General features: G+C 67.5%; 115 protein-coding genes, 1 tRNA gene, 1 pseudogene and 1 riboswitch (1 of these 118 only partly in view). Of the genes and pseudogenes, 68 read left to right on the plus strand and 49 right to left on the minus strand.

Annotated elements, in window-relative coordinates:
- Positions 1-30: 30 nt before the first annotated feature.
- From ACIQLD_RS17515 to ACIQLD_RS17535, 5 genes are all read right to left on the minus strand, one after another.
- Positions 31-798 carry a succinate dehydrogenase iron-sulfur subunit gene (locus ACIQLD_RS17515; protein WP_021199713.1) on the minus strand — a complete coding sequence of 256 codons (768 nt, stop codon included), beginning with the start codon at positions 796-798 and terminating at the stop codon, positions 31-33.
- Positions 799-800: 2 nt separating this feature from the next.
- Positions 801-2,627 (minus strand): succinate dehydrogenase flavoprotein subunit, encoded by a 1,827-nt coding sequence (gene sdhA, locus ACIQLD_RS17520; RefSeq protein ID WP_402610061.1) that lies wholly within the window; start codon positions 2,625-2,627, stop codon positions 801-803.
- Between the two features lie 17 nt (positions 2,628-2,644).
- A complete protein-coding gene (locus ACIQLD_RS17525; protein WP_402610062.1) occupies positions 2,645-3,094 on the minus strand; it encodes a succinate dehydrogenase hydrophobic membrane anchor subunit in 450 nt (149 codons plus the stop codon).
- Positions 3,094-3,528 (minus strand): succinate dehydrogenase, cytochrome b556 subunit, encoded by a 435-nt coding sequence (sdhC, locus tag ACIQLD_RS17530; protein WP_072591539.1) that lies wholly within the window; start codon positions 3,526-3,528, stop codon positions 3,094-3,096. The genes ACIQLD_RS17525 and sdhC overlap by 1 nt, the downstream gene beginning before the upstream one ends.
- A 213-nt stretch (positions 3,529-3,741) precedes the next feature.
- On the minus strand, positions 3,742-4,125 hold the full coding sequence (locus tag ACIQLD_RS17535; protein WP_402610064.1) for an ABC transporter substrate-binding protein: 384 nt from the start codon (positions 4,123-4,125) through the stop codon (positions 3,742-3,744).
- On the opposite strand from ACIQLD_RS17535, the gene ACIQLD_RS17540 reads away from it, so the two are divergent.
- The 11 genes from ACIQLD_RS17540 (at position 4,112) to ACIQLD_RS17590 (ending at position 16,232) form a co-directional block, all read left to right on the plus strand.
- Positions 4,112-4,618: an AmiS/UreI family transporter gene (locus ACIQLD_RS17540; protein ID WP_402610066.1), complete on the plus strand. Its 507-nt coding sequence runs from the start codon at positions 4,112-4,114 to the stop codon at positions 4,616-4,618. The genes ACIQLD_RS17535 and ACIQLD_RS17540 overlap by 14 nt on opposite strands.
- A 45-nt stretch (positions 4,619-4,663) precedes the next feature.
- Positions 4,664-5,779, plus strand: coding sequence for a mannose-1-phosphate guanylyltransferase (locus ACIQLD_RS17545; RefSeq protein WP_402610068.1), 1,116 nt, complete (start codon positions 4,664-4,666; stop codon positions 5,777-5,779).
- Positions 5,780-5,939: 160 nt separating this feature from the next.
- A complete protein-coding gene (locus ACIQLD_RS17550; RefSeq protein ID WP_402610070.1) occupies positions 5,940-7,061 on the plus strand; it encodes a BMP family protein in 1,122 nt (373 codons plus the stop codon).
- A gap of 108 nt (positions 7,062-7,169) precedes the next feature.
- Positions 7,170-8,684 (plus strand): ABC transporter ATP-binding protein, encoded by a 1,515-nt coding sequence (locus ACIQLD_RS17555; protein ID WP_402610072.1) that lies wholly within the window; start codon positions 7,170-7,172, stop codon positions 8,682-8,684.
- On the plus strand, positions 8,681-10,000 hold the full coding sequence (locus ACIQLD_RS17560; protein WP_402610074.1) for an ABC transporter permease: 1,320 nt from the start codon (positions 8,681-8,683) through the stop codon (positions 9,998-10,000). The genes ACIQLD_RS17555 and ACIQLD_RS17560 overlap by 4 nt, the downstream gene beginning before the upstream one ends.
- On the plus strand, positions 10,000-11,283 hold the full coding sequence (locus ACIQLD_RS17565) for an ABC transporter permease (RefSeq protein WP_402610302.1): 1,284 nt from the start codon (positions 10,000-10,002) through the stop codon (positions 11,281-11,283). Before ACIQLD_RS17560 ends, ACIQLD_RS17565 begins: the two co-directional genes overlap by 1 nt.
- Before the next feature lie 25 nt (positions 11,284-11,308).
- Complete coding sequence (locus tag ACIQLD_RS17570) at positions 11,309-11,707, plus strand: cytidine deaminase (RefSeq protein ID WP_349885713.1); 399 nt, start codon at positions 11,309-11,311, stop codon at positions 11,705-11,707.
- Positions 11,704-13,017 (plus strand): thymidine phosphorylase, encoded by a 1,314-nt coding sequence (locus tag ACIQLD_RS17575; protein WP_402610077.1) that lies wholly within the window; start codon positions 11,704-11,706, stop codon positions 13,015-13,017. The genes ACIQLD_RS17570 and ACIQLD_RS17575 overlap by 4 nt, the downstream gene beginning before the upstream one ends.
- Before the next feature lie 50 nt (positions 13,018-13,067).
- Positions 13,068-14,183 (plus strand): adenosine deaminase, encoded by a 1,116-nt coding sequence (locus ACIQLD_RS17580; protein ID WP_402610079.1) that lies wholly within the window; start codon positions 13,068-13,070, stop codon positions 14,181-14,183.
- Between the two features lie 2 nt (positions 14,184-14,185).
- Positions 14,186-15,298 (plus strand): polysaccharide deacetylase family protein, encoded by a 1,113-nt coding sequence (locus ACIQLD_RS17585; RefSeq protein ID WP_402610081.1) that lies wholly within the window; start codon positions 14,186-14,188, stop codon positions 15,296-15,298.
- A 40-nt stretch (positions 15,299-15,338) separates the two neighbouring features.
- Positions 15,339-16,232 (plus strand): carbohydrate kinase family protein, encoded by an 894-nt coding sequence (locus ACIQLD_RS17590; protein ID WP_402610083.1) that lies wholly within the window; start codon positions 15,339-15,341, stop codon positions 16,230-16,232.
- Positions 16,233-16,235: 3 nt separating this feature from the next.
- On the opposite strand, the gene ACIQLD_RS17595 is transcribed toward ACIQLD_RS17590, so the two are convergent.
- From ACIQLD_RS17595 to ACIQLD_RS17630, 8 genes are all read right to left on the minus strand, one after another.
- On the minus strand, positions 16,236-16,979 hold the full coding sequence (locus ACIQLD_RS17595; RefSeq protein ID WP_402610085.1) for an alpha/beta hydrolase: 744 nt from the start codon (positions 16,977-16,979) through the stop codon (positions 16,236-16,238).
- Between the two features lie 53 nt (positions 16,980-17,032).
- Complete coding sequence (locus ACIQLD_RS17600) at positions 17,033-18,325, minus strand: flavin-containing monooxygenase (RefSeq protein WP_402610087.1); 1,293 nt, start codon at positions 18,323-18,325, stop codon at positions 17,033-17,035.
- A gap of 101 nt (positions 18,326-18,426) precedes the next feature.
- The gene (locus tag ACIQLD_RS17605; RefSeq protein WP_402610089.1) at positions 18,427-19,584 is read right to left on the minus strand and encodes a mannitol-1-phosphate 5-dehydrogenase; all 1,158 of its coding nucleotides are present in this window, start codon (positions 19,582-19,584) and stop codon (positions 18,427-18,429) included.
- The gene (locus ACIQLD_RS17610) at positions 19,581-20,015 is read right to left on the minus strand and encodes a PTS sugar transporter subunit IIA (protein ID WP_402610091.1); all 435 of its coding nucleotides are present in this window, start codon (positions 20,013-20,015) and stop codon (positions 19,581-19,583) included. The genes ACIQLD_RS17605 and ACIQLD_RS17610 overlap by 4 nt, the downstream gene beginning before the upstream one ends.
- Complete coding sequence (locus tag ACIQLD_RS17615) at positions 20,012-21,646, minus strand: PTS mannitol transporter subunit IICB (RefSeq protein WP_402610093.1); 1,635 nt, start codon at positions 21,644-21,646, stop codon at positions 20,012-20,014. Before ACIQLD_RS17615 ends, ACIQLD_RS17610 begins: the two co-directional genes overlap by 4 nt.
- Positions 21,643-23,328 carry a phosphoenolpyruvate--protein phosphotransferase gene (gene ptsP / locus ACIQLD_RS17620; protein ID WP_402610095.1) on the minus strand — a complete coding sequence of 562 codons (1,686 nt, stop codon included), beginning with the start codon at positions 23,326-23,328 and terminating at the stop codon, positions 21,643-21,645. The genes ACIQLD_RS17615 and ptsP overlap by 4 nt, the downstream gene beginning before the upstream one ends.
- Positions 23,325-23,606, minus strand: coding sequence for an HPr family phosphocarrier protein (locus ACIQLD_RS17625; protein WP_058631803.1), 282 nt, complete (start codon positions 23,604-23,606; stop codon positions 23,325-23,327). Before ACIQLD_RS17625 ends, ptsP begins: the two co-directional genes overlap by 4 nt.
- A complete protein-coding gene (locus ACIQLD_RS17630; protein ID WP_402610097.1) occupies positions 23,603-23,920 on the minus strand; it encodes a PTS sugar transporter subunit IIB in 318 nt (105 codons plus the stop codon). The genes ACIQLD_RS17625 and ACIQLD_RS17630 overlap by 4 nt, the downstream gene beginning before the upstream one ends.
- Positions 23,921-24,086: 166 nt before the next feature.
- Here ACIQLD_RS17630 and ACIQLD_RS17635 point away from each other — a divergent pair, with 166 nt between their 5' ends.
- Positions 24,087-26,009 carry a BglG family transcription antiterminator gene (locus tag ACIQLD_RS17635; RefSeq protein WP_402610099.1) on the plus strand — a complete coding sequence of 641 codons (1,923 nt, stop codon included), beginning with the start codon at positions 24,087-24,089 and terminating at the stop codon, positions 26,007-26,009.
- A gap of 9 nt (positions 26,010-26,018) precedes the next feature.
- Here the strand turns inward: ACIQLD_RS17635 and ACIQLD_RS17640 are convergent, their stop codons facing one another.
- The 3 genes from ACIQLD_RS17640 to ACIQLD_RS17650 are packed head-to-tail and all read right to left on the minus strand — an operon-like array spanning position 26,019 to position 28,785.
- Positions 26,019-26,282, minus strand: a complete 264-nt coding sequence (locus ACIQLD_RS17640; RefSeq protein ID WP_402610101.1) for an HPr family phosphocarrier protein — start codon at positions 26,280-26,282, stop codon at positions 26,019-26,021.
- 2 nt (positions 26,283-26,284) lie between these two features.
- Positions 26,285-27,955 (minus strand): phospho-sugar mutase, encoded by a 1,671-nt coding sequence (locus ACIQLD_RS17645; protein ID WP_402610102.1) that lies wholly within the window; start codon positions 27,953-27,955, stop codon positions 26,285-26,287.
- Complete coding sequence (locus ACIQLD_RS17650; protein WP_402610104.1) at positions 27,952-28,785, minus strand: purine-nucleoside phosphorylase; 834 nt, start codon at positions 28,783-28,785, stop codon at positions 27,952-27,954. Before ACIQLD_RS17650 ends, ACIQLD_RS17645 begins: the two co-directional genes overlap by 4 nt.
- 48 nt (positions 28,786-28,833) lie before the next feature.
- On the opposite strand from ACIQLD_RS17650, the gene ACIQLD_RS17655 reads away from it, so the two are divergent.
- Complete coding sequence (locus ACIQLD_RS17655) at positions 28,834-30,282, plus strand: NAD(P)H-quinone dehydrogenase (RefSeq protein WP_402610106.1); 1,449 nt, start codon at positions 28,834-28,836, stop codon at positions 30,280-30,282.
- Positions 30,283-30,386: 104 nt separating this feature from the next.
- Positions 30,387-31,163, plus strand: a complete 777-nt coding sequence (locus ACIQLD_RS17660) for a hypothetical protein (RefSeq protein ID WP_402610108.1) — start codon at positions 30,387-30,389, stop codon at positions 31,161-31,163.
- A gap of 30 nt (positions 31,164-31,193) precedes the next feature.
- Here ACIQLD_RS17660 and ACIQLD_RS17665 read toward each other — a convergent pair whose 3' ends face one another.
- Together ACIQLD_RS17665 and ACIQLD_RS17670 are read right to left on the minus strand one after the other, a co-directional pair.
- Positions 31,194-32,960 carry an acetyl/propionyl/methylcrotonyl-CoA carboxylase subunit alpha gene (locus tag ACIQLD_RS17665; RefSeq protein WP_402610110.1) on the minus strand — a complete coding sequence of 589 codons (1,767 nt, stop codon included), beginning with the start codon at positions 32,958-32,960 and terminating at the stop codon, positions 31,194-31,196.
- A 78-nt stretch (positions 32,961-33,038) separates the two neighbouring features.
- Positions 33,039-33,677 carry a Maf family protein gene (locus tag ACIQLD_RS17670; protein WP_402610303.1) on the minus strand — a complete coding sequence of 213 codons (639 nt, stop codon included), beginning with the start codon at positions 33,675-33,677 and terminating at the stop codon, positions 33,039-33,041.
- Between the two features lie 23 nt (positions 33,678-33,700).
- On the opposite strand from ACIQLD_RS17670, the gene ACIQLD_RS17675 reads away from it, so the two are divergent.
- The 5 genes from ACIQLD_RS17675 to ACIQLD_RS17695 all read left to right on the plus strand — a co-directional run bounded on the left by ACIQLD_RS17675 (position 33,701) and on the right by ACIQLD_RS17695 (position 39,378).
- Positions 33,701-34,945 (plus strand): class I SAM-dependent RNA methyltransferase, encoded by a 1,245-nt coding sequence (locus ACIQLD_RS17675; protein ID WP_402610112.1) that lies wholly within the window; start codon positions 33,701-33,703, stop codon positions 34,943-34,945.
- 40 nt (positions 34,946-34,985) lie between these two features.
- Positions 34,986-35,645 (plus strand): response regulator, encoded by a 660-nt coding sequence (locus ACIQLD_RS17680; protein WP_402610114.1) that lies wholly within the window; start codon positions 34,986-34,988, stop codon positions 35,643-35,645.
- Positions 35,635-36,870: an ATP-binding protein gene (locus ACIQLD_RS17685; protein ID WP_402610116.1), complete on the plus strand. Its 1,236-nt coding sequence runs from the start codon at positions 35,635-35,637 to the stop codon at positions 36,868-36,870. Before ACIQLD_RS17680 ends, ACIQLD_RS17685 begins: the two co-directional genes overlap by 11 nt.
- Entirely contained in the window at positions 36,867-37,859 is a 993-nt protein-coding gene (locus tag ACIQLD_RS17690; RefSeq protein WP_402610118.1) for a hypothetical protein, read from the plus strand. Before ACIQLD_RS17685 ends, ACIQLD_RS17690 begins: the two co-directional genes overlap by 4 nt.
- Before the next feature lie 319 nt (positions 37,860-38,178).
- Entirely contained in the window at positions 38,179-39,378 is a 1,200-nt protein-coding gene (locus tag ACIQLD_RS17695; protein WP_402610305.1) for an ROK family protein, read from the plus strand.
- A gap of 335 nt (positions 39,379-39,713) precedes the next feature.
- Here the strand turns inward: ACIQLD_RS17695 and ACIQLD_RS17700 are convergent, their stop codons facing one another.
- The 4 genes from ACIQLD_RS17700 to ACIQLD_RS17715 all read right to left on the minus strand — a co-directional run bounded on the left by ACIQLD_RS17700 (position 39,714) and on the right by ACIQLD_RS17715 (position 43,336).
- On the minus strand, positions 39,714-39,959 hold the full coding sequence (locus ACIQLD_RS17700; protein WP_402610120.1) for an acyl-CoA carboxylase subunit epsilon: 246 nt from the start codon (positions 39,957-39,959) through the stop codon (positions 39,714-39,716).
- The gene (locus tag ACIQLD_RS17705; RefSeq protein ID WP_402610122.1) at positions 39,956-41,545 is read right to left on the minus strand and encodes an acyl-CoA carboxylase subunit beta; all 1,590 of its coding nucleotides are present in this window, start codon (positions 41,543-41,545) and stop codon (positions 39,956-39,958) included. The genes ACIQLD_RS17700 and ACIQLD_RS17705 overlap by 4 nt, the downstream gene beginning before the upstream one ends.
- A gap of 81 nt (positions 41,546-41,626) precedes the next feature.
- Positions 41,627-42,565 (minus strand): hypothetical protein, encoded by a 939-nt coding sequence (locus ACIQLD_RS17710; protein WP_402610124.1) that lies wholly within the window; start codon positions 42,563-42,565, stop codon positions 41,627-41,629.
- A gap of 78 nt (positions 42,566-42,643) precedes the next feature.
- Positions 42,644-43,336 carry an NTP transferase domain-containing protein gene (locus ACIQLD_RS17715; RefSeq protein ID WP_017828502.1) on the minus strand — a complete coding sequence of 231 codons (693 nt, stop codon included), beginning with the start codon at positions 43,334-43,336 and terminating at the stop codon, positions 42,644-42,646.
- Between the two features lie 249 nt (positions 43,337-43,585).
- Between ACIQLD_RS17715 and ACIQLD_RS17720 the strand changes: the two genes are divergently transcribed.
- Genes ACIQLD_RS17720 through ACIQLD_RS17730 form a run of 3 tightly spaced genes read left to right on the plus strand, consistent with a single transcriptional unit; the run spans position 43,586 to position 47,302 of the window.
- Positions 43,586-45,454, plus strand: a complete 1,869-nt coding sequence (locus tag ACIQLD_RS17720; RefSeq protein WP_402610126.1) for an ABC transporter ATP-binding protein — start codon at positions 43,586-43,588, stop codon at positions 45,452-45,454.
- On the plus strand, positions 45,430-46,995 hold the full coding sequence (locus ACIQLD_RS17725; protein ID WP_402610128.1) for a hypothetical protein: 1,566 nt from the start codon (positions 45,430-45,432) through the stop codon (positions 46,993-46,995). Before ACIQLD_RS17720 ends, ACIQLD_RS17725 begins: the two co-directional genes overlap by 25 nt.
- 40 nt (positions 46,996-47,035) lie before the next feature.
- On the plus strand, positions 47,036-47,302 hold the full coding sequence (locus tag ACIQLD_RS17730; RefSeq protein ID WP_026049764.1) for a DUF3039 domain-containing protein: 267 nt from the start codon (positions 47,036-47,038) through the stop codon (positions 47,300-47,302).
- A gap of 2 nt (positions 47,303-47,304) precedes the next feature.
- Here the strand turns inward: ACIQLD_RS17730 and ACIQLD_RS17735 are convergent, their stop codons facing one another.
- The gene (locus ACIQLD_RS17735) at positions 47,305-48,630 is read right to left on the minus strand and encodes a nicotinate phosphoribosyltransferase (RefSeq protein WP_402610130.1); all 1,326 of its coding nucleotides are present in this window, start codon (positions 48,628-48,630) and stop codon (positions 47,305-47,307) included.
- Positions 48,631-48,692: 62 nt separating this feature from the next.
- On the opposite strand from ACIQLD_RS17735, the gene murI reads away from it, so the two are divergent.
- The 4 genes from murI (at position 48,693) to ACIQLD_RS17755 (ending at position 51,933) form a co-directional block, all read left to right on the plus strand.
- Positions 48,693-49,523 carry a glutamate racemase gene (gene murI, locus ACIQLD_RS17740; protein WP_402610132.1) on the plus strand — a complete coding sequence of 277 codons (831 nt, stop codon included), beginning with the start codon at positions 48,693-48,695 and terminating at the stop codon, positions 49,521-49,523.
- A gap of 52 nt (positions 49,524-49,575) precedes the next feature.
- The gene (gene rph, locus ACIQLD_RS17745; RefSeq protein WP_402610134.1) at positions 49,576-50,313 is read left to right on the plus strand and encodes a ribonuclease PH; all 738 of its coding nucleotides are present in this window, start codon (positions 49,576-49,578) and stop codon (positions 50,311-50,313) included.
- Positions 50,313-50,909: an RdgB/HAM1 family non-canonical purine NTP pyrophosphatase gene (gene rdgB, locus ACIQLD_RS17750; protein WP_402610136.1), complete on the plus strand. Its 597-nt coding sequence runs from the start codon at positions 50,313-50,315 to the stop codon at positions 50,907-50,909. The genes rph and rdgB overlap by 1 nt, the downstream gene beginning before the upstream one ends.
- A gap of 103 nt (positions 50,910-51,012) precedes the next feature.
- Positions 51,013-51,933, plus strand: a complete 921-nt coding sequence (locus ACIQLD_RS17755) for a cation diffusion facilitator family transporter (RefSeq protein WP_402610137.1) — start codon at positions 51,013-51,015, stop codon at positions 51,931-51,933.
- 16 nt (positions 51,934-51,949) lie between these two features.
- Here the strand turns inward: ACIQLD_RS17755 and ligD are convergent, their stop codons facing one another.
- Entirely contained in the window at positions 51,950-53,902 is a 1,953-nt protein-coding gene (ligD, locus tag ACIQLD_RS17760) for a non-homologous end-joining DNA ligase (RefSeq protein ID WP_402610139.1), read from the minus strand.
- Positions 53,903-54,005: 103 nt separating this feature from the next.
- Here ligD and ACIQLD_RS17765 point away from each other — a divergent pair, with 103 nt between their 5' ends.
- Positions 54,006-54,815, plus strand: a complete 810-nt coding sequence (locus tag ACIQLD_RS17765) for a Ku protein (protein WP_021199668.1) — start codon at positions 54,006-54,008, stop codon at positions 54,813-54,815.
- Positions 54,816-54,851: 36 nt separating this feature from the next.
- Here ACIQLD_RS17765 and ACIQLD_RS17770 read toward each other — a convergent pair whose 3' ends face one another.
- Both ACIQLD_RS17770 and ACIQLD_RS17775 read right to left on the minus strand, forming a co-directional pair.
- A complete protein-coding gene (locus ACIQLD_RS17770) occupies positions 54,852-55,631 on the minus strand; it encodes a DedA family protein (protein ID WP_402610307.1) in 780 nt (259 codons plus the stop codon).
- Positions 55,632-55,727: 96 nt separating this feature from the next.
- Positions 55,728-55,809 (minus strand) — tRNA-Leu (locus ACIQLD_RS17775).
- A gap of 140 nt (positions 55,810-55,949) precedes the next feature.
- On the opposite strand from ACIQLD_RS17775, the gene ACIQLD_RS17780 reads away from it, so the two are divergent.
- The 4 genes from ACIQLD_RS17780 to ACIQLD_RS17795 all read left to right on the plus strand — a co-directional run bounded on the left by ACIQLD_RS17780 (position 55,950) and on the right by ACIQLD_RS17795 (position 59,558).
- Complete coding sequence (locus ACIQLD_RS17780) at positions 55,950-57,146, plus strand: CpaF family protein (RefSeq protein ID WP_402610141.1); 1,197 nt, start codon at positions 55,950-55,952, stop codon at positions 57,144-57,146.
- Positions 57,143-58,000 carry a type II secretion system F family protein gene (locus ACIQLD_RS17785; protein ID WP_402610143.1) on the plus strand — a complete coding sequence of 286 codons (858 nt, stop codon included), beginning with the start codon at positions 57,143-57,145 and terminating at the stop codon, positions 57,998-58,000. The genes ACIQLD_RS17780 and ACIQLD_RS17785 overlap by 4 nt, the downstream gene beginning before the upstream one ends.
- The gene (locus ACIQLD_RS17790; RefSeq protein WP_402610145.1) at positions 57,997-58,917 is read left to right on the plus strand and encodes a type II secretion system F family protein; all 921 of its coding nucleotides are present in this window, start codon (positions 57,997-57,999) and stop codon (positions 58,915-58,917) included. Before ACIQLD_RS17785 ends, ACIQLD_RS17790 begins: the two co-directional genes overlap by 4 nt.
- Before the next feature lie 437 nt (positions 58,918-59,354).
- Positions 59,355-59,558: a YegP family protein gene (locus tag ACIQLD_RS17795; protein WP_402610147.1), complete on the plus strand. Its 204-nt coding sequence runs from the start codon at positions 59,355-59,357 to the stop codon at positions 59,556-59,558.
- A gap of 50 nt (positions 59,559-59,608) precedes the next feature.
- On the opposite strand, the gene ACIQLD_RS17800 is transcribed toward ACIQLD_RS17795, so the two are convergent.
- From ACIQLD_RS17800 to ACIQLD_RS17860, 13 genes and pseudogenes are all read right to left on the minus strand, one after another.
- On the minus strand, positions 59,609-59,743 hold the full coding sequence (locus ACIQLD_RS17800; protein WP_402610313.1) for a hypothetical protein: 135 nt from the start codon (positions 59,741-59,743) through the stop codon (positions 59,609-59,611).
- 18 nt (positions 59,744-59,761) lie between these two features.
- Positions 59,762-60,316, minus strand: a pseudogene (locus tag ACIQLD_RS17805) (fibronectin type III domain-containing protein); the annotation flags it as partial.
- A 3-nt stretch (positions 60,317-60,319) separates the two neighbouring features.
- Positions 60,320-60,577, minus strand: a complete 258-nt coding sequence (locus ACIQLD_RS17810; protein ID WP_402610149.1) for a hypothetical protein — start codon at positions 60,575-60,577, stop codon at positions 60,320-60,322.
- 2 nt (positions 60,578-60,579) lie between these two features.
- A complete protein-coding gene (locus ACIQLD_RS17815) occupies positions 60,580-63,099 on the minus strand; it encodes a hypothetical protein (protein WP_402610150.1) in 2,520 nt (839 codons plus the stop codon).
- Positions 63,096-63,458, minus strand: coding sequence for a hypothetical protein (locus ACIQLD_RS17820; RefSeq protein WP_402610152.1), 363 nt, complete (start codon positions 63,456-63,458; stop codon positions 63,096-63,098). The genes ACIQLD_RS17815 and ACIQLD_RS17820 overlap by 4 nt, the downstream gene beginning before the upstream one ends.
- Positions 63,455-64,669, minus strand: coding sequence for a hypothetical protein (locus ACIQLD_RS17825; protein WP_402610154.1), 1,215 nt, complete (start codon positions 64,667-64,669; stop codon positions 63,455-63,457). Before ACIQLD_RS17825 ends, ACIQLD_RS17820 begins: the two co-directional genes overlap by 4 nt.
- On the minus strand, positions 64,669-64,962 hold the full coding sequence (locus ACIQLD_RS17830; RefSeq protein ID WP_402610156.1) for a hypothetical protein: 294 nt from the start codon (positions 64,960-64,962) through the stop codon (positions 64,669-64,671). Before ACIQLD_RS17830 ends, ACIQLD_RS17825 begins: the two co-directional genes overlap by 1 nt.
- Before the next feature lie 224 nt (positions 64,963-65,186).
- A complete protein-coding gene (locus ACIQLD_RS17835) occupies positions 65,187-65,606 on the minus strand; it encodes a hypothetical protein (protein WP_402610157.1) in 420 nt (139 codons plus the stop codon).
- Between the two features lie 2 nt (positions 65,607-65,608).
- Positions 65,609-66,049, minus strand: coding sequence for a hypothetical protein (locus tag ACIQLD_RS17840; RefSeq protein ID WP_402610159.1), 441 nt, complete (start codon positions 66,047-66,049; stop codon positions 65,609-65,611).
- A complete protein-coding gene (locus ACIQLD_RS17845) occupies positions 66,049-66,426 on the minus strand; it encodes a hypothetical protein (RefSeq protein WP_402610161.1) in 378 nt (125 codons plus the stop codon). Before ACIQLD_RS17845 ends, ACIQLD_RS17840 begins: the two co-directional genes overlap by 1 nt.
- A gap of 19 nt (positions 66,427-66,445) precedes the next feature.
- On the minus strand, positions 66,446-68,047 hold the full coding sequence (locus ACIQLD_RS17850) for a hypothetical protein (RefSeq protein ID WP_402610163.1): 1,602 nt from the start codon (positions 68,045-68,047) through the stop codon (positions 66,446-66,448).
- Positions 68,048-68,050: 3 nt separating this feature from the next.
- Entirely contained in the window at positions 68,051-69,091 is a 1,041-nt protein-coding gene (locus tag ACIQLD_RS17855; protein WP_402610165.1) for a phage portal protein, read from the minus strand.
- An 87-nt stretch (positions 69,092-69,178) separates the two neighbouring features.
- Positions 69,179-70,744, minus strand: a complete 1,566-nt coding sequence (locus tag ACIQLD_RS17860) for a terminase large subunit domain-containing protein (protein WP_402610167.1) — start codon at positions 70,742-70,744, stop codon at positions 69,179-69,181.
- A gap of 293 nt (positions 70,745-71,037) precedes the next feature.
- Between ACIQLD_RS17860 and ACIQLD_RS17865 the strand changes: the two genes are divergently transcribed.
- A complete protein-coding gene (locus tag ACIQLD_RS17865) occupies positions 71,038-71,292 on the plus strand; it encodes a hypothetical protein (protein WP_402610168.1) in 255 nt (84 codons plus the stop codon).
- Positions 71,293-71,485: 193 nt separating this feature from the next.
- Here ACIQLD_RS17865 and ACIQLD_RS17870 read toward each other — a convergent pair whose 3' ends face one another.
- A complete protein-coding gene (locus ACIQLD_RS17870) occupies positions 71,486-71,620 on the minus strand; it encodes a hypothetical protein (protein ID WP_402610170.1) in 135 nt (44 codons plus the stop codon).
- 710 nt (positions 71,621-72,330) lie between these two features.
- Between ACIQLD_RS17870 and ACIQLD_RS17875 the strand changes: the two genes are divergently transcribed.
- The 4 genes from ACIQLD_RS17875 (at position 72,331) to ACIQLD_RS17890 (ending at position 74,026) form a co-directional block, all read left to right on the plus strand.
- The gene (locus ACIQLD_RS17875) at positions 72,331-72,546 is read left to right on the plus strand and encodes a hypothetical protein (RefSeq protein WP_402610172.1); all 216 of its coding nucleotides are present in this window, start codon (positions 72,331-72,333) and stop codon (positions 72,544-72,546) included.
- Positions 72,539-73,372 carry an AAA family ATPase gene (locus tag ACIQLD_RS17880; protein WP_402610174.1) on the plus strand — a complete coding sequence of 278 codons (834 nt, stop codon included), beginning with the start codon at positions 72,539-72,541 and terminating at the stop codon, positions 73,370-73,372. The genes ACIQLD_RS17875 and ACIQLD_RS17880 overlap by 8 nt, the downstream gene beginning before the upstream one ends.
- Before the next feature lie 215 nt (positions 73,373-73,587).
- Positions 73,588-73,722: a hypothetical protein gene (locus ACIQLD_RS17885; RefSeq protein ID WP_402610176.1), complete on the plus strand. Its 135-nt coding sequence runs from the start codon at positions 73,588-73,590 to the stop codon at positions 73,720-73,722.
- A gap of 91 nt (positions 73,723-73,813) precedes the next feature.
- Positions 73,814-74,026, plus strand: coding sequence for a hypothetical protein (locus ACIQLD_RS17890; protein WP_402610178.1), 213 nt, complete (start codon positions 73,814-73,816; stop codon positions 74,024-74,026).
- Here the strand turns inward: ACIQLD_RS17890 and ACIQLD_RS17895 are convergent.
- Positions 74,023-75,438 carry a recombinase family protein gene (locus tag ACIQLD_RS17895; protein ID WP_402610181.1) on the minus strand — a complete coding sequence of 472 codons (1,416 nt, stop codon included), beginning with the start codon at positions 75,436-75,438 and terminating at the stop codon, positions 74,023-74,025. The two genes, ACIQLD_RS17890 and ACIQLD_RS17895, sit on opposite strands and share 4 nt — an antisense overlap.
- A 90-nt stretch (positions 75,439-75,528) precedes the next feature.
- Between ACIQLD_RS17895 and ACIQLD_RS17900 the strand changes: the two genes are divergently transcribed.
- From ACIQLD_RS17900 to ACIQLD_RS17915, 4 genes are read left to right on the plus strand one after another with little or no spacing between them, the layout of a single operon-like run.
- Positions 75,529-75,741: a hypothetical protein gene (locus ACIQLD_RS17900; RefSeq protein WP_402610315.1), complete on the plus strand. Its 213-nt coding sequence runs from the start codon at positions 75,529-75,531 to the stop codon at positions 75,739-75,741.
- A 1-nt stretch (position 75,742) separates the two neighbouring features.
- Positions 75,743-76,144, plus strand: a complete 402-nt coding sequence (locus tag ACIQLD_RS17905) for a TadE/TadG family type IV pilus assembly protein (RefSeq protein ID WP_402610183.1) — start codon at positions 75,743-75,745, stop codon at positions 76,142-76,144.
- Positions 76,113-76,568 (plus strand): TadE family protein, encoded by a 456-nt coding sequence (locus ACIQLD_RS17910; RefSeq protein ID WP_402610185.1) that lies wholly within the window; start codon positions 76,113-76,115, stop codon positions 76,566-76,568. The genes ACIQLD_RS17905 and ACIQLD_RS17910 overlap by 32 nt, the downstream gene beginning before the upstream one ends.
- Complete coding sequence (locus tag ACIQLD_RS17915) at positions 76,565-77,005, plus strand: pilus assembly protein TadG-related protein (protein ID WP_402610187.1); 441 nt, start codon at positions 76,565-76,567, stop codon at positions 77,003-77,005. Before ACIQLD_RS17910 ends, ACIQLD_RS17915 begins: the two co-directional genes overlap by 4 nt.
- A 13-nt stretch (positions 77,006-77,018) precedes the next feature.
- On the opposite strand, the gene ACIQLD_RS17920 is transcribed toward ACIQLD_RS17915, so the two are convergent.
- Together ACIQLD_RS17920 and ACIQLD_RS17925 are read right to left on the minus strand one after the other, a co-directional pair.
- Positions 77,019-77,579 carry an NUDIX hydrolase gene (locus ACIQLD_RS17920; RefSeq protein ID WP_402610189.1) on the minus strand — a complete coding sequence of 187 codons (561 nt, stop codon included), beginning with the start codon at positions 77,577-77,579 and terminating at the stop codon, positions 77,019-77,021.
- On the minus strand, positions 77,576-78,835 hold the full coding sequence (locus ACIQLD_RS17925) for an MFS transporter (protein ID WP_402610309.1): 1,260 nt from the start codon (positions 78,833-78,835) through the stop codon (positions 77,576-77,578). The genes ACIQLD_RS17920 and ACIQLD_RS17925 overlap by 4 nt, the downstream gene beginning before the upstream one ends.
- 121 nt (positions 78,836-78,956) lie before the next feature.
- Between ACIQLD_RS17925 and prfB the strand changes: the two genes are divergently transcribed.
- Complete coding sequence (gene prfB, locus ACIQLD_RS17930) at positions 78,957-80,066, plus strand: peptide chain release factor 2 (protein ID WP_029260598.1); 1,110 nt, start codon at positions 78,957-78,959, stop codon at positions 80,064-80,066.
- Between the two features lie 54 nt (positions 80,067-80,120).
- Here the strand turns inward: prfB and ACIQLD_RS17935 are convergent, their stop codons facing one another.
- On the minus strand, positions 80,121-81,185 hold the full coding sequence (locus ACIQLD_RS17935) for a DUF2510 domain-containing protein (RefSeq protein WP_402610191.1): 1,065 nt from the start codon (positions 81,183-81,185) through the stop codon (positions 80,121-80,123).
- A 196-nt stretch (positions 81,186-81,381) separates the two neighbouring features.
- Entirely contained in the window at positions 81,382-82,473 is a 1,092-nt protein-coding gene (locus ACIQLD_RS17940; protein ID WP_402610193.1) for a DUF2510 domain-containing protein, read from the minus strand.
- Positions 82,474-82,656: 183 nt separating this feature from the next.
- Here ACIQLD_RS17940 and ftsE point away from each other — a divergent pair, with 183 nt between their 5' ends.
- The 3 genes from ftsE (at position 82,657) to smpB (ending at position 85,202) form a co-directional block, all read left to right on the plus strand.
- On the plus strand, positions 82,657-83,751 hold the full coding sequence (ftsE, locus tag ACIQLD_RS17945) for a cell division ATP-binding protein FtsE (RefSeq protein WP_402610195.1): 1,095 nt from the start codon (positions 82,657-82,659) through the stop codon (positions 83,749-83,751).
- Positions 83,748-84,662: a permease-like cell division protein FtsX gene (gene ftsX / locus ACIQLD_RS17950; protein WP_402610197.1), complete on the plus strand. Its 915-nt coding sequence runs from the start codon at positions 83,748-83,750 to the stop codon at positions 84,660-84,662. Before ftsE ends, ftsX begins: the two co-directional genes overlap by 4 nt.
- A 63-nt stretch (positions 84,663-84,725) precedes the next feature.
- Positions 84,726-85,202, plus strand: a complete 477-nt coding sequence (gene smpB, locus ACIQLD_RS17955; RefSeq protein ID WP_021199784.1) for an SsrA-binding protein SmpB — start codon at positions 84,726-84,728, stop codon at positions 85,200-85,202.
- 28 nt (positions 85,203-85,230) lie between these two features.
- Here the strand turns inward: smpB and ACIQLD_RS17960 are convergent, their stop codons facing one another.
- Entirely contained in the window at positions 85,231-87,099 is a 1,869-nt protein-coding gene (locus ACIQLD_RS17960; RefSeq protein WP_402610200.1) for a S9 family peptidase, read from the minus strand.
- A gap of 89 nt (positions 87,100-87,188) precedes the next feature.
- Entirely contained in the window at positions 87,189-87,875 is a 687-nt protein-coding gene (gene lexA, locus ACIQLD_RS17965; protein ID WP_021199782.1) for a transcriptional repressor LexA, read from the minus strand.
- Between the two features lie 289 nt (positions 87,876-88,164).
- Between lexA and ACIQLD_RS17970 the strand changes: the two genes are divergently transcribed.
- The 7 genes from ACIQLD_RS17970 to ACIQLD_RS18000 all read left to right on the plus strand — a co-directional run bounded on the left by ACIQLD_RS17970 (position 88,165) and on the right by ACIQLD_RS18000 (position 93,005).
- Positions 88,165-88,533, plus strand: coding sequence for a LysM peptidoglycan-binding domain-containing protein (locus ACIQLD_RS17970; protein ID WP_402610202.1), 369 nt, complete (start codon positions 88,165-88,167; stop codon positions 88,531-88,533).
- Positions 88,534-88,599: 66 nt separating this feature from the next.
- The gene (locus tag ACIQLD_RS17975; RefSeq protein WP_402610204.1) at positions 88,600-89,685 is read left to right on the plus strand and encodes a histidinol-phosphate transaminase; all 1,086 of its coding nucleotides are present in this window, start codon (positions 88,600-88,602) and stop codon (positions 89,683-89,685) included.
- Positions 89,682-90,299 carry an imidazoleglycerol-phosphate dehydratase HisB gene (hisB, locus tag ACIQLD_RS17980; RefSeq protein ID WP_402610206.1) on the plus strand — a complete coding sequence of 206 codons (618 nt, stop codon included), beginning with the start codon at positions 89,682-89,684 and terminating at the stop codon, positions 90,297-90,299. Before ACIQLD_RS17975 ends, hisB begins: the two co-directional genes overlap by 4 nt.
- Positions 90,296-90,931 carry an imidazole glycerol phosphate synthase subunit HisH gene (hisH, locus tag ACIQLD_RS17985; protein WP_402610208.1) on the plus strand — a complete coding sequence of 212 codons (636 nt, stop codon included), beginning with the start codon at positions 90,296-90,298 and terminating at the stop codon, positions 90,929-90,931. The genes hisB and hisH overlap by 4 nt, the downstream gene beginning before the upstream one ends.
- A gap of 103 nt (positions 90,932-91,034) precedes the next feature.
- Entirely contained in the window at positions 91,035-91,781 is a 747-nt protein-coding gene (gene priA, locus ACIQLD_RS17990) for a bifunctional 1-(5-phosphoribosyl)-5-((5-phosphoribosylamino)methylideneamino)imidazole-4-carboxamide isomerase/phosphoribosylanthranilate isomerase PriA (protein WP_402610210.1), read from the plus strand.
- Positions 91,765-92,562 (plus strand): SseB family protein, encoded by a 798-nt coding sequence (locus ACIQLD_RS17995; protein WP_402610212.1) that lies wholly within the window; start codon positions 91,765-91,767, stop codon positions 92,560-92,562. The genes priA and ACIQLD_RS17995 overlap by 17 nt, the downstream gene beginning before the upstream one ends.
- Before the next feature lie 23 nt (positions 92,563-92,585).
- On the plus strand, positions 92,586-93,005 hold the full coding sequence (locus ACIQLD_RS18000) for a hypothetical protein (RefSeq protein ID WP_402610214.1): 420 nt from the start codon (positions 92,586-92,588) through the stop codon (positions 93,003-93,005).
- 36 nt (positions 93,006-93,041) lie between these two features.
- Here ACIQLD_RS18000 and ACIQLD_RS18005 read toward each other — a convergent pair whose 3' ends face one another.
- The gene (locus ACIQLD_RS18005; RefSeq protein WP_017828562.1) at positions 93,042-93,440 is read right to left on the minus strand and encodes a DUF1844 domain-containing protein; all 399 of its coding nucleotides are present in this window, start codon (positions 93,438-93,440) and stop codon (positions 93,042-93,044) included.
- A gap of 255 nt (positions 93,441-93,695) precedes the next feature.
- Between ACIQLD_RS18005 and infC the strand changes: the two genes are divergently transcribed.
- From infC to rplT, 3 genes are all read left to right on the plus strand, one after another.
- Entirely contained in the window at positions 93,696-94,322 is a 627-nt protein-coding gene (gene infC, locus ACIQLD_RS18010) for a translation initiation factor IF-3 (RefSeq protein WP_105671808.1), read from the plus strand.
- A gap of 73 nt (positions 94,323-94,395) precedes the next feature.
- Positions 94,396-94,590: a 50S ribosomal protein L35 gene (gene rpmI, locus ACIQLD_RS18015; protein WP_017828564.1), complete on the plus strand. Its 195-nt coding sequence runs from the start codon at positions 94,396-94,398 to the stop codon at positions 94,588-94,590.
- A 34-nt stretch (positions 94,591-94,624) separates the two neighbouring features.
- Entirely contained in the window at positions 94,625-95,011 is a 387-nt protein-coding gene (rplT, locus tag ACIQLD_RS18020) for a 50S ribosomal protein L20 (RefSeq protein WP_021199772.1), read from the plus strand.
- Positions 95,012-95,019: 8 nt separating this feature from the next.
- Here the strand turns inward: rplT and ACIQLD_RS18025 are convergent, their stop codons facing one another.
- The gene (locus ACIQLD_RS18025) at positions 95,020-95,472 is read right to left on the minus strand and encodes a DUF2809 domain-containing protein (protein WP_402610217.1); all 453 of its coding nucleotides are present in this window, start codon (positions 95,470-95,472) and stop codon (positions 95,020-95,022) included.
- Positions 95,473-95,529: 57 nt separating this feature from the next.
- Here ACIQLD_RS18025 and ACIQLD_RS18030 point away from each other — a divergent pair, with 57 nt between their 5' ends.
- From ACIQLD_RS18030 to ACIQLD_RS18095, 14 genes are all read left to right on the plus strand, one after another.
- Positions 95,530-96,342: a TrmH family RNA methyltransferase gene (locus ACIQLD_RS18030; RefSeq protein ID WP_402610219.1), complete on the plus strand. Its 813-nt coding sequence runs from the start codon at positions 95,530-95,532 to the stop codon at positions 96,340-96,342.
- A 36-nt stretch (positions 96,343-96,378) separates the two neighbouring features.
- Positions 96,379-97,050, plus strand: a complete 672-nt coding sequence (locus ACIQLD_RS18035; protein ID WP_402610221.1) for a response regulator transcription factor — start codon at positions 96,379-96,381, stop codon at positions 97,048-97,050.
- Between the two features lie 3 nt (positions 97,051-97,053).
- Complete coding sequence (locus ACIQLD_RS18040; RefSeq protein WP_402610223.1) at positions 97,054-98,430, plus strand: ATP-binding protein; 1,377 nt, start codon at positions 97,054-97,056, stop codon at positions 98,428-98,430.
- Positions 98,427-99,389, plus strand: coding sequence for a TAXI family TRAP transporter solute-binding subunit (locus ACIQLD_RS18045; RefSeq protein ID WP_402610225.1), 963 nt, complete (start codon positions 98,427-98,429; stop codon positions 99,387-99,389). The genes ACIQLD_RS18040 and ACIQLD_RS18045 overlap by 4 nt, the downstream gene beginning before the upstream one ends.
- Positions 99,390-99,643: 254 nt before the next feature.
- The gene (locus ACIQLD_RS18050; protein ID WP_029260612.1) at positions 99,644-100,390 is read left to right on the plus strand and encodes an amino acid ABC transporter ATP-binding protein; all 747 of its coding nucleotides are present in this window, start codon (positions 99,644-99,646) and stop codon (positions 100,388-100,390) included.
- A 55-nt stretch (positions 100,391-100,445) separates the two neighbouring features.
- Positions 100,446-101,363, plus strand: a complete 918-nt coding sequence (locus ACIQLD_RS18055; protein ID WP_402610227.1) for a glutamate ABC transporter substrate-binding protein — start codon at positions 100,446-100,448, stop codon at positions 101,361-101,363.
- Positions 101,364-101,444: 81 nt separating this feature from the next.
- Positions 101,445-102,092, plus strand: coding sequence for an amino acid ABC transporter permease (locus tag ACIQLD_RS18060; RefSeq protein WP_021199764.1), 648 nt, complete (start codon positions 101,445-101,447; stop codon positions 102,090-102,092).
- On the plus strand, positions 102,089-102,991 hold the full coding sequence (locus tag ACIQLD_RS18065; RefSeq protein WP_402610230.1) for an amino acid ABC transporter permease: 903 nt from the start codon (positions 102,089-102,091) through the stop codon (positions 102,989-102,991). The genes ACIQLD_RS18060 and ACIQLD_RS18065 overlap by 4 nt, the downstream gene beginning before the upstream one ends.
- Positions 102,992-103,033: 42 nt before the next feature.
- Entirely contained in the window at positions 103,034-104,074 is a 1,041-nt protein-coding gene (pheS, locus tag ACIQLD_RS18070; protein WP_402610233.1) for a phenylalanine--tRNA ligase subunit alpha, read from the plus strand.
- Positions 104,074-106,584 (plus strand): phenylalanine--tRNA ligase subunit beta, encoded by a 2,511-nt coding sequence (pheT, locus tag ACIQLD_RS18075; RefSeq protein WP_402610235.1) that lies wholly within the window; start codon positions 104,074-104,076, stop codon positions 106,582-106,584. The genes pheS and pheT overlap by 1 nt, the downstream gene beginning before the upstream one ends.
- A gap of 75 nt (positions 106,585-106,659) precedes the next feature.
- Entirely contained in the window at positions 106,660-107,388 is a 729-nt protein-coding gene (locus ACIQLD_RS18080; RefSeq protein ID WP_402610237.1) for a DUF402 domain-containing protein, read from the plus strand.
- 45 nt (positions 107,389-107,433) lie between these two features.
- Positions 107,434-108,396 carry an NAD-dependent epimerase/dehydratase family protein gene (locus ACIQLD_RS18085; protein ID WP_402610239.1) on the plus strand — a complete coding sequence of 321 codons (963 nt, stop codon included), beginning with the start codon at positions 107,434-107,436 and terminating at the stop codon, positions 108,394-108,396.
- A 6-nt stretch (positions 108,397-108,402) separates the two neighbouring features.
- Positions 108,403-108,497, plus strand: a riboswitch (TPP riboswitch).
- On the plus strand, positions 108,488-109,336 hold the full coding sequence (gene thiM / locus ACIQLD_RS18090) for a hydroxyethylthiazole kinase (protein ID WP_402610241.1): 849 nt from the start codon (positions 108,488-108,490) through the stop codon (positions 109,334-109,336). It overlaps the preceding riboswitch by 10 nt.
- Positions 109,333-109,697: the 5' portion of a bifunctional hydroxymethylpyrimidine kinase/phosphomethylpyrimidine kinase gene (locus ACIQLD_RS18095; protein ID WP_402610243.1), read on the plus strand. Its footprint extends 1,786 nt past the window's final position; only the first 365 of its 2,151 coding nucleotides appear in the window; it begins with the start codon at positions 109,333-109,335; the stop codon falls past the right edge of the window. The genes thiM and ACIQLD_RS18095 overlap by 4 nt, the downstream gene beginning before the upstream one ends.

The raw sequence follows: 109,697 nt of genomic DNA on the forward strand, positions 1-109,697 counted from the left end.
CCTGTTCTCGCGTGATCGCCTGAAGCGGCGTCAGGGACGCCCGCGCAGCACGGCCTGCTTGACCTCGGCGATGGCCTTGGTCACCTCGATGCCACGCGGGCACGCCTCGGAGCAGTTGAAGGTGGTGCGGCAGCGCCACACGCCTTCCTTGTCGTTGAGGATGTCGAGGCGGACCGCCGCGTTGTCGTCGCGGGAGTCGAAGATGAAGCGGTGCGCGTTGACGATCGCGGCCGGGCCGAAGTACTGGCCGTCGGTCCAGAACACGGGGCACGACGAGGTGCACGCGGCGCACAGGATGCACTTGGTGGTGTCGTCGAAGATCTCGCGGTCGGCGATGGACTGCACGCGCTCCTTGCCCTTCTCCGGCACGGAGCTGGCGACGAGGAACGGCTGCACCTCGCGGTACGACGCGAAGAACGGCTCCATGTCGACGACGAGGTCCTTCTCCAGCGGCAGGCCCTTGATCGCCTCGACGTAGATCGGCTTCGAGATGTCGAGGTCCTTGATCAGCGTCTTGCACGCCAGGCGGTTGCGGCCGTTGATGCGCATGGCGTCGGAGCCGCAGATGCCGTGTGCACAGGAGCGGCGGAAGGTGAGCGAGCCGTCGACCTCCCACTTGATCTTGTGCAGGGCGTCGAGCACGCGGTCGGTGGAGTAGAGCTCCACGTCGTAGTCGACCCAGTGCGGCTCGGAGTCGACCTCCGGGTTGAACCGGCGGATGTTGAAGGTGACGATGAAGGACTGGATGCCGGTCTCTTCGGTCGTGTCGGCAGGTGCCTCTGCGATGGCGGTCGACATGCTCAGTACTTCCTCTCCATCGGCGGGTAGTTGAACTCGCCCTGATCGTTCTTCGTGAAGACGACCGGCTTCCAGTCGAGCTTGATGTGGTCGCTCGGCGTGGAGGAGTGCGGGTCACCGGTCAGGTAGGCCATGGTGTGCTTCATGTACTTCTCGTCGTTGCGCTTCGGGAAGTCGTCGCGCATGTGGCCGCCGCGGCTCTCCTCGCGGTTCTGCGCGGCGTAGACGACGACCTCGGCGATGTCGAGGAGGAAGCCCAGTTCGACGGCTTCGAGCAGGTCGGTGTTGAACCGCTGACCCTTGTCGTCGACGTGCACGTTCTTGTAGCGCTCGCGCAGCTCGGCGATGACGCCGAGCACGTGCTGGAGGGAATCGTGCGTGCGGAACACCTGCGCGCCCTTGTCCATCTCGTCCTGCAGCGTCTTGCGGAGCACCGCGATGCGCTCGGTGCCCTGGTTGTTGCGCAGGTCTTCGAGCATGCCCGACACGAAGGCCGCCGGGTTCTCGGGGAGCGGGACGAACTCGGCGGTCTTGACGTACTCGACGGCGTTGCGACCGGCGCGCTTGCCGAAGACGTTGATGTCGAGCAGCGAGTTGGTGCCGAGGCGGTTGGCGCCGTGCACCGAGACGCAGGCGCACTCACCGGCAGCGTAGAGGCCGGGGACGACGGTGGTGTTGTCTGCGAGCACCTCGCCGTCGTTGTTGGTCGGAATGCCGCCCATGGCGTAGTGCGCGGTGGGCATCACGGGCACGGGCTCGACGACCGGGTCGACACCGAGGTAGGTGCGGGCGAACTCGGTGATGTCGGGGAGCTTGGTCTCGAGTACCTCGGCGCCCAGGTGCGTGCAGTCCAGCAGCACGTAGTCCTTGTGCGGGCCGGCGCCGCGGCCGTCGAGGACCTCCTGCACCATGCAGCGCGCGACGATGTCACGCGGGGCGAGGTCCTTGATGGTCGGTGCGTAGCGCTCCATGAAGCGTTCACCGGAGGCGTTGCGCAGGATCGCGCCCTCACCTCTGGCGCCTTCGGTCAGGAGGATGCCGAGACCGGCGAGGCCGGTGGGGTGGAACTGGAAGAACTCCAGGTCCTCGAGGGGGAGTCCCTTGCGCCACACGATGCCGACGCCGTCGCCGGTGAGGGTGTGCGCGTTCGAGGTGGTCTTGAAGATCTTGCCGAAGCCGCCGGTCGCGAAGATCACGGCCTTGGCCTGGAAGACGTGCAGCTCGCCCGTGGCGAGGTCGTAGGCGACGACGCCCGAGACCTGGGTCTTGCCGTCGGCGTCCTTCACCGTCAGCAGGTCGAGCACGTAGAACTCGTTGAAGAAGTTGATGCCGAGCTTGACGCAGTTCTGGAACAGCGTCTGCAGGATCATGTGGCCGGTGCGGTCGGCGGCGTAGCAGGCGCGGCGGACCGGGGTCTTGCCGTGCTCTGCCGTGTGCCCGCCGAAGCGACGCTGGTCGATCTTGCCCTCGGGCGTGCGGTTGAACGGAAGGCCCATGTTCTCGAGGTCGATGACCGCGTCGATGGCTTCCTTCGCGAGGATCTCGGCCGCGTCCTGGTCGACGAGGTAGTCGCCGCCCTTGACGGTGTCGAAGGTGTGCCACTCCCAGGAGTCCTCTTCGACGTTCGCGAGGGCCGCCGCCATGCCGCCCTGTGCCGCACCGGTGTGCGAGCGCGTGGGGTACAGCTTGGAGATCACCGCGGTCTTCGCCCCCGGGCCCGCTTCGATGGCGGCACGCATGCCCGCCCCACCGGCTCCCACGATGACGATGTCGAACTGGTGGTAGTGCACGCCGTCACGGACGACGGAATCCTGCGTCTCGGTAGTCACTTCTCGTATGCCTTCTTCTAGTTCCCGACGATCGCGGCGCATTCGGACCAGAGGACGCTGTCCTCGGTCACACCCAGGCACGGGTCGAACGTGAAGACCACGAGTGTGCCGAGGATGATGAGCAGGCCGGCGGCCAGCCCGAGCGCCCAGACCAGCGCCTTGCGCGCCGTGCTGTTCGTCACGTAGTCGTTCACGATCGTGCGCATGCCGTTGGCGCCGTGGATGAGTGCGAGCCACAGCATCAGCACGTCCCACCACTGCCAGAACGGCGTGGCGAACTTGCCGGCGATGAACGCGAAGTCGAGGGCGTGGATGCCTTCGCCGACCATGAGGTTGACGAACAGGTGGCCGAAGATCAGCACGACGAGCACGACGCCCGAGACGCGCATGAAGATCCAGCCCCACTTTTCGAGGTTGACGCCGCGGCGGCGACGCACCGGGGCGGCGGCGATGGTCTGAGCAGACATCAGTGTCCCCCTCCGAACCCGGCGAATGCGAGCATCAGGTGGCGGGGCACGAAGCCGGCCATGATGATGCCCCACACCAGCAGGACGCCCCAGAACAGCTGACGCTGATACTTGGCACCCTTCGACCAGAAGTCGACGGCGATGATGCGCAGGCCGTTCATCGCGTGGAACACGATGCCGGCGACGAGCACGACCTCACCGAGGGCCATGATCGGGTTCTTGTATGTGCCGATGACGGCGTTGTACGCCTCCGGCGACACCCTGATCAGCGCCGTGTCGAGCACGTGCACCAACAGGAAGAAGAAGATGGCGACTCCGGTGATGCGGTGAAGCACCCACGACCACATGCCTTCGCGACCCCGATAGAGGGTGCCGCGGGGGGTCTTGGACGTGGTTTCCGAAATCGACGGTGTCAAGCGTGCGCTTGTGGACACGGTCGTCCTCCCTGGATCGATGTGACTCGGTCGCGTGCGCTGCGCTTGTCCAAGTGTGAGCCTGTCGAAGTGTCAGGCACGCCCGATCGGTGTCCATCCTATTCCTGTCAGATCACTGGGAGCGACGAAGGGGAGCCTAAGTGTCTCGATGTCGAGAGAGCGCGGGGGTGTCGCCTCGCTCGGATCCGACGGGTGCGGGGCAGCCGGGTGTGCTCAGGCGACGCCATCGAGGGATGCCAGGACATCGAATTCGAATCCGTCGGCCCGCGCGATGTGCACACGTTGGCGCGTGCCGCCGTCGGCGAGGGTGACGAGTCCGCGCGGACCCTCGTACGAGACCCCTTCGCTCGCACTGGACAGCAGCGAGCGCCGGTCGAGGGAGCGCGCGTGCTCGGCGGCGGCGGCCAGAGCGAGTATCCCCTCGTAACACGACTCGGCCGCGTTGTTGAGTGCGGGGGCATCGAAGCCGAACTCCGCTCCGTAGGCTCCCGCGAAATCGAGCGCGGCAGGGCTCGCGAGGGTATTGAAGTAGGCCGCGGCCACGTAGAGGTCGTGGACGGCGTCCGCTCCGGAGGCCAGCAGCATGTTCTCCTCCATCAAGGGAGTGAAGCGGATCAGCCGATCTTGCAGCCCTGCGGCGGCGAGTGGCCTCTACCTCTTCGGCTTCACGTATCTGTGGGTGGGGATCAACGCGCTCGCCGGGCTTCCCGCTCGCGGGCTCGGGTGGTTCTCGTTGTTCGTGGCTGTCGTGGCGATGGGCTTCGCGGGGAGCACCTGGGCGCAGGGTGGTCGGGTCTTCGCCGTGATCTGGATACTCTGGGCCGTGCTGTGGGGGCTGTTCTTCCTGGTCCTCGGGCTGGAGAAGCATGCTCTGACGCGTTTCACGGGTGCCGTCGCCGTGGCGGAGGGCATCGGCACGGCGGCGATCCCCGCCTGGCTGTCGCTCACGGGCGCGTTCGAGGACTCGGCCGCATCGGCGCTCGTGTACGCGATCGCCGCTTTCATCCTGCTGCCGATCCTCTACGTGCTCACGCGAGTGCGCGGTGCCGGTCGACCACCCGCCGAGATCACAGCGCAGAGTGCCGGATGATCGATGCGGGAATCGGCGGTGATCTCTGCGGCTACCCTGGGCAGGGTGAGCGCACCCATCAAGGATTTCTATGCAGTGATTCCCGCCGGCGGCATCGGCAGCAGACTGTGGCCGCTCTCCCGGGCGGATGCGCCGAAGTTCCTGCACGACCTGACGGGCTCTGGGCATTCGCTGCTGCGTGACACCTGGGATCGTCTCGAGCCGCTCGCCGGCGCGGACCGGATCGCCGTCGTCACCGGCCGTGCCCATCGCGCGGCCGTCGAGGCGGAGCTGCCGGGGATCCCCGACCCGAACGTCTTCCTGGAGTCGGAGCCGCGTGAGTCGGCTGCGGCGATCGGACTCGCTGCGGCCATCCTGCACCGCCGCAATCCCGACGTGATCATCGGATCCTTCAGCGCAGACCACGTGATCCGCGGTACCCGCGTGTTCGAGTTCGCGGTCCGCGACGCCGTCGAAGTGGCGCGCGAAGGTTACATCTGCACGATCGGCATAACGCCGACCGAGCCGGCGATCGGGTTCGGCTACATCAAGATGGGCCCCGAACTGGTGGTCGACGGGGCACGCGAGGCCGCTCTGGTCGAGAGCTTCGTGGAGAAGCCCGATCTCGAGACCGCGAAGGAGTACATCGCGGATCGCGGATACCTCTGGAACGCGGGTATGTTCATCGCCAAGGCCAGCGTGCTGCTGGAGGAGTTGGCCGTGAACGAGCCCGAGCTGCACGCCGGTCTGCTCGAACTCGCCGAGGCCTGGGACGACCGCGATCGTCGTGGCCCCGCCGTCGACCGCATCTGGCCGCGCCTGAAGAAGATCGCCATCGACTACGCCGTCGCCGAGCCGGCCGCCCGTCGCGGACGCCTCGCCGTGGTCCCCGGTCACTTCGACTGGGACGATGTGGGAGACTTCGCGTCACTCACGAAGCTCATCACCAACGGCCGCAAGAACGACCTCGCCGTGCTCGGCCCGAATGCGCGGGTGCTCACCGACGGAGCGAGCGGAATCCTCGTCAGCCAGACCTCGCGCGTCATCAGCCTGGTGGGGGTGCAGGACATCGTCGTGGTCGACACCCCTGATGCGCTGCTGGTCACCACGGTCCAGCATGCGCAGCGGGTGAAGGGCGTCGTCGAGTCGCTCAAGCTCACCGGTCGTGGGGACGTGCTCTGACGCCTGCTCTGATGAGCACGCGCCGACGCTCATCGGCTGTCTTGATTTCAGCTTGGTAACCATTGGCCAGCACGTGCGGCACGGGCGTGCACAAAAGCCGAAACAGTAGGTAACTTTGATCGATCCGCGATGGCCGCGGTTTCGTTGAGGGAGGCATCAGTTGACCATCTCCACCACCAAGAAGCTGCTCGGCGTCACCGTCGCCGCGGGCGTCGTCTTCGCACTCGCCGGTTGCGGCCAGGCGCCGACAGACAAGCCCGCCGGCTCCGGCGAGCCGGTCGCCTCCGACTTCCTTCCCTGCCTCGTCTCGGACGCCGGCGGATGGAACGACAAGTCGTTCAACCAGTCCGCCAAGGAGGGCATGGACAGCGCCGCCGAGGAGCTGGACATCAAGCCGCTCGAGTTCGAGTCGGCCAATGACAACGACTACGCGCCGAACCTCGAGACCGCGGTCTCCGAGGGCTGCTCGCTCATCGTCTCGGTCGGCTTCAAGCTGTCCGCCGCCACGGTCGAGTCGGCTCTCGCGAACCCCGACATCGATTACGCGATCATCGACGACTGGGCCGACAACGACTTCGACGGCAACGTCGATGCTCCGAACATCAAGCCCCTGGTCTTCGACACGGCTCAGGCCGCTTACCTCGGTGGTTACGCCGCCGCGTCGTGGTCTGCGCAGAGCGGTGTGAACAAGGTCGGCACGTTCGGCGGAATGCAGATCCCGTCCGTCGCCGTGTTCATGGACGGCTACCAGCTCGGCGTCGAGAAGTACAACGAGGACAAGTCCGCATCGGTCGAGGTCTTCGGCTGGGATGAGGCCACGCAGAAGGGCTCCTTCACGGGCGGCTTCGACGCCAACGACACCGCCAAGCAGACCGCACAGGGTGTGCTCGACCAGGGCGTCGACGTCATCCTCCCGGTCGGCGGACCCGTCTACCAGAGCGCGGCTGCGGCGATCGCCGACAGCGGCAAGGACACCCTGATGCTCGGTGTCGACAGCGACCTCGCCGTCGCAGACCCGAGCGTGGCCGGCATCACGCTCGTCTCGATCATGAAGGCGATCGACGTCGCCGTGAAGGACGCGACCATGGCCGCGGCCAAGGGCGAGTTCGACCCGGCACCGTACGTGGGCACTCTCGAGAACGAGGGCGTCAAGCTCTCCGGCTTCGGCGAGTTCGAGTCGAAGCTCCCGGAGGGGCTGACCGACGAGCTCAAGACTCTGCAGGAGCAGATCATCTCGGGCGACATCAAGGTGGAGTCCCCGAACTCCCCGACCTCCAAGTAAATCCGTCGCAGTTCCCGCACGGGGCGAGTGGTGAGCAGGCTGCCACTCGCCCCGTGTCGTGGACGGACGATGATTCTCCTGGATAACTCTTCTGGATAAGGTGCAGATATGAAGCTCGAACTTCGCGGCATCACCAAGCGATTCGGCACCCTCGTTGCCAACGACCACATCGATCTGGTGGTCGAACCGGGTGAGATCCACGCGCTGCTCGGTGAGAACGGCGCAGGCAAGTCCACCCTCATGAACGTGCTCTACGGCCTGTATCAGGCCGATGAGGGCGAGATCCTCCTCGATGACGAGGTGCAGCGCTTCCGCGGTCCCGGTGACGCGATGGCTGCGGGGATCGGCATGGTCCACCAGCACTTCATGCTCGTCCCGGTGTTCACCGTGGCCGAGAACGTCATGCTCGGACACGAGCAGACCAAGGCACTCGGCACGCTCGACATCGCGAAGGCGCGAGAGCATGTGCGGTCCGTGGCGGCCCGCTTCGGTTTCGACATCGACCCCGACGCCCTCGTCGGAGATCTCCCCGTCGGCGTGCAGCAGCGCGTCGAGATCATCAAGGCGCTGTCGCGCGACGCCAAGGTGCTCGTGTTCGACGAGCCCACCGCGGTGCTCACGCCGCAGGAGACCGATGAGCTGATGGGCATCATGCGTCAGCTGCGTGACGAGGGCACGGCGATCGTGTTCATCACGCACAAGCTCCGCGAGGTCCGCGAGGTCGCCGACAAGATCACGATCGTGCGCCTCGGCAAGGTCGTGGGTGAGGCTTCGCCCACGGCGACGAACTCCGAGCTGGCATCGCTCATGGTCGGCCGCGCGGTCGAACTCACCGTGCACAAGGAGCCGCCCCGCTTGGGCGAGGGTGGTTTCGAGGTCGCGGGGCTGCGCGTTCTGACCCCCACCGGCGCGATCGTCGTCGACGGCGTCGACTTCACCGTCCGTCCGGGGGAGGTGCTCGCGATCGCGGGCGTCCAGGGCAACGGTCAGACCGAGCTGGTGGAGGCCATCGTCGGTCTCGCCGCCCGCGTCGAAGGCAGCATCCGACTCGACGGCAACGAGCTCGTCGGCAAGAGCGTGCGGGCGATCCTCGACGCCGGCGTCGGCTTCGTACCGGAGGACCGGACCGAAGACGGTCTGGTCGCCGGGTTCTCCGTCGCGGAGAACCTGATCCTCGACCGTTCGGACGACCCGGCGTTCAGCCGCGCCGGCACACTGCGGCGCGGAGCGCTCGACGAGTTCGCCCGCGCCCGCATCACCGAGTACGACATCCGCACGCAGGGCCCGGAGACGCCTGCCGGCACGCTGTCCGGTGGAAACCAGCAGAAGGTCGTCATCGCCAGGGAGATGAGCCGCGATCTGCGCCTTCTCGTCGCGGCGCAGCCCACTCGCGGCGTCGACGTCGGCTCGATCGAGTTCATCCACAAGCGGATCATCGAGACGCGAGACGCGGGCGTGCCCGTGATCGTCGTCTCAACGGAGCTCGACGAGGTCGCAGCTCTCGCCGATCGGATCGCGGTCATGTACCGCGGCACGATCGTCGGCATCGTCCCCGGTGACACGCCTCGGGAGACGCTCGGACTCATGATGGCCGGAGCGGCCGAAGGGGAGGTGGCCGCGTGAGCGGAGCGACACCCGGCGCAGGAGATGTGACCAAGGGGATCCCGCCGCAGGAGCTCGCGACGAGCACCGGCACGGTCCCACGCGATCCGTCGGATGTGCCGCCGCCCCCGCGCGGCAATGTCATCCTCAAGGAGATCCTCCGCGGCAGCGCCGTGACCACGATCCTCGCGATCGTCCTCGCGCTGATCGTCGGCGGCATCCTCATCGCGCTGACGAACGAAGACGTGCAGGAGGCGTCGGTCTACTTCTTCGCGCAGCCCGGTGACACGTTCGTCGCCGCGTGGAACGCCGTCTACAACGGATACGAGGCGCTGTTCCGCGGGGCGATCTTCAACGCCCGCGGAGCGGACTTCGCGGCGCAGATCCGACCGCTGACCAATACGCTCGGCTTCGCAGCACCGCTGATCGCTGCCGGCCTCGGCGTCGCGCTGGCATTCCGTGTCGGTCTGTTCAACATCGGTGCCCGCGGTCAGATGCTCATCGGTGTCGCCGTCGCCGCACTGCTGACGTTCTCGCTCGACCTGCCGATCTGGCTGCACATCCCGGTCACCCTGATCGCCGGTATCGCGGGCGGTGCGCTCTGGGGAGCGATCGCGGGACTCATCAAGGCGCGCACCGGTGCGCACGAGGTGATCCTCACGATCATGCTCAACTACATCGCGTACTACCTGCTGCTGTGGATGATCCGCACCCCGGGCCTGTTGCAGAAGCCGGGCACCAACCAGGCTCTCGGCTCTGCGACGCCGGAGAGCGCGCAGTTCCCGACGCTGCTCGGACCGCAGTTCCCGCTGCTCGACCTCGGCTTCGTGATCGTGATCGTGGCCACCCTGTTCGTCTGGTGGCTCATCGAGCGCTCCTCCCTCGGCATGCGGATGCGCGCCGTGGGCGAGAACCCGCACGCCGCGCGAGCCGCCGGCATCAGCGTGCAGCGCATCTACGTCTACGCCATGCTCTTCGCGGGCGGACTCGCGGGACTCGCGGGCATGAACCAGATCCAGGGAGCGGTGACCACGGGTGTCACCGAGACCATCGACGCCGGCATCGGCTTCGATGCCATCACCGTCGCGCTCCTCGGCCGCAGCCGCGCCTGGGGTACCTTCGCCGCCGGCATCCTGTTCGGCGCGCTCAAGGCAGGGTCCTTCTCGATGCAGGCGCAGGACATCCCGGTCGACATCGTGCTCGTGGTGCAGTCGCTCGTCGTGCTGTTCATCGCTGCGCCGCCGCTGCTGCGCACGGTGTTCTTCCTCCCCAAGACCGATATCGAGAAGGCGGCCAGGCTCCGAGCCAAGGCTGCGAAGAAGGCGGTGGCGGCATGATGTCCCTCGTGCAGACCCAAGCCGCTGACGGCACGGTGCAGCTCGCGACCGTGAAGGAGCGACACCTCAAGGCGCCGATCGTCCTGGCCGGAGCCACCGTGCTCCTCGCCCTGCTGTTCCTGCTCGTGCCGCGCGACGGCATCAGCACCTTCCGTCTCTCCGACCAGTCCTCGGCGCTCGCGCTGCCGGACGTGGCACTGCCGACGGCCTCGACCTTCTGGGTCGTGTTCGGCATCCTCGTGCTGCTCACGGTCGGGGCGTTCCTGCGGGCATGGACCTACCGCTCGCCGTCGCTGTGGCTCGTGATCGCCTTCAGCGTGCTGGCCGTCTTCGCGTTCCTCGTCTGGGCCTCGGCCGGCGGACTGGTACCGGTCACGAGCCTGCTGTTCGGTGCGGTCTCGCTCTCGGTGCCCCTGGTCTTCGGTGCTCTGGGTGGCGTGATCGGCGAGCGCGCGGGTGTCGTGAACGTCGCGATCGAGGGGCAGCTGCTTCTCGGCGCGTTCTCGGCGGCGCTCCTGTCGAGCATCACCGGCAACCCCTTCGTCGGCCTGGTCGGCGCGATGATCGGCGGCGTCCTTGTGGCGAGCGTCCTCGCCGCGTTCGCGATCAAGTACCTGGTCGAGCAGGTCATCGTCGGTGTCGTCCTCAACGTGCTCGTCACCGGTCTCACCGGTTTCCTCTACGGCGCGCTGCTCGCGCCCAACGAGGCGACACTGAACACCCCGGTGCGGTTCCCGCGTGTCGAGATCCCGGTGCTCAGCGACATCCCGATCATCGGGCCGGTGCTCTTCAACCAGACGTTCATCGGGTACCTGATGTTCATCACGGTCGCCGTGGTGGCCTGGGGCCTGTACCGCACCCGTTGGGGCCTGCGGCTGCGTGCCGTCGGCGAACACCCGCAGGCGGCGGACACCGTGGGCATCAAGGTGAACCCGACCCGGTTCTGGAACGTGCTGCTCGCCGGTGCGATCGCCGGCATGGGAGGGGCGTACTTCACGCTCGTCTCGGTGCCGCAGTTCGGCAAGGACATGACGGCGGGGCTCGGCTTCATCGCCCTCGCCGCCGTGATCTTCGGTCGCTGGGATCCGATCCGGGCGACGCTCGCAGCGCTGCTGTTCGGTTTCGCCACCAACCTGCAGAACCTGCTGTCGATCCTGAAGACACCCATCCCGGGCGAGTTCATGCTGATGTTGCCGTACGTGGTGACGTTGCTCGCGGTCGCCGGGTTCGCCGGGCAGATCAAGGCTCCTGCCGCTGACGGCAAGCCGTACATCAAGTCGTAGCCGGCCGGGAGAGGGAAGTATCGCAATGACCGACATCGACTGGGATGAACTGCGCCAGGTCGCAACGGAAGCCATGACGAAGGCGTACGCGCCGTACTCGCGCTACCGCGTGGGTGCAGCCGCCCTCGTCGGAGACGGCCGCATCGTGGCCGGCTGCAACGTGGAGAACGCCTCGTACGGCGTGACGCTGTGCGCCGAGTGCGCGCTGGTCGGCGACCTGCACATGTCGGGTGGCGGCCAGCTCGTCGCCTTCGTGTGCGTCAACAACGAGGGGCAGACCATCATGCCGTGCGGCCGCTGCCGTCAGCTGCTGTTCGAGCACGCCATGCCCGGGATGCTCCTGGAGACCGTCTCCGGCATCCGCACGATCGACGAGGTGCTGCCCGACGCATTCGGGCCGCGCGACCTGGAGGAAGCACGATGACCGCTGGACAGGCTCAGGGAGCCATCGAACCGTTCGACGCGATCGATGTGATCCGCGCCAAGCGCGACGGCGGTGCTGTGCCCGAGGCGGCGCTGCGCTGGATGGTCGACGCCTACACGCGGGGCTACGTCTCCGACGCGCAGATGGCCTCGTTCGCGATGGCGATCTTCCAGCGCGGCATGGAGCGCGACGAGATCCGGGTGCTGACCGACGCCATGATCGCGTCGGGGGAGCGGATGAGCTTCGCCTCGCTCGGCAAGCGCACGGTCGACAAGCACTCCACGGGTGGCGTGGGCGACAAGATCACGCTTCCGCTCGCCCCGCTGGTCGCCTCGTTCGGGGTGGCCGTGCCGCAGCTGAGCGGTCGCGGGCTCGGTCACACCGGCGGCACGCTCGACAAGCTCGAGTCGATCCCCGGCTGGCGCGCGGCCCTCAGCAACGAGGAGATGTTCGCGCAGATGCAGGGCGACGTAGGTGCGGTCATCTGCGCCGCCGGCTCCGGCCTCGCCCCGGCGGACAAGAAGCTGTACGCGCTCCGCGATGTCACGGGCACCGTCGAGGCGATCCCGCTGATCGCGTCGAGCATCATGTCGAAGAAGATCGCCGAGGGCACGGACGCTCTCGTGCTCGACGTGAAGTTCGGCTCCGGTGCGTTCATGCAGGACATCGACCGCGCTCGCGAGCTGGCCCGCACGATGGTCGCGCTCGGCACCGACTCCGGGGTCGCGACCACCGCGCTCCTGACCGACATGAACGTCCCTCTCGGCCTCGCGATCGGCAACGCCAACGAGGTCCGCGAATCCGTCGAGATCCTCGCCGGCGGCGGGCCCGCCGATGTGCGTGAGCTGACGATCGCGCTGGCACGCGAGATGCTCGCACTCGCCGGGCAGCCGGATGCCGACGTGGAGGCCGCCCTCGACGACGGCCGCGCGATGGATACCTGGAAGGCGATGATCCGCGCGCAGGATGGCGATCCGGATGCCGCCCTTCCGACGGCGCGCGAGACCCACCAGGTGCTCGCCCCGGCTGATGGAGTCATCACGCGCATGGATGCCCTCCCGTTCGGGGTCGCCGCCTGGCGCCTCGGGGCAGGGCGCGCCAGGGCACAGGACCCGGTGGTCTTCGAGGCGGGCATCGATCTGCATGCGAAGCCGGGCGACCGCGTCGTCGCCGGCCAGCCGCTCTTCACACTCTCGGCCGCCGACGACGCCCGATTCGGCCGGGCGCTCGACGCGCTCGAGGGCTCCTGGGAGATCGGGGACGAGGCGCCGGTCACCGGTCCCATCGTCCGCGAGCGCATCACGGCGTGACCTCGGACCGCTAGCCTGAACTGAGCACATCCGCGACTGAGAGGATCACCATGTCGATCGATGCGAACGGCGATGTCACGCTTCAGGGTGTCTCCTTGCGGAGCCTGCCCAAGGTGTCGCTGCACGACCACCTCGACGGCGCGCTGCGGCCCGCCACGATCATCGAGCTCGCGGACGCGATCGGCCTGGAGGTCCCGGAGTCCGACGCGAAGGCGCTGGGCTCGTGGTTCGCGAAGCAGAGCGACTCCGGTTCACTGGTCGAGTATCTCAAGACCTTCGACCTCACGACCGCCGTGATGCAGACCCAGGAGGGGCTCACCCGGGTCGCGCGGGAGTTCGTCCAGGATCTCGCCGCCGACGGAGTCATCTACGGCGAGGTGCGCTGGGCGCCCGAGCAGCACCTCGCGCGCGGCCTCACGCTGGAGCAGGCCGTTGAAGCAGTGCAGCAGGGCATCGAAGAGGGCGAGGACGCCGCGGACCGCTCGGGACGCAGCATCCGCGTCGGACAGCTGATCACGGCGATGCGGCACACCGACCGCGCCCTCGAGATCGCCGAGCTCGCGGTCGACTTCCGCGGCCGCGGCGCCGTGGGCTTCGACATCGCCGGCCCCGAGGACGGCTTCCCGCCGTCGAACCACCGCAAGGCGTTCGACTTCCTCGCGGAGAACTTCTTCCCCGTCACGGTGCACGCGGGAGAGGCGGCAGGTCCGGCCTCCATCCGCTCGGCGCTGCTGGACGGACGCGCGCTGCGGCTCGGTCACGGTGTGCGCATCGCAGAAGACCTCGAGGTCATCACGCAGGAAGGCGACGAGGTGCAGGTGCAGTTCGGCGACCTCGCGCGGTGGGTCCGCGATCGGGAGATCCCGCTCGAGCTCTCGCCGTCGTCGAACCTGCAGACCGGCGCCATCGCCGCGTGGGGCAACACCATGGTCGATCACCCCTTCGACCTGCTCTACCAGCTCGGATTCGCGGTGACGGTGAACGTCGACAACCGCACGATGAGCGCGACGTCGCTCACACGTGAACTCGCCCTGCTCGTCGAGGCGTTCGAGTATGACCTCGACGACCTCGAGACCTTCCAGTTCAACGCCGCCGCCGCAGCGTTCCTCCCGGTCGAGGAGCGCGAGGAGCTCGTGGAGATGATCGCCGAAGGCTTCGACGCCTGATCATGGCTTCCGGGGGGAAGAAACGGCGCACTCGCGCCACGATCATCATCAGCGCCGTCGTGGCAGCGGTCGTCGTCGTCGCAGGAGGTGCCGCCGGCTTCGTCTGGCTGAACCGCTCGCCGGAGAACACGATTCCGAAGGCGCAGTCCACGACGATCGAGCATCCGCTGACACCCGCGGAGCAGATCGTGGCCGACGCGAACGATCCCCGCGCCTGTGCGGTCACCTTCACGGGTGACGGGGCGCCTGCCGACCCGATGCTGCAGTTCCAGGACGCCCTGTACCAGGGGCTTCCGATCCCGCAGCTCGAAGGTCGGGTGTTCGCCGGCTGGTACGCGACAGCGGCAGACGCCGGAGCGTTGACGGTCGCCGCCCGCGTGAACGGCGCCGATCCCGTGGTGTGCACAGACCAGCAGGTCGAGCTCTTCGCCGCGTGGAAGACCCCGGAGGAGAACGCGGCCGAGAACGTGCGGGTCCCGATCCTCATGTACCACCAGTTCACGGCCAACCCCGAGGGGGAGAAGGGGTGGCTGCGCGGCAACTACGCGTACATCGGCGACTTCGACGCGCAGATGAACCACATCGCGACGACGGGCTTCTACCTGCCGACGTGGGACGAGCTCAGCGCCTTCATCGACGGTCGTCTCTCGCTCCCCGCCAAGAGCGTGATCATCACCGATGACGACGCCGACCAGTCGTGGTTCGATCTCGCGGTGCCGGTCGTCGACAAGTACAAGTTGCTCAGCACGTCGTTCATGATCACGGCGTATCGGCAGGACCCGGCGCCGTCCATCTACGTGCAGCGCCGCTCGCACACGCATGACATGCACCAGGCGGGGGAGAACGGCAAGGGTCGGATGGTCAATTGGACGGCCGATCAGATCGCGGCCGATCTCACGACGTCGGCCCAGATCCTCGGCGTGGGCCAGGTCGTGGCGTATCCGTACGGGCACTACAACGACACGACCAAGCAGGGCGTCGCGCAGGCCGGCTACGAGATGGGTCGGACCATCGAACCCGGATACGTGAAGATCGGCACGGACAAGCTCGCCCTTCCCGTCGTGCGCATCGACTACGGCATGGGGCTCGACGCGCTGGTCTCGCGCATCGGCTGAAAGAGACGGCTGAGACACGACGGCACGGCAGGATGGTGCCATGCCCTCCTCCTCAGCGCCCGCCGCGCGATCCGCCTCCGTCGTCATCGTCGGGCCGGCGTCGTGGAACAGGATCGTCGTGCTCGACCGGCTTCCGGAGCCGGTGCCGCACATGCAGTTCGCCGAGGACACGTGGGAGACGGTCGGCGGAACCAGTGCGGGCAAGGCGCTCAGCCTGACCGCGCTGGGCCGGACGACGCGGCTGCACGCCATCGCCGGAACGGATGCAGAGGGCGAACGCGTGCGCGACGCGCTGCGCGCCGCCGGCGTGCAGGCGTGCTGGGACGACGGCGTCACCGAACGGCATCTGAACCTGATGACACGCGAAGGCGATCGCGTCTCGCTGTATCTCTCGACACCGGGCGCGACCGAGGGTGCGTATGACGACCGGATGCGCGCGAGCATGCTCGCAGCCGACGCGATCGTGCTCGACCTCGCGGCGGAACCCCTGCGTCTGCTCCCGCTCGCCCGATCGACCGGCACCCCGATCTGGGTGGACGTACACGACTACGACGGCAGGGACGCATACCACCGACCGTTCCTCGAAGCTGCGGACGCGGTGTTCTGCAACGCCGACCGGCTCGACGACCCTGTCGCGTTCCTGCGGTCCCGCATCGACGCGGGGGCTCGTCTTGCCGTGTGCACCCTGGGCGCGGAGGGTGCCGTGGCCGTCGACGAAGACGGCGCGGTGGGTCGGGTTCCTGCCACGCCCGTCGAGGTGGTCGACACGAACGGCGCGGGTGATGCGTTCCTGGCGGGTGTGCTCGACGCGCGGCTCGACGGGGCGGGCGTCACCGCTGCGCTCGAGGCGGGGGCGCGTTCGGCGGCGTCGGTCCTGCGCACCCGGCATCTCCACCCCGTGCTCGACCCCGTCATCGGGGCCGAGGGGAGGTGACGCTCAGGGCACGAGCGGTGCGAGGAACCCGTCGGTCACGCGCGTGACCTCCGCGTGCATGTCGTCGCTCGAGATCGTCGGGGTGCCATCGCCGTCCTGCGGCCCGTAGTCGCCGAAGGACGCGTGCGACGCCCCCTCGATCTCCACCATGTCGGCATCGGCGGGCAGCTGGTTCCGTGCATCGGCGATCTTCTCGGGGGTGGACAGCCCGTCTTCGCTGCCGGACAGACTCAGGACGGGAAGGCCGCTGTCGGAGAGGTCATTCGCGCAGTATGACGCGAACAGGATGAGCGCGTCGGCGTCGTGCGCGAGTTGGCAGGCGCGTACGCCGCCCAAGGAGTGCCCACCGACGCTCCAGACGTCGACGTCGGGGGCCGCCGAGGTGAAGGCGTCGAGTCCGCGTGGATCGAAGAACGCCAGGTTCAGCCACGGGCGGGTGATCACGACCGTGACCCCGTCTTCGGCCAGCCCCTGCAGGATCGCGGCATAGGCCCACGGATCCACTTTGGCCCCGGGGATGAAGACGAGGCCGAGGTCCGATCTCCCATCGGCGGGGGCGAGCACGATGCCCTGGTCGGCATCGGTCACGGTGATCGCGGGGTTCTCCCGCACGGTCGCGAGCGGTTCGGGTTCTGCGGCCATGACACCGATCTGGCTCCAGGCGAGCACGCCGCCGACGGCGACGACCAGCACGATCGCGACGCTCCACAGCACGCGTCTCAGGATCCGGCGGGGCTTCTTCTGCACGAGACAACGCTACTCCGCGCGGCGGTGGGTCGATCGATCGCCACCGCGAGGCGTTATGCCGGTGACTCCAGAGTGCGCTTCTCGTGCCGGACGGCACCACGGTAAGCGTCTTTGTTGACGTAGTAGGCCATCCGATCAAGGCCCAGGTAGCGATAGCCTCCCGTCACATCGGGCCAGGGCGTGCCGGTCACACGATCGCGGAACCGCGATGCGCGCGCCGGATCCTCCTCGAGCGCGCAGAGGTAGGCCGCGAGCAGCTCGGCCTGCTCATAGCGGCCCTGCCACCCGATGCCCGAGGCCTCGATCATGCCCATCACGTACAGGCCGTTGAACGAGGCGGGGAAGACGTTCAGGAACAGTCGGGGCGAGGCGCCGCGCCAGTGCAGGTGCTCCCGGTCGACGAACGGATAGTCGAGGGTGTAGCCGGTGGCGAGCAGCACGAGGTCGTAGTCGTCGGCGCTCCCGTCACGGAAGTGCACGGTCGTCCCGTCGAAGCGGGCGATGTCGGGGCGGATGCGCAGGTCGCCCTGCCCGAGGTGGTTCAGGATCATGGTGTTCACGATCGGGTGCGACTCGTAGATACGGTAGCCGGGCTTCGGGAACCCGAATCGCACGGGATCACCGGTGAAGGCCCGCAGCACACGACTGTCGACCGCCTGCTTGATGCGCGCGGGCAACGGGCGCCCCTGGTTCAGGGTGTCGCTCGGCCTGCCGAACAGGTACCGGGGCGCGAAGTAGTACCCGCGGCGGACGCTCATGTCGACGGACACCGCATGATGCACCGCATCGACCGCGATGTCGCAGCCGGAGTTGCCGGCGCCGATCAGCAGCACCCGCCTGCCCTTCAGCTGCTCGGGCGACTTGTAGGCATACGTGTGCAACAGCTCGCCCGTGAACTCACCCGGGAACACCGGGATGTTCGGCTCGGCGAGCGTCCCGTTCGCGAGCACGATTCCCTCGTACCAGCGGGTCTCGTCCCCCGCGGGACCGGTACTCGTCAGATCCCAGCCGCCGTCGCGCGGCTCGAGACGTGCGACCCTCGTGTCGAATCGGAAGAGGTCGACGAGCCCGAAATGCCGGGCGTAGTCCTCGAAGTACTCCTTGAGCACGCGGTGTCCGGGGTAGTCGACGCGGGACGCCATCGGGAATTCGGTGAACTCGGTCGTCGTCCGCGAGGAGATGAGATGCGCGGACTCGTACATCGTGCTGCGGGGATTGCTGATGTCCCACAGTCCGCCGACGCCATGCGAGGCCTCGTAGCCGTCCACGGTGATCCCGTGCGTCTGCAGGGCGCGCGCCGCGGCGAGACCCGACGGACCCGCTCCGATCACGGCATATCTGTTCATGTGGCTCCCGGACATCTGTGTGTTCGCGCACGTCGTCGTGCGCGAAGAACGCCCCCGCCCACCGATCGTATCGGCAGGCGGGGGCGTCGAAGGGTCGCGGGTCAGACCGTCTCGATGCGCTGCTGTCGAGCGGCGACGGCATCCCGGATCAGCGGGAACAGCGGGTGCTCGGGGTCGAGGCCCGTTGTCCGCGTGGTGAACTCGGCTGCGTCCTCCGCGCGCAGCAGCTGCTGCAGCTCGACCGACTGCTCGTCGGCCGGGTCGTCGAACTCGAGCGCTGCCGAGACGGCGGCGACCAGGGCGTCGGTGGACAGTCCGCGCTCTGCCGCCATGGCCGCGGGTCCCACGAAGCGCTCATGACGCGAGATCTTGCGCAGCGGCTGACGTCCGACCCGCTGCACGGTGTCGACGAGCGCGGGGTTGCGGAACCGGTCGAGGATCTTCGCGCGATAGGCGGCGAGATCCTCGGGGTCCAGGCCGTGCTCGGCGACCAGCACGGCCGACGTCTCTTCGAGGGCCGCCGAGACGCTCGCCGCGATGGCGGGGTCGGCCAGGGCGTCAGAGATGCGTTCGATGCCCGCGCGGGCCCCGAAGTACGCCGTGGCCGCATGTCCGGTGTTCACCGTGAAGAGCTTGCGCTCGATGTACGGCGCCAGATCCTCGACGAAGTGCGCGCCGGGGATGCTCGGCAGCCCCTCGCCGAAGGGGCCCGACTCGATCGCCCATTCGAAGTAGGGCTCGACCGTCACGTCGACCCCCGCTCCCTCCGGCTGCGCGGGCACGATGCGATCCACGGCGGTGTTCGCGAAGACCGCACGGGAGAGCAGGGTCTCGGCATCCGCGCCTGCGGCCGCGATGATCTCGCGACGCAGCAGGTCGGTGGCGCCGATCGCGTTCTCGCACGCCATCACCTGCAGAGGTGCGGCGGAGGGGGAGCGCAGGGCCAACCCTGCGACGATCGACGGAGCCACGAACCGCAGGACCGTCGGCCCGACGGCGGTGGTGACGACGTCGGCCGACGCGACCTCCTCCGCCACGGCGGCGGGGTCCGTCCGGCTGTTCACAGCGCGGAAACCGGTGATGACGTGATCGGTCCCTCCGGGGCCGGCCTCGTGCACGGTGTACGAGTCGACCGCGTTGATCGCGTCGACCAGCGCGTCGGCGACGTCTGAGAAGACGACCTCGTACCCGCCTTCGCGCAGCAGCAGACCCACGAATCCGCGCCCGATGTTGCCCGCCCCGAAGTGGACCGCCTTCATCCTTCGTTCACCTCCGAGAGGAGGGCAAAGAGTTCCTCCGGGTTCTGCGCAGCGGAGAGCCGGGCCACGTCGTCCTCCTCGGAGAACAGGATCGCGATCCGCGAGAGGATCTCCAGGTGCTCGTCGCCCACGCCGGCGATGCCGATCACGAACGTCGCAGGCTCACCCGACCAGTCGACACCGCCGTCGTAGCGGACGACCGAGAGGGCCGACGCGAGGATCGTGTCCTTCGCGTCGTTGGTGCCGTGCGGGATCGCCAGTCCGTTGCCCATGAAGGTGGAGACGGTCTCCTCGCGCTGCCGCATCGCGTCGACGTAGGCCGGGGTGACGGCTCCGGCCGCGACGAGGATGTCGGTCGCCTCCTGGAGGGCCTCGTCGCGCGACGCCCCTCCGGGGTGGATGCGGACCTGTTCGGGGGTGAGAACGCTCATTCGTTTTCCTTTCGCTGTTCACGCACCATTTCGACGACCTCTTCGTACTTGGGCGAGTTCATGAAGTTGTCGACCGACACGTGGACCGAGTTCGGGGACTTCGCCTCGGCACGCTCGGTGAGCTGCTGCTGCGTGATCACCACGTCGGCTGTTCCGTCGAGGTTCGCGATCGCCTGGTTGGTGACCGTGATGTCCTCGATGCCCGCCTTCTTGAGCTTGTTGCGCAGCACGCTCGCGCCCATGGCGGAAGAACCCATGCCGGCATCGCAGGCGAACACGATGCGCTCGATCGGTGCGGCGGCGATCACCGTCGTGCTCGCGGCGGCAGCCGCCTCGGGAGACGAAGTCGCGGTCGACGTGCGCAGCGCGTCCATCGCGGCCGACGACTTGCCCTTGTTCGCCTCGGTCTGTGCGATCGCGGCGCCGAAGGAGTCGCCCTCGGCCTCGAGATCGCGCTTGCGGGAGGCTCGCAGGATCACGCCGGTGATGAGGAAGGTGACGGTGGCGGCGACGATCACCGACAGGTACACGACCAGCAGGTTGCCGACGCCCGGTCCGATGGCAGCCGCGGTCACGGCGATGATGCTTCCCGGTGCGGCCGGGAAGGCCAGACCGCCGCCGAGGACCATGTTCGTGGTGACACCAGCCGCGCCACCCGCGATGAGGGCCAGGATCGTGGTCGGCTTGCTCAGCGCGTACGGGAAGTAGATCTCGTGGATGCCGCCGAAGAACTGGATGATCGCCGCACCCGGTGCGGAGGCCTTCGCCGCGCCGACGCCGAAGAACGTGAAGGCGAGCAACAGTCCGAGGCCGGGGCCGGGGTTCGCCTCGATGAGGAAGAGGATCGACTTGCCGGTCTCGGCCGCCTGCTCGATGCCGAGCGGGGTGAAGACGCCGTGGTTGATGGCGTTGTTCAGGAACAGCACCTTCGCCGGCTCGACGATGATCGACACCAGTGGCAGCAGGTTCAGCGAGACGAGCCAGTCGACGGCGCTACCGAGGACGGTGCTGATGCCGAGCATGACGGGCCCGAAGGCGAAGAAGCCGACGATCGCGAGGATCATGCCGAGGATGCCGGCCGAGAAGTTGTTCACCAGCATCTCGAAACCGGGGCGGATCTTGCCCTCCCACAGCCGGTCCATCTGCTTGGTGATCCATGCGGCGATCGGGCCCATGATCATGGCGCCCAGGAACATCGGGATGTTGGTGCCGACGATCACGCCGACGGTGGCGATGGTGGCCACCACGCCGCCGCGCTCGCCGTACACCATGCGGCCGGCCGTGTTCGCGATCAGCAGCGGCAGCAGGTACGTGACCATCGGTCCGACGAGGCCGACGTAGGCGAGGATGTTGCCGTTGTCACCCTCAGCGACGGCGGTCATGGCGCCCTGCCAGCCGATGATGGCGGAGTCGCCGCCTCCGCCGATGATCTCTGATACGCCGACCCAGTGCCAGCCGAAGGGGCTGTCCGAACCGAAGAACCCGGCCGGGATGAAGAGCATCGTGATGAAGCCCCAGGCGATGAAGGCCGCGATGTTGGGCATGATCATGCCCGAGAGGAATGTGCCGAAGCGCTGCACTCCTACGCGGAGGCCGCCGGGTTTGGTGGCGGCAGGTGACGTCGTCGTCATGATGTCGTCTCTTTCTTGTGGAGGGGGAGTTCCGCGGCGAGCGTCGCCACGGCGGTTCGGGCGGAGGAGGCATCGTCAGCGGCCAGGGCGGCTTCGGCGAGGCTCCGCGCCTCGGACGGGGTGCGCTCGGACAGCGCGTGTCGCACGTCGGCGAGGGCCGACGGTGCCATCGAGAGGCTGGTCGCGCCGAGACCGACCAGCACGACGGCGAGCAGCGGGTCGGCCGCGGCCTCGCCGCAGATCCCGACGGGCTTGCCGAGACGGGCTCCCGCATCGCCGACCTCGCGCACCAGGCGCAGGACGGCAGGGTGCCAGGGGTCCTGGAAGCCGGCGACGGATCCGAGCATGCGGTCGGCCGCCATCGTGTACTGCGTGAGGTCGTTCGTGCCGATCGACGCGAAGTCCGCATGGGCGAGAACGCGGTCGGCGAGCAGGGCGCTCGCCGGGATCTCGACCATGACGCCGGCGGTCTTCAGCCCGTATTCCCGAGCGAGGCCGGTGAAGTAGATCGTCTCTTCGACCGTCGCCACCATGGGGGCCATCACCCACAGGTCTGCCTCGGTCTCGGAATCGGCTTCGGCGAGTGCCGTGAGCTGCTCGCGCAGGATGTCCTCGCTCGCGCGCAGCGCCCGCAGACCACGAAGACCGAGAGCGGGGTTCTCCTCGTGCGCGTCGTTGAGGAACGCCAGCGGCTTGTCGGCGCCGGCGTCGAGCATCCGTACCACGACCTTCTTGCCGGGGAACGCCGCCAGCAGCTCGCGGTACGACTCGCGCTGCTGCGCGATGGTGGGCGCTTGCGCCGAGGACAGGAACAGGAACTCGGTGCGGAACAGCCCGACGCCCTCGGCCCCCCGAACGACCGCATCGGCCGCGTCCGCAGGCTTCCCCAGATTCGCGAGCAGCGCGACAGGCGTGCCGTCGGCGAGAGCGCCGGGAGTCGGTGGGGCCGCGTCGGCCGACTGGCGAGCGGCTGCGCGCTCCGTGGCTCGGGCCTTCTCATCATCTGTCGGGTCGCGCGTGACGACGCCGCTGGCCGCGTCGACGATCACGGTCTCGCCGGTGCTGAGCGTCTCGCCGTCGGCGACCCCGACGATCGCGACGATGCCCTTCTCCCTCGCGAGGATCGCGGTGTGGGAGGTCGGGCCGCCGTCGGTGGTGATCAGCGCGAGCACCTGGTCCAGGTCGAGGAGCGCCGTGTCGGCGGGGGCGAGGTCGCGTGCGACCAGGACGAACGGGTGCCCCGGGTTCGGAACTCCGGGGGCGTCGACGCCGCGGAGGCGGGCGAGCACGCGCTGTGCGATGTCGTCGAGGTCGGCTGCACGCTCGCCGAGGTAGCCGCCGACGGCTTCGAGTGTGGCGCGGAATCCGGCGAATGCATCGTGCACAGCCCATTCCGCCGTCGCACCTGCGTCGATCCGGGTGTCGACCTCGTCCTGGAGGGTCGGGTCCTCGGCGATCATGGCCTGCGCCTCGAGCACTTCCTGCGCGGATCCGCCGGCGGCCTCACCCCGTTCGTTCAGCTCGTTCGCGACGATCGAGACGGCGTCTCGGACCCTGGTGCGTTCGGCGTCCGCACCCGCGGTGCTTGGCGTGTTCTCGGGAGCGGGCATCGCCTCCGCCATGCGGACGATCGGCCCCTGGGCGACCCCGAGACCGATTCCCACCCCACGCAGCTCGCTCATCCGGCGGCGTCCTGATCGTGGTCGGTGGTGAGGAGTTCGGTGAGCGTGTCGAGCACGTTCTCCGCCCCTTCGCCGTCCGCCGTGAGGGTCACGTAGTCGCCGTGCTCGATGGCCAGGGCGATGACCCCGAGGATGCTCGCCGCGTTGACCGGCTTGCCCGAGTCCTTGGCGATCGTCACGGCGATGCCGGAATCCTTCGCGGCCTGCGCGAAGAGCTTCGCGGGACGGGCGTGCAGTCCGTGGGAGGAGCCGATCCGGACGGTGCGGGTGGCGGTCATGATGTTCCTTTCGGGGTTTCGCCGGCGGCGGCGAGGATCGATCGGGCGAGGACGAGTGTGCGCGAGCCGTCGAGATCGGCGAAGACGTCGTGCGGAAGCACCGCGACGGGCGCGCTCGCGCCATCGCGGATGGCGTCCAGGCGATCGCTCAGATGAGGGCCCACGAGGACGAGGTCATGGTCGGAGCCGGCGACGGAGCTCTCCATGCCTGCGGCCGCGTCCCAATCGAGACCGGCTGCAGCTGCCGCGCGGCGGAGCCGCTGCGCGACGAACGTGCTCGATGCTCCCGCACCGCACACCACGAGGATCCTCATCGATGCCCACCCTTCCTGAGAACAGTCTGGGAACGGTGCAGGGGTGCGCGCCAACACGTTCCTTTCCGCCCCTGCGGAACAGGTGCTTCCGCCCGAGGGGGTCGGCCACCTGACATCATGGAGAACACGTCGAGACAGTGCGGTCAGCACGCGGAAGGGGAGGATCATGTCGCGCCAGCGCCAGGACCAGCTCCTCGCAGCGTTGTTGCGCCAGGAAGGCTGGGCGACGGCCGCGAGCCTCGCCGACCTGATGGGCGTCACCCCGCGCAGCATCCGCTCCTATGTCGCGGCGCTGAACGCCCGCACCCCCGGGGCGGCGGTGATCGAGTCGGGCCCCGCCGGCTATCGAGCCGGATCCGGTGCCCGCGGCGCGCTGCGCATGCGTCAGACGGGGGAGTCCGCGCCTCGCGACCGTCTGCACACGCTGGTGCGACTCCTGCTCGACGAGCCGGGGGGCATCGACGTGTTCGACACCGCCGAGGATCTGCACGTCAGCGAGGCGACGCTCGAGGCGGATCTGGTGCGCGTGCGGGGTCTGCTCGACGGCACGGACCTCGTGCTCGAGCGCGAGCGGGAGAACGTGCGCCTGCGGGGCAACGAGACGGCGCAGCGACGTCTGCTCAGCAGGCTCGCCCACGACGAGATGGATGACGCCTCGTTCCACCCGGAGACGTTCCGCCGCGCACTCTCCGGTTCGGCGGTGGCCGCCAGCGCGGTCGGACCGTTCAAGTCGTCGCTCGTGCGCGAACTCGGCGAACTCGGCTATTACGTGAACGAACTCGCGATCGCCGATGTGCTGCTGCACATCGCGATCGCCGCGGAGAGGGTCGCCGCCGGGCACACCCTGGAGTCGACCCCCGCGGGAACACGTGAGGAGATCCCGCGCGTCGGGACCGTGATCGCCCGCCTCGCCTTCGAGCATTTCTCCGTCGTCCTCGGCGAAGGAGACAGCGGCCATCTCGCATCCCTCGTCCTCACCCGCATCGTCGCGCCGGGAGAGGATGCGACACGTGAGGTCGCCCGCAGCGGTGTGGATCCGATGGTCGAGGCCGCGGTGCGCGCGGAGATCGCCCGAGCAGCAGACGACTTCCAGGTCGACCTCGTCGACGAGACCTTCGTGCTGCGTCTCGCCCTGCACGTGCAGAACCTGCTGCGGCGAGCCGAAGAGAGCGCCCTCACCCGCAATCCGCTCACCCGGTCGCTGAAGACGACGTACCCGATGATCTTCGAGGTGGCCGTCTCGATCGCCAGCGGCCTGCACGACCGGGTCGGCACCCCCATCCACGACGACGAGATCGCCTACATCGCCATGCACGTGGGCGGGCGTCTCGAACGCAGCCGCAAAGCCGAGTCGATCCTCACCGCCACGATCGTCTGCCCGGGGTATCACGAGCTGCATGAGCTGCTCCGCTCCAGCGTCGACCGCTCCCTGGGGTCGGCGATCGAGGTCACGACCGTCGTCACCAACGTCGACCCCGACTGGGCGTCTTTCGACACCGACCTCGTGCTCAGCACGATCGAACCGGGCTCCGCCGGCGACCGGTTCGTGCGCATCCAGCCCTTCCTGACCGACGCCGACGTCGACCGCATCCAGCAGGCGGCGGCTCGCGTGCGCCGCGGACGACGACTCACGCGCCTCCGTGGCGAGCTCGCCCGCTACTTCCTCGCCGACGCGTATGTGTTCCCGCTTCCGGACGAGGGGGAGGAGGCGATCATCCGTCACCTCGGCGGTCTCCTGGTGCAGGCGGGGCTGATCGGCGAGGACTACGTCGAGAACACCATCGTGCGCGAGCGGATGTCTTCGACCGCCTTCACGGATGCGCTCGCCGTTCCGCATGCACTCCAGATGACCGCCACCCGCACCGCCATAGCCATCGGCGTCGCGGACGGCTCTGCCGCCTGGGGCGGAGGACGCGTGCAGGTCGTCGCTCTCGCCGCGTTCAGCGAGAGCGATCGAGCGGCGTTCCAGACCGTGTTCGAGCAGCTCGTCGAGGTGTTCAGCGAACGCGAGAGCGTGCAGCGGATCGTCCGGAAGGGAACGACGTTCGAGGCGTTCCTCGACGAGCTCGTCGCCGTGATCGACGGCTGACGGCGGCAGTCATCCGCGGGGTGCGAGCACCTCGGCGAGTTGATCGAGAACGGCCTCCGCCGTCGCGGAGGGCGCCGTCTCGATCACCACGGCGTCTCCGGAGGCGATCCCCAGATCCATGACGGCCAGCACACTCGTCAGATCGACGGTCGTGCCGTCGGCCGTGCGCAGGGTGACCGGAGCCTCGTGCGACTGCGCGAGTCGCACGAGCTCGGCCACGGGGCGCGCGTGCACACCGTTGTGTGCGCTGACGATGAGGCGTCGGGCCGGCATGCTCAGGAGCGTTCGTCGAGCAGGGCGCGAACACCCGCTTCGAGCTCGGCGACGGCCTCGCGTGCGCTCTCAGCCGACTCCGCCCGCGCGTCGATGTAGACCTTGAGCTTGGGCTCTGTCCCGCTGGGGCGCACGATCACGCGGGAGCCGTCACCGAGACGGTACCGCAGCACGTCGCCGGAGGGCTGACCCGGTGCCGCCTGCAGCAGGTCTTCGGCCGAGACGATCGATCGTCCGGCGATGTGCGTCGGCGGGAGGGTGCGCAGCGCGAGCATCACATTGCCGATGACCGCGAGGTCCTCGACCCGCACAGACACCTGACCGCTCGCGAAATGCCCGTAGGTCTCGCCCAGCTCGTCGAGCAGATCGACGAGCGTGGCTCCGCGATCACGGGCCTCGGCGGCGAGGCCGAGGATGGCGACGGCAGCCGATACCCCGTCCTTGTCGCGCACGGTCTCCGGATTCACGAGGTAGCCCAGGGCCTCTTCGAAGCCGAAGACGATACCCGGGGCGCGGGAGATCCATTTGAAGCCGGTGAGGGTCTCGTGGAAGTCCAGCCCGTGATGCGCGGCGACGGCGCCGAGACCGGGGGAGGAGACGAGGGAGCACGCGAGAGAAGCGCCGGGGGTGCCGGCCGCGGCGCGCGCAGCCCTCGCCCCGAGCAGCAGGCCGACCTCATTGCCGGTGAGACGGCGCCAGCCGTCGGCGGCGGAGTCGTCGGGGACCGCGACGGCCAGGCGATCAGCATCCGGGTCGTTGGCCAGGATGAAGTCGGCCTTCACCCGGCGGGCCCGCGCGAAGGCGAGATCCATCGCGCCCGGCTCCTCCGGGTTCGGGAACGACACGGTACGGAACGTGGCGTCGGGGGTGAGCTGCTCGTCGACGACGAACGGCTGGGGGTATCCGGCATCCTTCACGATGCGGGACAGGGTCTCCCAGCCGACCCCGTGCATCGCGGTGTACACCCACCGCATCCCCGTCGTCCCCGCGGGCGCAGGGGCCACGGCGACGGTGGCCGCGATGTAGGCCTCGACGACCTCCTCGCCCGCCGTCTCGTAGGCGGTGGACCGCGGCAGCGCGGCGACGGAGCCCGCGTCGGCGATGCGCTGGATGTGCGCGGCGATCTCGGCATCCGCCGGGGCGACGATCTGCGATCCCTGGTCGGCGCCGCCGAGGTACACCTTGTAGCCGTTGTCGTTCGGCGGGTTGTGGCTCGCCGTCACCATCACGCCGGCATCGGCGCCGAAGTGGCGCACGGCGAAGGCGAGGACAGGCGTCGGGAGCAGGCGGGGAAGCAGGATCGCCCGCAGACCGGCTCCGGCGAACAGCTCGGCGGAGTCCGTCGCGAAAACGCGGGAGTTGCGGCGTCCGTCGTAGCCGATCACGACCGTCGGGGTCGCGCCGTGGGACTTCCCGCGCAGGTAGGCGCCGAAGCCGGCTGCGGCCTGGGCGACGAGAACCCGGTTCATCCGGTTGCTGCCGGCGCCGAGTTCGCCGCGCAGCCCCGCCGTTCCGAAGGCGAGGCGCGTGCGGAACCGGTCGTCGAGGTCGGCGAGCGCCTCACGATCGCCGGTGGCAGCACGGGTGATCACCCCGGCCAGCTCGTCTCGAGTCTCGGGATCAGGGTCCTGTCGCAGCCAGGCGCGGGCCTGGGCGAGCCGCTCCTCGCTCACAGGGCCTCGACCACCCTGGCCAGGAGCGCGGAGATCACCGGCTCGGCTTCGCGCCCGGCCTCGATCACCTCGGCATGGCTGAGCGGGGTCTGCTGGATGCCGGCGGCGAGGTTGGTGATGAGCGAGAAGCCGAGGATCTCCATGCCGGCCTCGCGGGCGGCGATCGCCTCGAGCGCGGTCGACATGCCCACGATGTGGCCGCCGATGTGCTTCGCCATCTGCACCTCCGCCGGGGTCTCGTAGTGGGGGCCGCGGAACTGCGTGTAGACGCCCTCGTCGAGCATCGGGTCGATCGTCCGGGCGATCTCGCGCAGACGCTTCGAGTAGAGGTCGGTGAGGTCGACGAACGTGGCGCCCTCGAGCGGAGAGTCGGCGGTGAGGTTGATGTGGTCGCTGATGAGCACGGGCTGACCGGGTGTCCACGTCTCGCGGATGCCGCCGGCGCCGTTCGTGAGCACCATGATCTTGGCGCCGGTCGCGGCGGCGGTGCGGACGCTGTGCACCACACGGCGCACACCGTGGGCCTCGTAGTAGTGGGTGCGCGCACCGATGACGAGGACGTTCTTGCCGCCAGGGGTGCGGATGCTGCGCAGGGTGCCGACGTGTCCTTCGAGCGCGGGCTTGGAGAAGCCGGTGACCTCGGTCGCGGGGATCGTCGCCACGGTCTCGCCGATGATGTCGGCAGCCTTGCCCCAGCCGCTGCCGAGGGTGAGGGCGATGTCGTGGTTCTCGACGCCGGTCAGACGGGCGATATCGGCTGCGGCCTGCGTAGCGACCTCGAACGGGTTCGCGGTCGGGTCGTCGAGAGGGTTGCTGTGCGTTTCGGGCATGGATCCACTCTAGGAAGGTGCAGGCTCGGGTGCCAGGATTGCGCGAGAATGGATTCCATGTCTTCCACCACTTTCGAGCGCACTCAGCGCGTCGCCGTCCTCGGCGGCGGTCCCGGCGGCTACGAGGCGGCCCTCGCGGCAGCCCAGTTGGGGGCCGAGGTCACCCTGGTCGAGCGCGTGGGAGTCGGGGGATCAGCCGTCCTCACCGACGTCGTGCCCTCGAAGAGCCTGATCGCCACCGCCGATGCAGCCGTCGCCATCTCCGAGGCGAGCGACCTCGGGGTCAACTTCTACGCCAAGGGCGACCACTCGAGGCCCCTCAAGCCCGAGATCGCGATCAACCTCGCCGCCGTGAACAAGCGACTCCTCGCGCTCGCGGGTCAGCAGTCCGAAGACATGCGCGCGACCCTTCTCGAAGCCGGCGTGCGCATCCTCTCCGGTCACGGACGCCTCGAGGGTCCCACGGCGATCATCGTGTCGACGGGCCAGGGCGGCACCGACTTCGACCGCGTCGAGGCGGACACGATCATCGTGGCCGTCGGTGCCTCGCCGCGCGAGCTGGACTCGGCCAAGCCCGACGGCAAGCGCATCCTGACCTGGACGCAGCTGTACGACATGAAGGCGCTCCCCGAGCACCTCATCGTGGTCGGTTCCGGTGTCACGGGTGCGGAGTTCGCCTCCGCCTACATGAACCTCGGTGCCAAGGTGACCTTGATCTCCAGCCGCGAGCAGGTGCTCCCGGGCGAGGACAAGGATGCGGCGAGCGTTCTGGAGAAGGTCTTCAAGCGCGGCGGCATGCAGGTGCTCTCCAAGTCCCGTGCCGACCGGGTCGAGGTCACGGATCACGGGGTCACGGCCACCCTGTCGGACGGACGCACGGTCGACGGAAGCCACTGCCTCATGGCGGTCGGTTCCATCCCGAACACCGCGGGCATCGGTCTGGAGGAGGCGGGCGTCGAGCTCGACGAGTCGGGACACGTCCGCGTGAACCGGGTCGCGCGCACCTCGGTCCCCAACGTCTACGCGGTCGGCGACTGCACGAACTTCTTCCCGCTGGCCTCTGTCGCCTCGATGCAGGGGCGCACGGCGGTCTTCCACGCGCTCGGCGACATCGTCATCCCGCTCGAGCAGATCAAGATCACCTCGAACATCTTCACCGCGCCCGAGATCGCCACGGTCGGTTACGGCGAGAAGGATGTGGAGGACGGCGTGGCCGACGGCCTGGTCTACAAGCTCCCGCTCGCGGCGAACCCACGCGCGAAGATGATGGGCATCAAGGACGGCTTCGTCAAGCTCATCGCGCGCAAGGGATCGGGCACCGTGATCGGCGGCGTGATCGTGGCGCCGAAGGCCTCGGAGCTGATCTACCCGATCGCGGTCGCGGTCGAGCGCCGTCTCACGGTCGACCAGGTCTCGCGGGTCTTCGCGGCATACCCGTCGCTGTCCAGCAGCATTACCGATGCGAGCAGGGCGATGCACCTCGTGAACATCTCGTAGCTCGACGAGACGGTTGGCGTGCAGCCGTTATCGTCGTCGGCGATAACGGTGGGCGTGCCGCCTGCTGTCGCTGAACTGTCGCTCGTCTTCGTGCGAGGAAAGCAGTGAAGGAGCCGTTCACATCGCCACGGCTGCAGGGATGGCCGGCGAAATGGGGTGAACGTCGTCCCCGACGCAATACCGGCATGCTCTGGCTCGGTGTCGTCCTATTCGCGGCCGCAGCCGCCATGATCGGATTCTCAGGTGGCGCCGCCGGCCCGCTGTGGTCGGGTGCGTTCGTCGCGCTGTTCGGTCTCACGGCCCTGGCGGTCGCTGCCCGCAGACCCTTCATCGAGGGGCGCGCGCGTCTGGTCGACGCGGCGACGCTGACGCGCGGGCGGGTAGGAAGCCCAGATGCACAGGTGCACTTCGTGCCGGAGCGGCGGCCGGGCGTCGTCACCCTGGCGCTGTGCGTCGCATGGGGCATCGTGCTCACGGCCGCGACGATCGTCGCGATCGGGATCGGGCTGACCGGCCGGCCCGAGGCCTTTCTCGGAGTCGCCGTGCTCGCGGCGACCGCCGCGCTGTTCGTCTACACGGCCGTGCGCGCGGCCATCACGCAATATCGGTCCGACTCCTTCGGCCGTCGACCGATGGGGCTGGGCATCGGCCGCGACGGGGTGCTCCTGTTGCGTGTCACCGAGACCCTGTACGTGCCGTGGAGCGCGATCCGCCGGGTGGAGTCGGACCTGACCGAACCGCGTCGCGGTACGGACGAGCTCCCGCTGATCCGTCTTCGCGTGGACCCGGGCCGTGTGACGGCCTCCGACGGAATGCGTGCTCCCGCCTCGTTCACTGTGTCCCCGGCCATGCTGAAGGCGCGACGAAGGCCCCCGCCTTGAGGCGGGGGCCTTCGTCGAACGATCCGGGTGTCAGCTGATCGTGAGCAGCTGGTGCCCTGCGGAGACGGTGGCACCGGCGTCCGCGTTGATGTTGCCGACGACGCCGTCCTTGTGGGCCTGCAGCGGCTGCTCCATCTTCATGGCCTCGAGCACGACGACCAGGTCGCCCTTGACGACCTGCTGCCCGTCGGTGACGGCGATCTTGACGACGGTCGCCTGCATCGGCGACTTGACCGCGTCGCCGGAGGCTCCGGCGTTGGCCGTGGTGGCGTGGCTTCGGCGCGACGGCGGAACCGCGGCGGGGCGTCCGGCGGTACCGGCGGCGACGGCGACGCGGTCGGGGAGGCTCACCTCGAGGCGCTTGCCTGAGACCTCGACGACCACGGTGTGACGCGCCTCGGCGGAGGTCGGTGCTTCGAGCTCCCCGTCCCACGCCGGGATGTCGTTGACGAACTCGGTCTCGATCCAGCGGGTGAAGATCCCGAACTCGCCGTCCTCCGCCGTGAACGCGGGATCGCGCACGACCTTGCGGTGGAACGGGATGACGGTGGGGAGCCCGGCGACCTCGAACTCATCGAGTGCGCGGCGCGAGCGCTCCAGCGCTTCGGCCCTGTCCTTGCCCGTCACGATGATCTTCGCGAGCAGAGAGTCGAAGGCGCCGGACACCGAGTCGCCGGCGGTGACGCCGGAGTCGAGGCGGATGCCGGGTCCTCCGAAGGTCTTGAAGACGTGGATCGGGCCGGGCTGGGGGAGGAATCCGCGACCGGGGTCCTCGCCGTTGATGCGGAACTCGATCGAATGCCCCTGGGGCTTCGGGTCGTCGTAGTCGATGGTGCCGCCGGCCGCGATGCGGAACTGCTCGCGCACCAGGTCGATGCCGGTGACCTCTTCGGAGACCGGGTGCTCGACCTGCAGGCGGGTGTTCACCTCGAGGAACGAGACCGTGCCGTCGGCGCCGATGAGGAACTCGCACGTGCCGGCGCCGACGTAGCCGACCTCCTTGAGGATGGCTTTCGAGGCCGAGTAGAGGAGGTCGTTCTGCTCGTCCGTGAGGAACGGAGCCGGCGCCTCTTCGACGAGCTTCTGGTGGCGGCGCTGCAGAGAGCAGTCGCGCGTCGAGATGACGACGACGTTGCCCTCGGCATCGGCCAGGCACTGGGTCTCGACGTGACGCGGCTTGTCGAGGTACTTCTCGACGAAGCACTCGCCGCGGCCGAAGGCGGCGACGGCCTCGCGGGTGGCGGATTCGAAGAGCTCCGCGACCTCGTCGAGCTCGCGGGCGACTTTGAGGCCGCGTCCGCCGCCGCCGTACGCGGCCTTGATGGCGATCGGGAGGCCGAACTCCTTGGCGAAGGCGATGACCTCGTCGGCGCCTTCGACGGGGCCGGGGGTGCCGGGAGCGAGAGGCGCGCCGACCTTCTCGGCCACGTGACGCGCGGTCACCTTGTCGCCGAGAGCCTCGATGGCCTCCGGAGACGGGCCGATCCAGGTCATGCCCGCGTCGATGATGGCGCGTGCGAACTCGGCGTTCTCGGCGAGGAACCCGTAGCCAGGGTGCACGGCGTCGGCACCGGCGCGGCGGGCGATGGAGAGGATCTTCTCGATCTGAAGGTAGGTCTCGGCGCTGGTCGAGCCGCCGAGGGCGTAGGCCTCGTCGGCGAGGCGGGTGTGCAGGGCATCCCGATCCTGGTCGGCGTAGACGGCGACCGAGGCGATCCCGGAGTCACGGGCGGCGCGGATGATGCGGACGGCGATCTCGCCGCGGTTGGCGATGAGCACCTTGGCGATAGCAGGCATGCTTGCCAGCCTAGCGAGAACGACCCCGATCCCTTTGACGACTCCCCACAAGAAAGTCGGGAAAACGTGGAGGGGAGTCTACGACCAGAGGTCGGTCCAGCGGACACCGAGCTCCGCGGCGAGGTGGCGGACGGTCGACAGGGACATGCCTACGACTGTCGAGGGATCTCCGTCCACGCGGGTGATGAAGGCCCCACCCAGGCTGTCGACGGTGAAGGCTCCCGCCACGTGGAGCGGCTCTCCGGAGGCGACGTACGCGGCGATCTCGGCGTCGCTCACATCGTCGGCGAACGTCACGGCGGCCTCGGCGACCGCGGTGGCCTCCATCGGCTCGGTTCCGGGGGAGACCCGGAACACCGAGTGTCCGGAGTGCAGGATGCCGGTCTCTCCGCGCATCTCCTGCCAGCGCCTGGTCGCCTCCTCGGCGGTGTACGGCTTGCCGTAGACCCGCCCACCGAGCGCGAACATCGAATCCCCGCCGATCACCAGGCCTTCGAAGGTCCCCTCCGCAGCGAGGCTCCGTGCGACGGCGGCCGCCTTCGCGCGGGCGAGCAGAAGCACCAGCTCCTCCGGTGCGAGGGGGGTGCCCCGTTCAGCTTCGGCGGCGGCGGCGACCGCATCCTCATCGACGTCCGGCGACACCGTGAGCGGTTCGATTCCCGCCTGCCGGAGCAGCATGAGTCGGGCGGGCGAGGTGGAGGCGAGGCAGACGCGCATGTCCACCACCGTATCCTCGAAGAATGACTTCCTCCCCAGCCGACGTGCTCGAACTCGACATCACCGGCATCGCGCACGGGGGCACGTTCATCGCCCGCCACGAGGGACGCGTGGTCTTCGTCTCCGATGCGATCCCCGGAGAGCGCGTCCGTGCCCGGGTGATCGCCCCGCAGGAGGGGGCGGACGCCTCGACCCGCAGCTTCTGGCGGGCCGAGACCATCGAGGTGCTGGAGGCCTCGGAGCACCGTCGCCCGCACGTGTGGGCGGAAGCCGACGTGTCGCGCGACCCGGCCGCCCGCCCCGGTGGCGCCGACCTCGGCCACATCGACATCGACCACCAGCGTGAGCTCAAGAAGCGTGTGCTGACGGAGGCACTGGACCGCTTCGCGGGCAGTGGTCTCGTGGCACCCGAGATCGAGTCGGTGGAATCGGGCGACGGTCTCGGATGGCGCACACGCGTCACCCTGCACGTCGACGACACGGGAATCGCCGGTCCGTTCGCCGCACGCAGCCATCGCGTCGTCCCCGTGACCTCGCATCCGCTGGCCAGGCCTGCGATCGCCGAAGCGGCGCTCGTGCTGGGGGGTGAGGCCCCCGGCCGCATCGAACTCGTCGAGCCCGCCGACGGCACGGTGCGCGTCATCCGACGAGAGGAGACCGAGCGCGCCCCCCGCGTGCAGCGCGGGTTCCGCAAGCGCCCCACTCCCGAGGTGATCCACGAGATGGTCAACGACCGTCGATTCGAGGTCGACGCAACGGGCTTCTGGCAGGTGCACCCGCGCGCGGCGTCCGTGCTCGACGCCGCGGTCTACGGAATCCTCGACGGGCATGTCGACGACCAGAAGACGCACTACGACCTGTACGGAGGGGTCGGCCTGTTCGCAGCGACGCTCGCCGACCTCGGCGGGACCGACATCGTGACGGTCGAGTCCAGTTCCCGCGCCACCCAGCACGCTGCCGCGAATCTCGCCCCTCTCGAGGTGAACGCCGTGACGGCCCGCGTCGATCGTTTCCTGGCGACGCAGAAGGGCGGGCGCACGGGCGCCGTCGTGCTCGACCCGCCCCGCGCCGGAGCCGGTCGCCAGGTGGTCGAAGCGGTGCACGCGCTCGCGCCGGAGGCCATCGCGTACGTCGCGTGCGACCCTGTGGCACTCGCCCGCGATCTCGGCACCTTCCGAACCCTCGGGTGGAACGTCGACCGACTTCGGGGCTTCGATCTGTTCCCGCACTCGCACCACTTCGAGGTCGTCGCGCTGCTGACCCGGTGAGGGATCCGCGGCTCGTCGGGCGACTCAGTAGGCTGAGGGGATGAGCACGGTCGCACTCATCGACGATCACGAGTCCGTTCGCCTCGGTCTCGAGGCCGCGTGCGCGCGTGATTCGCAGACCGTGGTCTTCTCCGGGAGCACCGTGGGCTCCTACCTCGATTGGCGCAAGGCCACCGCGGCTGCTCCTGCCGAGGTGGTCGTCCTCGACCTCACCCTCGGCGACGGCACGACCGTGACCGAGAACGTGACCTCACTCGTGAACGACGGCGCGAGCGTGGTGATCCACAGCGTCGCCGATCGACCGGCCGCCGTACGCGAAGCGCTCGCCGCCGGGGCCGCCGGAGTGGTGAGCAAGTCCTCCGCGCTCGACGACGTGCTCGACGCGATCCGCACGGTGGCGCAGGGCGAGGCGCTCAACAACGTCGAATGGGCGAGCGCCGTCGACGGAGACCGGGCATTCGCCGATGCGCAGCTCGCCACGCGCGAGCGCGAGGTCCTTCGTCTGTATGCGACGGGTCTGCCGTTGAAAGCCGTCGCCGAGAAGCTGGGTGTCGCCTACTCCACGGCCAAGGAGAACATCACCCGCATCCGCGTGAAGTACGTCGAGGTCGGGCGCCCCGCGCCGACGAAGGTCGACCTCCTGCGCCGAGCGATGGAAGACGGGATCGTCACGGCTGACGAGGCGCCCGGTGGCCGCTGAGCCGCTCAGCATCCGCGACGCGTGGAGCAAGATCCCCTCTCCCGGCAGCACGGAGACGGCTTACGAGCGCTTCACCGGCAAGCGCATGGAGCGGATCCTCGCGATCGTCGTCGCGATCGGTTCGGCGGTGCTCGGCGCGCAGGCGCTGCTCTCCGCGATGGGGTCGCTGTCCCATGCGGATCCTGCGCACATCGTGACGCTGTTCGTGGTGTTCGTGCCATTGGCGGCGATGCTGGTGGCCTGTGTGATCGGTCGAGGGGTTCGCACCTTCTCCGGTATCTTCGCCGTCGTCTACGTCCTCGCGCTCGCCGCCTGGCCGACCATCGTCGACCCGTCGGACAAAGGGGCGGGTGAGCAGCCGTGGATCTTCTTCCTGGTCAACGTCGGGGTCGTCGCGGCCATGCTCGCCTTCCCGCTGCGACTCCAGTTCGCCTGGGCGGCGGGCATGCCTTTCGTCTACGGCTACGTGCGGCTCGTGCAGGGGGAGTTCTCCCGCGAGTTCTGGGTGACCACCGCTTTCGACGTGTCGTTCACCCTCATCCTCGGCGTCGTCATCGTCTCGCTCGGCTGGATGTTCCGTTCCGTCGCCGCCGGCGTCGATGAGGCCAGGGGACAGGCGGTGGCGTCGTACTCGACGGCTGCCGCAGCTGCCGCAGCGGAGGAGGAGCGCGCGGCGATGTCCGCCTTGATGCACGACAGCGTGCTCGCCGCGCTGATCGCCGCGGAACGGGCCGAGGGGGAACGCGCGGAGGAACTCGCGGTTGCCATGGCACGGGAGGCTCTCACCCGTCTCGCGAACACCGAGGCCGCCGTCGCCCAGGAGGGCAGCGATGAGCCGGTCGGAACGGCGCAGATCGTCGTCGAGCTGCGCAGAGCGCTCTCCGAGCTCGGCGCCGATGCGATCGTGGAAGAGCGCGGCGGCACCGGGCTCATCCCCGGGCGAGCAGCCCGCGCACTCGTGCTCGCCGCGCGGCAGGCGATCGGCAACGCCGTGTCCCACGCCAACGGGCGTGGGCTCCACATCATCGTCGAGGGGCACGGAGACGAGGGCATCGGCGTGACCGTCTCGGACACCGGGCCCGGGTTCGATGTCGGTTCCATCGGCGCCGACCGTCTCGGGATCCGCGCGTCGATCTTCGCGCGCATGGCCGGTGTCGCCGGTACGGCCGACATCCTCTCCGACGAACACGGCACCACCGTGACTCTGGGATGGGAGCGCTCGTGAGCCGCACCGTGCGCAGCGTCGCCACCTCTCTCGCCGTCGGCTTCGCGCTGTACTTCGTCGCACGGGGGATCTGGTGGATCGAGCAGCCGACCGCTCCGCTGCTGATGGTCCTCGCGATCGGTGTGTACCTCGTCGTCGTGAACATTGCGATCCTCGGCGACGGCGCCTCGGTGCGGATGCCGATGTGGTCGGCGATCCTCGCGCTGCTGGCCAGTGCGGTGATTCCCGTGCTCGTCACGTTCTCCCTCGAACCGGCCCACCGCACCGCCCCGTTCGCGACCTGGTACATCGGCGCGCTCGGACTGCTCGGTGTCGTCTGCGTTGTGCGTCGGCGGTCTCTGATCGGCTGGCTCGTGCTCGCGGTGCTCACCGCGACGGCGTCCCTCGCGCTGGGGTTCGTCGTGGCTCTCAATCTCGGCCTCGTGGGCTCGATCATGTGGGTGGCGGTCGCGCGACTGCTCGTGATGTTCTGGGACCGAGCCGTCCGCGATACCGAGCGCCTCGCCGAGATCCAGCAGGCGGTGTCGGCATGGCATGCCACGCAGCGGGTGCGTCAGCGCGAGAGGCGTCTGCGCACCCAGTTCGCCCTGGCCGTCGCCGGACCCGTCCTCAGCAGGGTCGTCGCGGCTCGCGGTGCGCTGGACGATCAAGAGCGTCTGGATGCCCGACTCGCCGAGGGCAGGCTGCGCGACGAGCTGCGCGGCGCCGACCTTCTCAACGATGCGGTGCGCAACGCGATCGAGGCGGCACGTCGGCGCGGCGTCGTCGTGACCGTCTTCGACGAGGGCGGGTTCGACGGCATCGACGAGCCGCGCCGCAAAGCGATCAGGGACGAGTTGGCGGTGGTGCTCAGCCGCGCGCAGACGTCTCGCCTCATCATCCGGTCGGCGCGGGATCCGCGCGTGGCCGTCACCGTGGTCGGCCGAGCCGGTTCGCGATCGTCCGGTGACGACGACGCGGTCGACATCTGGCACGAGATCCCACGCTGACGGGCGGGATCCGACAGAGCTGGTGCACGTCCTCGGCCCCGGCCTGGGGAGGTGACCGGAGTCGAGGATGGTGAGAGTGGGAGAGGGGCGGCGAATCCGCCAGCCCCTCTCCGTGCGGACAGCTACCCGAAAACCGTCCGCTGGTGGCCGATCAGCGTCTGTCTACCCTGGGACCGAGAGACCAGCCGAACGCGAAGCGTCTCCCTCAGTCTGATGGGTTCCGCAAACATTGTCTGTAGGTATTTTGGGGGACACGATTTCTCCTTCGATGGGGGATCATTGGACGATGGCAACGCGTCGTGGCACCAACCTTCCCCGCATGGGCGACTTCAATCAGTCCGTGATCCTGGAGGCGATCCGGCAATCCGGTGAGGGATTGAGCAGGATCGAACTGTCGACGGCGACCCGTCTCTCGGCGCAGACGGTCACCAACATCACCCGCAGACTCCTCGACGACGGGTTCATCAGGGAGGCGGGGCGCACGATCAACGGGCCGGGCAAGCCGCGTGTGACCTTGCGGCTCGTCGCCGACAGTCGCTTCGCGGTGGGCGTGCACCTCGATCCCGCGCTGATGACCTTCGTGCTGCTCGACCTGTCCGGCGCCGTCGTCCGGCGCCTCAGCGTACGCACACCTGCCGACGACCCGCACCGCATCGTCGAGGCCATGGCGGACACGATCGATGCGCTGATCGTGGCATCGGGTGTCGATCGTTCGCGGATCGCCGGGGTGGGGATCGCGGCCCCCGGTCCGCTCGATGCCGAGAAGGGTACGGTCATCGACCCTCCCAAGCTCGCCGGTTGGCATCGTGTGCCGCTGCGCGCGGTGCTGTCTGAGGCGACCGGACTCCCCGTGGTGCTGGAGAAGGACACGACGTCGGCCGCGGTGGGGGAGCTCTGGACGCGACGGGAATCGGCCGACGATTCCTTCGTGTTCATCTACCTGGGAATCGGCATCGGCGCGGCCCTGGCGAGAGACGGCGAGGCGGTCCGCGGGAGCACGCGCAACATCGGCGAGATCGGGCACATCATCGTCGACCCCGACGGGCCCTCCTGCTCGTGCGGGTCCCGTGGGTGCGTCGAGGTCGTCTGCACCCCCCAGGCGATCGTGGAACGGGCCGCGCGCGCAGGAGTGTTCGACGACGAGCGCCAGGCGTCCGATGCTGCAGCCGTCGACGCGAGATTCACCCAGCTGTGCGAGCGCGCGGCGGAGGGGAACACCGCGGCCGTCGAGGTTGTGCGGCAGGCTGCGGCGCACATCACCGTGCTGACGGCGGCGCTGACGAACATGCTCGATGTGGATCGGGTGGTGTTCGGCGGGCCGTTCTGGTCACGACTTGCTGACGTGTACCTCCGAGAGGTGCCCGACAGGCTCGACCGCGCGAGTGCGACTCGCGCGGTGCGCACGCTCCCCGTGGATGGCACCGTGGTCGGAGACGACGTCGGTGCGGTGGGCGCCGCATGCGTCGTCCTCGATTCGGTCCTCAGCCCCCGCGCCTCCGACCTGTTGCTCGAGAGCTGAACTCCCGATCCTCCGCAGCTCGGCCGGCGGTCGAAGCCGCACGCTTTGCGCGCATAAGTCGATTCGATGTACTATTTGGCGTTCCCTCACGCCCAGACCAATGGAATCCACCGTCTCCCGTGCGCTCGGCACCGTCGCACGTCGAGAAGAAGCGATTCCGGTCTGAGCCGGGGCGGACGCTCGACCCTTCATGGGAAGGGTGAGGCGGCAACGGGGAACGTCGCCGGGCAGGGCGCTGGGGGTCCTGCGACGATCGTCTGCGTGATTCGTGAAGCGGAGGGTTCACGGATCACGCAGACGCCGTTTCGCGCCTCCTCCAGGGCAAGCCCCGCGGCTCAGTCGGAGAAGCGCCCCCATGGGATGTCGCGACGCAGCGGACGGCGCAACGGACGCTGCGTCCGCGTCCACGCCGACACCGACGGCTCGTCCGCGACGGCGGCAGCCGCCTCCGTCGCATAGGCCTCGCTGATCACGGCGATGAGAGCGGCGAGCTCTTCTTCCGTAGCCGCGCCACGCGTGATGTCGAGCAGCGGTGCCGCCGAACCGGACGCACCGCTGTCCTGTGCGCTCTGCCCGGTCACAGCGGGATGTTCCCGTGCTTCTTCGGGGGCAGTTCGGCGCGCTTGCCGCGCAGGGCGCGCAGGGCTTTCGCGATCGAGACGCGGGTGTTGGCCGGCTCGATGATCCCGTCGAGCTCGCCGCGCTCGGCCGCCAGGAACGGTGAAGCCACGTTGTACGTGTACTCGTTCGCGAGTCGGGTGCGGACGGCAGCGACGTCCTCGCCGGCCTCCTCCGCTTTCTTGATCTCGCCGCGGTACAGGATGTTGACGGCACCCTGCCCACCCATGACCGCGATCTCGGCGGTCGGCCATGCGAGGTTCACATCGGCGCCGAGCTGCTTCGACCCCATCACGATGTAGGCGCCGCCGTAGGCCTTGCGCAGGATGACGGTCACCAGCGGCACCGTCGCCTCGGCGTAGGCGTAGAGGAGCTTCGCACCGCGGCGGATGACGCCGGTCCACTCCTGGTCGGTGCCGGGCAGGTAGCCGGGGACATCCACCAGCGTGACGATCGGGATCGAGAATGCGTCGCAGAAGCGCACGAAGCGGCTGGCCTTCTCGCCGGCTTCGATGTTCAGCGTTCCGGCCATCTGCGAAGGCTGGTTGGCGATGATGCCGACCGAGCGCCCCTCGATGCGACCGAAGCCGATGACGATGTTGGGCGCGAACAGCGGCTGGACCTCGAGGAAGTCGCCCTCGTCGACGACATGCTCGATCACGGTGTGGATGTCGTAGGGCTGGTTGGTCGAGTCGGGGACGAGCGTGTTGAGCACTCGGTCGGCGTCGGTCGTCTCGAACTCGAACGTGCTCTCGTACGTGGGCAGTTCCGCCATGTTGTTGTCCGGCAGGAAGCTGAGGAGCGTGCGCGCGTAGTCGATCGCGTCGTCCTCGTCTTCGGCGAGGTAGTGCGAGACGCCCGATCGGGTGTTGTGCGTGTACGCGCCACCGAGCTCTTCCATGCCGACGTCCTCGCCGGTGACCGTCTTGATCACATCGGGGCCGGTGACGAACATCTGGCTGGTCTTGTCGACCATGATCACGAAATCGGTGAGGGCGGGGGAGTACACCGCGCCGCCGGCAGCCGGGCCCATGATGATCGAGATCTGCGGGATCACGCCGGATGCGCGGGTGTTCAGCCGGAAGATCTCGCCGTACTTCCCGAGGGCGACGACGCCTTCCTGGATGCGCGCGCCACCCGAGTCGAGGATTCCGATGCAGGGCATCCCCCCGGCGAGGGCGAACTCCATGATCTTGATGATCTTCTCGCCGGCGACCTCGCCGAGCGAACCGCCGAAGGTGGAGAAGTCCTGCGAGTACACCGCGACGGTGCGGCCGTTGATCGTGCCGACGCCGGTGACGACCGAGTCGCCGTAGGGGCGGGAACGGTCCATGCCGAAGGCCGTGGTGCGGTGGCGCACATACTCGTCGAACTCGACGAAGCTCCCGGGGTCGACGAGCAGCTCGATGCGCTCGCGGGCGGTCATCTTGCCCTTCGCGTGCTGCTTCTCCTTCGCCTTCGCTTCTGCGTCGACGACGGCTTCGGTGTAGCGAGCGCGCAGATCCGCGATCTTGCCGGCGGTGGTAAAGAGGTCGGGCTTGTCCGTCACGGATTCCACCCTATCGTCGGCTCGCCGTCGACTGTTGGATGCTCGCCACAACGGGTCAGCTGATCCTTTGGTGACGTGCGCTCAGTCTTCCGAGTCGCTCGGTGCCAGCGCCGGGTCGGTGTGGGGTCGTCGGCCGATCGAGAGCGCCTTGCGTCCGGCCCATTCCACGCCGCGGATGGTCGTGCCGGCGGCTCCCGCCACTGCGGCGCCGGCGTACCGGGTGCCACGCAGCATCCGCAGCTCCAGCTTCTCGGCACCGGGCACGGGCTCCAGTTCGAGGGGAAGGTCGATCGGGGCGGCGCCGAAGGCTTTGTGCGACGTGGTCAGCACGCGGCGACCGAGGATGTTGTTCCCGGCTCCGCCGATCGCGGCGCCGATCCCGAACGGGAGCGCCTTGCCGATCACCGAGGCCCCGCCCTTCGCGGCGAACTGCTTCACGAACATGCTCTTGAGCTGGTCGACGAGCGGTCCGACGGCGGCGCGGGGGAGCGACTTCGTGACGAGTTCGCCCCAGTACGATGATCTGCTCGCGCCGCGCCCCGACACCTGCCCGGCGAGCTGGCCGACGAGGTCGACGCCTTCTTTGCCGAGCATCAGCGTCATCACCAGCGCGCGGGCGCGATCCGGATTCGCGACCGCGATCCCGTGCACTTCGGCGACCGACTGCGCGAACAGGGCGGTGGACTCGACGAAGCCCACCGTCTCCACTCCGGAGAGCGCGAGAGTGATGCCCGTACCGATGCCGGGGACGACCGCGGTCGCGCCGACCGCCGCCCCTCCCGTGGTCACGGCTGCGAGGTAACGGCGCTCGAGGATGCGGATGATCTCCGCCGGTGAGGCCAGGGGGTTGCGCAGTCGGATGCTGCGGATGTGCGCCAGCACGAGCGGGCGTTGGATCGACAGCACACGGTCGAGCCCGCGCACCATCATCGGGTGCTCGGCCGATCCGGCAGGGGGCACGCCCTTATCCCAGGGAGCGTCGTCCGGGAGCGAATGGATCTTGTGCACCTTGGGGGCCATGCTGCGATCCTAGGGATCCAGTCCGCGAAAACGCCGAAAGCCCGGTCCCATCGGGGGCCGGGCTTTCGTGTCGGGAGATCAGACGAAGAGGTTCGCCCGCTCGAGGTCTTCTGCGAAGTCGACCTCGACCGCGTAGAGGTCGGAGACGTCCATCGGCTCGAGCAGCAGGCCGTCCTCGGCGATCGCGAGCTCGAGGCCGCGCTCGAAGTAGTCCTGGTCCTCGACGCGCTGCAGCTGGCGCATGAACGCCTTCTTGTGGGCGGAGGAGATGTAGTTGATGCCCACGGCCTCGCCGAGACCGCCCTTGACGGTCTTGGATAGCTCGTTGATGAAGCCCTCGGCCGTGACCGTGTACTTCACCTCTTCGTCGCTGACCTTGGAGGTGTTCACCGTGACGAAGGACTGGTCGCGCTCGATGTACTCGAGCGCGCGGCCGAGGATCATCGGGTCGAAGACGACGTCGCCGTTCATCCACAGCACTCCGCCGCGCCCGGTCGCCCCGAGGGCCCGCAGCAGGCTCTTCGAGGTGTTGGTCTCGTCGTAGCGCTCGTTGTGGACGTAGTTCACCTGGGGGAACGCGTCGATGATGGTCTCGGCGCGGTAGCCGACCACGGTGGTGATGCGGGCGTCGGAACCGAATGCGGCCCGGATGTTGTCGTGCTGCTGGCCCATGATCGTGCGGCCGTCGCTCAGTTCGGTGAGCGGCTTCGGCAGCGCGCGGCCGAGGCGCGAGCCCATTCCGGCGGCGAGGATGACGGTTTGAAGAGTCACGAGTGCTCCTAAAGGAAGTTGTGTTCACGGTCGATTAACCGACCAGACACTTCGTCGTGCCGGAATCATGGTATCGATTCCGGCTGGGAAGCTCAGGGCCAGAGTGCCCCCGTTGTCATTTCGTGATCGACTACACACCGGATGCACAGGGTTCCACTCGGCCCGTGATCCCGGCGGATCCGCGTGATCCGAGGGCAGTTTATTGCGCGGCGGCCTTGGCGTACAGCCACCCGTTGATACCGTAGGACGGTGACTGCCTCCCCTGACGACCGCACCGCCCAGGTGGACCAAACCGAGATCGCGCAAGAGAAGGCGTCGGCGAAGCGCGCGCCGGCGAAGAAGCAGAGTCCTGAAGCGGCATCGAACGCCGAGAAGACCGCGCGCACGCCTGCCGCGAAGAGGCCGGTCGCGAAGAAGCCTGCCGCGAAGAAGCCTGCCGCGAAGAAGCCGGCAACCGCACGCACTACCGCGACCTCGACGGCGGGGAGGACCGCTGCGGCGAAGGCGTCGGCGGCGAGGTCCGGAACGAAGGCGGCTGCAGAGAAGGCGGCCCCGACGGCCGATGTCGTGGTGGAGCCGCTGGTCAAAGCGATCACCGATGCGACGGAGAAGCCCGCGTCCACTCCGACCTCCGCGCGCGGTGCAGCAGAAGCACGCACCGCGGCCGCGAAGAACACGGCGGCTCGATCGGCGGCATCGAAGTCGGCGACATCCGCGGCGGCGGCGGCATCTTCCGCCCGCACCGCGGCAGCGAAGTCCACCGCCGCGAAGACCGCTGCATCGAAGACCGCGGCATCGAAGTCCACGGCCGCGAAGGGCGCTGCATCGAAGACCGCTGCATCGAAGACCGCAGCTTCGAAGACGGCAGCAGCGAAAGCCGCGGCGTCCAAGGCTGCGGCGACGAAGTCCACCGCGCGTTCGGCCGCAGCCAAGTCCTCGGCAGCGAAGACGGCGGCCGCGAAGAGTGCGGCGGCGAAGAAGGCGGCGACGAAGAAGGCCGCTGACGAGGCGGCGAAGGCTGCCGCCGAGGCCGCGAAGAGCGCGCCGGAAGCTTCGGTGATCGAAGGTGTTCCCGTGGTCGAGATCGCACTTTCGGCCGACACGGTTCCCCCGATCGCCGCCGCCGCGGGGACGATCGAGCCGGCCGCGGTCGCCGAGCCCGTGCGCGTCGCGGAACCGGCAGCAGCGGAGCCCGTCGCGGCCGAGCCGATCGTCGAGCAACCGGTCGCTCCCGAACCCGTCGAAACAGCGAGGGCGGAGCCGACTGCTGTCATCGAGTCGATCGAGGCCGTCGAAGCGGTGAACGAGTCCGACGACGCGGCTTCCGAGACCGGGGACCCCGGCGAGGCTCCCTCCGTCGGTGAGGCGATCAGCATCCGCGGTCTGGTCAAGCAGTTCGGCGACAACCGCGCCGTCGACGGTATCGACCTGACCGTTCCTGCCGGATCGTTCTACGGGGTCGTCGGTCCCAACGGCGCGGGCAAGACAACGACCCTCTCGATCGTCGCCGGGCTTCTCCGTGCCGATGCGGGCAGCGTCGTCATCTGCGGCATCGACCAGGCGAAGCAGCCTCTGGCCGCGAAGCGGCTGATGGGCGTGCTGCCCGATCGGCTGCGCACCTTCGACCGTCTCACCGGTCGCCAGCTGCTCTACTACTACGGGTTGCTCCGCGGCCTCGCGGCGGATGTGATCGAGAAGCGCGCGGCCGACCTCGCCCGAGCCTTCGACCTCGGCGACGCCCTCAGCCGCGTCGTCTCGGACTACTCCGCCGGTATGACGAAGAAGATCATGCTCGCCGGGGCCATGATCCACTCGCCGCGCGTGCTCGTGCTCGACGAACCGTTCGAGTCGGTCGACCCCGTCTCGTCGGCGGTCATCCTCGACATCCTCCGTGCCTACGTGTCGCACGGCGGCACCGTGATCCTCTCCAGCCATGGCATGGATCTCGTCGAGCGGGTGTGCTCGCGCGTCGCGATCATCGTGGGGGGAGAGGTACTCGCCGAGGGCACCATCGATGAGGTGCGCGCGGGCCAGACCCTCGAAGCGCGCTTCGTCGAACTCGCCGGCTCCAGCGGAGAGGTGGAGGGGCTCGAGTGGCTGCACACGTTCTCCGACTGAGGCTCGCGCTGCTGCTCGGCTCGTTGCGCGGCGATCGTCGGGTTCGGTCGATCATCTCGTTCGCTGCCGTGATCGCGGTCACCGCCGTGGTGTGCATCGCCGTGTTCAGCCTCGCAACAGCCCCGGTCCCGGTGGCCCGTGCGGTCACCGTGCTCGGTGGTGCGGCCCTGCTCATCGGGTTCCTCGTCGGCCCGATCCTGGTCGGGGCGGTCGATCAGCTCGACCCTCGACGGTTCGCTGTGTTCGGCGTCGATGATCGCCAGATGCCCTGGGTGCTCGCACTGGCGGCGTTCGTCAGTGTTCCCAGTCTCGCGCTCCTCGCCGTCTATATCAGCGTCTGTATCGTCGCGATCGGAGCAGGCACACCCTGGCCGTTGGCTGTGGTGATGACGATCGCCGGTGTCCTCACGACGATGCTGGTCTCGCGGATCGGGATGGCCCTCAACGCGTTGCTCCTCCCCGAGCGTCGCTCCCGCGAGCTCACGGCGCTGTTCGCGCTCGCGCTGATCGTGATCGCCTTCCCGGTCGCGGTCTTCTTCGGATCGCTGCGCTGGGACGGACTCGTGCCACCATCGCTGGCGACCCTGTCGAGCGTGTTCGGCTTCAGTCCGTTCGCCGCCGCTCCCGCCTTCCTCTTCGATTCCGCGGCCGGTGCCACCACGTCGGCGTGGATCAGCGGTGCCATCGCCGTGGTGACGGTCGTGCTCCTCTGGATGGCATGGACCTGGCTCGTGCGGCGCCTGCTCACGACGACCGAGCGTCCGGTCACCTTGCGCGAGCGCACCGGGCTCGGCTGGTTCGGCTTGCTGCCGTCGAACGCGTTCGGGGCGATCGCGGCGCGAAGCCTCGTGTACTGGCTTCGCGATCGTCGCTACATCATGAACATCATCGTCGTCCCGGTGGCTGGTGTGCTCTCGATGCTCCCACTCGTCGTGGCCGGCGTGCCGCTCGAGATCGCCGCATTGGTCCCGGTGCCCGTCATGGCACTGTTCTTCGGATGGCTACCGCACAACGATGTCGCCTACGACTCGACGGCGCTGTGGACCCACGTCGCGAGTGGCGTCCGCGGTCTTCCCGATCGCCTGGGGCGTCTCGTCCCGGTGCTGCTCGTCGCGATCCCTGTGCTCGCGATCGCGGTTCCGCTCTCTCTCGCGTTGATCGGGACCTGGAGCCTGTTGCTGCCTCTGGGTGGATTGGCTGCGAGTCTTCTGTTCTGCGCACTCGGTATCTCGAGCATCGTCTCGGTCGTCGCCCCGTATGCTGTCTCCCGGCCGGGAGACAGTCCGTTCCAACAGCCGCAACGTCCCACCTCGCGAGGGACCTACGGGCCTGCGGCGGCATTCCTCGGGGCCATCGTGCTGAGCGCACCGACCATCTGGCTGTTCGCTGCCACGATTCTCGATGGATCGGCCTATGCCCCGGCGACCTTCTGGGTCGGGCTCCTCGGCGGCCTCGTGGTGGTGGCGGCAGGAACCGTCATCGGCGGTCGCATCTTCGAGCGCAGCGGAGAGCGCCTGATGGAGTTCGTCGAGACAGCGTGAAGACCGCCCGCTGGGCGTTCGGCGCCGCTAGACTCACGGGATGAGTACTCCGCTGGACAGCCCCGATCAGGGCGGCGTGGCAACGCTTGATCGCGAACTGGAAGAGCTCCTCCGCGAGGAGAATCTCGAACCGGGCGACCATGAGCGCTTCTCGCACTACGTGAAGAAGGACAAGATCCTCGAGTCCGCGATCACCGGCAAGCCGGTGCGCGCGCTGTGCGGCAAGAAGTGGACCCCGGGCCGCGACCCGGAGAAGTTCCCGATCTGCCCCACGTGCAAGGAGATCTACGAGTCGATGATCGGCTGACGTCACTCGGCTTCGACGTACACGGTGGGAATCGCCGGGTTGGATTTGCTGAGCGCGAGTGCGCGCACGGGAAGCTCTTCTCGCACACGCAGATGATGCGCTCGCGCCGTCGCCGTACCCTCGACACCTTCGTACGAGGAGTCGATGTCGCCTCCGTCGACGAATGTGACCTGAAGCGGGCGACCGTCGGGGTGCTCGGCCGCGGTGTCGAGTTCCTCGAAGCCGTCGGACACGACGACGGTCTCCGCGGTGGCGACGCCGTCGACCAGGGTGCGGAACGCGGCCTTGCGACCGCCGTGCGAGGCCTTGTCTGCTGACGCCTTCGCGACGCCGATCCACGATCCGGTGGAATCCTGTCGCGCCACGAGCTTGTAGACCATGCTCGCGGTGGGATAGCCGGAACCGGTGACGACTGACGTTCCGACGCCGTAGGCGTCGACCGGCGAAGCGGCGAGAGCGGCGATCGCGTACTCGTCGAGATCGCTGGTCACGGTGATGCGCGTGGACGTCGCACCGAGTTCGTCGAGCTGCGCGCGGACGTCTCCTGCGACGATGGGGAGGTCGCCGGAATCGATCCGCACGCCGCCGAGCTCCGTGCCCGCGACGCGGATGGCCGTCTCGACACCCGTGCGGATGTCGTAGGTGTCGACGAGCAGGGTGGTTCCGGTGCCCATGCTCGCCACCTGTGAGCGGAACGCCTCTTCCTCGGTGTCGTGCAGCAACGTCCAGGAATGGGCCGCGGTGCCCATGGTGGGGATGCCCCAGCTTCGTCCGGCCTCGAGATTGCTCGTCGCACCGAAACCGGCGATGTAGGCGGCCCTGGCTGCAGCGACGGCCGAGCGCTCGGCGGCCCGGCGGGAGCCCATCTCGGCCAGCGGACGTTCGCCGGCGGCGATGCTCATGCGCGACGCGGCGGTGGCGACGGCGGAGTCGTGGTTGAGCACGCTCAGCGCGAGGGTCTCGAGCACCACGGCATCTGCGAACGTCCCCTCGACGGTGAGGATCGGCGAGCCGGGGAAGTACAGCTCACCCTCGCGGTAGCCGCGGATGGATCCGGTGAACCGATAGTTCTCGAGGTGCGTGATGGACGCGGCGTCGACGACGTTCTCGTCCCTGAGGAATCGCAGTTCGTCCTCGCCGAAACGGAAGTCACGCAGGAGGCCCAGCAGACGGCCGGTGCCCGCGACGACACCGAAGCGGCGGCCGCCGGACAATCGTCGGGAGAACAGCTCGAAGACACTGGGGCGGAATGCCGTCCCATCCCGGAGGGAAGCGGCGAGCATCGTCAGCTCATAGCGGTCGGTGAGCAGCGCCGTCGACGTGGTCATGCGCTCAGTTTAGTGAGCGCACCGATGCGCGCGGCGGGTCCCGCGCAGGTAGGCTGGGCATGATGAACGACGCGCCGATCGGGATATTCGACTCCGGTGTCGGCGGGCTCACGGTGGCGCGGGCCATCCGCGCCCAGCTGCCCCGAGAGTCGTTCGTTTACATCGGCGACACCGCGCACTCGCCGTACGGCCCGAAGCCCATCGCCGATGTCCGCCGCTACTCCCTCGAGGTGCTCGACACGCTGGTCGAGCAGGGCGTGAAGATGCTGGTGATCGCGTGCAACACCGCATCAGCCGCCATGCTCCGAGACGCTCGCGAGCGCTACGACGTCCCGGTGGTCGAAGTGATCGGCCCCGCAGTGCGCCGCGCGGTCTCCACCACGCGCAACGGACGTGTCGGCGTGATCGGCACGGTCGGCACCATCGGCTCCCGCGCCTACCAGGACATGCTCGAGGTGAACGAGAGACTGCGGGTGTTCACGGCTGCCTGCCCGCGTTTCGTCGAGTTCGTCGAAGCCGGGATCACGGGTACCCCCGAGGTGCTCGCGGTCGCCGAGGAGTATCTCGCCCCCCTCCGCGACGCCGAAGTCGACACGCTCGTGCTCGGTTGCACGCACTATCCGTTCCTCCGCGGCGCCATCAGCTACGTCATGGGTGAGGGCGTCACCCTCGTCTCCAGCGATGATGAGACGGCAGGCGACGTCTACCGTCAGCTCGTGCGGGGTGACCTCCTCGCTTCACCCGACGCCACGGCCAGCTACGTCTACGAGGCCACCGGCGCTTCGACCGACGACTTCACCGCGTTGGCCAACCGACTGATGGGACGCGAGGTCCGGGACGTGCAGCTCGTTCAGACCGGCGTGATCACCCTCCCCGAGATCGCTTTCGAGTAATCCGGATCGAATCGCTCCGATTCGATCCGCCACCCCGACCTGAGAGAAGCACATGTCCGAAATCGTCCGCGTCGACGGCCGCTCCACCGATCAGCTTCGTGAGATCACCATCGAGCGCGGCTGGAGCGCGCACGCCGAAGGATCGGCACTGATCAGCTTCGGCGGCACCAAGGTGCTGTGCACCGCATCCTTCACCAACGGCGTCCCGCGCTGGCTGACCGGCAAGGGCAAGGGCTGGGTCACCGCGGAGTACTCCATGCTTCCGCGCGCCACGAACAGCCGCAACGATCGGGAGAGCGTCAAGGGGCGCATCGGTGGTCGCACCCATGAGATCTCGCGCCTGATCGGTCGCGCGCTGCGCGCCGTCGTCGACACGAAGGCGCTCGGCGAGAACACGATCGTCATCGACTGCGACGTGCTGCAGGCCGATGGCGGTACGCGCACGGCGGCCATCACCGGTGCGTACGTGGCCCTCGCCGACGCCATCGAATGGGGCCGGGAGAAGAAGTTCATCGGCAAGAACTCCTCGCCGCTGCTCGACTCGGTCGCGGCGGTCTCGGTCGGGATCATCGACGGCGAGCCCATGCTCGACCTGGCATATGTCGAGGACGTGCGCGCCGAGACCGACATGAACATCGTCGTCACCGGCCGTGGGCTCTTCGTCGAGGTGCAGGGAACAGCCGAGGGCGCACCGTTCGACAAGCGAGAACTTGATGCTCTGCTCGAGCTCGGTCTGGCCGGATGCGCTGACCTGAAGGGCACGCAGCTCGCCGCGTTGCAGGGGGAGTGATGATGCGAGTCGTCCTCGCCACGCACAATCCGCACAAGGTCGCGGAGTTCCAGCAGATCGTGGAGCAGACACGCCCCGACCTCGAGATCGTCGGCTATGACGGTCCTGAACCGGTGGAAGACGGCGTGACGTTCGCCGAGAACGCGCTCATCAAGGCGCGGGCCGCCGCTGCTCACACGGGACTCGCAGCCCTCGCCGACGACTCCGGCATCTGCGTCGATGTGCTCGGCGGCTCGCCTGGGGTGTTCTCCGCGTACTGGGCGGGGCAGCGGAAGGATGCGGCGGCGAACCTCGAGCTGCTGCTGGACCAGCTGCACGACATCGCCGACCCCCACCGCTCAGCGCACTTCACCTCGACGATCGCCCTCGTGCTGCCGGACGGTCGGGAGCAGGTCGTGGAGGGACGCTGGCCGGGTCGCCTGGCGCATGCGGCGTCGGGCGCCGGCGGCTTCGGGTACGACCCGATCTTCGTCCCGGACGGTCAGCCGGCCGGGGAGGAGCGGTCGGTGGGTGAGTTCACCTCCGACGAGAAGCAGGCGCAGTCGCACCGAGCGCGCGCCTTCGCCGAACTGGTTCCCCTGCTCGCTGCGCTCTGAGCACCGTCGGCGCGAGAAACCGCTGCTGAAGCTGAGAATCGTTACCCTTCCCGACTAGCCGGAACCCGCCTTCCGGGCCTCGATCCCGGTCTAGCCTGGGGGCATGCACGATCACGCACCCGCCCCCGGTGGCATCCGTTCCGCGAGCAGCAGGCGCCTGCTCGCGATCTCGCTGTCCCTCACCGCGACGGTGATGATCGTGCAGGTCATCGGCGCGCTGCTCTCCGGTTCTCTCGCGCTGCTCGCCGATGCGGCGCACATGTTCACCGACGCGTCCGGCCTCGTGATCGCTCTCATCGCCGCGACCGTCGCCGCGCGCCCGGCCGATGACCGGCGCACCTTCGGGTATCAGCGCGCCGAGGTGTTCGGGGCGCTGATCAACGCGGTCATCCTGATCGCCCTCGCGACCTGGGTCGCGATCGAGGGGATCGGGCGCCTCGTCAATCCGGGAGAGGTCGAGGTCGCAGGCGGGCTGATGCTGGTCGTCGCGGTGGTCGGACTCCTCGCGAACGCGGTGTCGATGTGGCTCTTGAGCCGCGCGCAGCGCACCAGCATCAATGTGCGCGGCGCCTACCTCGAGGTGATGGGCGATCTGATCGGGTCGGCCGCCGTGATCGTCGCCGCCGTGGTCATCCTCATCACCGGGTGGATGCCGGCGGATGCCATCGCCTCGCTGTTCATCGCCGCGATGATCATCCCTCGGGCCATCGCTCTTCTGCGCGAGGTGTTCTCGGTTCTCGCCGAGTCCGCGCCGAAGGGCACAGCGGTGAGCGAGATCCGCACCCACCTGCTCGGATACGACGGCGTCGTCGGGGTGCACGACGTGCATGTCTGGCAGCTGACCCGCGGGGCCCCGGTGTTCACGGCCCACGTCAGCATCGAGCCGGAGCTGTTCGCCGACGGACGCTCGTCGCAGCTGCTGACCGAGATGCAGGCGTGCCTCGCCGACCACTTCGACGTGGAGCACTCGACCTTCCAGATCGAGCCCGCGGAGCAGTCGGACTGCGAACCGCACCACGCCTGAACGGTCCGTCCTGCTCTCAGTCTTCGACGGAGATCTCGTCCGGGGTCTTATCCGGGCGCAGTCCCCGCCAACGGGCATGGCGAAGCACGCCGTCCGGTGTCCAATTCGCGAACTCGACCTCGCCCACCACTTCCGGACGCACCCACAGTGCGTCGGAGGCATCGGGAGCGGGGACGCCGGCAAGCGGAGCGGCATCCACGCGCAAAGGGTCGAGTCGTGTGAGCAGGTCTCTCAGGATCCGGTCGGTGAAACCGGTGCCCACGCGTCCGACATAGCGCAGTCCGCCCGCGCCTCGGGTCGGGTCGGGCACAGCGAGCAGCAGAGATCCGAGCGTGCTCTCCCTGTCGCCTCTACCGGGGCGGATGCCGACGACCACCGCCTCCTGCATCCGCGTGTGCTTGAGCTTCAGCCAGGACGGGGAGCGCTGCCCCGGCCGGTACCGCGACTGAGGATCCTTGACGACCACACCCTCGAGTCCGAACTCCCGGCTCGCGGCGAGTGCCGCGTCCACGTCGTCGAACACCGGAGGGACCTGCACCGGGGCATCGAGATCGGCGATCAGCTCATCGAGCAGGGTCCTGCGCTCGCGCAGCGTCATGCCGGTGAGGTCGTGGCCGTCGAGACGCAGTAGATCGAACAGCATGTAGACGATGGGAGTGCGCACCACTTCGCGTTCGATCTCCCGTGGCCGGGCGAGGTGCATCCGGTTCTGGAGGAGGGAGAAGCTCGGCCGGCCGTGGGCGTCGAACGCGACGATCTCGCCGTCGACGACGGCATCCGCCACGGGGAGGAAGGGGGCGCCGTCGGCCGTGAGTTCGGGGTATCGAGCCGTGATGTCCGTGCCGCGGCGCGCGTGCAGCAGCATGCGCCCGTCTGCCCAGGTGCCCAGCGCGCGGATGCCGTCCCACTTCACCTCGACCCAGGAGGGGTCGCTCAGCGCACGTGCCACTCCCGGGGTGCCGTTCTCCGCGAGCATCGGCGCCATCGGAGCCGTGGCCGCAGGGGCGACAGGGGCGGGAGAGTTTCGGGGATATCGATGAGTGCGATGCGTCTTCGCGGGTTGTGCGAGTGGAGCCGTCGCAGGCGGGCGGAGCATCGCGAGCGGGTCGATTCCCGTGGCGGCGCGGGCCAGCACCTCGTCGAGGTCGAGCTGCGCGAGATCGGGATCGTCGAGCTCGTCCCACGTGCGCGGAGCCGCGACCCAGGGCTGCGCGCGACCGCGGAGGGAATACGGCGAGATGGTGGTCTTCTTGCCGTTGTTCTGGCTCCAGTCGAGGAACACCTTGCCGCCTCGGACCGCCTTCGTCATGACGCTCGTTGCCAGATCGGGGTGGTCGTTCTCGATCATCCGTGCGAGTTCTTTGACGACAGCGGAGACCTCGTCGCTCGTCTGTTCGCCCGGCAGGGAGGCATACAGGTGGATGCCCTTGCTTCCGCTGGTCACCGGCAGAGGGTCCAGCCCCATGCCGGACAGGAGGCTGCGCGCGATTCGGGCGACCTCGGCACACTGCGCCAGCCCCACACCCGGGCCCGGGTCGAGATCGAGGACGAGCCGATCGGGATTGCCGGGAAGGCCTTCTGGGGAGAAGCGCCACTGCGGCACATGAAGCTCGATCGCGGCGACCTGTGCGAGCCAGACGAGAGTGGGGACGTCTTGGACGAGCGGGTACTCCTTCGGGCCGTCGGAGTGCTGGATCGCCTGTCGGGGAATCCACGAGGGGGCGCCCGGCTCGAGCTGTTTCGTGAAGAACGCGTCAGCGGGGGCATCCGCGGTCCCGACCCCCTCCACCCAGCGCTTGCGGGTGACAGGGCGCCCGGCGAGGAGCGGGAGCAGGAGAGGAGCGATGGCCGTGTAGTAGGCGATGACCTCGCCTTTGGTGGTCCCGGTTTCGGGGTAGACGACCTTGTCGAGGTTCGTCACACGCAGACGTCGACCGTCGACCTGCACGATCTGTGCTTCTGCGACCATGGGGCCAGCGTAGTCAAGGTGCACCGTCGTCGAGTGGCACCGTCGAGTGACCGCCTCGTCAAGGGACTGGTCGCGACGGCTGTGGCTGGTGTCTACTGGTGTGATGAGGACGATCTGGAAGGGCGCACTGACGTTCGGGCTCGTGAACGTCCCGGTCAAGGTGTATTCCGCGACCGAGGACCATGACGTGCCGCTGCATCAGGTGCATGAGAAGGACGGCGGACGCATCCGCTACCAGCGCACCTGCGAGGTCTGCGGGGAGACCGTGGCATATGCCGACATCGATCGCGCCTACGTCGACGAAGGTCAGACCGTCGTGCTGACCAAGGACGACCTCGCCGCCCTCCCCGCGGAGAAGAGCCGGGAGATCGACGTCGTCGAGTTCGTGCCGTCCGAGCAGGTCGACCTGCTCACGCTCGACAAGCCGTACTACCTCGAGCCCGACTCGAAGTCCCCGAAGGCGTATGTGCTGCTGCGGAAGACCCTCGAGCAGACCGACCGCACGGCGATCGTGCGCTTCACGCTGAGGCAGAAGACGCGGCTCGCCGCGCTCCGGGTGCGGGGGAAGGTGCTCGTGCTGCAGACCCTGCTCTGGGCCGATGAGGTACGCGAAGCCGCGTTCCCCGCGCTGGACGAGGACGTGCGGATCTCGAAGAAGGAACTGGAACTGTCGGCCTCCCTCGTCGACAGCTACTCGGCGGACTTCGATCCCGAGGCGTTCGTCGACGAGTACCAGAAGGAGCTGCGCACCCTCATCGACGCGAAGATCGAGGCAGGTGACACGTTCGACGTCGCCGAGACCTTCGGAGAAGCCGAGAAGGCGGCCGAGGGCGGCGAGGTCATCGACCTCATGGAGGCGCTGCGCGCGAGCGTGGCGCGCTCGAAGGAAGAGCGCGCCAAGAACGCGGGGTGAGCATCGGGCGCCGAGCAATCGGCACCCGATGCTCGATCAGTGCTTGCCGTCGCCGTCCAGGTCGGGGGCGCGATCGAACACATCGGCGTCGAGCACGAGCTCCTGCGCTTCCTCGGCATCGGTGACCACGTCTTCGCCGGCCGCCTCGGCCTTCTTCGCCTTGTGGCGCTCGGAGAGGTAGTGCCACAGCGTGACGAGAGCGGTGCCGCCGACAGCGGCGAGCAGGATGAGGTCGATGTAGCTCTCGACGAACGCAGCGACCGGCGGGATGAAGCCGATGAGGTAGCCGAACATCGTGAGTCCGAAGCCCCAGAGGACCGCACCGATCAGGTTGTAGAGGGTGTACTTGCGCCACGGCATGTGGCCGACGCCGGCGGCGACCGGGGCGAAGGTGCGCACGATCGGCACGAAGCGCGCGAGGATCACGGTGATGCCGCCGAAGCGCTCGAAGAACGCGTTCGTGCGTTCGACGTTCTTCTTGCTGAAGAGGCCCGACTCCTTGCGCTCGAAGACCGCCGGTCCGCCCTTGTGGCCGATCACGTATCCGACCTCACCGCCGACGAAGGCCGCGAGTCCGATCAGGAGGGCGACCCACCAGACGCTGATGCCGAAGACGCCGTGCTCCGAGCCCGCGATCGGGTGCGAGAGGAGGCCAGCGATCACCAGGAGGGTGTCACCGGGGAGCAGGAATCCGACGAGCAGACCGGTCTCCGCGAAGATGATGAAGCACACCACGAGCAGCGCCCACGGGCCGGCGGTGCCGATGATCGTCGCAGGATCGAGCCAGGGGATGAGAGCGGTCGGTGCGTGCAGCATGGTTTCGAGCACTGGGGGAGTCCCGTCGGTCGTGAATGGTCGGCGGTAGAACAGAGCGATGTCGTGGCGACCAGGGAAGGCCGTCGTCGTCTCTCGTGCGGAAGGTGGGACTTGAACCCACACGCCCTGGGGCACAGGAACCTAAATCCTGCGTGTCTGCCAATTCCACCACTCCCGCGCGTTGGAATCAGTCTACTGATCACAGAATCGGCGTGTCTGGGGATCAGCCCGCAGTCCGCGCCCGCCGAGGGACGGGAGTCCTCGGCGCGCTTGTGGATAACTTCGGCGGCCGATGCGGATAGTTGCGAGGATGCCGGAGTGAGCCATCCGTCTGCCCTTGTCGCCGAGCGCGTACGGTCGCGTCTGCGCGCCGAAGGCATCGACCCGTCGATCGATCCGGATGCAGCGTGGCGCATCACCCACGCCGAGGTCCGACGACACGACGATCTCGCGCTCGCTCGCGGCGAGGCACTGATCGACGATGAAGCGGCGTGTGTGCGCGAAGTGATGGCGTCGCTCAGTGGTTTCGGGGCACTGCAGCCGCTGCTCGACGATCCGGAGATCGAGGAGATCTGGGTGAACGGAACCGGTCACGTGCATGTCGCACGGCACGGCACGGCCGAGCGGACGACGCTTCGCCTCGACGAGGTGGCGGTGCGCGACCTCGTCGAGCGGATGCTGCAGTCGACCGGCCGGCGGGTCGACATCAGCCAGCCGTTCGTCGATGCCTCGCTGCCCGACGGCTCGCGTCTTCATGTGGCGATCGCCGATGTGGTGCGTGGCTCCTGGGCCGTGAACATCCGCAAGTTCCTGCCGAAGTACCGATCCCTCGAAGCACTGACGGCTCAGGACATGATGCCCACTGATGTCGCGGTGCTGCTGCGGGCCGCGATGAACGAAGGTCGCAGTGTGATCGTCTCGGGCGCCACACATGCGGGCAAGACCACGATGCTCGGCGCGCTGCTGGCCTCCTGCGCCGATACGCAGCGCATCGTCACCGTGGAGGAGACGTTCGAGCTCGCCGTGGACGGTCCTGACCTCGTCTCGCTGCAGGGACGGCAGGCGAGCATCGAGGGGACGGGGGAGATCACCTTGCGCCGGCTGGTGAAGGAGGCGCTGCGGATGCGACCGGACCGCCTTGTCGTCGGAGAGGTCCGCGATGCTGAAGCCCTCGACCTGGTGCTCGCGCTCAACACGGGGGTGCCGGGAGCATGCACGGTGCACGCGAATTCCGCGACCGAGGCGATCGAGAAGTTGAGCATCCTTCCCCTCCTGGCCGGACGGAACATCGACCGGACCTTCATCGCACCGGCGCTCGCCGCGTCGATCGACCTCGTCGTTCACTGCGTCCGAGACGGAGCGGGGCGACGCCAGGTGCAGGAGATCATCACCCCGACGGGCGACGTCGACGAGGGAAGAGTGCGCACCGTTCTGGTGTACCGGGCGGGGACGCGGGCAGGCGGCGAGGTCGTGACCGAGTGGACGAGCCTGCGTGCAGTCGGGGTGGCATCGTGACTGTGCTCGTCGGTGCCGTGCTCGCGGCGGGGGTGCTCCTGTGCCTGTCGCCGTGGATGTGGCCGCCGTCCGACGATGGCGTGCCGACGCCGCGGCAAGGACGGCTGGTCCGACTGATCGAGGAAGCGGGGGTGGACGGAGTCTCGCAGCGTGCACTTCTCGCTGTCGTCATCGCGGCCGGGCTGGTCGCCGCGTCGGCCGTCTGGCTTCTGACGGGAATCGCCGTGCTCTCCGCGCTGGCAGGCCTGGCGGGAGCCGCCGCACCGATCGTGTTCCTGCGCGCACGACGGTTGCGACTGCGACGGTTGCGGCGCCAGCTCTGGCCGGACGTATGCGATCTTCTGATCGCGTCGATTCGGGTCGGCTTGTCGCTCCCTGACGCGGTGGCGAGTCTGGCGGAGTCCGCGCCGAAGATGCTGAGGCCGGCGTTCGTCGTGTTCGCGAGAGATCTGCGGGCCACCGGCAGGTTCGAGACCAGCCTCGACCGGCTCAAATCCACGCTGGCCGACCCCATCGGAGATCGCATCGTGGAGACCTTGCGGATGGCGCGTCAGGTCGGCGGCACCGAACTGATCGGCGTGCTGCGCGCGCTCTCGAGCTCTGTCCGGGCGGATGCGGCGCTGCGGGGCGAGGTCGAAGCACGGCAATCGTGGATTCGTGGTGCCGCCGTTCTCGGGGCCGTCGCACCGTGGGTGATCCTCGGCTTGCTCGTGCTTCGGCCGGAGGGTGCAGCGGCGTACGGCACTCCCGAAGGCGTGCTCGTGATCTGTCTGGGAGCCGCTGTGTCGCTCGTCGCTTTCCAGATCATGGTCCGCATCGGGCGGCTCCCCGAACCCCGGCGGTGGTTCGGATGAGCGCGGTCTCGGTGCTCGCGAGCGCCGTCTTGATCGGGTGCGGCTTCGCGGCGGGCGTGCTGAGCGTCCTCTCCGCGCTTCCACGGTGGAGAGCGGCATCGCTCGCCGTGCGGATCGGGCCCTACGTACGCGACGTCGTCGCCGACCACCACCTGCCCAGAGGGGTCCTGCCCGCGGTGGGCGCGCTTCCGACGAGTGGGCGGACGCTGTGGGAGCGCGCACGAAGCGGCTTCGAAAGGCTGCTCGGCGGGGGAGAGGCGCTCCGCCAACGCCTCTCTCAGGCCGGCGTGCGGACCGACCCGGCCGTGTTCCGGGGACGACAACTGGGATGGGGCCTCGCCGGGATAGGCGTCGGGGCGGTCGTGTTGACCGTGCTCGCGCTCACCGGACGCCTCTCGGTGCCGACGAGTGCGATGCCGCTGCTGTGCGGAGCGCTGGCGGCCGCCGCGTATGACGTGCAACTTTCTGCGCGGGCCAAGGCCCGACGGGTACGGCTTACCGACGAGCTTCCGACGACGCTCGAGTTCTTGGCCCTCTGCCTCTCCGCGGGCGAAGGGTTTCTCGATTCTCTGCGTCGGGTTGCGGATGTGGGTTCCGGTGAGCTCACCGCCGAACTGCGCCAGGTGGTGCTCGCTGTCAGTACCGGCTCGCCGCTGTCCGACGCACTGAACGAGATGGCGCGACGCCTTCAGCTTCCCGGACTGTCGCGCGTCGTCGACCAGGTGATCGCAGCGATCGAGCACGGGGCGCCCCTCGCCGCGGTACTGCATGCGCAGGCCGGTGATGCACGGGAGGATGCGAAGCGTGTGCTGATCGAGCAGGCGGGGCGCAAGGAGATCCTGATGCTCCTGCCACTGGTCTTCCTGATCCTCCCGCTCTCGGTGCTCTTAGCGAAAGTCAAGTTAAGGGTATGTTGAGGCTGGTCAGGAGGTGACATACTCCCACTGCGGCACCGCAACACGCCAGCGACACGCCGTGGATCGATTTCCACAGGAATCCGAATGTCGGCGGTGCGGCGTTGCGCGCCTCTTGTGGATGGACCGCACGACGCGGCCCAACATCCTTGGAATCTCGCGGCACTTCCACCGAAAGGGGGGAGCGCTACCTGTGGATGAAACGGTGCTCTACCTGTGTTGTATCGGTGGAGAACGGTGGATAACTACACGGATGTAACTACTACCCCTTGCGGCGGGCGCACGTGTCGGTCCCCATATGTAGTGTTGTAGTACCGGACGGCGCAAAAAAGCGACCCACGTCGGACGGTGCCGGGACGTAGGCCGCAATTCTCTCTGGCGGGAGATTTCTAGCCTAACTCCTTCTCGGCTGTCTTTGGGTCACCGTAAGTGAGATCAACATGGCTAGTTCCTTCAACATCTACAAGACGCTGGGCAAGACGCAGGTCAACACCCAGTACTACTGGACGCTCGAAGCAGAGAACGGCGAGGTCATCGCCACGTCGGAGATGTACCAGAGCAAGGCAGGTGCGCAGAACGGTATCGCCGCCGTGAAGCGCGTTGCACCTGGTGCGCGAATCCTCGACGTATCCCTGTACCAGTAAGTCGGATCAGCCAGAGGGTGTCGGCTTCGGTCGGCACCCTTTGGTGTCTGTCAGATGGGACGCACCCAAGCGGTGCCGTTGCTCACCTGAGGCGCGAGAGGCGTCCAGGTGGAGCCGTCTGAGTAGTTGAAGGGTACCGGCACCCACGCGCCGTTGACCGACACGTACGCGCCCGATTCTGTCATGCCGGAGGCGGTGCTGGACCAGCCTCCCCAACCCACGGCGTTAGAGCCTCGGGAGCGGAAGTAGTAAGTAGTCGCGGGGTTCAGTCCGCTGAAGGTTGTAGTTCCGTTGGAGGCAATCGTCTGCACCCCCGTGGTGAAGCCCGCGTTAGTTGCAAGCTGCGCCTGCCAGCCTGTGATAGCTGAGCCGCCGTCCGTGGTGCCGGAGAAGCGGTAGCGGAGGGACGTAGGTGTGGCCTGGTCCACTCCCACGGGTACGGGAGCACCCGGAACGGTCGCCCGACCGATGTATACACCGGGAGAAGAGTAGTATCCCCCGAGACCGGACGTCCCCGTAGCCTGCTGTCCGATGGTCACGTACTGGGAGTAACCGACACCCCAGCCACCAAGCTCACGAGAAGCGAATCCCTTAGACAGGGAGACAGTTCCACCCACGCCAACGCCATTTACGGTACCGAACCAGTTGTAAGACCCGACGAACGTCTGAGGGTCAGAGCAGAGAACATAGAAGCGGACGACAGAGCCGTCATCCGTGACGCGGAGGGTACCGCGATTACCGACGCCGAAATCAGCCATGTGTTACCCCGGTAGCTTGATCCAGATACGCCCGTTGGCGTGTCCGGGGTCAGCGGCCTGAACGTAGATGCCTAGGTTCTTCAGGGCCTGCGTTGCGGTGGTCGCGCCGGTACCGCCTCGGCTGATCGGGCGGGTTTCAAGCTTGACCTCTGCGGCGTTGTCGCGGGTCTCCGTGATCTCGTCTGCGCCGTCCTTCACCAGGTCCAGGTTCGGGTTAACGATGGTCCAGCCTGCGGCGAGTGCGTTGTCTCCAAGTGCCATGATTAGGCGTCCTTCCACTTCAAAGTTGGGGTGACCTGGCTCCAGGTCTGGGTTGGGTTCCAAAGGACCCATGAGCCGGGGAGAGCGTCGGTAAGTCCGCGCGTCTCAATGCGGTTGATTCCGGACCCCAGGTCCAGCTCCACCGCGCGAACCTTTCCGGTCTGCGTGAGCGTTCCGGGGAGGTTCACGGTTACGTCCATGCCCGGGGCGGCTGCGTACTGCCCCACGACCGTGACGGACTGCGTGCGGCCTCGACCGGCGAAGCTCGCGAGGATCGAAGCGGCAGCGCCGGGACCGGGGTACTCGCGGTTGATCTCGCGCGTGATGGTCTTGCCGTTGGGGTCCCCGGCTACGTCATACGCCGTGCGAGAGCTTCCCTCGGCGTCGGTCCACTCGTAGATGCACACGACGGCATCCGCCCACGTGTCGTCATTTCGGGTGATCGAGTCGGTACCCTCGGTGGCGTTGTGCCCGGTCTGAGCAACCACGTACCCCGGCACCTCGTAATCAGCCGGGTCCACCAGCCGCCATACGCGCTCCTCGTCACAGAAGAGACGAAGGCCAGACGTGTTGATGAGCGGCTGTAGGAAGTCGAATAGCGACTGTCCAGGAGTCCAGTTGAAGACCTCGGGAAGGCGCTCGATACCGTTTGCGGGGCGGCGCTCGCTCACGGAGTTGTTGACTACAGGGGTGCTCTGTCCTGTCCAGTTGGTGACGTAGCCAGCGGGCGCGGTCGTACCGGAAAAGAAGTCCAGAAGTAGCGGACCCTGAGTCAACATGAAGCGGTCAAAGCCGAAGGCCTGAGAGCCAGCGGTTGCCACAGCGGACACGTAGATCATGAGCGCCTGAGTACGCGGGTCCTGGATGGTGAACGTCAGGTCTGCGCGTGCCCACGTGTAGGGGGCGGTGCCGCCCGACGACGGCAGCGCTACAGGCGTGGACTCGATCTGACGGAAGACCGTTGAGCGGGTGCTGTCCATTTCGTAAACGCGAAGGATGAAGTTCTGCGTTCCGGTCATGCCGTTGGACTTGTTGCCGTACGCGCTGAAGGTCCACATGTCGCCCTTCTTGACGTTGACCGTCTGCGGCATGGCAAGGAACGCCTGACCGGCTGCGGCGCTGGTGATGATTGGGTACGGGTTCCCGTCAACGCCGTTGGCGGCGGACCAGCTCAGGGTGGCGTTACCGGCCTGCGTGAAGGCCCCGCCTCCGTTGATGCCGTTGGGGTTGAGGATCGCGTTCTGAGCGCTCCAGCGCGCCGTGAGGTCAGCGTCTGCGGTGCCTGGTGCGAGCGATGCGCCGATCTTTCCCAGCGCCCAGTTGCAGACAGCGCGGAGGCTGGCTTCATGCTGGCGCGCGGAGGAGTCAACGGAGGTCGAGACGTTCTTCCGGTCATGCAAGAGGATTTCGTCTGACGCCAATTCAATGTCGATCGTCCCGGCCTTGTGGTCGACGGTGCGTGAGCGTAGCCCCAGGTCGTACTCCCGGGTCACGCCGGATACTCCCTCGGTGGTGGTGATGGTGACGCGCTGAGGGTTGCGGGGGTCGATCTGCTCCAGTAGCTCCAGCGAGGTCAGAGGGACCGTGAAGTTGGCCGTGACATACGGGCTGTAGTTCTCATCCAGACGGACCTTGCCCTCACTGATCTCCAGCTCAGCCTCATAGGTGACCACGGGCGGAACGTGGTGGATGAGCTCAATGTCGTCCCACGTGTAGCTTCCGGCAGGGAGACTGAAGCTCTGTGCGGTGGATGCCGCCGTGTAGGTCGCACCCGCCTGAATCCACTTGGCCGTACCCGTGTCCCAGCGCCATCCTCGGAGCGTGTACTGGTGCCCGATCTGGAGGCCGGTGAAGGCGCGTGCGGCACCGTTCATGAGGGCGGCGTAGTTACCCGTCCGCTTCAGTGAGGTACCTACGGTTCCGCTGGAGAAGCCGTCACGCCCGTTATTGGTGACGTAGGTGTTGGCCGTCAGGGTGATGTTGTCCCAGGTGCCAATGTCGCCGGTACCGCCGTTGGTGGTGGTGATGCGGACGACGTGGCTTGTCGCTGTGGCTACGAAGGCGTAGGACGCGGTGTTGTTCGCGGCGTTGGTCAGGTTAACGTTCCCTGAGGTACCGATACCGTCAACGCCGATGGTTCCCGTCGTAACTACGGGAGACGGCGCGAGGGCGCACCCGATAGCGCTGACAGTGTAGGAACGCCCTACCGTCAGACCGGTGAAGGTGCGGCTGAAGTTTGGTGTGGTTGTGGTGCCGTTGCCTCCCACGGTAAGGCTGCGCTGTCCCTGCGAAAGTGGAGCGCCGCCCCAGAGGGTGTTGACCAGCTTCCCGCCACCGGTCAAGGCCCAACCGTCAAGGGTGTTGGTCTCGAAGTTCTGGAAGTAGACCTGGAAGCTAGGAGAAGTCGCGTAGGACTCGAAGCCCCATGAATACACCGTCTCGTCGTACCCAGGGACAACGATGATGGGGTCAGCAACCGTGATGGTTGCGGACGCCTCAGGACGTACGAATATGGAGGTCACGCCTCGACCTCCTGGAAATCAATGGAGACTTCCCAGCGCTTGCGGTCGTCGGTTAGACGGATGCCTACAGAGCCGTCCACGATGTAGCGCATACCGACCACCGGGCGGTCTGTGTCAGACAGGGTGAAGCTGGTCTCGCGCTTGTGCAGCTCGACGGCGGCGAACGCGGCGGACTCCTCGGTGAAGAACAGCGCAAGGGTCCCTGAGCGCGGGCGCGGACGGATGAGGGTTACCCCGATGCCGCCGCCGATGATGTCGTGTACGACGTTCTTAGACTCCAGAGAAGCCTCATAGCCCAGCACCAGCGTTGGGGAGACGTTGGCGCTTGTGCCGTCGTTCGGGATGATGAGTGAGGTCACGGTACGTTGCTCCCAGCCGGGGAGACGTACTTCCCGTAAATCTTGATGGTCTTGCCGTTGTTCTGGCTGATCCAGTTGTTGAGTCCTGAACTCGCTGTGGAGGTGTCCACGTTGACGGTCGCGTTGCCGTCCGGAACGCCGTAAATCTTGCGGCTGATCGCGTCCACGTCAGAGGTGGCCTGTCCGGTCTCGGCATCGATGTAGACCTGATGACCGTCAGGAAGCGTGATGATGGTGTCCCCGAACTCGTCTACGGCCTCGGTAGCCCCAGCGGTCGCGCGAGCGGTGTCGATGAGGTACCGACTCATAACGTCGGCACCCTGTGCGCCGCGCTCCATCTCTCCGGTCAGGAGGTTGAGTGCATCCCGGGCCTTGTTGTATTCGATCTCGGCAGGGGTGAGCGCGAGAAGAGCAGAGCCGTTGGCTTCCGCCATTTCCATAGCGGCCTGAGCGTCCTCCTCGGAGGCCTTCTTCTTCTTCTCTAGCGCGGCCGAAACCTCGTCAATGGCACCCTCGGAGCCAGCTAGTGCGGCAACTGCGGTGTCAATCGAGACACCCCAGAGCTTGGCGTTCTCGGTTGCGACCTTGTAGCGGTCGGGGTCGGTGATGATGTCACGGACCTTTGCCGCCTTCTGGTCGAAGGACAGGACGCGGGACCCTGCCTCAATGAAGGCGTCCGCCCACTCGGCGGCGCGGGCCTGAGACTCCTCCTGCTTTTCCTGCACGTCCTCGAATCCGGCCATTGCCAGACCGATTCCGGCAGCGGCAGCGAGACCCGCGATAGCCCCAGCGGGACCAAACCCGGCAAAGGCGTTGGCGGCAATCTCCTGGAACGCATCCACGATGGATTCCGCTGATCCGTCGAAGGACGCGGCGGACTCCTTGGCGGTGGAGTTGGCTTCATCACCAAACTCCTTCACGCCGTCTTCGGCCTTCTCGAAGGACTTCTTGGACTTGTCGCCTACGTCGTCTACCGTGTCGCGAACGTCACGGAGACGCTTCTCCAGGGTGTTGGCCTCGTCGGCTGCTTCCTCGGCTCCACGCTCCAGCTTGTCGAAGGCCTGCTTGCCCTCGCGGTCTAGCTTCTGTACCTCGTCGGCGGCGTCATCTAGGGACCCCTCCAGGTCGGTCAGTGACGACTTCATGTCGTCAACACCACGGAGCCACTTGCTCGCGTTGAGCATGGCGTTGATTGAGAATCCTCCAGCCATTAGCTGGCTCCTTCCTCGATTGCCTCCGCTGTCGTGCGGAGGAGGGTCTGGACGTAGATGGATGCCACGCGGGGAGCGATGTCCTGCGCGGCGGGGAAGACCACGCGCCCGTCCCGTCCGCGATGCCAACCGAAGCCGCGCATGGTGCGACGGGTCACGGTGTGGGAGCGGCCACGTGGAGAGCGGCGGGTGTACCGGCTGTAGCGGTCCATGTCAGCGCCGAACTCGGCACCGGAAGCCAGGACCTGGGACGGGACCCCAGAGGAGACCCGTCCCTTGGTCGCTGACTTCAATGTGACGTTGGTAGGCGTCACTGAGCTGACGGACGTACGGACCAGGACCGCCTTCTGGATCGGCGTAACCGCGTTCTTTGCGAGCGCGGGACGCCACTCCTTATCCACCAACTGCTTGGTGAACTTGCGTGTCTGCTTGGTCAGCTCGGAGGGCAGGACTTTGAGAGCCAGGAGGGCCTGCTGTAGTTCCCGGCTCTCGAAGACATCTACCCCGCTCGCCACGGTCAGACTGCGGGCACAGGGTCAGGGCGTCCGGAGACACCCAGGGTGACGGTCGCAGTCGCCCAACCGTTTACGGCTCCACCGATAGAACCGGGAGAGACGATGACGGTTGCCTTGAATGCGGGCTGACCTGATCCCTTACGCGGGCTGAAGAGAACTTCCCAGCTCGCGCCTTCCTCCTCGTGGAGCTTGTAGCTCAGCGAGTCTGGGTTAGACCAGTCCTGCGCATATGCCAGGGTGCAAGTCCAAGTGGCTGTGGAAACGTCAGTGAAGGTTGCCGTGGGCGTCATACCCTGCCAGGTCGAAGAGCTGGATGTGGGGGTGAACGTGACCTCGGAAACGTGGGCGGCGTAGTCGTCGCCCTCAATGGACAGAATTACGTCCTTCAGAGTGAAGGCCTGTGGTGCGGCTGCTGTAGCCATAGTTACTCCTCCTCGGGAGCGTCATCCGGCTCAATCGCCGGCTCAGGATTGGGGTCGTAGGGAATGCCGATCTGGAGGGCGAACGTGTGCGCCCAGTTGGTCGGCTGGTCCTCGGAGTCGCGGCCATAGGTGGCGCGCTGGGAGCTGGTCAGCTCGGCAAAGGGAAGCTGCTGGAGAGCGGCTTCCACGGTCTGCTCTGCGTCCCATAGGTCGTCATCTGCGGCTTCCATAGACGAAGTGACGGGAGACACGTAGGTGACCTGAATCTCGTATCGCTTGCCCAACGGCATAGGACCGGCGAACTGGACAGAGGAAGAGACGTAGCTCAGGAGGACGGCGGGGCGTGCGAGATTCCCCAGGGTGGCCTCCACGGTGTAGAGGTCCCAGGTCTCCGGAAGCAGAGGCTCCAGGTACTCGGCTAGCTGCTTACTGATCGACGGCATTAGCGCACCTTCGGAACGGCGGTGCGTGGACGTAGAAGCTGCTTCACGTGCCAGTCCAGAGGGTGCAGCGAAATCGCCATACCGTCCGGTCCAAACGTGGAAGCGCCGGGAGCCTTTAGAGTCGCGTTCCAGATATTGCGGGCCTGGATGAAGTGCGCCTCGCGGTGACCGGCTGGAATCTCCAGAGCGGACTCCGGGTCCTCGTCATCTAGCGCGGCCTGGAAGATCGCAGAGAAGTTGATCTCGCTCAGTGTCAGGGGCGCGTAGGCAACGCACTGCTCCCACGACACAGCCAGAAGCTGCTCCAGGGTGCCCGCGTCGGGAGCGCCCACACCCCAACGGGTCTGAGCCTCCTCAACGGTGTACTTGGTGAACATTGCTACGCGCCCCGCTCGCTTACGCGCCCGCTACGGTGACGCTGCGGATAGCCGCTGCGTTCTCGGCAATTGAGGCGTAGTAGGTGAAGACCGCGAGATCGACACCACCGTGATGCACGTCCAGACCCTCAACGAGAATCGGGGATGGTGAAGGCGTGAAGAACTTCACGGCTTCCTTGGCACCCACGATGACCTTGCCCGTGCCGATGTTGGCGGGAACGATCTTGAAGGATGCGAAGTCACCTTCCTCTAGGCCGAATCCGGCGTTCAGGAAGGCGAGCTTGTCGTCATCGTTGGTTAGGAGAATGTCGCGGTACAGCTCGGGCGAGACAAGCGCAAAGCTGGGACGGTTCTCTGTCTCGATGACAGCGAGAGCGCCGTCAACAATCGCGGCCATTCCCTTGTCCACTCCAGCCGGAACAACACCCGGAGCGGTCGTGGTGGCAGCGGCCATGATGGCGGCAAGCGCCTTGGCGTCTAGCTTGCGAGCTACGTCCTCCGTCTGGTTGCGGAAGTACGACTCAATAACGGGGAGGTTGTTGAAGTCGCGGTAAATGCGGTCAAGCTTGTGACCACCGGCAAGACGCTGAGCCTTGACGGTTACTTCCTCGGTGTCGATGACGTTGCTAGGGACCTCAGCGAGGTTTCCGGCGTAGTCCCCAACCTGAGGCTTGGAGACCCAGCGCCATCCACGCGCGGTCGTGTCGGTCAGCGGTGCCTGCGAAATCAGCGGCATGAAGCGCTGAGAGTAGGCCTGCTTCTCCCACAGCTCACCCAGGGCTACAGGCGACGCAGTGTCGTCGTAAATGGTGCGACCGGAAGGACCGGACTCCTGAATGTTCTGGATGGCGAAGTGACCGGCGCGGCGGAATGCCTCGGCACCTTCAGCGGTGGGGTTTGCGGCCTGCGCGAATAGTGCGCTCAGGCCTGTGTTGGTCTTTGCCTCGGGCGTCAGGCCCTCAGGCTGGAATAGGTCAGTCACTTTGGACTTCTCCTCATCTGTTGATTCCTCGTCAGGGCCTTCCTGCGAGCTGGTGTCCTCGGACTGCGGGTCTTCGGAAACTGGGGTGACGCGCTCCAGCACCTCTGCGAGGGCCTCGGGGTCAAGTGCGTTTAGGGCCTCCACCACGGCGTCCACAGCGGCCTCCTCCTCGGGAGCGAGGGCGAACAGACCGGCGTTGGCGAATGCGCCTTCGGTGACCAGAGCGGCACCGGTCAGGCGTGCTGACTTCAGGTCGGAGTCCAGGTAGCGGACCTCGGCGCTGAGCTTGCGTAGGGCGTCCTTCTCTTCCGTGAGCCAGGCGTCCGCCTCGTCGGTGTCGCCTAGCTGGAACTCGGCATAGACGTAGTTCTCGCGAACCTCCAGGACGGTGGCGCGGCCTACCGGGTCCTGCGGGTCATGGCGACGGTTGAGGGTGACAACGGAGGGGTCACGGGGAAGGTTGAGGGTGTCGGCGGTGAAGTAGCCGACGTGGCCCGTCTGGCTCGGGCGCGACTTGACGCCCAGCTCCAGGAGGTTGCCGCGAAGCTTGCGCGACTCAGGGTCAAATGCGAACTGTCCAACCTGAGAAGGGGAATCATTCTCAATAAGAGGCTGGGAAAGGTCCTGGTTTTCGGTCATGGGTTAGTCCTCGATATCGGGACCGGCGATTGCCGGAGTAGGGGTAGGCCCGCGCTTGGACGTGAAGTCAAAGCGGACCTTCTGACCACGGGGCACGACGCGATCAGAGGACAGAGCCGCCTCCAGCGGACCTACCCAGTACGGAACGGTGGTGTCCCAGAGGACCTGGCTCTGGCCCTCGCGGGTCTCGTAGGTCAGGGATGCAGTGTTGGGGGTACCGTCCAGAAGGGCGGCAGGGATATTCAGGTGGTTAGCGATATCCGTTCGGGAGGCGTTGATAGCGCCCTCGTAGAAGTCGGTCAACTTGTCACCGTGAACGCGGACCTCCACTCGGGAGTCCGTGAACCCGACGCCACCGTTAGCGGCGCGTGCGGCGGACCATGCGTCCACCAGGCCGTCTACCTCGTCCTGAGTCAGCTCCTCGTCACTGATCTGATGAAGCTCGACCAGCGGAACGGGAGCGATGGCGCGAGCGGCGCGGGCGCGAGCGAGTGCGCGAGCGGCCTTCACGTCGGCGGCTCCAGTCGAGAGGAGACCACCACCTCCAGGACCGGGGACAACCATGACCAGCTTCTGGTCAACAACCTGTCCGTCAATGCGGACGTTGCCCTCAGAGTCCTGGTCCCAGCGGTCATAGCGGACACGCATGATGTCCACGGGGTAGCCGTCAGCGCCCATGTCGAAGGCGAGTAGAGAACGGTCGTAGAAGATGAAGTCATCCAGGACCATTGACCACGTGTGCCACGGGGAGATACCCGCGTCAGTGCGGTAGGTCCAGGTGGGCTGCTTGGCTACGCGCTCAGACAGCCGGTAGACAGCGAGCGGGGCGTCAGCCACAGCACCGCAGATAAGGGCGCGGCCCTTCTTGACTCCACCAACCTGGAGTGCGGAGGCACGCGAGAGAATATCGCCCTCTCCCTTAAACAAGTCCTGCGCAACTAGGCGCTGGATTGTCGATTCCTCCTCAATAGGGAAGATCGGGAAAGGGACCGTAGCGGTGGAGGCGTTTGGGTCGCCTAGCAACCAATCCCAGAAACGTGCCAAAAGGGACTCCTTTGTAAATGCATTGTGTCCTAATACAATGGTAAATGCATTTACAAAGGTCTATTTTTTGATGTTTGTATAATGGAATTAGCCAACACGCATTGTCGTAATGACTGCTCGCTTTTCTTTTGTCTCCGTGTCGTAGAGGCGGAGGGCCAGAGCTGCGGCCTCTAGAGCACTCACGTCATCGTCCGGATGACTGGGACCGATACCCCAGGACGTTGACTGCCGGAAGCCGCGCTTGACGGCCTTGGCGGCTGCGTCGTCCATTGCGGGCTGGCGGTAGTGGCGCACTCGTCCGTTGGCTGCGTCGTCTACCAGAAGCGCGGCGGCGGTGCTCACCTCGCGTGTGGTCTGTGGGTGCAGCTTGGTACGCGGTCGGGCGCGCTCCAGCTTGTCCGCCTCGGAGCGGGCGAAGGCATTTACCGTGTCGTACGCCACCGGTACCTTGTAGCGCTGCGCAAGCTCGTAGACCTTCTCGGCTACCCAGTCGGTACCGTCACGGTGCTTCATGCTCAGGAGGTGCGCGTGGCCCAACTCGTCGCGCCACGCGGCCACCACGCTTCCATGCTTGCCGTCTCTGTCCATGCCGTATGCAAGGGCAAAGCGCGTTGGCGGGGTGACGGCAGAGGGATCAGTGTCCAGCCCCGCCGCCTCCCAGTCTTCCGGCGACACAATCGCGTCACCTACAAGGTCAGTGCCGAAGATGCCGCCGTACTCGCGTAGGAAGCGCTCGACGGACGTTGACTCCAGCTCGAAGAACTCGCGGATATCGGCCTCTAGAGCCAGGCCGCACTCCAGACCCGGATGCATGGCGCGCACCAGCTCACCGGCGCGGTCATCCCAGCTCGCTAGGTCCTCCTCAACCGTGAGGTCTGGGAAGGCGTAGCGGAGCCGTCCGTTGAGGTCCTGGAGAGCGCTCCAGAGGAGCTGTCCCTTGCGATAGGACCCAGCCGTACCCGTTGCGACTAGCTGCGGTGGATAGTCGCGCAGAGCCGCTGTGGCGATGAAGGCGGGCATGACCGCGCCCAAGATGTCCTCACCCACGGAGAGCGTTGCTTCTCCGGCCTCGTCAACCCACACCAGGTCATAGCTGGACCCTCGGAAGCTGGCACCCTTGGGAGACTTCACGGCAAAGCGTGAGCCATTGGGGAAGCTGACATAGGCACGGCCTGGAGCGCGGTAGAGCTTGAAGGGACGTGTGGACTCGTCGGGCCACAGCGCTTCCAGCTCATCCACAACGCTCTGTCCAAAGACTTCATGCGCCTTCCCGGCTGCGGTGGTCATGGTGAATGCGGCGTTGTACTTCGGACGCAGGGCGCACCGGCCCAAGGTGATAATGGTCAGCGTCTTGGTTTTACCAACCTGACGGGGGAGGAGTGCGCCGTTAGTGCGCTTGCCCGCGTTAAGCACGTCGGCAATCAGAAGCTGGTGCGGAAAGACGAAGGTCAGACCAAGCAGACGGCAACCCTCAATGAACTCTGCGCGGGTCTGCTCATTTGTGACCAACTCGGAGTGTTCTAGAGGCTCCAGGGCTAGGCTGCGGAACGCAATCCACGCCTCCTCAGATCGCAAATCCTCGGGGGACGCCTTCTGTGGGATTTTTTTCTGCTGCAATGCTGACGGCTTTGGTGCTTCACTCAAAGAATCCATGCGAAGTCACCACCCCGGCTCCCTTTCATCCCTGCGCTTGGCTGCGTAACGGATGGAGTGGGATAGGTAGGCACCAGCCTGGGTATTGCAGCGCACGTGCTCGGGCCATACGTTGGCGGGGTCACACAACGCACCACCTAGACGTACGTCGATGACGTGGCCTAGATGCCAGCGCGTACCCGCACGAATAGCACCACGGCAACGGCGGCACTGGATACCACCAGCGTCAATGCGTGGCTGCCATATCTGAGTACGCTGCTGCTTACTGAACTTCAACCACTCAGGGCTACGGTGTGCATTACTCACAGTGCATCCACCACCCTGCGGTACCTCAGCTCACGCAATGGGTCTGTGGTGATCTCAGCCACGGCCAGGAGGGCGAGCTTTGCTACGTCACCATTCACGTGCTCAACGGCACGGAGGCGGGCCTGGTGCGCTGCGTCGGCTGCGGCCTTTACAGCTACGTCAGTCTTGGCCTTCTCGCCTGCGGTGCGCGTACGGTGCTGCTTATTGAAGCGGGCCTTGTTGTTGACCTGAGGCTTGGCTAGCTCGGGCAGAGGGGCACCGGCTAGGGCTGCTGCCCGTACCTGAGCCAACAGCTCGGTAGGGTCTTCCACCTGACGCTTGAAGCGCTTGTATACACGGGCTGCTGCGGAGCAATACTCACAACGGCAATGCTTGGAGTTGTAGGGGCGGGGGGTTCCGTGCTCTAGGTACGCGGGCGCTACCCGCTCGGATAGCTCAGTCACGCTTGCCGTTCACCGCGTCCAGGAACTCGTCTACTGACGCGCTGGATCGGACAGTCAGGAATGCCACGGGACGCGGGTCCATGCGCTCAGCGAGGTTGCGCAGGGCCTTTGCAATCGCAATCTTCATGTGTGCCTCTTTCGATTAGTGAGGGATATTTGTCCCTGCAACTAATTATCCCAGAATTGACACACCCCTATTTGGAAGATAGGTCCGCAGACTACTTAGCTGGGAGTCTGCTGAGTTGTTATATAGTACTAATCCATTCTTTCCCCTTACCCATATACTTCCCCGTCCTAGACGTTTACACGTCTGCGGAGAATGGGGAAGTGGGGAATGGGGAAGTTGAGGGGTTCGAAAACACACCCCTGCGAATAGCTGCTAGAATAGAACCACGGCAAACTTCTTGAGTCAGTGGTTGACTCGGTGTTATCGCCTCCCCGGGATAGACCTCCTTCAAATACGGTTCCTATCCCGGGGTCCAACAACTTAAAGAGCACCGGTACTTTAGCCCGGATGAGTGGTAGCTCCCCACAGTCAGAGGTTGAGACTCCACTCATATACGTAAGCTCTAGTAGCTAGCCCCACCAGGATTTCAACCTCCCTGGTGGGGCTTTTACTTTAAGAGGTTGAAATATGGCTAACAACGCCAACAACATTGCACATCTATTTGACCAGGGCACCGATGTAACGGTCTGGCTATCAGAGTCTCGCGTGATAGGTGGAGTGGTCTACTTTGCTGACGTACTCGGCATCTGCATTGCCCGCACCAATGAAGGTCTGAGGTACTACCCGTGGACCTCGGTTGAGTGCGTGCAGCGTGCAATCGAGGTTGCTCGATGAATCCTGAGTACGAAGAGACCTACGGTCTCAATCACTGTCTCCGCCTCAACGGCCTGAGCTTCATCTATGACCCGGACCTGGACGCCTGGACGCATGAGCGCCGCATTGACGGGGTGTATCGCCCCATCGTCCTGACCGGTGACCAGATTCACCTGCTCACCCTGGACGGCAAGGTCAAGCTGACCGTGTGGGAGGTGGATGAGGATGAGTGAACCACTCGACTGGGGGACCTTCCTCGACTACGTAGACCGAACTCTGGACCTCCCGGACGGTGCCACCCTCGCGGGCATGAAGCCGGAAGAAATCGCGGAGCTTCCGTCCGTGAAGTTTCGCGAGACCGTGCGGAGTCGATACCTCGCGCGGAAGGCAGACGCATTGATCCGCGCGCATGAGTACGGGGAGCAGAAGCTGGTCCTTAGCTCGGAGGCGGATATCCGCAACCGGCCTAGCCCGGAGTGGTTGGTGGCTGACCTGATCCAGGAGAACACGATTGCCCTTCTGGCTGGTCCTGGAGGCTTGGGTAAGTCCTTCCTGGCGCTCGGGCTGGCGCGTGCGATTGCGTGCGGTGCCCCGTTCTTCGGGAAGCAGACTAAGCGCGGGCGCGTGCTCTACGTGGTGGCTGAGGGAGCGGCTGCGTTCGGTGATCGTATCGACGCTTGGAACGAAGCTCACCCCTCCCTCCAGGTGCCTAGGAACGCCGTCACGTACGTGGAGGCGGGCGTCAACCTCCAGGTGGAAGAGTCGCTGGAACAGGTGCGCGAGCTGATCCGAGATGGGGAGTACTCCCTGGTCATCCTCGACACCCTGAATCAGCTTGCCTACTTTGAGAATGAGAACAACAACGCTGAGGCCGGTACGGTCTTCCGCAACATTCAGAGCCTGCGCATGGCGCGTGAGGGGACCAGCATCCTGGTTCTCGACCACACCCCAGCCGGAGGCGGGAAGGCGCGTGGAGCCACGGCCAAGCGGGACAACTCGGATACCGTCATCATGGCTATCCGGTCGAAGCTGAGGACCCGTCCAAGGGCTTCACGCTGAGCACAGCGAATAAGCACAACGGCAAGCAGAAGGACGGCGCGGAGCTGACCTGGCACGGGTTCAGCCTCCAGTCCAAGGGACCCTCTGCCGTCATCGTCAACAACGGCGGTAAGCGTCCTGAGTCGAAGTGGTGGCCTCCGGTCCTCGCGCTGCTCGGGGACGGTCAGCCGCATAAGACGCCGGAGCTGCGCGCGGCGGCTGGCGTGAAGGGTGACATGAAGACCGCTGAGGGTAAGCGATTCGGGCGCGAGCTGGAGTACTGGACGGCAGAGGGATTGGTGGTCAAGGCGGGCACCACGTCCAACACCACCTACACGTTGGCTGCTCAGGTTGCGGCGGTGACTGAGTGATTGACATTCGGTTGCTGTACGTACGTGCTCGCTTCCGAGAGGCACAGGTTGCACTTAAGCTCCTGCGTACGCAGAGATTGTTGAGGGACTAATGAACAAGATGAAGGTTGCGGTTATCTCGCTCAGTGCCGCCGTAGTGGTGCTGCTGGTCATCGTCGGCGTGGTCCTCTTCAACGTCCAGCGCTCGGTCCAGGAGGCTGACTACCGCGCGTGCATGACGGATCGCGGCGTCTACGACACGTCGAATACCTCGGACATGGTGGACATGGCTGAGGCCTGCCACCAGGCCGTCTACGGGAACTAGGGCAGGAAGGGGTGGCCCGGAATCTGGATGCGCTTTGCGCCCTTACCGCCCTTAGCAACGGTGATGTCCAGAGTCCGGGCCAGGTCCCGCTTCTCCTCGATCCCCAGACCGTCGAAGTACTCCACCCATGCCTGGGTGAAGTCCAGCCCCGTCCCAGTCACGCCGTCCATAAGCTCGGCAATCCGCGCGGCCTCTGAGCTAGCCGTCCGGTTCTCCAGGCGCTCACGCTCTAGCCGGGTGATCTCTCCATCCAGGCGGGCAAGCTCGCGGGTCACAACGGCCTTGTCCACACCCTTCACGAAGAGAAGCTGTGTGGCCTCCTGACGGTCCTTCTGAGCCTCTACCAGCTCGGCCTCTATCTGGCGCACCTTCTCGACTCCAGCGGCCTCCACGGTGCTCCAGCGGGCGCGCTTGTTGGCCTCGAAGTAGAGCGCCGTCCGTACCCGGTCCTCAGCTACGTGCTTAGCAATCGACACGTGCCGCCGTTCGTCCCCGGCTTCACGCTTCCGCTCGGTCTGGGTCTGGCACATGTAGAAGTCCTTCTTGGGGAGCATCTTCATATCGCACACCCCGCACTTCATCACGCCGGAGAGCCACGACTTAGCGACCGGCCTACCCTGCGGGGAGGGCTGTAGCTCCAGCTTCAACCTCAACTCCTCCAGGTCGGCGCGGCTGACGATGGGCGCAATCTGAGACTCGACCTCCAGCGGCTCGCCTTTGTGCTCGACCACGCCCGCATTCCTCCAGCGCCGGAGGACGTTCTTCACGCTCGCGGTGCTCCAGAGCTTGCCAGAGGGACCAAGCAGACCGGCTGCGTTCCACTTCCTCATGAGCGAGGTTGTAGAGCCTCCAGCGAGGACGTGAGCCACACCCTCCCGAATAGCGTCTGCCTCATCCGGCTCTAGCTCCAGGCCTCCGCGCTTCCATCCGAACGGGGTACGCCCGCTGATTGGCTTGCCCTCCTCCAGCCGCTGGCGGTGAGCGGCCTTGATGCGGTCAGACTTGTGCTCTGACTCATGCGCGGCAACGTCCACCTTGATGCGGAGGAAGAGCTTCCCGTTGGCGGTGGTCAGGTCCACACTCTCGGACACGGTGCGGATGTTGGCACCGGACTTAGCGTTGAGGTCGATCAGGCGTTCGCCGTCCTCTGGCTTTCGAATGAGGCGGTCAAGGTCCCAAGCTAGGAGGGTGTCGAACTCTCCGGCCTCGGTGCGCTTCAACATCTCCTCAAAGGCGGGGCGTACCCGCTTGCTGTAGCCAGACGCGGAGATGTCGTTGTCCTCGAAGACGGCAGCGATGGTCAGACCGATACGAGAAGCCAGTTCCTCGCATTCCTTCCGCTGGCGGGAGACACCGCGTCCCAGCTTCTCGGAGTCGCGAGAGATACGCAGATAGAGGGCAGTCCGTGACATACCCCTAAATGTAGCGTGCCGTTCGCCGTCTATCCCGGACTCTTCATCCTCCGACTCGGCATCGGCTGATCCGCCAACGAAAGGACCATCATGACGACATCGACCCACGAGGCACGGCGACACCGACAGAGCTCCATGGCGATGCGGATTCGTGCATTCGTCGACGACGAAGCAGGCGACGTGCCCGGTTGGGTGCTGGTCACACTGATGACGGCCGGGCTGGTGGTGCTCATCTGGGCTGTTGCCGGGCCTGCGCTGACCTCGCTGTTCGAGCAGGCGATCCAGCGGGTCTCCGGCCTCTGAGATGCGTGCCCGGTCTCGATTCGCCGACGACCGCGGTTCCAGCCCGGTGGAGTTCGTGCTGGTGGGAACGCTCCTCACAGCGCTCACCCTCGCGGTGCTGCAGGTCGCGTTCGCGGTGTACGTGCGCAATGTGGTGCACGATGCCGCTGTCGAAGGTGCGTATCACGCGGCTCTTGCCGACACGGCCCCGGAAGAAGGCGCCGACCTCACCCGTGAAGTCATCTCACGCGCGGTCGGAGCTGACTATGCCCAGGACATCAGAATCGATGTCTCCGGTGCCCCGCCATACGAGACGGTCGAGGTCCGCGTGCGCACGACGTTTCCCCTGCTCGGACTGATCGGTCTTCCTCTCGCGATGGAGGTGGAAGCTCGTGCACCCGCCGAGACCTTCGGGGAGGGATGACGAGGGATCGGCTGCCCTCGAGTTCATCGCGGTGGGAGTGATCCTCCTCGTACCGCTGATCTATCTCGTGATCGCGCTCGGCGCGATCCAGGAGCAGACGCTCGGTGCGGAGGCGGCAGCGCGGCACATCGCTCGTGTCGTCGCGCGGGCACCCGACGCCGCGACAGCGGCGGAGAGGAGCGATGCGGTGCTCGCTGCGATCGTCGACGAGTACGGACTGGATGAGGAAACGGTGAACCTGACGCTCGCATGCGCCCCGCCCGCTGTCGAGTGCCCGTCCGCCGGGGCGACCATCGTCGTCACGGTCACCACGACGGTGCGGCTTCCGCTGGTGCCGGAGCTGTTCGGGCTCGACCGATCGACGGCGGTCCGCGTGCAGGCTGAAGCGGTGCAGAAGGTATCGCGGCTGTGGGGGGCGGAATGAGGGCGCGGGAACGCTGCGCGGACGGCGTCGCACATGAGCAGGACGAGGGGAGCGTGCTGCTGCTCACCCTCGGCTACGTGTTGCTCGCCCTCGCCGTGATCTTCGTCTGCGTCTGCGCCACCGATCTTTACATCGCCCAGAAGCGGCTGGATGCGCTGGCGGATTCCGCCGCGCTCGCCGGTGCGGACGGCTTCACCCTGGCGGTGCACGACGGCAGCGTGCGTGCGGAACTCACGGATGACGGTGTCGAACAGCAAGCCGACGCGCTGGTGGCCGCGCTGCCCGGTGAAGCCTCGATCACTGCCGCAGGAACGCCGGACGGCGTCACAGCGCGTGTCACGGTCTCCGCGGAGTGGCATCCGCCCCTGGTGTCCGTGTTCGTGCCCGGAGGTGTGCCGCTGGAATCGACCGCCACCAGCCGCACGGCCCTTCGATGACACGATCCTCCGGTCAGCGCGGGTCGCGCAGCTGCGCGAGCAGTCCCTCGAGACGGGGAACGAGCTGCGGCGGCACCTCGGCCGGCAGCGCGTCGACCGGCCACCAGCGCACGTCCTCAGACTCCTCGCTCACCGTGAGCGCGGCGTCGCGGTCGACGACCACGGCGATCCCGACGTCGAGGTGCGAGGCGCAGGAGCCGAAGCGGGACGAAAGTCCGTGGTGGTCGAGGTCGTAGGCGAGCGGTGCGTCCGTCGGATCGATGGCGACACCCGTCTCCTCGCGCAGTTCGCGGAGCGCCCCGCTCATGACAGAATCGTCGCCGTCCTCGACGTGGCCTCCCGGCTGCACCCAGAACTGTCCCTTGCGATGGAAGACGAGTAGCGTGTGCTCGAGCGACGCATCGAACACCACGCATGATGCGGTGAGGTGATCCGGGCCGGCCTCGCGGTGCACCGGGCCTCCGTCGGCTCCGAAGAACGAAGCGAAGTCCGCCTGCGCGGCGCGGTCTCGTTCGGCGCGCGGGACGAAGGTCGACACCAGACGGTGGGCATCCGCCTCCAGACGCGGGATCATTCCTGTTCTCCCTCGGAGGAGTCGTCGCCGGAGTCCGGTCTTTCCCGCGGGACGAACTGCGGAATCCAGCGCAGGAAGCCGAGGGCGCCGACCAGACCGACCACGCCCATGGCGGCAGCCGCGAAGGGCAGCGCAGCCGCAGCGGTGATGGCCGAGACCAGCAGCGGCGCGATCGCCCCGCCCGCGTCGGTGAGTGTGCGCCAGGAACCGAGGAAGGCCGCGGGCTCCCGTTTCGGCGCGACGTCTGCGCCCAGGGTCAGCAGGATCCCGCTCGACAGGCCGTTGCCGACACCGAGGACCGCGGCGAACATGCCGAACCACAGCACCGCGGCGTCCACATCGTGCGTGAAGGACAGGGCGAGAAAGCCGGCTCCCATGAGCACCATCGCGGGCATCGCCGCCCACAGCCGACCGAAGCGGTCCATCACCTGACCGCTCGCATAGAACAGCGCGAAGTCGATGGCGCCGGACACACCGACGACGAGGGCGATGGTCGAGGCGTCCAACCCCAGCGACAGCCCCCACAGGGGGAGCACGACCTGTCGGGCCGAGCGCACGGCGGAGAGCGAGGCGGCGGCGAGTCCGAGGCGTCCGAGCACCGCACGCTGACGCCACATGGTCTGGAAGATCCCCAGGCGCTCGATCGTCGGGATCGACCCGCTGACGGATTCCCCGGAGTCCTCCAGGAAGCGCTCGTGAGGGCTCGGCGGAACGGGAGGGATCATCTTCTCCGGGTCGGGCCCGAAGAGCACCAGCACCACCATGACCACGAGACAGGCGAGGAAGAACCAGATCGCCGCGCTCTCACTCCCGAACAGCTGCAGGAGCCCTGCGGCCACGAACGGTCCGATGAAGATGCCGAGGCGGAAGCTGCCGCCGAGAAGGGAGAGGGAGCGCGCGCGGAAAGCGACCGGCACCCGAGTGGTCATGAAGGCGTGCCGGGCAAGTCCGAACGCCGCGGCGCACATCCCGAGAAGGAACACCGACGCCGCCAGCACGCCCAGCGACGGCGCGAACACCATCCCGACCCCGGCGATGATCGCGATCACGCCCGCGATCACCATCGTGTATCGCTCGCCGATCCTGCCCACCGCCCATCCGGCGGGGAGATTCCCGCACAACTGCCCGATGACGAGCGCGGAGGCCACGAGCGCAGCGAACGCCACGTCGGCTCCCATAGAGGCGGCGAGCACAGGGATGAGCGGGATGACGGCGCCTTCGCCGAGCGCGAAGAGGATCGTGGGCAGGTACACCATGGGTCCGAACTGCCGAAGGACCGTCGATGCGCTGCTCACAGCTTCACGCTACTCCGCTCGGCCAGGGGTCTCGGACGACGGGGTCCCCGCGCGGGCAGGCGGCACGTTAGGCTGAGGTGTCATGCTCGAACTAGATCTCTCCGCCGAAATCCAGGCGCTCAGGCACACCTTCGGCGACATCAGCGAGGTCGTCGATGTCTCCCGTCTCCGCGACGACATCGCGCGTCTCAGCGAGGAGGCCGGCGCCCCCGACCTCTGGGACGACACCGAGAACGCGCAGAAGGTGACCAGCGCCCTCAGCCACCGTCAGTCCGAGCTCGCCCGCATCACCGGCATCGCTCAGCGTCTCGACGACCTCGAGGTGCTCGTCGGGCTCGCGAACGAGATGGGCGATGAAGACTCCGCACAGGAGGCCCGCGCCGAACTCGCCGCCCTCACCGACCTGATCAACCAGCTCGAAGTGCAGACGCTCCTCGACGGCGAGTACGACGAGCGGTCCGCGATCATCACGATCCGCTCCGGCGCGGGTGGCGACGACGCCACCGACTTCGCCGAGATGCTGATGCGCATGTACCTGCGCTGGGCCGAGCGGCACAAGTACCCCGTCAAGGTCATGGACACGTCCTACGCGGAAGGCGCGGGCATCAAGTCGGCCACCTTCGAGATCGACGCTCCCTACGCCTTCGGCACCATCTCGGTCGAGGCCGGAACGCACCGCCTCGCCCGCATCAGCCCGTTCGGCTCGGCCGACAAGCGCCAGACGTCGTTCGCCGCTGTCGAGGTCATCCCGCTGATGGAAGAGGCCACCGAGGTCGACATCCCGGAGAGCGACATCCGTGTCGACGTCTTCCGCTCGTCCGGTCCCGGTGGGCAGTCGGTCAACACGACCGACTCCGCTGTGCGTCTCACCCACCTCCCGACCGGCATCGTCGTCTCGATGCAGAACGAGAAGTCGCAGATCCAGAACCGCGCCGCAGCCATGCGCGTGCTGCAGACGCGACTCCTGCTGCTGCAGAAGGAGCAGGAGGCGGCGAAGAAGAAGGAGCTCGCGGGCAACATCACCGCGAGCTGGGGCGACCAGATGCGCTCGTACTTCCTCTATGGCCAGCAGCTGGTGAAAGACCTTCGCACCGGCCAGGAGTCCGGCAACCCTGCGGCGGTCTTCGACGGCGACCTCGACGACTTCATCTCCGCGGGCATCCGCTGGCGTAAGCGCAAGATCGAGGACTGAGTCCACGAAGAAGGCCCCGGAGCGATCCGGGGCCTTCTTGCTGCGTGCGTGCGTTCAACGCCCGGAATCGCGCAGAGTCCCGGTCACATCCTCGTAGCTGAAGAGGATGCACTGCACGGTGCGATCCTTCTCGCGGATCCAGGTTCCCTTCGTCGGCTGGTAGTTGTAGAAGTCGAGCTCGGACGCCTCGTAAGAGGTGCCCACGTAGGCCTGGAACGCCTCGTAGCAGCCGCTCCACGCGGTTTCCGTCAAGACGTCGTCGCCGGGGAACTCCCCGTCTGCGACGTCATAGATGAAGAAGACCTCGTCGGTGTGCGGCTGCTCGCAGGGAACGACGGGCAGCTCGTAGACCAGTTCGTCTTCGCCGTACTCGACCAGCGGCAGGCAGTCGCCCACTTCGAGATCGGAGAAGGGCACCATCTCGGCACCCTCGATCGACGAGGGATCCTGGCTCTGGGGCGTGGTGCCTCCATCCGACGGTGATTCGCTGGGGATCGCGAAGGGGTTGCCGACGCTGTCCGACGACGAGGTCGTCGCCAGCACCAGGAACGACACGGCGGCAGCGAGGATGGCGCCGACCACGGCGATGACGAGGCCGGTGATCCCCGGCCACTTCCGTCCGCGGAGGAACAGGGAGATGAGCGACATCACGAACCCGACCGCGAGAAGCACCCAACCGGCGATCGCGATCGCGGGGATGCAGGCGCTGACGACGCCGACGATGACGGCGCCCAGACCGAAGATGCCCACCACCGGCACTCCGGCGGCGGGCTGCGGGCCGGGAGCGACCGGCCACGAGGCCGCCGGATAGCCGCCATAGGGCGGGTAGGCCGCGCCGTCCGGGTACGCGGCTGCGGCGGGCGCGGAGGCCATGTTGCCCGGGAGCGAGTAGGGCGGGACGAACGGGGCCGGCTCCGCATCCGCGGTCGCGGTCGCGGGCACCTCTGGCTCGGCCGTCACGTCGGGCGCTGCCGTCGTCGCCGCTGCTGTCGCGCCTGTTGCTGTCGGCTCGCCGGCAGAGGTCTGTCCCCCGGTGACGACGTGCTCGGTCCACTGCGCTCCGTCCCACCACCGTCGGTTCCCGGAACCGTCGTCATACCAGCCCGCAGGTGTTGTCATCAGGCGATCCCGTGTGTCCTTCTCGGTCGGTGGATGCGTGGTGAGGTCAGTCTCGCCACGCTGGCCGATCCGCAGGGATTCGGCTGTCAAGGATGACGCTAGCGGCGCTGAGGCATCCGTGTCGAATGGTGCGAGGACCGCGTGGAGAAGGCCCCAGGGCGTGTTGCTCCTGAGGCCTTCCACGTCATGTCCAGGGTCAGGGGAGGATGCAGACCGGCAGTGCGTCGGCGAACTCCTCGGTGAACGCAAGCGCGACATCAGGATCGTTGAATTCGGCGCTGGTACCGGAGGCGATGATGCGCAGGGTCTCGTCGTCGATATCTGAGGCGGCGAACTCGTCCGCGAAGCACGCGATGTGCTCGGGCGTGTACCCCTCGGCGCCGGTCGCCTGGATGATCGCCGTGATACCGACCGCGAGTTCCTCGGCGGTGGGCCGCCCCGTTCCGGTGGTGCCATCAGTCCCTTCGGTCTCACTCGGTGCGGTCGCCTCGATCGACGGCGAGGAGGTGGGCAGTCTGTCGATCTCCTCGCTCACACCCTGTGCGAATGCGAACAGATACACGAACGACATCACGATGCCGATGATCGTCCCGACGACTGCCAGGATGAGTCCGGCGATGCCGGGCCACTTCTTTCCTTTGAGGAAGAGCGAGATGAGCGACACGATGAAGCCGGCGCCGAGCAGGATGAAGCCGAAGAAGCCGATCACGGGGATGAAGACCAGGATCGTTCCGAGCACCGCGAGCCCGAGGCCGACGAGTCCGAGGACCGAGACCTTCTTCGGCTCCTCGACGCCCGGCTGCCCGTACGGAGCGGCGGCAGGGTAGCCCGTCGTGCTGCCGGGGTACGCCGGCGCGGTGCCGGGGTAGGCACCCGCAAACGGTGCCGGTGCGACGGCCGGGTACGCGGGCGCCGCCGGGGCGGAGTACGCCCCGAGGTCGTCGCTGAGCGGAGTCGTCGGTGCCGTCGCCCCGGAAGCGTCGGACGTGTGCTGACCCTCGGCGTCGGAGGGAGCCGCCGGCGCGGACGAAACGTGCGACTCGGGAGAGGCGTCGGTCTCCTCGGACGGACGGATCACGGTGTCATCGACCGCGGCATCCTCGGACGCGGCCTGCTCCTCGGAGGTGACCTGCGCGTCGGAGGTGACCTGCGCGTCGGAGGTGGCCTGCTCCTCGGAGACGGCCGGGACATCCGCGGCCTCCGGGGCGAAGTGCTCGGTCCACTGCTGGCCGTCCCACCAGCGCTGTCGACCCGATCCGTCGTCGTACCATCCTGCGGGCGTTGTCATGGCTCCCCCTTGAAAGAATTCGGCGGCCGCTTCGTGCGGCCGACACTTCATGTATAGCAGTGGCAGGTGACGCGGCAGTGGCTCGTAGATGAGGACGAGGCCCCACCCGGCCCGGAGGGCGGAAGCGCCGTGCGGGGTGTCGCTCGCGGCCAGGCGACGGCCCGCGCTTAGGCTCGTAGCGCCATGATTCGGTTCGAGAACGTCACGAAACGCTACCGCGGGACGTCGAAGCCCGCCCTTTCCGGAGTCGACTTCGAAGTGCAACGCGGGGAGTTCGTCTTCCTCGTCGGGGCCTCGGGTTCCGGCAAATCCTCCTGTCTGCGCCTGATCCTGCGCGAAGACGTCCCGACCTCGGGGCGGGTCGCGGTGCTCGGGAGGGACCTGCGCGCGCTCGCGAACCGCAAGGTGCCCTACTTCCGACGCCACATCGGGTCGGTCTTCCAGGACTTCCGGTTGCTGCCGTCGAAGACCGTCTACCAGAACGTCGCGTTCACGCTCCAGGTGACCGGTTCGTCGCGCGGCTTCATCCAGCAGGCCGTCCCGGAGGCACTCGCCCTCGTCGGTCTCGACGGCAAGCAGAAGCGAATGCCCCACGAGCTCTCTGGCGGTGAGCAGCAGCGTGTCGCCATCGCGCGCGCTCTCGTCAATCGTCCACAGGTGCTGCTCGCGGATGAGCCGACCGGAAACCTCGACCCCGCGACGTCGGTCGACATCATGCAGCTGCTCGCCCGTATCAACGCCGGCGGGACCACCGTGTTGATGGCCACCCACGAAGCCGGCTTCGTCGACCAGATGCAGCGTCGGGTGATCGAGCTGCGTGACGGTGAGATGGTCCGCGACGAGGTGCACGGCGGGTACGGCGACACCTCCAACATCCCGCGCCTCGCTCCGGAGGAGGTGCGTGGAGCGGCCGCCGCAGCCGCGCTCACCGCCGTGCAGGAGGTGCAGCGTCAGACTGCCGACCTCTCGGTGGTGCGTGCCGCGTTGGCCGAAGAGCTCAGCACCCAGCGCAAGGCTGCCGCGTCCGTCGACCGCGACGGCGAGACTGTGGTTCCCCCGGCCCCGCGCACGGTCGAACCGCCGGAGCCTGCAGGTGCGACGACGGCGGACTCCGCTGCGAACATCGTCGAACCTCCTGCCGTCGTCGAGCCTCCTGCGGTGATCCGGCCGCGCACGCACCCGATCACTCTGCCGACGGTCGACGTCGCCGAACTCGGCGTCGCGGATCGCCTCGGACTCTCCGACGAAGACGACGAGGAAGTGGGCCCGACCTCATGAGAATCGGACTCATCCTGACGGAAGCCCTCGTCGGGCTCCGGCGGAACATCTCGATGGTGATCTCCGTCGTGCTCGTCACCTTCGTCTCCCTGACCTTCGTCGGCGCCGCGATCCTCATGCAGGGGCAGATCGGCGTGATGCGCGGCTACTGGGCGGAGCGCGCCCAGGTCGCGGTGTACATGTGCTCGGCGGTCTCGGAATCCGAGACGTGCCTCGACGGCGCGGCGAGCGAGGAGCAGGTCGCCGCCGTCCGCGCCCAGCTCGAGGGCGATGCACTCAAGCCACTCATCAGCTCGATGACCTTCGACACCAAGGAAGAGACCTACGCCAAGCTCGTCGATCAGCTCGGCGCGGACCAGGCGAGCGTGCTCACGCCCGACCAGGCCTTCGAGGTGTTCTTCGTCACGATGAAGGACCCGGGTCAGTCGCAGGTGCTCGCCGAAGCCTTCAGCGGACAGGCGGGCGTCGAACAGGTCAAGGATCAATTGCAGTACCTCGAGCCGTTGTTCTCGGCGTTGACCGTCGCGACCTATATCGCCGTGGGAATCGCCGTCCTCATGCTCATCGCGGCGACGCTGCTGATCGGCACGACCATCCGGCTGTCCGCGTATGCGAGACGCAAGGAGATCGGCATCATGCGCCTGGTCGGAGCATCGAACCGCTTCATCCAGACGCCGTTCGTCCTCGAGGGCGTGTTCGCGGCCTTCCTCGGCTCGGCGCTGGCCAGTGCCGCCGTCGTCGCCGGTATGCATTTCGGGGTCAACGGCTACCTGCGGGGGAGGGTTCCCTTCATCACCACGTGGGTGACGATGCAGGACGCTGCACTCGTGGTTCCCGTGCTGATCGGTATCGGAGTGGTTCTCGCCGCCCTCTCCGCCGGCTTCGCGATCCGACGCTGGCTGCGTACCTGATAGCCTGAAAGGCTGCTCGGTCGGATCGATCGATCGAGCTCATCACGGCAACAGGAGAGCATCATGCCCAGGGAACGCGGAGAGAAGGTCGTCGCGACCAATCGTCGCGCACGTCACGACTACACGATCGAGAAGTCGTACGAAGCGGGGATGGTGCTCACCGGCACCGAGGTCAAGTCGCTGCGTCAGGGACGGGCCAACCTCAGCGACGGCTATGCGTTCGTGAAGGGGAACGAGGTCTTCCTCGACTCCGTGCACATCCCCGAGTATTCGCAGGGGCACTGGACGAACCATTCGGCCAAGCGCATCCGCAAGCTGCTGCTGCACCGCGAGGAGATCGCGAAGATCGCCCACGCCGTCTCGGCGGGGGGCTACACCCTCATCCCGCTGAAGCTGTACTTCTCGGACGGCCGCGCCAAGGTCGAGATCGCCCTGGCGAAGGGCAAGCGCGAGTACGACAAGCGGCAGACCCTGCGCGAGCGTCAGGACACCCGCGAGGCCGACCGTGCCATGCGTCTGCGCAACCGCGTGGGGGAGTAGCCCGCGACTGTCACCGTGTGACGGCTGGTCACTCGTGCGGGTGGAAGCCGAAGACGCGGCCGAGGAACGCCAGCTCGCGCTCGAGGGCGTCGACGATGGTCTCCGCGCTACGGAAGCCGTGCCCCTCGGCGGGATACAGGACGTACTCGTGGTCGATGCCGCGCGCCGAGAGGGCGTCACGGATCGCCTCGGACTGCGACGGAGGGACGACGCGGTCCTCGCCGCCCTGCAGGAGCAGCACCGGTACCGCGATGCGATCGGTGTGGGTGAGCGGTGAACGCTCGACGTACAGATGCTCGTACTCGGGGAGCGGACCCACCAGGCCGTCGATGTACGACGCCTCGAAGTCGTGCGTCTCCGCCGCCAGCATGCGCAGGTCCGCGACCCCGTAACGGCTGATCCCCGCGGCGAAGGCTCCGCCGCGTACCAGCGCCGACAGCACGGTCCAGCCACCGGCGGATCCGCCGCGGATCGCGATGCGGTCGGGGTCGGCGATCCCTGCGTCCGCCAAGCCCCGAGCAGCGGCGATCACGTCGTCGACGTCGACGACGCCCCACTGGCCGTCGAGACGCTCGCGGTAGGCGCGGCCGTAGCCGGTCGATCCGCCGTAGTTCACGTCGAGCACACCGATCCCGCGGCTCGTGTAGTACGCGATCGCGGCCGAGGCCGCGCCGGTGACGTGCGCCGTCGGTCCGCCGTGCACCAGCACGACGTAGGGCGCGAGCTCGTCATCGGGCGCCACCGCATCCGGGTTCGCCGGAGGGTAGGCGAAGGCGTGCACCGTGCCGTGCGGACCGTCGATGTCGATCGGCATCGACGCGGGCATCCAACGCGGATCGACGGGCTCTCCACCGCGCACCGCGACGACCTCTCCCGATGCGATGTCGACGCACCAGAGACCCGCCGTCACCCGCGAGCCGTTGCCGGAGAGGAGCACCCTGGTGCCGTCGACATCGTCGACGCTCACGTGGCCATCGCCGGGGAACTCGATGACGCTCTCGCCGCCTTCGGCATCGATGACGACGACCGCGTCGCGCCCGTTCGTGCGGACGGCGACGATACGGCCGTCGTTCAACGGCTGGTACCAGCGGTTGCCGAGCACCCAGAGACCGTAGCCCGTGTCAGCATCGGACGGGGCCAGCGGTCGCGTCGCGCCGGAAGGCAGCGCCCCGTCGAGACTGACGCGCTGGAGTGCCCAGCGGTCGTCGGGATCGTCGGCGAAGACCAGTTCCGCGTCGCTGAGCCACTCCGGCTGCAGCGCCGCCCTCGAGGGGATGGTCCGGGGGATGCCCCCGTCGACCTCGGCGACCTGCACCCTCGCGCCCTCCCAGGGCATCTGCCCTGGTTCCCAAGCGACCCACGCCACCCGGGTCGCATCCGGGGAGAGGGCGGGATGGGCGAAGAATCCCTCGCCCTGCACGATCACCCTGACGGCCGACGTATCGGCTGCGGCGGACCCGTCGAGCGGGATCTCGACGATCGAACGCTGATGTGGCACCGTCGAGAGGTCTTCACGTACAGCCAGGAGGCGGCCGTTCTGGATGCGCAGACCGCCGTGCGAAGGCCCGGGTGCGGTGAGGACGACGAGGTGCCCGTCGGCGTTCAGACGGCGCACCTGCTGGTCCGCGGCATCGACGAAGTAGAGCGTCCCTCGGTCATCGGCCGTCCACGCACCGCCGCCGTACTCGTGCACTCGGGAGCGGGCGTTCCACGGCGCGGGGAGGATCTCGGCGCCCGAGGAACTCCGTACCGTCACCCTGCCCTTCTCGGTCGGAACAGATTCTCCCCACCAGATCTCCGTGCCGACGAAGCGGGCGCCGTCGATACGAGGAGAAGACGCCGCGACAGAGGCAGCGGAGAAGGGCGAAGACCAGGAACCGTAGGGCGACGACGACATGCTTCGAGCCTATGGGGCGCGGGTGCTGGCATGTGTATACGCGAAGGCCCTCCCGGAAGCCCGGGAGGGCCTTCGTCGTGCTCTCGCGTCTAGACTGCGCGCAGTACCGCCACGATCTTGCCGAGGATCACGGCCTCGTCGCCGAGGATGGGCTCGAAAGCCGAGTTGCGAGGGAGCAGCCAGGTGTGGCCGTCACGACGGCGCAGCACCTTGACCGTGGCCTCGCCGTCGAGCATGGCCGCCACGATCTCACCGTTCTCGGCGCTGTTCTGTGAGCGGACGACGACCCAGTCGCCGTCGCAGATGGCGGCGTCGATCATCGACTCGCCCGAGACCTTGAGCATGAACAGGTCGCCCTTGCCCACGAGCTGACGGGGGAGCGGGAAGATCTCCTCGACCTGCTGATCGGCGGTGATCGGCACGCCGGCGGCGATGCGTCCGACCAGGGGGACGAGCGCGGCGTCGCCGACGGGCGTCGCCACGTCCGCGGGGTTCTCGGTGCTCGCTCCCGGCAGATCGATGAGCACCTCCATGGCCCTGGTCTTCCCGGGGTCGCGGCGCAGGTAGCCGCTGAGCTCGAGTTGGCCGAGTTGGTGGGTGACGCTGGAGAGGGACTTGAGGCCTACGGCATCGCCGATCTCGCGCATGCTCGGCGGGTAGCCGTGGTGCGCGATCGAGTTCTGGATGACCTCGAGGATCGCCATCTGCTTCGGGCTGAGGCTCTTCCGGCGGCGCGTGCGCGGTGCCTCCGACTCGGGGGCAGAGTTCTCGCTCATGGTGCTCCTTCAGTGCGTGATCCGACGTCCCTCTTCGAATGTCGGAGGCCCGTGGTGGGGTGTCCTTATCGAAACCGTATCCGAGAAACGGGCCGATCTGGAAGATCTGTTCGAGCGTGTCGGCTCATTTCTCTATCCGGTTTCGAAGAATAGTTGACAGATGTTCGAACTCGAAGATATCTTCGGTACGTAGCTTCGCATTCACGGCTCCCGGCCGAGACGGGAATGCGAACGCTACGCCAACTTCCCCGGTAGCCTCATCGCTCCGGGACAGGCTAAGGAGCACCACATGAGCAGCATCAGCCTCAGCACCGCAGCGGTCATTCCGGCGTCGACCCGTCCTTCGACGCGACTCCGACTGACGACGCGTGGCCGCGCCGTGCTGCTGGCCTTCGCCTCGGTGCCGCTCGCGATCGGCATCGCCTTCGCCGCCCTCAGCGGCGGCAGCGCGATCGCCTCGGGCGCAGACTCCGCAGCCGTCAGCGTCGAGACCGTGACCGTCATGCCCGGCGACACCCTCTGGTCGATCGCCACCAGCGTCGCACCCGACGCCGACCCGCGTGACGTCATCGGTGAGATCAGTCGGATGAACCTGCTGCGCGGCGGCGAACTCCAGATCGGCCAGACACTCGCCATCCCGGCACAGTATGTGAACTGATCCGGCTGCTTCCGCGCTGCAGCAACGTTGCGTCATCGAGACGAGGCGCCGCTTAACATGGGAAGGGTGACCCTCTCCCTCAACGATCTCCCGCTACGTGACGATCTTCGCGGACTGACGCCGTACGGCGCTCCGCAGGCGCCGCTCCCGATCGCGCTCAACGTGAACGAGAACACGCATCCGATCCCTGATGCGGTGGCGAGCGACATCCTCGACGACATCGCGGTCGCGATCCGCGATGTCAATCGCTATCCGGACCGCGAGTTCACCACGCTCCGTGAATCGTTCGCAGAGTACCTGGGGCATGGCCTCACGCCGGAGCAGATCTGGGCGGGCAACGGCTCCAACGAGGTGCTCCAGCACATCCTCCAGGCATTCGGGGGGCCGGGGCGCACGGCGTTCGGCTTCGCGCCGACGTACTCGATGTACCCGCTCATCGCCCAGGGCACCGGTGCGCGCTGGATCGCCGGCACCCGCCAGCCCGACTACACGATCACCCCTGACGAGGCGGCCGAGCAGGTGCAGGCCGCCGATCCCGATGTGGTCATCCTCTGCTCTCCCAACAATCCCACCGGTACCCCGCTCGAACTCGACGTCATCGAAGCCGTGTACGACGCGGCCCGAGGCATCGTGATCGTCGATGAGGCCTACCAGGAGTTCGCTCCGCGCGACGCGGTCTCCGCCTTGACGCTGCTCGACGGGCGTCCGCGGCTCGCGGTCTCGCGCACCATGAGCAAGGCGTTCGCGTTCGCCGGCGCCCGGGTCGGTTACCTCGCGGCCGACCCGGCCTTCATCGATGCCCTGCGACTGGTGCGCCTGCCCTATCACCTGAGCGCTCTCACCCAGGCTGCAGCCGTCGCGGCGCTGCGCAACGCCGACGTGATGCTCGCGATGGTCGACGAGATCGTCGAGCAGCGCGACCGGATCACGGCGACGCTCGAAGCGCTCGGCTACCAGCCGCACGAGTCGTGGTCGAACTTCGTCCTGTTCGGCGGCGTCGCCGACCCGCGGGCCACCTGGCAGCAGCTGTACGACCGTGGCGTGCTGGTGCGCGACGTCGGCATCCCCGGACACCTCAGGGTGAGCGCCGGTACCGAGGCCGAGACCACGGCGTTCCTCGATGCCCTGGCCTCGATAGGATCAGCTTCATGAGCACCCCCGTACCGTCCCCGCGCACCGCGAACCGAGTCCGCAGCACGTCGGAGTCCACGGTCGAGCTCGAGGTGAACCTCGACGGCACGGGGGCGAGTCGCATCGATACATCCGTGCCGTTCTTCGACCACATGCTCACCGCCTTCGCGAAGCACTCGCTGACCGATCTGACGGTGCGTGCGTCCGGCGACACCCACATCGACGCGCACCACACCGTCGAAGACGTCTCGATCGTGCTCGGTCAGGCCATTCTCGAGGCCCTGGGCGACAAGTCCGGCATCTCCCGCTACGGCGATGCGCTCGTTCCGCTCGACGAGGCCCTGGCTCAGGCCGTGGTCGACATCTCCGGTCGCCCGTACCTGGTGCACACGGGGGAACCCGCGGGTTTCGAGCACCACCTCATCGGGGGGCACTTCACCGGCTCGCTGGTGCGTCACTCCTTCGAGGCCATCACGTTCAACGCGGCTCTGACGGTGCACGTGCGCGTGCTCGGTGGTCGCGATCCGCACCACATCGCCGAGGCGGAGTACAAGGCGTTCGCTCGTGCATTCCGTGAGGCCAAGTCGCTGGACCCGCTCGTCGACGGCATTCCGTCCACCAAGGGTGCACTGTGAGCGCAGCGCCTCGCATCGCGGTGTTCGACTACGAGTCGGGCAACGTCCACTCGGCGGTCAAGGCGCTGGTCGCCGCCGGCGCGGATGCCGTGCTGACCCGTGACCGCGCCACCGCTCTCGAGGCGGATGGGCTCGTCGTGCCCGGAGTCGGTGCGTTCCAGGCCGTCCGCGATGCCCTGCGCGCCCACGGAGGGGATGAGATCATCGACCGCCGTCTGGCCGGTGGTCGTCCGGTCCTCGGCATCTGCGTCGGAATGCAGGTGTTGTTCGAGCACGGCGTCGAGCGCGGACACGACACCGAGGGACTCGGCGAGTGGCCGGGCGCCGTCACCGAGCTCAACGCCCCGGTACTCCCGCACATGGGTTGGAACACGGTAGAGCCGGGTGCGGACAGCGTGCTCTTCCGTGGCATCGAGCAGGAGCGCTTCTACTTCGTGCATTCGTACGCCGCGCAGTCCTGGCAGCTGGACGTCATCCCGCCGTTCCCCCAGCCCGTCCTGACCTGGACCACGTATGGGGATCCGTTCCTCGCTGCGGTCGAGAACGGTCCGCTCTCGGCGACCCAGTTCCACCCGGAGAAGTCCGGGGAAGCCGGCATCCAGCTGCTACGCAACTGGGTCGGAAGTCTCTGACACCGCCGGCAGGCGTCACCCGTTTTGTTCCCCGCCGTCCGGCGGACTACCCTCGGTTCTCGTGCCCGCACCGGGCCGTTGAGCTTCCCGATCCAAGGACCCCATGAACGACTTCGCGCAGTCCCCCTCGCTCACGCTCCTTCCCGCGGTCGATGTAGCCGGGGGCAAGGCCGTCCGCCTGACCCAGGGTGAGGCCGGAACCGAGACCAGTTACGGCGACCCTTTGGACGCCGCAGGAGAGTGGGTGTCACAGGGCGCGAAGTGGATCCACCTCGTCGACCTCGACGCCGCGTTCGGTCGCGGCAGCAACGCGCCGATCCTGCGCAAGGTCATCAAGCAGTTCAAGGGCGTGAGCATCGAGCTCTCCGGTGGCATCCGCGACGATGCGACGCTGGAGGCGGCTCTGGAGAGCGGCGCCACCCGGATCAACCTGGGCACGGCCGCACTGGAGAACCCGGAGTGGGCCGCCGACGTGATCGGCCGCTACGGTGAGGCGATCGCGGTGGGTCTCGATGTGCGCGGAACGACCCTTGCCGCCCGCGGATGGACCAAGGAGGGCGGTGACCTCTGGGAGGTGCTCGACCGCCTCGAAGACGCGGGCTGCAGCCGTTACGTCGTCACCGACGTGACCAAGGACGGCACGCTTCGCGGCCCCAACATCGAACTGCTTCGCGAGGTGACGTCGCGCACCCCGAAGCCGGTCGTCGCTTCCGGCGGGATCTCGAGCCTCGATGACATCGCCGCGCTCCGCGAACTCGTGCCGCTGGGCGTCGAGGGAGCGATCGTCGGCAAGGCACTCTACGCCGGCGCGTTCACGCTGGCTGAGGCACTGGATGTCGCAGGAGACTGACGCGCACGCCTGCGGGCCCGAATCGCACAACCACGGCGACTCGGCGGGTGTGCCCTGGGAGGGGCGCGCCTTCGAGTCGAACCCGCACGCAGCGGACGACGGCTCCGCCGATCCCGTGCTGTTGGCGGCGCTCCTGCGCTTCCGCGCGGGGGAGGGCAGCCAAGCCGAGGTCGTCGACGCGTTCCGCGCCGCGCGCGTGCTGATCCCGCTGATCGCCGAGAAGGGTGACGAGGGCGTCGCGCCGAGCGGTCTCACCGTCGACAAGACGCAGGAGCTCTCCATCGTGACGGTTGCGGCTCCGGACGGTCGTCGCGTACAACCGGTGTTCTCGTCGGTGCAGGCCATGCAGGCGTGGGATCCGACGGCGCGTCCGATCCCCGTCGAGGCCATTCGCGCCGCCCTGGCGGCGTCGGCGGAGGACACCGATCTCATCGTGCTCGACCCGACATCCGAGACCGAGTTCGTGATCCGTCGTCCCGCTGTCTGGGCGATCGCTCAGGAGCAGCGCTGGGAGCCGAGCTTCCTGTCGACGGAGGTGTTCACCGCCCTCCAGGAGAGCGTGGCGCACGAACTGGCCGTGATCGATGTCGCGGTGGCTCCGGGCGACCCCGATGCACGACTCCGCGGCCCGGAACTCATCGTGGTCCTCGAACTCGTCGACGGGCTGGAGCGCGAGGTGCTCGATGCCGTGCTCTCGCGTCTCGCTCAGCGCTGGGCCTCGGATGACCGCATCGCCGTGCTCGCCGACTCTCTCACCGTGAAGCTCCGCCGCAGCGTCTGACCGCGTTCGCTACGATCGGGGCCATGTCCCGTATGATGCTGCGCGCCATCGCGGTCCTCGCTCTTCTGGGCGCCACGGTCGCGACGTCGACGGGATGCGTGACGTTCGGTGCCTGCCCCGCGATCGGCTACGTGAGCGCCGTCACCGTCGACGTGAGCGCCTACCCCGGCGTGGCCGACGTGCAATTCTGCGCCGAGGGCGAGTGCTCACGGGCGCCGGGGGAGGAGGGCGCCTCGTCCGGGAACATGTACATGGCGACGCTCCAGGACAACGGGACCTGGAGCCTCGCGTTCGGCATGGACGTCGCGGATTTCGTCGAGATCCGCCTGTTCGACGCGCAGGGAACCCTCATCCACGAGTCCGTCCAGGCGATCGCCTGGACCCATTCCGATGCTCCCTGCGGTGGCCCCTCCACCGCCGACCCTCTGATCCTGCAGCCCTGATCCCTATGCCTTCGACCGGGCACTCGCCACAGCAAACTAGTTGACCGGGCCGGTCCACTTCTCGCCAGGGCCCTTGCCGATCGGGTCGGGGATCGTTGAGGCCTCGCGGAAGGCGAGCTGCAGCGAACGGAGACCGTCGCGCAGGGAACGGGCGTGCATGTCGCTGATCTCCGGGGCGCCCGCGGTGATGAGGCCGGCCAGGGCGTTGATGAGCTTGCGCGCTTCGTCGAGGTCGATCTGCGCCGCCGCGTCGGGATCATCCGCGAGCCCGAGCTTGACGGCTGCCGCACTCATGAGGTGCACGGCGGCGGTGGTGATCACCTCGACAGCGGGTACATCGGCGATGTCTCGGGTGGCCGACGATGCGGCCTCCTCCTGACGTGCCCAGCGCTCTTCGCGCTCGCGTGCAGCCTCGTCCGGTGCCTGGTTCGTCACTTCGCCTTGCTTTCTGTTAGACTTTGGCGGGCTCCGGAGCGTCATGCTCCGGATCGAAAGAGGATTCACTTCCCACCCGCGCTTGCCGTTCAAGGCTACCGGGTCTTGCACTCCACCGGCTCCGTTCGCAAGACGGAACCGGCAGACAGGGTGCGGAGCCGGCGTCTGAATGCCGGTGGGCGGGGACGATTCCGATTTCGCCCGTGATGCAGACAGCATCGCGGTGGCCGAATCACATCGTCTAAGGAGTTCCGCATCAGCGATCCCCGTACCAATGAGCGCATCCGCGTCCCCGAGGTCCGCCTCGTCGGCCCCGCGGGTGAGCAGATCGGCGTCGTCCGCATCGAGGCAGCGCTGCGCCTCGCGCAGGAAGCCGATCTCGACCTCGTCGAGGTCGCCCCCAACTCGAAGCCGCCCGTCGTCAAGATCATGGACTACGGCAAGTTCAAGTACGAGGCCGCCCAGAAGGAAAAGGAAGCTCGCCGCAACCAGGCGAACACGATCCTCAAGGAAGTCCGTTTCCGTCTGAAGATCGAAGCTCACGACTACACGACCAAGCTCAAGCGCGCCGAGGGCTTCCTCAAGGCGGGCGACAAGGTCAAGGCCATGATCCTCTTCCGCGGTCGCGAGCAGTCGCGTCCGGAGCAGGGCGTTCGTCTGCTGCGCAAGTTCGCTGAAGACGTGGCCGAGTTCGGCACAGTCGAGTCGAACCCGACCATCGATGGTCGCAACATGGTCATGGTCGTGGCTCCGCTCAAGAGCAAGTCCGAGGCGAAGCAGGAGCAGAACGCCGTGCGCGATGCTCAGCGTGCCGCGAACAAGCAGGCCGCCCGTGACGCGAAGAGCGAGTCGGACGCACCGGCCGCAGCCCCGGCGGAGTGACTCCCGCCCCCAGAACTCCCGCACCGCGGGTTGACACCGTCGCCTGATAAGGCGCCATACGAAGGAAGAGAAGATGCCGAAGCAGAAGACCCACTCGGGTGCTAAGAAGCGCTTCAAGATCACCGGAAGCGGAAAGCTGAAGAAGCAGCAGGCCGGGATGCGCCACAACCTCGAGCACAAGTCGAGCCGTCGTACCCGTCGTCTGAACCAGGACCAGGTGCTGTCGAAGGCTGACACCAAGGTCGCGAAGAAGCTTCTCGGTCGCTGACGCGCGCCGAACGCACGAATAGGAACACAGGAAAATGGCAAGAGTCAAGCGGGCAGTAAACGCCCACAAGAAGCGCCGGGTCATCCTCGAGCGCGCCTCCGGTTACCGCGGACAGCGTTCGCGCCTGTACCGGAAGGCCAAAGAGCAAGTCATCCACTCGCTGGTCTACTCGTACCGTGACCGTCGCAAGCGCAAGGGCGACTTCCGTCGTCTCTGGATCCAGCGCATCAACGCTGCGGCTCGCCAGAACGGCATGACCTACAACCGTTTCATCCAGGGCCTCGGCATCGCCGGTGTCACGGTCGACCGTCGCATGCTCGCCGACCTCGCGGTCAACGACGCGGCGACGTTCACCACGCTGGTCGAGACGGCGAAGAAGGCTCTGCCCTCCGACGTCAACGCGCCGAAGTCGGCTGCGTAAGCACCTCTTCACACAGGGCGCTCTCCTTCGGGAGGGCGCCCTGTGGCGTTTCTCGACGCAGCACGGGCGAACGAGCGGGTGACGGCGGCGTCGACCACAGCTGTCACGACGACCGCGCCCGCGTACACGGCGATGTCGCGCATGTCGAAGCCTGAGCCGAGGACGAGTCGGCTCGGCGGGAACGCGGCCGCCCACTCGCGCGGAAGGCCGGTGAGCTGCAGCAGTTCGACACCGGCGCAGAACGCCAAGGCGATGAGCGCCACGACGGGACGCGACCATCGCGGAGCGATGAGCGCGATGAGCAGATAGATGAGAACGGCGTACAGGGCATCGCCCGCGATGTCGCCGACCGCGCCGCTCATGCCGCTGTGGACGATGAGACCGATCCCCACCGTCGCGAGGGCGAGGAGGGCGAGGGCGATCCGGCGGCGAGAGGTCGTTGCCGCGGCACCGTTGGTCATGCAGGCACCTTATCCCGATGGTGCGGGAACCGGCCCGGCGTTCCCTAGACTGTGATCGTGCTGGAGAACCCCCGTTCGCCCCGAGTCCGTGCCGTCGCGAAGCTGACCAAACGCAGTGCGAGGACCGAGACGGGCCTGTTCCTTCTGGAAGGCCCGCAGTCAGTGCGCGAAGCGCTCACCTACCGTCCGGAGGCGATCGTCGAGCTGTTCGCGACGCCCAACGGCTGGGAGAGGCACCCCGACATCCGGGCGAAGGCCGCCGAAGCCGACATCGATGTCGAGTACGTCACCGAGTACGTCCTCAACGCGATGGCCGACACCGTGACCCCGCAGGGTCTCGTCGCGGTGGTGCAGCAGACGCCGACGTCCGTGCGCGACATCTTCGATGCTTCGCCGCGACTCGTTGCGATCTGCGAGGAGGTGCGCGATCCCGGGAACCTGGGCACCATCATCCGTGCCGCGGATGCCGCGGGTGCGGATGCCGTCGTGCTCACGGGACGCACGGTCGATCCGTACAACCCGAAGGTGGTGCGTGCCACGACCGGTTCGCTGTTCCACCTGCCGGTGTCGGTCGGGGGAGAACTCGCCGACGTCGTGAAGCGTGCGCACGCCGCAGGTCTGCGCATCCTCGCCGCCGATGTGAAGGGCGACGATCTGTTGGAGGCCCGAGCCGATGGCGTGCTCGCCGAACCGACCGGCTGGCTCTTCGGCAACGAGGCGCGGGGGCTCGAAGACGAGGCGCTGGCCCTCGCCGACCGGGTGCTCAAGCTGCCCATCTTCGGGCGTGCCGAGTCCCTCAACCTGGCGACGGCCGCCAGCGTGTGTCTCTATGAGAGCGCTTTCGCACAGCGTGCGACATCTGTCGGCTGAGTTCTCAGCCGCCGAAGGAAGCAGGAAGCGGAGTCGATGAGGATTCTGATCGTCGAGGACGACGACCGTGTCGCCGGCGCGCTCGAGGCGTTCCTCGCACGATCCGGCTACGCGACCGTGCGCGCGGCTGACGGTGCCGCGGCGCTGGACCTGCTGGGGGCGGACACCGAGGTCGTCCTGCTCGATCTCGGACTCCCGGACATCGACGGGGTCGATCTATGCCGCCGCATCAGGGGGCGTTCGGAGGTGCCGATCGTGATCGTCACCGCCCGCAACCAGGTCGCCGAACGCATCAAGGGCCTGCGCGCGGGCGCCGACGACTTCGTGGTGAAGCCGTACGACGTGCACGAGCTCCTCGCCAGGATCGAGGCGGTGACGCGGAGATCGCGGCCGATGCGACCGGAGGCCGACGCGCGGGTGCTGTTGCACGGCGGCGATGTCGAGATCGACCTCATCGCCCGCCAGGTGCTCGTCGACGGCACCGCGATCGACCTCACCCGCAAGGAGTTCGACATCGTCGCCGTCCTCGCCCGATACCCGGGAGTGGCGGTTCCGAAGGAGCGCCTGATCCGCGAGGTGTGGAACACCGACTGGCGCGGGTTCGGACACTCCCTGGAAGTGCACGTCGGCGCGATCAGGAAGAAGACCGGAGTGCGTGGGGTCATCGAGACCGTGCGTGGAGTCGGCTATCGGCTTGCGGGGTCCTGACGCATGCGGCGCCGTCTGATCATCGTCTTCCTCGTACCACTCGTCGCGATCGTGGCAGCCCTCGGCGGGGCGGCGGGGTGGAGCGCCGCGCACAGCGTCCAGCAGGCGTTCTACACGCAGCAGCTCGGTGACCTGGGGTACTTCGTCACGAGTGCACGTCAGGCGCTGCGGTCGGGCAGCGCCGCCGTTATCGACGCCGAGGTCACACGCTTCCGAGAGGTCTACGGAATCGAGGTCACGGTCTTCGATCTCGGTGGCAGCGTGTGGGCGGCGGGTGAGCAGGATCCGGCGGCGCTTCCGGAAGAGGATGCCGAGCGGGTCAGGCTGGCACTCTCCGGGCGTCGCGCCGAACAGCCGACGGTCGTGTTCCCGTGGACCGTCGCGGATGCCGCTCTGGCGGAGCCGGTGTTCGACGACGGTGACGTGATCGGCGCGGTGCTGGTCGCGGGAGACGCGGAGGCGCCACGGACGGCGATCCTGCAGCAGATCCTGCTCATCTCCGCGATCGCGCTGGTGCTCATCGCGCTCGGGGTGCTGCTCGTGTTCCGCCTCGCCCGATGGGTGCTCTCTCCGGTCCGCCGGCTCGATGAGGCGATGGTCGCGATCGAGCGGGGCGAGATGGATGCGCGCGTCGCCGCGGACGACGGTCCGCCGGAGCTGCGCCGAATGGCGCAGGTGTTCAACGGGATGGCGGATGAGATCGAGCGGGTGATGACACGCCAGCAGGAGTTCGCGCTGAACGCCTCGCATGAGCTGCGCAACCCGCTCAACGCACTGCTTCTGCGTGTCGAACACCTGGCGACCGGGCTCGGCACGGAGTGGCAGGGCGATGTCGAGGAGACGCGGGAGGAGGGGCGACGGATGACCCGCATCCTCGAGACTCTTCTCGGCCTCGCTCGCGGCGGACGCGGTGACTCGACCATCTCCGCCGTCGACCTCGCGACCCTCGCCGCCCGCCGCCTGGATGCCTGGCGCGACGTCGCCGCACAGCGTGGGGTCGGCTTGCGTCCGACGGGGGCATCCTCGGTGATGAGCGTGACCGACCGGACGATCGTGGAGAGTGCGCTGGATGCCGTGATCGACAATGCCGTGAAGTTCTCCCCCGAGGGTGCGCGGATCGAGATCGGCGCGGAACGGGAGGGCCAGGTCTGCCGGATCACCGTCCGCGACCACGGTCCGGGGCTGACGGAGGAGCAGGCCGCGGCCGCGACCGACCGGTTCTGGCGCAGCGCCGATAGCGGAGACACACCGGGGTCCGGTCTCGGACTCGCCATCGCGAGCGACCTGCTCGCGACGGTCGGTGGCGAACTGGCCGTCGCCGCAGCCGAGGGCGGCGGTCTCGCCGTCGCGCTCGTGCTCCACGACGGGACGACGCCATGAGGGGCGTCGCTCGGCGGCTCATCGCCGGCGCGCTCGCGCTTACGCTGCTCGGCGGCCTGACCTCATGCGCGCCGCGCGCGAGCGAGTGGACCGATGACGAATACACCATCGCCAGCGGCGGGTCCACCGGTGTCTACTACGACTACGGCAGCCAGCTGGCCGACGAGCTGTCAGGATCACTCCACATCAGGATGATCGCGCAGGAGACGGCTGGCTCCGTCGACAACCTGCTGCGGGTGAGCGCGGGGGAGGCCCTGATCGGGTTCGCGCAGGGGGATGCCGCGGCGGACGCGGTCGCCGGCACCGGCGCCTTCGACGAGCCGCTGGAGGTACAGGCGCTCGCCCGTCTGTACGACGAGTACGTGCAGATCGTGGTGCGCGGAGACTCGGAGATCGCCGATATCGGCGATCTGGCCGGCCGCACGATCTCCCTTGGTGCGGAGAACTCCGGAGTGAACGTGATCGCCGCGCGGGTGCTCGATGCGGCAGGTGTCGATCTCAGCACCGTCCGCAACCCCCAGCTCGATCTCAGCGCCTCGATCGAGGCGATGGAGCGCGGCGACATCGACGGCTTCTTCTGGGTCGGCGGGCTGCCCACCCCGGGGGTCGCCGAGCTCTCGGAGAGGTCATCGGTCCGCCTGCTTCCGATCGAGCAGGAGTGGGTCAACGAGGTGAACGAGCGCTATTCGCATGCGTACCGGCCGGCCGACGTCCCAGCCGGCACCTACGGCCTGGAGGACTCCGCGCCCACGATGGCGGTACCCAACTACCTCGTCACCGCAACCTCCACCCCTGATGCCGTCGCCCGTGACGTTCTCGCCGGATTGTTCGAGGCGCGTCTGCGCATCGCGGGGGAGGTGCCGACGGCCGCGCTGCTGGACCGTCGCTCGGCGATCTTCACCGGTCCCGTCCCGCTGCATCCCGGCGCGGCCGACTACTACCGGGATCAGCGCGGCTGACTGCTCAAGAAATCCTCAAGAAGTCTGACACCGGGGTCGACGCTCTGCCAGTGTGAGGTCGATCGCGCACGATCGTCGCCTGTTGCTCAACTGTCGTTGGGGCGTTGCAGCAGGACGATTCCGCGGCCCGTGGGGGCGGGCCGCGGGGTACCCATGCACCGCAGCATTGGTGCCGCGATCAGGTGATTACGAACGTGTAAATCTCACCGAGGTGCCTGGAGACCCGCGTCCGACGTGGCTAGTTTGGAGAAATGATGACCTCTGATACCCCGCTCGTCGTGGTCGAGAACGTCCAGAAGCACTACGGCGACTTCCAGGCGCTCACCGACATCGACCTGACCGTCAACTCGGGAGAGGTCGTCGTCGTGATCGGCCCGTCGGGCTCCGGCAAGTCGACCCTGTGCCGCACGATCAACCGCCTCGAGACGATCACGAGCGGCACCATCCGCATCGACGGTAAGGAACTGCCGGCTGAGGGGAAGGGCCTCGCACACCTCCGCGCCGACGTCGGCATGGTGTTCCAGTCGTTCAACCTCTTCGCCCACCTCACGATCCTCGAGAACGTGACTCTCGGCCCGATCAAGGTCCGCGGCCTCAAGAAGGCCGATGCCGAGAAGGAGGCGATGGTGCTGCTCGAACGCGTGGGCGTGGCGCAGCAGGCATCGAAGCTCCCGGCGCAACTGTCCGGTGGACAGCAGCAGCGCGTGGCGATCGCCCGCGCTCTCGCTATGCAGCCCAAGGTGATGCTGTTCGACGAGCCGACCAGCGCCCTCGACCCGGAGATGATCAACGAGGTCCTCGACGTCATGGTCGAGCTGGCCCAGGACGGCATGACGATGATCGTCGTCACCCACGAGATGGGCTTCGCTCGCAAGGCGGCCGACCGGGTCGTCTTCATGGCTGACGGACGGATCGTGGAGGAGGCGACTCCCGAGGAGTTCTTCACGCACCCGAAGAGCGACCGCGCCAAGGACTTCCTCTCGAAGCTCCTCACGCACTGACGCCCCCGCACCGACCACACAGACCCTGCACACACAGCACACGAAGGAGACGCACATGCGACGCACACGGACACTGGCAGGTATCGGAATCGCAGCGGCCGCGCTGCTGGCGCTCACGGCGTGCAACAGCGGCACGCCGTCCAGCACGGGAGCCCCGGAGGGCGGCGACGAGGGCGACACCTCCAGCAGCACGCCGTGGACGGTGCTGACCGATGTCAGCATCGAGGGAAGCCCGACGTTCGACCGGATCGAGTCGGCAGGCACGGTCAAGGTCGGCGTCAAGGAGGATCAGCCGGGTCTGGGGTACCTCGACCCGGTGACCGGCGACCGCACCGGATTCGATGTCGACATCGCGCGCTGGATGGCGGCATCACTCGGCATCGACCCGGAGAAGATCGAGTTCCAGGCGATCGCCTCCGCAAACCGCGAGCAGGCCATCGTGAACGGCGACATCGACTACTACGTCGGCACGTACTCGATCACCGACAAGCGCAAGGAGCAGATCTCCTTCGCCGGTCCCTACTTCGTCACGGGTCAGGGCCTCCTCGTCGGCGCCGACAGCGACATCAAGAGCGTCGACGACCTGAGCGCGGAGACGACGGTCTGCTCGGCGACCGGATCGACGCCGATCCAGAACATCAAGACGAACTACCCCGACGTGCCCACCAAGGAGTACGACACGTACTCGAAGTGCGTCGAGGACCTGAAGAACGGTCAGGTCGACGCCGTCACGACCGACGAGGCGATCCTCATCGGCTACGCGGCCCAGGACCCGGACAACCTGAAGGTCGTCGGCGAGCCCTTCAGCGAGGAACGCTACGGCATCGGACTCGCCAAGGGCGACGACGCTCTGGCCGAGTACTTCAACACGCAGCTGACCGACGGCGGCGAGATCTGGCAGCAGATCTTCGACAACAACCTCGGCGCGTCCGGCGTCAAGGCGACCCAGCCCGAGGTCGACCCGATCGGTTGATCCCGGCGGGGCGGTCGACGCGGTCGACCGCCCCGCTCATCGGCACGAACCACCCGAGAACCCGAATCGACAGGAGCAGCAGTGGGAGTCATCACCGACCACCTCGACCTCTGGGGAGAGGCACTGTGGGGAACCATCGTGCTGTTCCTGGGTGGCGGCATCATCGCGCTGGTCCTCGGACTGATCGTCGGAGCCGCGCGTGTGTCTCCGGTTCCGATCGCCCGCGCCGTCGGCGGCGTGTACGTCAACTGGATCCGCAACACCCCGCTGACGCTCGTCATGTTCTTCTTCGCGTTCTGCCTCCCGATCCTGCTGGGGGAGCGGGTCAACCCCCTGCCTCTGGCAGTGGCCGCTCTCGGCATCTACACCGCGACCTACGTCGCCGAGGCGCTGCGAGCCGGCATCAACACCGTGCCGGTCGGTCAGGCCGAGGCTGCGCGAGCGATCGGCCTGAACTTCGGCCAGGTCATGCGCTACGTCGTGCTGCCGCAGGCGACGCGCTCCGTCGTCCCGCCCATGATGAGCGTCCTCATCGCCCTCATGAAGAACACCACGGTGGCTGCGGGCTTCTCCGTCGCCAACCTCGGCACCATCCGAGCGGCATTGAGCGAGCAGGGTGAGAACGCTCTGGCCGTGCTGCTCTGGGTCATGGTCGTCTTCGTGGTGCTGGTGCTGCTGCTCGCCTGGGTGCAGCGCGTTCTCGAGAACAAGTGGAGGATCGCGCGATGAGTTCCGTCCTTTTCGACGTCCCCGGCCCCCGCGCCATCGCCCGCAACCGGCTCATCGGAGCCGCCACGGTCCTCGTCGTCCTCGCCGTGCTCGGCTGGGTCGTGTGGAGGCTGTTCGCCACCGGACAGTTCTCCGCCGAGAAGTGGAACATCTTCACGTTCTCCGCCGTCTGGGTCCGCTTCGGCGAAGGGCTGCTGGCCACGCTCGCCGCGTTCGCGGTCGCCGGCATCGGGTCTATCGTCCTCGGCTTCCTGCTCGGTATCGGCCGCCTGTCGGAGCACGCCTGGGTGCGTGAGCCCGTCCGGTGGATCATCGAGGTGCTGCGAGCGGTGCCCGTGCTCATCCTGATGATGCTGTTGTACTACGGCCTTCCCGTGATCGGTGTGAAGATGCCGCCCTACTGGGCCGTCGTGATCGCTCTGATCGTGTACAACGGCTCCGTGCTCGCCGAGGTGCTGCGCGCCGGCATCGAGTCGCTGCCGCGTGGGCAGAGAGAAGCCGGCTACGCGATCGGTCTGCGTAAGACCGGGGTGATGTATTTCATCCTGATCCCGCAGGCCGTGCGGGCCATGATGCCGGTGATCATCGCGCAGCTCGTCGTGGCGCTCAAGGACACCGCGCTCGGGTTCATCATCACGTACCAGGAGCTGCTGTACGTCATCAACCAGATCGGCAACCAGGCGCCCTACGGATCCCCGCTGATCCCCGCGGCGATCGTCGGCGGATCGATGTACGTGGCCGTGTGTCTGTTGCTCTCCTACATCGCCTACCGCCTGCAGCGACGCGCCAAGCGCTCGCCGAAGGCCGGGCCGGCGGTGCCCGACCCCCGTCAGCACGGCGGCGAGACGAACACCTCGCTGATCGTCCTGCAGGGCGACGGGTCCGAGGCGCAGCGCTGATCCGCGAAAGCGACCCACGCGCCCCCGGTAGACTCGATTCTCGTGTCAGAGTCTCCTGAAATCACCCCGGAAGCGGTCGAAGCCGCTGTCGCCGACGCCCTCGCGGCGATCGCCGCAGCCACCGATACCGCCGAGCTGAAAGCAGCCCGCGCTGCACACGTCGCCGACGGATCGCCGCTCGCGGTCCTGAACGCCTCGATGCGACAGGTCGCCCCCGAGAACAAGGCCGCGTTCGGCAAGCTCGTGGGTCAGGGACGCGGGCAGGTGACGCAGGCGCTGGCGGCGAAGGAAGCCGAGCTGGCACAGGCCGAGGTCGCTGCGCGGCTCGAGGCCGAGCGGGTCGACATCACCGCCGTGCCGTCGCGCACCCGCGTCGGTGCCCGCCATCCGCTCACCCTGCTCCAGGACCAGGTCTGCGACATCTTCGTCGGCATGGGCTGGGAGATCGCGGAGGGACCGGAGCTCGAGCACGAGTGGTTCAATTTCGACGCCCTGAACTTCGACGTCGACCACCCCGCCCGCCAGGAGCAGGACACGTTCTACGTCGATCCGACCTCGCGCCACCTCGTGATGCGCACGCACACGAGCCCCGTGCAGGTGCGATCGATGCTCGACCGCGATGTACCGATCTACGTGCTGTGCCCGGGTCGCGTGTACCGCACCGACGAGTTCGATGCCACGCACCTTCCGGTGTTCACCCAGTTCGAGGGCCTCGTGATCGACAAGGGCATCACGATGGCGCACCTCAAGGGCACACTCGATCACTTCGCCAAGCAGCTCTTCGGCCCCGAGGCCAAGACGCGCTTCCGCACCAACTACTTCCCCTTCACCGAGCCCTCCGCCGAGCTCGACCTGTGGCACCCGACCTTCAAGGGCGGCGCGCGCTGGATCGAGTGGGGCGGCTGCGGCATGGTCAACCCGAACGTGCTGCGCGCGGCCGGGATCGACCCCGAGGTGTACAGCGGCTTCGCGTTCGGCATGGGCATCGAGCGGGGACTGATGTTCCGCAGCGACGTCCAGGACATGCGCGACATGGCCGAGGGCGATGTCCGATTCAGCGAGCAGTACGGGATGGTGGTGTGATGCGCGTCCCGCTTTCGTGGCTGCGTGAGTACGTCGATCTGGCAGCGGATGCCACGCCCGAGGACGTCCTCGCGGCATTGGTGACCGTCGGCTTCGAGGAAGAGGACGTGCACCGCTTCGACATCTCCGGTCCCGTGGTCGTCGGGCAGGTCGTCTCGCTCGAGGCCGAGCCGCAGTCCAACGGCAAGACCATCAACTGGTGCCAGGTCGATGTGGGCGAGGCGAACGGCGGCATCCGCGGGATCGTCTGCGGTGCGCACAACTTCGTCGCCGGCGACAAGGTCGTCGTGACGCTGCCCGGCGCCGTGCTGCCCGGCCCGTTCCCGATCGCCGCGCGCAAGACCTACGGCCATGTGTCGGACGGCATGATCGCCTCGGCCCGCGAGCTGGGTCTCGGCGACGAGCACAACGGCATCGTGGTGCTGGCGGATCTCGGCATCGACGCGCCCGTCGGCACCGATGCGATCGCTCTGCTCGGCCTCGACGACATCGCGGTGGAGATCAACGTCACGCCCGATCGCGGCTACGCCTTCTCGCTGCGCGGTGTGGCCCGTGAGTACGCGCACGCCACGGGGGCGACCTTCCGCGACCCCGCCGAGCGCGATTTCGCCGAGCTGCAGCCCGGCACCGGGCACACGGCCGTGGTCGACGACGTCGCCCCCGTGCGCGGGAACGTGGGTGCGAGCGAGTTCGTGACCCGCGTCGTCCGCGGTGTCGATCCCTCGCGTCCGACGCCGCCGTGGATGGTCGCGCGGCTCAGCCTTGCGGGCATGCGCTCGCTGGGCGTGCTGATCGACATCACCAACTACGTGATGCTCGAGCTCGGCCAGCCGCTGCACGGCTACGACCTCGACAAGCTCACCGGCGGCATCACGGTGCGCCGTGCGACCCCCGGCGAGAAGATGACCACGCTCGACGGCGTCGAGCGCTCGCTGCATGCGGAAGACCTCCTCATCACCGACGAGTCCGGCCCGATCGGCCTTGCCGGCGTCATGGGCGGCGGTACGACCGAGATGAGCGACACCACGCGGAACGTGCTGATCGAGGCGGCGAATTTCGACCCCACGACCATCGCCCGTTCGGCGCGTCGACACAAGCTGCCCAGCGAGGCATCCAAGCGCTTCGAGCGCGGCGTCGACCCGCTGATCCCGTTCGTCGCCGCCCGTCGTGCTGCCGACCTCATGGTCGAGCTCGCCGGCGGCACGCTCACGGAGGAGGGCGGCGCGCTGTTCGCCGAGATCTTCGTCGGCGAGATCGAGCTCCCCGCCGGATTCGTGCAGGGGCTCATCGGCGTCGACTACTCCGACGACGAGATCACCGGCGCTCTGACCACCATCGGCGCGGATGTCACGGCGTCGGATGCGGGTTCAGGTTGGACCGTGATCCCGCCGACCTGGCGGCCCGACCTCACCGACAAGTGGACGCTCGCCGAGGAGGTCGCCCGCATCCACGGGCTCGACCGCATCCCCTCGGTGCTGCCGACGCCCCCGTCCGGTCGTGGCCTCACCGCCCACCAGCAGGGTCGCCGCCGCGTGGCCGATGCGCTCGCTGCCGCCGGGCTCGTCGAGACACCGGCCTTCCCGTTCACCACCGACGCGCAGAACGACCTTCACGGGTCGGCGTCGGGGGAGCACCTGCCGAGCATCCGGTTGGCGAACCCGCTCGACGGGCAGGCGCCGTATCTGCGCCGCTCGCTCATTCCCGGGCTGCTGCAGACCGCGCACCGCAACATCTCGCGCGGGCTTACCGACCTCGCGATCTTCGAGACCGGTGTCGTGTTCCTGCCCGAGCCGGGCGTCGAGTACGGCACGGAAGAGGTGCCGCCGCTGGGTGAGCGCCCGTCCGATGAGACGCTCGCCGCCTTGAACGCATCAATCCCGCCACAGCACCGGTTCATCTCCGCGCTGCTCACCGGCCATGTCGCGCCGCGTCAGCCCGGCCGCCCCGCCGAGGCCGCAGGTCTCGTCGAGGCACTTGATGCGGTCCGCGTGATCGCGGCGGCGGTCGGCGTCGACATCGACGTGGTGCAGGCCGAGCGCGCTGCCCTCCACCCCGGACGCACCGGATCGCTCCGGGTCGCGGGTGAAGAGGTCGGCTACGTCGGCGAGCTGCATCCCGCCGTGGCGGAGGGCGCCGACCTTCCAGGGCGTGCGACCGTGTTCGAGCTCGATCTCGATCGCATCCTGTCGCTCGCCGGTGGTCGCGTCGTCGCTGCGTCGCTGTCGACGTTCCCCGCTGCCACGCAGGACGTCTCGCTCACGCTGCCGGCAGAGGTTCCCGCCGCGGATGTGCAGGCGGCTCTCGCCGAGGGTGCCGGTGCGCTGCTGGAATCGGTGCGTCTCGTCGACGACTATCGCGGGGAAGGCGTGCCGGAAGGCTCGAAGAGCCTGACGTTCGCCTTGCGCTTCCGTGCCGACGACCGCACGCTCACAGCGGCCGAGGCCACCGAGGCCAAGCTCGCCGGTGTCGAGGTCGCCGCGCAGCGCTTCGGAGCCGCTCTGCGCGACTGAGTGCGGGAGGGCGGCGCGGGGCGAACCGTGTCGTCGCTCAGAGGAATCCGGTCGGTGCCGGAGTACCGTGGCGGGATGAGAATCCTCCCCCAGGGCACTCCGGCCGCCGTCCCGGATGACTCGCGGCCGCTCGGGGAGGGACCATTCCTCGAGCCCGGTGCGCAGATCGACTGGCACTATCGGAAACCGGGATGGCAGCCGGGGGAGCCCTCCAGGATCTCCCCGATGCGCGTGGTGCGCGACGACGAGCGGGGACTCGTGGCCTGGCTCGCACCCGGAACGCTGCAGGAGGCCCCGGGGTCTGCCGACGGACAGCGCGTGCGCCAGGTGCCGCTCGATCGGCGTTGGCTCGAGCCGCGGACGCGCATCGTCGAGCCGTGGAGGGGCAACGGGGTGCTGTGCATCGCCCCCGCCGGGCTGCCGTGGTCGGTCTGGTTGTTCTGGAGCGACACCACAGGCCCGGACTGGTCCTTCGCCGGCTGGTATGTGAATCTCGAGAACGCGCATCGTCGCACCGATCACGACACCTATTCGTCCGACCACATCCTCGACGTCGAGATCGATCCGGAGGGCGGGATCCATCTCAAAGACGAGGACGAGGTCGTCGCCGCGATCCAGCAGGGGCGGCTCAGTCCCGAGCAGGCCGCGCAGATCGAGCGGCACGCGGATGCGGCGATCGCCTCGTTCGAATCCGATGACTGGCCTTTCGATTCGGAATGGGTGCGTTGGCGGCCCGACCCCGCATGGACCGTTCCGGTGCTCGCAGGCCTGGACCGGTTGAGCCCGCGCACCACTCTGCTCTGAGCGGAAGAGCTTCCCGCGGCCTCCGCCACCTGATGACATGGACTCATGACGGATGTTCTGATCCTCGGCGGTACGGGCTGGCTCTCCGGGCGCATCGCCCGGCGATGGGTCGATGAAGGCGCCGCAGTCACGTGTCTCGCCCGTGGCTCCCGCCCGACCCCTGCGGGTGCCGTGCTCGTGCGAGGCGATCGAGAGGATGCCGACGTCTACACCGACCTCGCGCGGCAGGACTGGGATCACGTCGTGGACGTCTCGTCCCACGCGGTGCAGGTCGAGCGAGCGGTCGACCTGCTCGGCGATCGGGCGGGGCGTTGGACGTACGTGTCGTCCGTCTCGGTGTACTCCGACGACGAGACGGTCGGAGCGGACGAGGCGGCTCCGCGACATCCGGCCGCGAGCCCGGGCGACGAGTACGACTACGGCGCGCAGAAGGCGGCAGCTGAAGACGCTGTCACGCGGCTCGGAGACCGCGGCTTCATCGTGCGCCCTGGGCTCATCGTGGGTGACGGTGACCCCAGCGACCGGTTCGGGTACTGGGCCGCGGCGTTCGCACGCGCAGGCACGGAAGCCGTGCTGCTGCCGCCGCTCGCGGGAAGGAGCGCGCAGGTCGTCGATGTCGACGATCTCGCGGCGTTCATCGTCGCGACCACACGCACCGGCGCCGTCAACGGCGTGGGCGATGAGCACCCCCTCGCCGATGTGCTGGGTGCGGTTCGGCTCGCGGCTGGTCACACCGGCTCCGTGGCGGTCGCGGACGAGGGATGGCTCCGTGCGCACGATGTCGAGTACTGGGCGGGACCGCGGTCCCTGCCCTTGTGGCTTCCGATCGGCATGAGCGGCTTCATGACCCGCTCGAACAGCGCATTCCACGCGAGCGGGGGACGACTTCGTCCGCTCACGGACACGATCGAGCGTGTCATGGCCGACGAACGGGCACGCGGCATCGACCGGGAACGCCGCGCAGGACTCACACGGGCGGAGGAGCGGGCGCTGCTGGCCGATCGCTAGACTGCGAGCAGTGACACGGGGTGCCGCAATCCGCGGCTGAGAACAGACCCGTCGAACCTGATCTAGTTCGTACTAGCGAAGGGATGTCGCGATGAGCGATCTTCTGCGTCCAGATTCCACCCCCGACCTCGCGGGTTCCGCCGCGACCCTGCTGGAGGTGCTGCGCGAGACGCCCCCGTTGACGCACTGCATCACCAATGCGGTCGTCACGGGATTCACCGCCAACGTACTGTTGGCGCTGGGGGCCGCCCCCGCGATGGTCGACATCGTCGATGAGGCGGGGATGTTCGCCGGAGTCGCCTCCGGAGTGCTGATCAACCTGGGGACCCCCACGCCAGAGCAGCAGGCGGCGAGTCTGGAGGCGGTTGCCGGCGCCGCCGCATCCGGTACACCCTGGGTGCTCGACCCCGTGGCGATCGGCGTGCTCCCCGTGCGCACCGCTCTCGCACACCAGCTCGCCTCGCAACGGCCGACGGCGATCCGCGGCAACGCCTCCGAGATCCTCGCCCTTGCCGGGCTCAGCGTGGGGGGACGCGGGGTGGACGCCACCGACAGCACGGAGTCCGCAGCCGATGCCGCCTCGTCGCTCGCTCGTGTCACGGGCGCGGTGGTCGCGGTGTCGGGGCCGATCGACCTCATCACCGACGGGCGACGGGTGCTGCGCCTGGCCAACGGTCACGAGCTGCTGACCCGCGTGACCGGCGGGGGATGCGCTCTCGGTGCGGTGATGGCCGCCTTCCTCGGAGCGGCCGGCGCGACCGAGCATGATGCGCTCACCGCCGTGGCATCCGCGAGCCTCGTCTACACGATCGCTGCCGAGCACGCCGCTGCGGTATCCGCGGGGCCGGGCAGCTTCGCCGTCGCCTTGCTGGATGCGCTCGCTGCGGTGGGACCCGATGACATCAGATCCGGTGCACGCGTCGAAGGCGGTGACCGGTGAACGCCGATCTCTCGCTCTACCTCGTCACGGACGCGGCGCTCTGCGGGGATCGGGGTGTCGTCGAGACCGTGCGCCGAGCGGTCGACGGCGGGGTTCGCATCGTGCAGTTGCGCGACAAGGCCGCGACCGACGCCGAGACGGTCGATCAGCTGATCGCGCTGTCGCGGGTGATCGACGGCCGGGCGCTGCTCGTCGTGAACGACCGGCTGGACGCCGCGGTCGCGGCCAGGGAACGGGGTGCGCGGGTCGACGGCGTGCACCTGGGACAGGGCGATGCCTCGGTGCTGCGCGCGCGTGAGGTGCTCGGGCCCGACGCGCTGATCGGTCTCACCGCGAACACTCCTGCACATCTCGACGCGGT

Origin of the sequence: Microbacterium sp. NPDC091662 (genome assembly GCF_044756705.1) — a bacterium.
GTDB lineage: Bacteria > Actinomycetota > Actinomycetes > Actinomycetales > Microbacteriaceae > Microbacterium.

What these genes read in the sequence shown, in the direction of transcription:
- ACIQLD_RS17515 (WP_021199713.1), bottom strand. Translation starts at nt 798, where the DNA reads ATGTCGACCGCCATCGCAGAGGCACCTGCCGACACGACCGAAGAGACC.
- ACIQLD_RS17525 (WP_402610062.1), bottom strand. Translation starts at nt 3,094, where the DNA reads ATGTCTGCTCAGACCATCGCCGCCGCCCCGGTGCGTCGCCGCCGCGGC.
- ACIQLD_RS17540 (WP_402610066.1), top strand. Translation starts at nt 4,112, where the DNA reads ATGTTCTCCTCCATCAAGGGAGTGAAGCGGATCAGCCGATCTTGCAGC.
- ACIQLD_RS17535 (WP_402610064.1), bottom strand. Translation starts at nt 4,125, where the DNA reads ATGGAGGAGAACATGCTGCTGGCCTCCGGAGCGGACGCCGTCCACGAC.
- ACIQLD_RS17555 (WP_402610072.1), top strand. Translation starts at nt 7,170, where the DNA reads ATGAAGCTCGAACTTCGCGGCATCACCAAGCGATTCGGCACCCTCGTT.
- ACIQLD_RS17565 (WP_402610302.1), top strand. Translation starts at nt 10,000, where the DNA reads ATGTCCCTCGTGCAGACCCAAGCCGCTGACGGCACGGTGCAGCTCGCG.
- ACIQLD_RS17570 (WP_349885713.1), top strand. Translation starts at nt 11,309, where the DNA reads ATGACCGACATCGACTGGGATGAACTGCGCCAGGTCGCAACGGAAGCC.
- ACIQLD_RS17575 (WP_402610077.1), top strand. Translation starts at nt 11,704, where the DNA reads ATGACCGCTGGACAGGCTCAGGGAGCCATCGAACCGTTCGACGCGATC.
- ACIQLD_RS17580 (WP_402610079.1), top strand. Translation starts at nt 13,068, where the DNA reads ATGTCGATCGATGCGAACGGCGATGTCACGCTTCAGGGTGTCTCCTTG.
- ACIQLD_RS17585 (WP_402610081.1), top strand. Translation starts at nt 14,186, where the DNA reads ATGGCTTCCGGGGGGAAGAAACGGCGCACTCGCGCCACGATCATCATC.
- ACIQLD_RS17590 (WP_402610083.1), top strand. Translation starts at nt 15,339, where the DNA reads ATGCCCTCCTCCTCAGCGCCCGCCGCGCGATCCGCCTCCGTCGTCATC.
- ACIQLD_RS17600 (WP_402610087.1), bottom strand. Translation starts at nt 18,325, where the DNA reads ATGAACAGATATGCCGTGATCGGAGCGGGTCCGTCGGGTCTCGCCGCG.
- ACIQLD_RS17605 (WP_402610089.1), bottom strand. Translation starts at nt 19,584, where the DNA reads ATGAAGGCGGTCCACTTCGGGGCGGGCAACATCGGGCGCGGATTCGTG.
- ACIQLD_RS17610 (WP_402610091.1), bottom strand. Translation starts at nt 20,015, where the DNA reads ATGAGCGTTCTCACCCCCGAACAGGTCCGCATCCACCCCGGAGGGGCG.
- ACIQLD_RS17615 (WP_402610093.1), bottom strand. Translation starts at nt 21,646, where the DNA reads ATGACGACGACGTCACCTGCCGCCACCAAACCCGGCGGCCTCCGCGTA.
- ptsP (WP_402610095.1), bottom strand. Translation starts at nt 23,328, where the DNA reads ATGAGCGAGCTGCGTGGGGTGGGAATCGGTCTCGGGGTCGCCCAGGGG.
- ACIQLD_RS17625 (WP_058631803.1), bottom strand. Translation starts at nt 23,606, where the DNA reads ATGACCGCCACCCGCACCGTCCGGATCGGCTCCTCCCACGGACTGCAC.
- ACIQLD_RS17630 (WP_402610097.1), bottom strand. Translation starts at nt 23,920, where the DNA reads ATGAGGATCCTCGTGGTGTGCGGTGCGGGAGCATCGAGCACGTTCGTC.
- ACIQLD_RS17635 (WP_402610099.1), top strand. Translation starts at nt 24,087, where the DNA reads ATGTCGCGCCAGCGCCAGGACCAGCTCCTCGCAGCGTTGTTGCGCCAG.
- ACIQLD_RS17640 (WP_402610101.1), bottom strand. Translation starts at nt 26,282, where the DNA reads ATGCCGGCCCGACGCCTCATCGTCAGCGCACACAACGGTGTGCACGCG.
- ACIQLD_RS17650 (WP_402610104.1), bottom strand. Translation starts at nt 28,785, where the DNA reads ATGCCCGAAACGCACAGCAACCCTCTCGACGACCCGACCGCGAACCCG.
- ACIQLD_RS17655 (WP_402610106.1), top strand. Translation starts at nt 28,834, where the DNA reads ATGGATTCCATGTCTTCCACCACTTTCGAGCGCACTCAGCGCGTCGCC.
- ACIQLD_RS17665 (WP_402610110.1), bottom strand. Translation starts at nt 32,960, where the DNA reads ATGCCTGCTATCGCCAAGGTGCTCATCGCCAACCGCGGCGAGATCGCC.
- ACIQLD_RS17670 (WP_402610303.1), bottom strand. Translation starts at nt 33,677, where the DNA reads ATGCGCGTCTGCCTCGCCTCCACCTCGCCCGCCCGACTCATGCTGCTC.
- ACIQLD_RS17675 (WP_402610112.1), top strand. Translation starts at nt 33,701, where the DNA reads ATGACTTCCTCCCCAGCCGACGTGCTCGAACTCGACATCACCGGCATC.
- ACIQLD_RS17680 (WP_402610114.1), top strand. Translation starts at nt 34,986, where the DNA reads ATGAGCACGGTCGCACTCATCGACGATCACGAGTCCGTTCGCCTCGGT.
- ACIQLD_RS17695 (WP_402610305.1), top strand. Translation starts at nt 38,179, where the DNA reads ATGGGCGACTTCAATCAGTCCGTGATCCTGGAGGCGATCCGGCAATCC.
- ACIQLD_RS17710 (WP_402610124.1), bottom strand. Translation starts at nt 42,565, where the DNA reads ATGGCCCCCAAGGTGCACAAGATCCATTCGCTCCCGGACGACGCTCCC.
- ACIQLD_RS17730 (WP_026049764.1), top strand. Translation starts at nt 47,036, where the DNA reads ATGAGTACTCCGCTGGACAGCCCCGATCAGGGCGGCGTGGCAACGCTT.
- ACIQLD_RS17735 (WP_402610130.1), bottom strand. Translation starts at nt 48,630, where the DNA reads ATGACCACGTCGACGGCGCTGCTCACCGACCGCTATGAGCTGACGATG.
- murI (WP_402610132.1), top strand. Translation starts at nt 48,693, where the DNA reads ATGAACGACGCGCCGATCGGGATATTCGACTCCGGTGTCGGCGGGCTC.
- rph (WP_402610134.1), top strand. Translation starts at nt 49,576, where the DNA reads ATGTCCGAAATCGTCCGCGTCGACGGCCGCTCCACCGATCAGCTTCGT.
- rdgB (WP_402610136.1), top strand. Translation starts at nt 50,313, where the DNA reads ATGATGCGAGTCGTCCTCGCCACGCACAATCCGCACAAGGTCGCGGAG.
- ACIQLD_RS17755 (WP_402610137.1), top strand. Translation starts at nt 51,013, where the DNA reads ATGCACGATCACGCACCCGCCCCCGGTGGCATCCGTTCCGCGAGCAGC.
- ligD (WP_402610139.1), bottom strand. Translation starts at nt 53,902, where the DNA reads ATGGTCGCAGAAGCACAGATCGTGCAGGTCGACGGTCGACGTCTGCGT.
- ACIQLD_RS17765 (WP_021199668.1), top strand. Translation starts at nt 54,006, where the DNA reads ATGAGGACGATCTGGAAGGGCGCACTGACGTTCGGGCTCGTGAACGTC.
- ACIQLD_RS17770 (WP_402610307.1), bottom strand. Translation starts at nt 55,631, where the DNA reads ATGCTGCACGCACCGACCGCTCTCATCCCCTGGCTCGATCCTGCGACG.
- ACIQLD_RS17790 (WP_402610145.1), top strand. Translation starts at nt 57,997, where the DNA reads ATGAGCGCGGTCTCGGTGCTCGCGAGCGCCGTCTTGATCGGGTGCGGC.
- ACIQLD_RS17795 (WP_402610147.1), top strand. Translation starts at nt 59,355, where the DNA reads ATGGCTAGTTCCTTCAACATCTACAAGACGCTGGGCAAGACGCAGGTC.
- ACIQLD_RS17800 (WP_402610313.1), bottom strand. Translation starts at nt 59,743, where the DNA reads ATGACAGAATCGGGCGCGTACGTGTCGGTCAACGGCGCGTGGGTGCCG.
- ACIQLD_RS17810 (WP_402610149.1), bottom strand. Translation starts at nt 60,577, where the DNA reads ATGGCACTTGGAGACAACGCACTCGCCGCAGGCTGGACCATCGTTAAC.
- ACIQLD_RS17825 (WP_402610154.1), bottom strand. Translation starts at nt 64,669, where the DNA reads ATGGCTGGAGGATTCTCAATCAACGCCATGCTCAACGCGAGCAAGTGG.
- ACIQLD_RS17835 (WP_402610157.1), bottom strand. Translation starts at nt 65,606, where the DNA reads ATGGCTACAGCAGCCGCACCACAGGCCTTCACTCTGAAGGACGTAATT.
- ACIQLD_RS17840 (WP_402610159.1), bottom strand. Translation starts at nt 66,049, where the DNA reads ATGCCGTCGATCAGTAAGCAGCTAGCCGAGTACCTGGAGCCTCTGCTT.
- ACIQLD_RS17845 (WP_402610161.1), bottom strand. Translation starts at nt 66,426, where the DNA reads ATGTTCACCAAGTACACCGTTGAGGAGGCTCAGACCCGTTGGGGTGTG.
- ACIQLD_RS17850 (WP_402610163.1), bottom strand. Translation starts at nt 68,047, where the DNA reads ATGACCGAAAACCAGGACCTTTCCCAGCCTCTTATTGAGAATGATTCC.
- ACIQLD_RS17860 (WP_402610167.1), bottom strand. Translation starts at nt 70,744, where the DNA reads ATGGATTCTTTGAGTGAAGCACCAAAGCCGTCAGCATTGCAGCAGAAA.
- ACIQLD_RS17870 (WP_402610170.1), bottom strand. Translation starts at nt 71,620, where the DNA reads ATGAAGATTGCGATTGCAAAGGCCCTGCGCAACCTCGCTGAGCGCATG.
- ACIQLD_RS17875 (WP_402610172.1), top strand. Translation starts at nt 72,331, where the DNA reads ATGAATCCTGAGTACGAAGAGACCTACGGTCTCAATCACTGTCTCCGC.
- ACIQLD_RS17880 (WP_402610174.1), top strand. Translation starts at nt 72,539, where the DNA reads ATGAGTGAACCACTCGACTGGGGGACCTTCCTCGACTACGTAGACCGA.
- ACIQLD_RS17885 (WP_402610176.1), top strand. Translation starts at nt 73,588, where the DNA reads ATGAAGACCGCTGAGGGTAAGCGATTCGGGCGCGAGCTGGAGTACTGG.
- ACIQLD_RS17890 (WP_402610178.1), top strand. Translation starts at nt 73,814, where the DNA reads ATGAACAAGATGAAGGTTGCGGTTATCTCGCTCAGTGCCGCCGTAGTG.
- ACIQLD_RS17895 (WP_402610181.1), bottom strand. Translation starts at nt 75,438, where the DNA reads ATGTCACGGACTGCCCTCTATCTGCGTATCTCTCGCGACTCCGAGAAG.
- ACIQLD_RS17900 (WP_402610315.1), top strand. Translation starts at nt 75,529, where the DNA reads ATGACGACATCGACCCACGAGGCACGGCGACACCGACAGAGCTCCATG.
- ACIQLD_RS17905 (WP_402610183.1), top strand. Translation starts at nt 75,743, where the DNA reads ATGCGTGCCCGGTCTCGATTCGCCGACGACCGCGGTTCCAGCCCGGTG.
- ACIQLD_RS17915 (WP_402610187.1), top strand. Translation starts at nt 76,565, where the DNA reads ATGAGGGCGCGGGAACGCTGCGCGGACGGCGTCGCACATGAGCAGGAC.
- ACIQLD_RS17920 (WP_402610189.1), bottom strand. Translation starts at nt 77,579, where the DNA reads ATGATCCCGCGTCTGGAGGCGGATGCCCACCGTCTGGTGTCGACCTTC.
- ACIQLD_RS17925 (WP_402610309.1), bottom strand. Translation starts at nt 78,835, where the DNA reads ATGGTGTACCTGCCCACGATCCTCTTCGCGCTCGGCGAAGGCGCCGTC.
- prfB (WP_029260598.1), top strand. Translation starts at nt 78,957, where the DNA reads ATGCTCGAACTAGATCTCTCCGCCGAAATCCAGGCGCTCAGGCACACC.
- ACIQLD_RS17935 (WP_402610191.1), bottom strand. Translation starts at nt 81,185, where the DNA reads ATGACAACACCTGCGGGCTGGTATGACGACGGTTCCGGGAACCGACGG.
- ACIQLD_RS17940 (WP_402610193.1), bottom strand. Translation starts at nt 82,473, where the DNA reads ATGACAACGCCCGCAGGATGGTACGACGACGGATCGGGTCGACAGCGC.
- ftsE (WP_402610195.1), top strand. Translation starts at nt 82,657, where the DNA reads ATGATTCGGTTCGAGAACGTCACGAAACGCTACCGCGGGACGTCGAAG.
- ftsX (WP_402610197.1), top strand. Translation starts at nt 83,748, where the DNA reads ATGAGAATCGGACTCATCCTGACGGAAGCCCTCGTCGGGCTCCGGCGG.
- smpB (WP_021199784.1), top strand. Translation starts at nt 84,726, where the DNA reads ATGCCCAGGGAACGCGGAGAGAAGGTCGTCGCGACCAATCGTCGCGCA.
- ACIQLD_RS17960 (WP_402610200.1), bottom strand. Translation starts at nt 87,099, where the DNA reads ATGTCGTCGTCGCCCTACGGTTCCTGGTCTTCGCCCTTCTCCGCTGCC.
- lexA (WP_021199782.1), bottom strand. Translation starts at nt 87,875, where the DNA reads ATGAGCGAGAACTCTGCCCCCGAGTCGGAGGCACCGCGCACGCGCCGC.
- ACIQLD_RS17970 (WP_402610202.1), top strand. Translation starts at nt 88,165, where the DNA reads ATGAGCAGCATCAGCCTCAGCACCGCAGCGGTCATTCCGGCGTCGACC.
- hisB (WP_402610206.1), top strand. Translation starts at nt 89,682, where the DNA reads ATGAGCACCCCCGTACCGTCCCCGCGCACCGCGAACCGAGTCCGCAGC.
- priA (WP_402610210.1), top strand. Translation starts at nt 91,035, where the DNA reads ATGAACGACTTCGCGCAGTCCCCCTCGCTCACGCTCCTTCCCGCGGTC.
- ACIQLD_RS17995 (WP_402610212.1), top strand. Translation starts at nt 91,765, where the DNA reads ATGTCGCAGGAGACTGACGCGCACGCCTGCGGGCCCGAATCGCACAAC.
- ACIQLD_RS18000 (WP_402610214.1), top strand. Translation starts at nt 92,586, where the DNA reads ATGTCCCGTATGATGCTGCGCGCCATCGCGGTCCTCGCTCTTCTGGGC.
- rpmI (WP_017828564.1), top strand. Translation starts at nt 94,396, where the DNA reads ATGCCGAAGCAGAAGACCCACTCGGGTGCTAAGAAGCGCTTCAAGATC.
- rplT (WP_021199772.1), top strand. Translation starts at nt 94,625, where the DNA reads ATGGCAAGAGTCAAGCGGGCAGTAAACGCCCACAAGAAGCGCCGGGTC.
- ACIQLD_RS18025 (WP_402610217.1), bottom strand. Translation starts at nt 95,472, where the DNA reads ATGACCAACGGTGCCGCGGCAACGACCTCTCGCCGCCGGATCGCCCTC.
- ACIQLD_RS18035 (WP_402610221.1), top strand. Translation starts at nt 96,379, where the DNA reads ATGAGGATTCTGATCGTCGAGGACGACGACCGTGTCGCCGGCGCGCTC.
- ACIQLD_RS18040 (WP_402610223.1), top strand. Translation starts at nt 97,054, where the DNA reads ATGCGGCGCCGTCTGATCATCGTCTTCCTCGTACCACTCGTCGCGATC.
- ACIQLD_RS18045 (WP_402610225.1), top strand. Translation starts at nt 98,427, where the DNA reads ATGAGGGGCGTCGCTCGGCGGCTCATCGCCGGCGCGCTCGCGCTTACG.
- ACIQLD_RS18050 (WP_029260612.1), top strand. Translation starts at nt 99,644, where the DNA reads ATGACCTCTGATACCCCGCTCGTCGTGGTCGAGAACGTCCAGAAGCAC.
- ACIQLD_RS18055 (WP_402610227.1), top strand. Translation starts at nt 100,446, where the DNA reads ATGCGACGCACACGGACACTGGCAGGTATCGGAATCGCAGCGGCCGCG.
- ACIQLD_RS18065 (WP_402610230.1), top strand. Translation starts at nt 102,089, where the DNA reads ATGAGTTCCGTCCTTTTCGACGTCCCCGGCCCCCGCGCCATCGCCCGC.
- pheT (WP_402610235.1), top strand. Translation starts at nt 104,074, where the DNA reads ATGCGCGTCCCGCTTTCGTGGCTGCGTGAGTACGTCGATCTGGCAGCG.
- ACIQLD_RS18080 (WP_402610237.1), top strand. Translation starts at nt 106,660, where the DNA reads ATGAGAATCCTCCCCCAGGGCACTCCGGCCGCCGTCCCGGATGACTCG.
- ACIQLD_RS18085 (WP_402610239.1), top strand. Translation starts at nt 107,434, where the DNA reads ATGACGGATGTTCTGATCCTCGGCGGTACGGGCTGGCTCTCCGGGCGC.
- thiM (WP_402610241.1), top strand. Translation starts at nt 108,488, where the DNA reads ATGAGCGATCTTCTGCGTCCAGATTCCACCCCCGACCTCGCGGGTTCC.